The organism is Roseibium sp. AS2 (assembly GCF_038900065.1).
Classification (GTDB): Bacteria; Pseudomonadota; Alphaproteobacteria; order Rhizobiales; family Stappiaceae; genus Roseibium.
The window spans coordinates 858084-972384 of the sequence record NZ_JBBMQN010000001.1 but is presented as its reverse complement, the minus strand read 5'-3'; the positions used below and the strand labels follow the sequence as shown (position 1 = coordinate 972384).

The window sequence follows — 114301 nt, the reverse complement described above, 5'->3', positions numbered from 1 at the left end:
GTCAGCAGGATGTTGTATTCGGCCAGTTGATCTTCCACGGCCTCGCCATGCTCGATTGTGCCCTCGTAGAGCAGTTTGAGATCGTCATGCTCCGCGCGCAGTTCCTCAAGTTCCTTGCGCACGAGCGCAAGCTCCTGCTCAGGGCTTTGCGGCGGCACTGTGGCGCTGACTGTGTTGCTGCTGGTCATGGTATATCCATCATGCCTTCATGCGCGTGCGGAGGAAACCCGAAGTTCTGACCGGTCCCGGTTAACAGTTTGGGCAGACATCATTGGTACAATCACGGTTGATATATTCTTGGCAATGAGCGACACCGTATTGTTAAATAGATGAATTATCGATGACGCGAGTGATACCGACCGCATTTTCCGCATTTCTTTCAAGTCTGCACGGCGCCATGACCAGCTGCGACGAACTACGCCAACGGGGGAATAACCATGCAAGCACCTGCTGAAGGCTTGTCAGCGGTTTCGGAATTGCCGCAGATGATTCACCTCGATCTGGATATCCGGGACTTTTGTTCCGATTGGGGGCATTGCGATCTCGTGTCCGGGTATCTTGCCCGCATGGTCAGCCACAACCGGCTGGATTCGTTGCTGTTTTCAAATCTCTATTCATCGGCGCTCAACGAGTTGCTCGAGGCCGTTTACCGCACCCATGGGGACAGCGGCAAGCTGGACTGCGCCGTCCACCGCCACGGCAATCTGGACCGGATCGTGCTGACCTTTCCCGCGGATGACGCGACCTTCAGCATCTATCAGGAGACAATCCGGAAGGTTGTCAGCGACGATGCCGAAGCCCTCTATCTGGAGGCCCTGTTCGCCGATGACGAGCCGGGTGCAAGTCTCGGGCTACTGGAACTGGGTGTCGACTACGGGGCCCGATTTGCCATTGAAAGATGTGAAGACGGACGGATGCGTCTGAGTGCCGACCTCGCGCTGGAGGACAACCAGGAATGATCGTCGACAACATGGCCCAGGCCTGCCAGTGGAGCTACAACGAGAACGATCAGGAGTTCTCCCTGCATGGCAGCCTGCGGCCGCAGCGGGTGGAAGATCTGAACACTTGCATTTCCGCGCTCGAAAAATCCGTATCGAACGTGAACGGCCTGTTCTACGTCAATGTCCGCCGGTTGGTGCGCATGAACAATGTTGCCTTCCATGCGCTCGGCTGCAAGATCCTCGATCTGGTGCGCTCGCGCAGCGATCTGAAGGTTCATGTCACCACGTCGAGCGTGGTCGGCTGGGCCACGCGAAAATTCGCTGTCCTGGAATCCATCTCGGACAAGATCACCGTCAGCGAATACGACAACGAGTTTTATCCCGGACAGTCCTTCCTGGAGGAAGGTGGCTTCATTCCGATCCTGCGTACCCAGACCAAGCTGACATGGCATCACGAACGCGACATGCTCGCGCGGCACGGCCTGAAAGCCGGCATGCAGGTGGCGGACATCTGTTGCGGGATTGGCGATTTCGCCGTCCTCATGCAGAAGGAATACCAGCCTGACCGGATCGTGGCGCTCGATCACAGCCTCTCCAGCCTGGATTATGCGCGCAAGGTCGCGGCCGATTTCGGCGTGCGCGGCATCGATTATGTGTTCGGGGATGCCTCGGACATGCTGCTGGAGAGCGACCAGTTCGATTTCGTGACATGCCGCCATTCCCTGCAGGTGTTCGACCGGCCGGAGCTGATCCTCAGGGAACTGCTGCGGATCTGCAAACCGGGCGGCAGGGTCTACATCACCAACGAGAAGAATTCTCATTGCCTGGGCGAGCCGCGCTCGGAGACGATCCAGCGGACCTACACGGAAGTGGCCCGGCTGTGGGCGCATTTCAACATGGACATCGAACTGGGCCCGAAAAGCCGCCGTTATCTGGTGGATTCGGGCTTTGAAGACATCCGCATGGAATCGTTCATGGTCACCAACCTGGACGGCGATCCCCAGGACTTCGCGGACATCGTCCAGTCCTGGGAAGATGTCTATGCCGGCAAGATGGCCGTTGAGCGCGGCGACAGCGACGAGCAGATCAGCGAGTTCCGGAAAGGCTTTCAGGATCATATCTTCGCGGCCCTGCATCCCAAGGGCTATGCGGGCTGGCCGGTCTGGGTCGCGTCGGGACGGAAACCGAAATGAGCGTGACACAGGTAAATGCCGAGCCGCCGCGCAAGAGCGAGCCGGAACACATCGGCGGCTTTTCAAGGCACAGTTTCCGCGCGAAGTTCATCGCGGTTGTCAGCGCGGCGGTCCTGTTCGACCTGATGCTGGCCGGCGGTGTCGCCATCTGGAACGTGCAGCGCCTGTCCGATGACGCCACCGAGAAGGTTCAGACGGGCCTGTCCGATGCGACGGACGAATATCTGCGGACCTATATCGACACGACCGCGCTGCGCACCGAATTGCTTCTGGATCAGGTGTATTCGGAAGTCGAGGCGCTGGGCGCGGCGATGCAGACCCTCATCGACAATCCGGAGACCGGCACCGCCGTTGGCCTGACGGTGGAGGAAGACCCGAAACTCGGCGACAAGCTGGTCTACAACGCCGACGCCGGCTGGGCACAGAACGAGCCGGGCGAGTCGGTGGTCAGCGTCTGGGGCTATCTTCTCGACGATGACGGCAACCCGCTGCCCGAGGTCGCCGACCAGATCGCGGACAGCTCTGCGTTCAATCTCGTCGCTCCGGGCATGATGAAAACGGGATCGCCCAAGCTGCAGCTTTATTATGTCGGTCCGAAGGACCGGCCGATCATGCGCACGACACCCCATACCGGGCAGGCGCAGACCTTCGACGAACTTTATCCCGGCCACAACGACAACAATTTCTGGGACTTCTTCTTTCCCGGCGTCTACGAGGGCTGGCAGGGCTGGCTCGAGGATGCGTCCACCCGGCCGGTGCCGCGCGATATCGTGGGCACGGCGCCCTATATCGACGCCATCACCGGCGCCCGCATCGTCAGTTTCTTCTCGCCGCTGTGGAATGCGGAGCGCACCGATGTGGCCGGCATGACCGCCGTCGACATCACGCTCGATCAGCTCTCAAGTCTGGTCGAGAACGTCAAGATCGCGGAAACCGGCTTTGGTTTCCTGACGTCCTCCTCGGGCAACGTGCTTGCGGTCAGCGACGCCGGCGCGCTCACGCTGGGTCTTGTGTCTGTGGGCGGCGAGGGCCAGGGCGTTACCGGCATCAACCGCTTCCTCAACCAGAGCCGTTATCCCGAACTCGCCAACCTGAAACTGCCCCACGATGCCGGCACGGTGGTCGATACCATCACGCTCGGCAGCGAGGAACATTTCGCCTCCCGGGAGGGCGAAAGCTACATTGTCGTTCTCAAGGAACTGGCTCCCATCAATCTGTGGGACGGCGACAAGATCGTCTCCGAGAACCTGACCCTGGGCTTCATGGTGGCGACCGACGAGATCTATGCTCCCCTGGAAGAGGTGCGAACCCAGCTGGCTGAAGCGACCGAACGGATCGTGACCTGGCAGATCGCCGCGCTGCTCGTCAGCCTGCTGATCGTGACCCTGGCTGTCTATGCGGTGTCCGGCAGGATCACCAAGGGCCTGTCCGAACTGGCCAATGCCGCCAAGTCGCTGCAGAACAAGGACTATTCGGTCCGCGTCGCCATCCCGACCCGGGACGAGGTGGCCGCTGTGGGCCTCGCCTTCAACAACATGGCCGAGGAAATCAGCTATCATACCGAGAACCTGGAAAACCTGGTCGAGGAACGGACCCGGAAGCTGGAAACGGCGAATGGCGAGATCGTCGCGCTCAACCAGCGCCTGAAATCGGAGAACCTGCGGCTCGGGGCCGAACTGGACGTGGCCAAGCGCATTCAGGAAATGGTGCTGCCGCGCCTGAGCGAGCTGGAAGGCATTCCCCAGGTCGAGATCGCGGCCTTCATGGAGCCGGCCGACGAGGTTGGCGGTGACTACTACGACGTCCTGTTCGACGGCAGCCGCATCAAGGTCGGCATCGGCGATGTCACCGGGCATGGTCTGGAAAGCGGCGTCCTGATGCTGATGGTGCAGTCGGTGGCGCGCGCCCTGCAGGAAAAGGGGGACCGGGACCCGGTCGCCTTCCTCGATGTCCTGAACCGCGCGGTCTACAAGAACATCACCCGCACCAGGTCCGACAAGCACCTGACACTGGCCTTCGTGGATTACGAGGACGGCAAGGTGACGCTGTCCGGACAGCACGAGGAAGTCCTGATCATCCGGGCGACCGGCGAGACCGAGCGCATCGACACGATGGATCTCGGTTTTCCTGTCGGTCTGGAAGCCGACATTCTGCCCTTCGTCGCGACACTGGACCTGGACTTCGGTCCGGACGACATTCTCGTCCTGCACACGGACGGCATCACCGAGGCGGAGAATGCCGCAGGCGAGATGTACGGTCTCGACCGGCTCAGCCAGAGCGCGCATGACCACCGCGGTCAATCCGCCAAGGGCATTGCCGAAGCCGTGATTAAGGACGTCAAGTCGCATATCGGCGACTACAAGGTATTTGACGATATTACACTGGTCGTGTTGAAGCATAGGTAGGGCATGGTCGAGGATTTTGGACAAACGGCTGCCTCGAATGGCGGTGATGCAACCCGGTTCCGCCTGAAGCTGATGGCCGAACCGCTGGACCTGAGCTGGCATCATTGCGGGATTACGTCGGATTTCATCGGCGAGTATTTCAGCCGGGCCTGCGGCGGAAAGATCGATGACGTCGATGCGCGCCATTCCATCAGCTACATGATCAACGAGATCCTGGAAAATGCGGTCAAGTTCCGCCACGGCGGCAACATTGAGATCCTCAGCAGTCTCCAGGCCGACACCTTCGAGATCCAGATCACGAACTGTGTTGATCGGCAAACCGCGACGCGGTTCCAGGAACTGCTGACGGAATTGCTGCGACGCGAGCCCGGGGAACTGTTGCTGGAACGCATTGAAGAAAATGCACTTGACCCGGATTCTTCCGGATCGGGCCTTGGGCTGCTCACCCTGATGAGTGACTACGGGGCCGAATTGGGCTGGTCTTTCGCGTCGGAGCGTGTAAGTGAAGGCCTTGAGTTGACGACATATGCTTCTTTGCGACTTTCCTGATCGCCGATATATTCCAAAGGAAGAAATCACAATGGAAATCAGCACGAACGATTACCGCGTTTGGACTGAGGGCACCGCCATCCACTATGAAGGGACGATGCGGCTGTCCGGCACCGATGCCTATGCGCCCATTCTCGAGATCATGAATTCCATTCTGGACGCCAAGCCGGAACTCATCACGCTGGATCTGACCGGTCTGGAATTCCTGAACAGTTCCGGGATCAACCTGCTTGCGAAATTCACTATCGAAATCAGGAAACAGCCGGAAGTCGGTGTCCGGGTGCTGGGGTCCAAGTCGATCCCCTGGCAATCCAAGTCGCTTCGCAACCTGCAGCGTCTGCATCCGGCGCTGGAACTGACGATTTCCTGACCGCAGAGGCTGACACGGAAAGTCGCGGCCCGGAAAGCCTTGGCAAGGAAGATCCGCAAGGAAGGCTGGCAACACATGAGCCGATGCGCATGCTCGGGAAATCCGCGCTGAAGAGCTGCATTGATGTCCTTTCGGCAGGCGCCGGCAGAAGCCGGTTCCCGCGCACCGCCCTGCTGCCTGCGGTTCTGGCAGCGGTCCTGGCCGTCGCCGGCTGCCAGTCGACCAGCCAGTCGCCTCAACTGGAAAGCGACTATGTCGGCCGGAGTTCGGCTGCCTTCTTCGAAGCCTACGGTCCGCCCGATCAGGTGATCGGCCTGGACCAGGCTCTGAAAAAGGACGCAACCGGCAAGATCGTCACGCAGGACGATCCCAAGCAGCTTGTCTACTACTGGTCCTCCACCAACCCGAAAACCTATTCCAAGGTGCCCAAACCGGCCGGTGACAGCTGCACGCTCGCCATTCTGACCAGCGCCGGGGGCACCATCCTCAGGATCGAGGTTCAGGACGAAAACGACAATATCGCCGCCGTCAAGGCCAGGTGCGAAGCCCTGATCCAGTAAGGCCGCGCCCGGACGGCTGATGCTCCCCTCCAGACGCCCTCGGAAACGGGAGCGGGACACTGCCCGGCAGAAGACGGTCGTGCCTGTCTGGGCCCTCAGTCTGGGGCCAGTCACGTGCCTGTCTGGAGCCAGCCTTGTCCCAGTCTCGTCCCATGAATGAAGACCGATGGCCCGCACATCCGCGCAAGCTTGGCATCGTCCACGCGGCGGTCATTTGCCTTCTTGAGAAGGGTATCACCAGACTGGCGAACGCGACATCGCGCGACATCGTGCGCCAGGCGGACGTCAGCCTCGGCAACCTATAAAGCCACTTCGTGAACATGGAAGGCGCTCTGGCGTGCGTTGCCGACATCGAGGGCGCGAAGTCGTCACCGTTCATCGACTTGCCAAGGGGACCTGGCGACCCGCGGGCCGCATAGGAGTGATATGATGATTGGCCCACGGCAGTATCAGTCGACAATCCAGCGATCAGCAACTATTTGAAAAAAATGGCGCACCCGACAGGATTCGAACCTGTGACCTCTGCCTTCGGAGGGCAGCGCTCTATCCAGCTGAGCTACGGGTGCTCTTCGCGCGCGCAAGAACTGCGTGGCGGATAGAGGGGTCTGATACTAGATCGGGCGGCGCTGAGCAATGGCTTTGTGAGATTTTGGACAAGATTGCAGGCGGTGGCCGAAAGCGTCGGGGTGTGTGGCCGGTCGTCGGTCCGGCGAGACGCCGGCGCGCGCCAGACGGTCAGGTTTTTTGCAAAAAAATCGGATCCGGAGTGATAGGGCAGCGCGGGGGCTGCGTAGAGAGGACATCTTACTCGGACACGGAAGGTCCCATGAGCGATCCGCAGCCCTGCCGCAACCTGGTCGTCGTTCTCGGCGATCAGCTCTCGCCGGACCTTTCCAGCCTCAAGCGCGCGGACCCCGCATCCGACCGGGTGCTGATGGCCGAGGTGTGGCGGGAGGCGACCTATGTGCGCCATCACAAGAAGAAGATCGCCTTCCTGTTTGCCGCCATGCGCCACTTCGCGGAGGAACTCCGCGCGGCCGGCTGGAAGGTCGATTACGTGACACTTGACGCGGACGGCAACACCGGCAGTTTCCGGGGCGAGGTCGCCCGGGCGGCCGCGCGCCATCGTCCGGAAAGGGTCCTGGTGACCGAGCCGGGCGAATGGCGGGTGCTGGAGGACTTGCGGGCCTGGCCGTCCGCCCTGGGTGTGCCGGTGGACATTGTCACCGACACGCGCTTCCTGTGTTCCGTGTCGGAGTTCCGCGCCTGGGCGTCCGGCCGCCGGCAACGGCGGATGGAACATTTCTATCGCCAGATGCGCCGCAAGACAGGACTGCTGATGGAGGGCGGCAAGCCCGCCGGCGGCCAATGGAACTTCGATGCCGACAACCGCAGGCCCGCGAAAGCGGACCTGTTCATGCCGTCGCCGCGCCGGTTCGAGCCCGACCGGACCACCCGGGAGGTGCTGGACCTTGTCGCCAGGCGGTTCGGTGATCACATCGGCGATCTGGAACCGTTCTGGTTTGCGGTGACCCGGGACCAGGCGCAGGAGGCGCTCGACCATTTCATGGAGACGGCCCTGGCCGGGTTCGGAACCTATCAGGACGCGATGCTGCGCGGCGAGAAATTCCTGTTCCACTCGATGCTGTCGGTCTATCTGAATGCCGGGCTGCTGGACCCGATGGACCTGTGCCGCAAGGTCGAGGCCGCTTACAGGAACGGCCAGGTGCCGCTCAACGCCGCGGAAGGCTACATCCGCCAGATCCTCGGCTGGCGCGAATATGTGCGCGGTATCTACTGGATGGAAATGCCGGACTATGGCGACAGCAATGCGCTGAACGCCATTGCGCCGTTGCCGGATTTCTACTGGACTGCGCAAACGCGCATGCGTTGCATGCGCGAGGCCATCACCCAGACGATCGAGGAGGCCTATGCGCATCATATCCAGAGACTGATGATCACCGGCAATTTCGCGCTGCTCACCGGGGTCCGGCCGCAGGAGGTCCACGCGTGGTATCTTGCGGTCTATGCGGACGCCTATGAGTGGGTCGAGCTGCCGAACACGCTCGGCATGAGCCAGTTCGCCGATGGCGGCCTGCTGGGCTCCAAGCCCTACATGTCCGGGGGCAACTACATCAACAAGATGTCGGACTACTGCAAGGGTTGCGATTATGACGTGCGCCGGCGCACGGGCAAGGGCGCCTGTCCCTTCAACGCGCTCTATTGGAACTTCCTCGACCGCAACGCGGATGTGCTGAAAGGCAATCCGCGCCTCAACCAGCCCTATGCCACCTGGGCGGCCATGGACGCCGACACACGCACGGCCCTGAAAGCGCATGCGGGAGAGGTGCTGGAGCAACTGGCCGGGGGCGGGCCGGTCTGAGGCCGGGCGTGCCGGTTCGGACCGGGCGGTCAATGAAAGACCGGAGCGGGACCAATGCGGACCTGCCGGGAGATTGGTTTGGGGGCGCCTTTTTTCGGTGCCGTTAATTCGGACGGCAAAAAAAACGCGCAGCCGGTTAAGACTGCGCGAATAAAGTTACTGTGCACGTGGCCCCATCGACCACGGCGGCAACTCTACCGGCATCTTTCGAGAATGTCATTACCGTAAAATATTTTATTTTTTGATTCACTTTAATGCGACTGATCGTTATTCATGTTGAGTCATTTCAGGACCAATTAAAGTGCAAAATAATCTATTTATATCAATAACTTAAATTGACTGCTTCGATGAATTTCCGTGCTGTTTCGCAGCGGTTTTGTCTCTTTTTACGCGTATTTATCGGCAAAACTGCTTATGCTTGTCGCCGTGTATCACGCCGCTGCCTGTGACCTCGACCCGGGTCACACCCTTGCGGACAAAGCCGAGTTCCCTGGCGGCGGCCAAGGTCACATCGATGACCCGGTCCTTCGCATAGGGGCCCCGGTCGTTGATACGGACGGTCACGGTCTTGCCGTTCGACAGATTGGTCACATCCACGAGCGTGCCGAAGGGAAGCGTCCTGTGAGCGGCGGTCAGTCCGGAGGGGTCCGCTTGTTCTCCGCTGGCTGTCGTGCCGCGCAGCTTGTACCAGGAGGCCTTGCCGCATTGCTGGATCGCGGACGCCTGGGCCGGTGCGGCGGCGCCGGCGGCCAGGACCATGAGAGTGCCGGTGAGGGCACGCAGGAGATGCGTTCTGGGCATGATTCGCCTCATGAGAGTTGTTCGGCCGCGACTTTGTCCACACATGCTGAAATCGGCCCGGGTCTGCGGCGCCCTCCATAGCAGGTCGCCAAGGCGTCTTTAAGTCAGTGGCATGATGAAAATATGGCGTGATATCAGAGTGAAAGTGGATCTTGAATAGTAGTTGAATAAAATTTTAAATATATTTTATTCAGATACCAAAAAGTTTTGTTTACTATAATAATCCTAAGATTTGTGGGTATTTTTTCGGCGCCGAAATTGCAAACTGAACTGTGCTAGTTATTTTGATCTTGGGGCGGCGCAGTGTGTGTTTGAGTATGCGCCTTTTAAACGGCAATTTTTTGAAAGGGCGGTATGGTGCAAGTCAGCCATCGGCTCATTGACGGCCGGCTGGATCAGACCGGTCGTGCGGACAGCGATATACTTTCGGATTTCCATGCGTCCCTGCTGGAAGTGCTGCCGAACGCGGCGGCCTTTATCACGCAGGACGGCAGCATTCTCGTTCACAACACCCGCCTGAAAACGGTGTGTGCGGACAGGGGCGTCTTGCAGGTTCCCGCTCGCCTAAAGGATCTTCTGGCCGAGAGCAGCTGGAACCGCTGCGAGGCGGTCCTGGCGGCCGCCTTCGCGGGCGTGCCGGCGCAGGCCAGCGGCACGATCCTGCTGCGGTCCGGCGAGGTCTTCTGCCGTCACCTGATCTGCACGACATTCATTGCGCTGACAGCCGCACGCCGCGCGGTGCTGGTCCAGTTCGACCTGGCGGACAGCGCAAAGGACGAAATCGCAACGCCCCCGGTGGGGCAGACGGCATCCCCCCGGCTGCCGGCCGCCGAGGAATTCCTGGCGCAATTTCCGGATGACATCGTGATTTTCAACGGGACGGAGAGCGCCGGCGAGAAGGCGGCCGTGCTGCTGGACGCAATCAGCAGCAACCATGATGCCGACCTGTTCGCTGAAACGCTGGAAGGTCTGGATGCGGGCAGGACACAGAGCCTATACGTGCCCGAAACCCGCAGCTTCGAGACCGCCGCATTTACCGATGAACGGCAGATGTGCGAGATCCGCATCGTTCCCATTCCTGCTCCGGCCGACGGCACCGGAAAGAGCCTGACGGCCACTGCCGGGGCGTCCCGCACCGGGGCGTCGATGGCGATCATCCGGCGCAACGTCGACTGCCCTCGTGAAACCGCCGAAAACAGGCGGCTGGCCTATCTCGATCCCCTGACGGGTCTGGAAAACCGGAGGGCGTTCACGCGCGCGCTGAAGCGGAAACTGTGCCGCCTTGCGGGTGACGGGGCCGGAGGCGTGGCCGCCGGAGAAGCAGGTGGAGAGGCAGGAGACCAGGATAGGGACCGGACCGCGGGCGACGGGCTTGCCGTCTTCTATATCGATCTGGACGAATTCAAGAAGGTCAACGATCTCGGCGGCCACGATGTCGGCGACGACATGCTGCTGCGGGTGGCGGCCTGTCTGCGCGCGACGCTGGGTGAAGTCGGCACGGCCGCTCGGATCGGCGGCGACGAGTTCGCCGGCATGGTTCCGGCCGCCAGCGAGGAAGCGGCGCTGGAGCTTGCCGGAAAAATCCTCGACGGCTTCGACCGGATCCGTCTGGAGGTCGGCGACCGCGTGTTCACCATCGGCGGCTCCATCGGCGTCGCCTTCGTCGGCGACGGACTGCCGCTCGGCGCTACCGATGCGGCGCTCATTCTGGGTCTGGCCGACAGGGCCTGTCTGCGTGGCAAGCGCTTCGGTGGCCGCTCGGTGCAGATCCACACTGTCGCCCCGGCTGAATGCCGGACCCAGGACGCCGGCCGTGCGGAGCTTCCAGAGCCGGGCAGTTTCCGGGGCAACGAATTGACCCTGTTCGCAATGCCGATCATCCGTCTGAAGGACCAGCAGGTCTTCGGATCGGAGATCCTCCTGCGCCTTCAGGGCGACCGCGCCGCCGGGCTTTCCTCCAGGGCCTGGATTTCGGCCGCCGAACGGTCGGGCGTCATTGCAAAGGTGGATGCCTGGACCCTCGACAAGGTGCTGGACGCTGCCGAGTGCAACACGGGACGGGCCATCCTGACGATGAACGTTTCGGTGGAATCCGCCCGGGACCCGGGGTTCCGCGACGGTCTGTATCACCGCCTGTCGGCCAATCCGCTGCTGGCCTCCAAACTGTGCCTGGAAATCGGCGAAAAGGACTTCCTGCGCGAGCCGGCGGTTGTCGAAGCCTTCTTCAAGTTCGTCACCGATCTCGGCTGCCAGACGGCGGTCGACGATTTTGCCGGACACTGGCCGGTGCTGTCCCGGCTGACGGGACTGCGGGTCGAATGGCTCAAGCTGGAAGCCGGCCTCACCCAGCAGGTGGTGGAGGCGCCCGGCAAGGCGGCGATCCTGGCGGGCCTGGTGCGCGCCGCCCACGAACTCGGCATCAAGGTGATTGCCAAACATGTGGAAACGGCCAGGGAAGCCAGACTGCTGGGCGAATTGAACATCGAGGCCGCCCAGGGCTATTATTTCGGCAAACCGGCACCCTGGCCGGGCCGTTGACGCCTGCAGCGGAGGGCACATGTTCCGGCTGGACAGGACAGGACCTGCGGCGCGGGCCGGTCTCTTTCAGGCGCTAACTTGCCGAGGTCTGCCGCCGAACTCTGTATTGCGCGCGATGTGATGGGGAGCGCGTGCAATAGGCGCTCGTCCCGCCCCGGGGATCGCGATGGGACTAGTTGTTCGCAGCCGCGCCGTTGACAAGCCCGTCGTTGATCTGCGCGGCGTAGGTCGCAATGTCGTTGACACTGCTCAGGTCGTTGTTCAGGTCATAGGCGCCCACCCCCGCTATGTTCGGCTCCGCTTTGACGATGGCCGAGGCGAACTGCGCGCAGGGCGCGGGGATCGAGCCCACAGGGAATTGGCAGTTCGGGTTGTGCGCGAGGGCCAGGTTCACCCCCAGCAGCGGGTTCAGCTGCGCGGCGTTTATCTGATGGGTCGGGCCGCCAGATTTGCACTGGAACTTCGCTTGCAGTTCTTGCTGCACCGCGCTGACCACGGATGCGGGCGTGTGACCGGCGGAACCGCCGTCATAGTATTGCCGGTTCACCAGAACCTTGCTGGCGTCGACCTTCGCTTCCAGGAACATGCAGTACTGCCACTGCGCCGAAGAGATGTCGGCATTCGTGCCCGAGACGTCCCCTGACTGGGTCCTGTAGGGCGCCATCGACCATTTGATCGCCGGATCGCCTGCCGCCTTGGCCTGCGCGTTCAACGCCGTGATGAAGGTCACCATCCCGGTCTTGCAACGCTCGATATCGGAGTCGCAAAGACCGGTGCCGTCTGTGAGTGGCTCAAAGTCGATGTCGATCCCGGTGAAGCCATAGGCTTTGAAGAAGGTATGGAATTCCTTGGCCGCGGCGGTCACGGTGGTGCTGTCGGTGGAGCCGAACAGATACCAGGTCTCAGGGTTCCAGGCCGCTCCGGCCGAGATGTACAGCTCCTTGCCCTTGGCGGCCAGGGTCTGCATTGCCTCGGCCGCACCTGCATTGGTGGCGCCGTTGTAAAAGGCCGGATTGATGTTCCACACCGCGATCGGGTCGTTGTCGGGTTGGTTGCCATACTGCCCGCATGTGTCCCTTGTGCAGATATTGCCGAAGCCGAACACGATATGGGTGAAGTCGGAACTGCCAAGCGCGGTCATCTGGTCGCTCGTGATGTCCCCGATCACCGGCTGATCGCCGGTGTTTGGCGCGTCGATGTAGTAGGCGAGGTTGATCTTGCCGGAGGCGGGCACGCCGCTGCAGCCGCAGACCGAGGTGCTGCGGGCGCAGCCCGCGTTGACGACGGTCGCCGGGTCGCTGGTCCAGGCGCCGGAGAAGCTGCCGCCCACATTGCTGCAGACGCCGGGGCATTTTGCCTGTGCTTCCGTGTTGCCGCTCAAGGGGCCGCCGAAGCAGATGTCGTCAGCGCGGACCGATTGGCCCGCCAGGGCGGTGAAAACGGTCAAAAAGGCGCCTGTCAGAACAGATCTCAACAAATGTCGGGCCATCGAACAAACCACCTCCCGGGAATTTTGTCGCGGATTTACGCCCGGCCGAGCTTAGCCTGTGCCTGCCGGAAATACAATTAAGGATAGAAAGTTCATCAGATACACCGTGACCGGTGACGACGTTTTCGAATGGCCCGGGCGGGCCGCCGCGCGTGATACTGCTCCCTGGCTCTGGAGGATCACCGAGGGCTTGTGTCCCTGTGCGGCGAAGGATCAGCCGGATTGGCCAGCAAGGCTTCAAAAACACCGGGGTCCGTTACACCTTCCGACCCCAGAAGCAGAACCCGGGCTTCGGATTCCAGCCCGATAGCGGCGCGCATTTCTGGGTTGAGCGCTCCGGACATCAACCCGATCAGGCCGGCCACGGCACTTTCCCCGGCCAGAATGGGCGTATCCCCGCAGTCACCATTGGCAAGCAGACGCACCGCGGGCCCGACGAGTGTTTCCGGAATGGTCATGAACCCATGCACTGCTTCGGCGAGCACGTCCCATGCAATCCGGGAGGGTTCGCCACAAGACAGCCCGGCCATCAGCGTCTCTCTTTCGATTTTGACACGGGTCAGCTCATGCGCCTTTGCGCTGGCAAAAAGGCAGGGGGCGAGTTCTGGTTCGACAACGATATTGCGAGGCGCCGTATTTCCCCACTCCTGCTGGAAAACTGCGATGACGGCGGCGGCAAGACCGCCGACCCCACCCTGCAGGAAAACGTGAGTCGGCGGCGCGCCGATCTCGCGAATTATCTCGCGTGCCATCACACCATATCCGGCCATCACGTCGCGCGGCGCTTGAGAGTATCCCGGCCACGAGGTGTCGGAGACGATCATCCATCCGTTTTTTTCCGCATCGGTGCGGGTCCGCTCGACTGTCGCGTCATAGTCGCCGTCGATCCTCACGACGGCAGCCCCCAATTCGCGCATGGCATCGGCCCTGAAGTCACTCACTTCCGCATGGATGTAGATCCTGCAGTTCGCCCCGAAACGGTTGCATCCCCAGGCAACGGAGCGCCCGTGATTTCCGTCCGTGGCAGAGATGATGGTCAATTCAGAGATCTGGTCTGCAAAACGCCCATCCGTGATTTCGTGAATGTCGATGAGGCGTCCTGCGCGCTTCGACAGGGTACGTTGAATGACCCTGAGCACGGCGTAGGCACCTCCGAGGGCCTTGAAGCTGCCGAGGCCGAAACGCGGACCCTCGTGTTTGTAGTGGATGGTGCGCAGGTTCAATTCGCGCGCAACGCCACTCAATTCGATCAGGGGCGTGCGCCTGTATCCGTCCCAGGACGTGATGACAGCTTCGGCCTCATCGAACAGCATTCCTGGCAGGACCTCGTCTCGCGAGGAGACAATGCTCGGATTAATTGAAAGCAGTCTGGTCTTCTTGATTTCGTCGAGCGGGAACATCGTGGAACCTTTCCTGTGGTTCCTGCGAGGATAGCTCGCCTGTAGCGACAAATTTGCGCTCAATCCTTTCTTCTTTCGAGCAAATTATGCAAAATGGACCCATGAAACCGGAAACCACCTCGAAATCCCTGGATGCCTTTGATCTGGCGATTCTTGATATCCTGCAGGCCGACTGCACCCTGCCGCATCGCTTGATCGGCGAGCGCGTCAACCTGTCTACCGCCTCTGTTCAAAGGCGAATCCGGCGGATGGAACGTGACGGGGTCATCGTACTTCAATCTGCCCAGATCGATCCCGGGGCTGTTGGACTGCCCCTGACAATCATCGTGGACGTCACGTTGAAGTCCGAGGCTGCGGGTCGGACCGACGAGATCAAGAAAGCCTTCCGGGAAGCTCCGGAAATCCAGCAATGCTACTACGTCACCGGCGAAGTCGATTTCGTGCTGATCGTGATGGTCGGGGACATGGCGGAATACGAAGCGCTGACACAGCGCCTCTTCTTCTCCAACGAAAACATCGAAAAATTCAGAACTTTTGTCACGATGGACCGAACCAAGACCTCGATGCGCCTGAGCATCTGAGCACCTGAGCCGGGACGCGGCGCGCTCGAGCGGATCTTTGACCGCACCACAGAATTCCTCAGCAAGGACACGAAGCGCGCCTTCCTTGCGCGCGTCTTGAACGCACCTCGGGGCCGTGACCCGGCCCAAGGCAAAGTTGTTGGCGAATCCTGTGAACCAGTTTTCGGGTCTCTTCAGTGTCGCAGTCTCAGATACAGACTATTTGGCAAAAAGGCCCTGATGAAAGGGCGAGTTGTGTCGTGCGCCGAATTCACAAAATGGGCGGAGAGCGGTCATCCATTGCGGTTTAGGCGAACGGCTGCATCGCGGCCGAAGCTGCCGCTGGCTGAATGTCTGCAATCGGGGTCCGATGGTATTGAGGCATCTTATCTACATACTGCGTTCCGGCGATGACGCAGCTCCGAGAGAGAAATGATCAATGAATGCACGCAAGCGAGGCATGTCTTGCAGCTGACGTGGAAAATAGAGAAAGAACCCTGGGCGTTCAGGCGTGAAGTCCGTCAGGATGGCAGCAAGCAACCCACTCTCGATAAGGCGGTCCAGCCCTGCCTTCAGTGACCATCCGATTCCAAAACCATGGCAGGTGGCATCGATGACAGATCGTAAATCGTTAAATACGAGAGAGCCGGTCACGCTGATCGTCTGTACGTTCCCATTCACGAGAAACTCCCATTGTGCAATCTGCCCGGTGCTGATCCGGCGATAGCGAATACACTCGTGGTCAAGCAAGTCGCTCGGTTCCTTCGGGCGTCCAAAGGTATCGAGATAGGCGGGTGCCGCCACATACGCACCTTGCATGGGCTTGGTCAGCGCCACGGCAATCACGTCACCGGACAGATAGTCTCCAAGCCGGATTCCCGCATGAAAGCCCCGGGCCACTATGTCCGTCAGCTCTTCGTCGATTGAGAGGTCGAGCTCGACGCCGGGAAAGGCCATTCTGAAAGATGCCAGACGTGGAGCGATCGCCAACTGCCAGGCACGAAATGGCAACGTGATGCGTAGCGGACCGGACGCTTCGTCTGCGGAAGACCTTATGGCTTCGAGAGCCGCATCTGCCTCGGACAGCACATGCCGCGTCCGTTCGTGGAGCGCGTGGCCCGCATCCGTAAGCACGACCGAGCGGGTGTTGCGCACGAACAATGCCGTTCCGAGTTGCTCCTCGAATGCCTTCAGTTGCTGGGAAACGGCGGATGCGTTGACCCCGAGAACCGCTGCCGCGGCCCGAAGCGTCCTATGCTCCGCGATCGTGTGAAAAGTGCGAAGGCCAAGAAGTTCAGCTCGGTTCATTGTGTAATTTTTCTAATCATGATGCTAAGAATATATAGCATTCAGACCTAATCCGTAAATCCTTACGATGCGGGGCAGGAAGGACCTCGCATGACCACATCAGCCGCTACGGAGCGCACCGTCACCTCCGGTGTCGTCACCATTCTGCTTACCGTATCCGCAATGGCCCTCACGGACGCATTTGTGAAATACGCCAGTTCCGACATGACGCTCTGGCAGATCTACGTCTGCCGGTCGTGCCTTGCCCTGCCGGTCCTGATGCTGTTGGCATGGGGCCGGTTTTGGCCGCGCGCAGTGGGGTGGGTGTCGCTTCGCAGCACTCTGCTCGTCGCCATGTATCTGGCAATTTACGCGGCGATCCCCGTGCTTGATCTGTCGGTGATTGCAGCCTCGCTTTACACCGGGCCGCTCTTTATCGTTTTGCTTTCAGCGGTTTTCCTGAATGACGCTGTCCGACCGGCGCATTGGGTTGCCGTGGCACTTGGCTTTGTCGGCGTCCTCTTCGTGGTCCAGCCGGTTGGCTCGGACTTCACGCCTCTTTCGCTCGTCCCTGTAGCGGCCGCATTCCTCTATGCGGCAGCCGCTGTCCTGACACGCGCCAAATGCGCAGATGAGGCGCCCGTCGCTCTGGCAATCAGCCTGAACATCGCACTGGTGGTCTGCGGATCCGTCGTCAGCGGGGCGCTCATCCTCTTTCAGCCGGGCGGGGCGGCAGACTACCCGTTTCTGCTCGGAACCTGGTCCCCCGTCGATCCCGATACCATGTCTGTTCTTCTCGTCATGGCGCTGCTGATCGTCGCGGTCACGATAGGACTGGCGCGGGCCTACCAGTCGCCTCGTCCGCAGGTCATCGCAACGTTCGACTACGCCTATCTGATCTCGGCCGTGTTCTGGGGGTTTGTGTTTTTTGGAGAGGTCCCGGACCGCGCAACGGTCGCCGGGATGACGCTGATTGTCATTGCTGGAATGCTCGTTCTCGCTGGCACCAAAGCGGCAGCCGGCGAAAGCAAAATCAAGCTTGCAGAAAAATCAGGGCAAGAATAGCCGCCGTTCGCTGTGAACTGGCGAACGTCGTTGATGAGCTGGAAGCGGCTCTTCGCTGTTTGCAATCAAAAGTCTTCTCAGGGCCAAAATGGTCCATGATCAGCGAGCGACGGGCAATGACAGGAGCAGGATTTCCCGGGCCGGTTCCAAATCCGGAGACCCGTTTCGGGACGAGATGAGTCTCATGCCCAAACACCTCGGACAGATTGTTGGTTTCCGTCCAAGGTGTTGTAATTAAAAAGTAAAGTTGATGCCAGCCCGACGCTTCGCGAAGTCATATGCGTTTGCCTGCAAGCCGTCAGATGTCGAGGTTGGCGACCGCCAGGGCGTTGTCCTGGATGAATTCCCGGCGCGGCTCGACTTCGTCGCCCATCAGCTTGGTGAAGATGTCGTCGGCGTCGTCCGCCTCCTTCACCTTGACCTGCAGCAGCGAGCGGACATTCGGGTCGAGCGTGGTTTCCCAGAGCTGTTCCGGGTTCATTTCGCCCAAGCCCTTGTAGCGCTGCAGGGAAATGCCCTTCTGGCCGAAGGCATAGATCTGGGTGAGCAGGGCACGCGGGCCGCGGATCTCCATCGGCACGTCCTTGCGCCGGAGCACGGCGGCCTTGCCGTAGATCTCGTTCAAATGGGCCGCGTGGGCGGCAAGGCGCCGCGCGTCCGTGGATCCGAGTAGCGCCGGGTCGATTGTCGCCGCTTCCTCCACGCCGCGAACCGTGCGCCGGAATACCAGGCTGCCGTCTTCGCGTGCTTCACCGGTCCAGCCGCGCTCGAATTCATCCGCCAGAATGTCCATGCGGCGGGCGATATAGGCGGCCACCTCTTCCGCCTTGGACGGATCTTCGAGCGTGTCGGTATTGAGGGCGCCGGCGATCGCGGCCTGTTCGACCACGTCCCGGTTGTAACGCGAATGCAGACCGTCGAAGATATCGGAAATGGTCCGTGCGGTGTCCAGAACCGTGCGCAGATCCTGACCGGTGCGGACCTCGCCGTTTGCGAGCGTGAGCGAAGTCTCGTCGAGGCCCTGTGCGATCAGATAGTCTTCCAGCGCCGCCTGGTCCTTCAGATACTGTTCGGACTGGCCGCGCTTGACCTTGTAGAGCGGCGGCTGGGCGATGTAGATGTAGCCGTTTTCAATCAGCGACGGCATCTGGCGGAAGAAGAACGTCAGCAGCAGCGTACGGATATGGGCACCGTCCACGTCCGCATCGGTCATGATGATGATCTTGTGGTAGCGCAGTTTCTCGATGTTGAACTCTTCCATGCCGATCCCGGTGCCGAGCGCCGTGATCAGCGTGCCGATTTCGTTGGAGGACAGCATCTTGTCGAAGCGCGCGCGCTCCACGTTGAGGATCTTGCCGCGCAGCGGCAGAACGGCCTGGTTTTCGCGGTGCCGGCCCTGCTTGGCCGAGCCGCCGGCGGAATCGCCCTCCACCAGGAACAGTTCGGCCTTTGAGGCGTCACGTTCCTGACAATCGGCCAGCTTGCCGGGCAGGGAGGCGATGTCGAGGGCGCCCTTGCGCCGGGTCAGCTCGCGCGCCTTGCGTGCGGCCTCGCGCGCGGACGCGGCTTCCACCACCTTGGACACGATCGTCTTCGCCGGTGCGGGATTTTCCTCGAGCCATTCGCTCAAGGTCTGTGAGATCAGGTTCTCGACGGCCGGGCGCACCTCGGAGGACACCAGCTTTTCCTTGGTCTGCGAGGAGAATTTCGGATCCGGCACCTTGACGGAAAGAACGCAGGTCAGGCCTTCGCGGCAATCGTCGCCGGTCAGGGAGACCTTCTCCTTCTTCATCAGGCCGGTCGATTCCGCGTAGCCGGTGACCTGGCGGGTCAGGGCGGCGCGGAAGCCGGCCAGATGGGTGCCGCCGTCCCGCTGCGGAATGTTGTTGGTGAAACACAGCACGTGCTCGTGGTAGCTGTCGTTCCACCACATGGCCGCCTCGACGGTGATGCCGTCCCGTTCCGCGCTGACGACGACCGGGTCTTCGATCAGCGGATGCTTGGCGCGGTCGAGATAGCGGACAAAGGCCTCAAGTCCGCCCTCGTAGTAGAGCTCTTCGGTCACTTCTTCCACACCGCGCTTGTCGGTGAGGGTGATGCGGACACCGGAATTCAGGAAGGCAAGTTCGCGCAGGCGGTGTTCCAGCGTGCCGAAGTCGAATTCGATCTTGGTGAAGGTTTCCGGAGACGGCAGGAACGTGACTTCCGTGCCCTTTCTGCCGTTGGCCGGCCCGACGACCTTGAGCGGCTCTTGGGCGTCGCCGTGGGAGAAGGTCATCCGGTGTTCCTGGTCGTTGCGCCAGATCCGCAGCTCCAGCAGCGTCGACAGGGCGTTCACCACGGACACGCCCACACCGTGCAGGCCGCCGGACACCTTGTAGGAGTTCTGGTCGAACTTTCCGCCGGCATGTAGCTGGGTCATGATGACCTCGGCAGCCGATACGCCTTCTTCCGAGTGCACGTCGGTCGGTATGCCGCGCCCGTTGTCGGATACGGTGACGGACCCGTCCGCGTTGAGGGCCACCGTCACCAGATCCGCGTGACCGGCCAGCGCCTCGTCGATGGCGTTGTCGACCACCTCGTAGACCATGTGATGCAGACCGGAGCCATCATCCGTGTCGCCGATATACATGCCTGGCCGTTTGCGGACGGCGTCGAGGCCCTTCAGAACCTTGATGCTGTCGGCGCCGTATTCGGCGTTGCCTTCTGTTTCCGGGGTCGGCTGTGGCTCGGACGTGGACGTGTCGCTCATGCGAATCAATCACCAATCGGGTTGTCTTTTCTAACCCCGTTATACGGGGTTCCGGCGGGGGTTCAACCACGCCGGAGCCGCTGGCAAGCCAGCGAAGGGATTATGGTGGAAAACCATAAGATTCAGGCGGTTTTAAGAGCCGGAAGCTGCCCTGATCAGGCGGCTTTGACGGTCCCTGATCTCGAACATCTCCGCGGCCGGCGGCAGGGCCTCGAACAGGGCCTCGTCGGTTCCCGTCATGAACACCTGTCCACCCAGGCTCTGCAGCCTGGAAAACAGGGCCGCGCGCCGGTCAGGATCGAGATGGGCGGCGACCTCGTCGAGCAGCAGGACCGGGGTCATTCCCGACACTTTGGACGTCAGATCCGCATGCGCGAGCACGAGGCCGATCAGGAGCGCCTTCTGTTCGCCGGTGGAGGACTGGCCCGCCGGCATCGCCTTGGCCGCATGCAGGACCTTCAGGTCGCTCAGATGCGGCCCGCTCAGGGTCCGGCCGGCGGCGCGGTCCCGTGGACGCCCGTCCCGCAGCATGCGCCTGAAGGCGTCTTCTCGGTCCGAGGCGCCGAGCCCGAGTGTCTCGGCCTCGAAGGCGCCCTCCAGCGCAAGCGCGGCATGGGGAAAGGGGAGATCCTGCTCCGCCTGTTCGAAGATCATCCGCCCGAGCAGACCGACGGTTTCGCCACGGGCAATGGAGACAGCTGTTCCCAGTTCGGCGACCTGCTGCTCCAGGGCTCCCAGAAACGCATCGGATCCGCCCTGGTCGAGCAGGCGATTGCGCTGGCGCAGCGCATTTTCAAAGTCGCTGACCCTGCGCCCGTGGGCGGGGTCGAGCGCGAGCGTCAACCGGTCCAGGAAACGCCGCCGGTCGGATGCGGGGCCGGTGAACAGCCCGTCCATCGCCGGAACCAGCCAGAGCACCCGCATGTAGTCGAGGAGGCTCTCCGAACCGCGCACGTCCTCGCCATCGATCCGCACCTTGCGGCCCGAGGTGCCGGGCGCAAGGCCCGTGCCGATTTTCGTTTCCATGCCGTCCAGCAGCACGGTGGCGGCAACGCTCCAGCTGCCGTCCCCCTGCCTGTCCGCGATATCGGAGAGCGTTGCCCTGCGCAGACCGCGCCCGGCTGTCAGGAAGGAGATTGCTTCCAGAATGTTGGTCTTGCCGGCGCCATTGGGGCCGACAAGCGCGACCAGCCTTGCGGAAAGGGTCAGCGACAGGGTGGCATGATTGCGAAAGCCGGTCAGGGACAGACGGGTCAGCTGCGCCGTCTGGAAGTCTGTCATGTCCCTGCGTCCACCTGCCTGAAAATGCCGGTCCGGATCACACCCGCATCGGCATCAGAACGAACAGACAGTCGTCGACCGTGTTGTCCTGGATGAGCGTCGGTGACCCGGAGTCGGCCAGGCGGAACAAGGCCGTATCGCTGCTGAGCTGGTTGGCGATGTCGAGCAGATAACGCGAGTTGAAGCCGATTTCCATCGCATCCGCGTCATATTCGACGGCCAGTTCCTCGGTCGCGCTGCCTGAATCCGGATTGTTCACGGTCAGCACCATCCGGCCCTCGGTCAGGGACAGCTTGACGGCGCGGCCGCGCTCGGAGGAGATCGTCGACACGCGATCGACGGCTTCCTTGAATTCGTCCCGGTCGACGCGCATTTCCTTGTCGTTGCCCTGGGGGATCACCCGGCCGTAGTCGGGGAAGGTGCCGTCGATGAGTTTCGAGGTCAGCACCACGGAGCCGGTGGTGATGCGGATCTTGGTATCCGACAGTTCGATCTGCACGTTGGCTTCCGGGTCTTCCAGGAGCTTCTGCATTTCGCCGACGGTCTTGCGCGGCACGATGATGCCCGGCATGCCTGCGGAGCCGGCAGGGGCCGGCACTTCGGCCTGGGCCAGCCGGTGACCGTCCGTGGCGACCGCGCGGAACAATTGCCCGGAAGGCGTGTCCACCGTGTGCAGATAAATGCCGTTGAGATAATACCGGGTCTCTTCCATCGAAATGGCGAATTGCGTCGTGTCGATCAGCTTGCGAACGTCTGCGCCGGTCAGCGAGAAGCCGTGGCTGAAGTCGCCGGCGGTCAGGTCCGGAAAATCCGTTTCAGGCAGCATCTGCAGCGTGAACCGCGACCGGCCCGCCCGGATTTCAAGCGTCGCATTGTCGCTGGTTGTCTCCAGGACGACCTGCGAGCCATCGGGCAGCTTGCGCACGATGTCATAGAACATGTGCGCGGGCACCGTGGTCGCGCCAGGCAACTCGATCATGGCCGGGACGGATTCTACGATTTCCAGGTCGAGGTCGGTGGCCTTGAGGTTGATCGCGCCGCCGTCGGCACGCAACAGCACGTTCGACAGGATGGGAATGGTATTCCGGCGTTCGACCACCCGGTGAACATGGGTCAAGGACTTGAGGAGGTCGGTCCGCTCGAGGGTGGCTTTCATACGCTCGTTCCGTAACTCGTGAAAGGCCGGGTGGAAATCCCGGCTGAACTGACAGGGGCTCCGGTGAGGAGCGGGGTAAGACCCTGCCCTTAACCGGCTGCAAAATCAAGGGGGCGTCCGGTCGGAACGCCCCCAAAAATTGATCGGCAATCGTGCAGGCCCCGCACCCGAAACACTCACGCTCCGGTCCCGGAACGCCCCGCGTTCAAACGCGCGCCGGCAGACGGCTCCGACATCGGCGGACCTAGGCGTCGAGCATGCGCTTCAGCAGTTCCAGTTCCTGTGCAAGCGCGTAGTCGGCACGGGCCAGTTCCTCGATCTTGCGCACCGCGTGGAGCACCGTTGTGTGATCCCTGTTGCCGAACCGGCGGCCGATTTCCGGCAGCGAGCGCGGTGTCATGACCTTCGCAAGATACATGGCGATCTGGCGCGGGCGCACGATCGTCCTGGTCCGCCGGGCCGACAGCAAGTCCGCCTTGGTGACGTTGTAGTGTTTGGAGACCACCCGCTGGATGTCCTCGATCTTGACCCGGCGCGGTTCGCTGGAGCGCACCAGATCGCGCAAGGTCAGTTCCGCCATCTCCTGGGTGATCGGATGATTGGTCAGCTGATTGTGGGCGATCAGGCGGTTGAGGGCGCCTTCAAGATCTCGGCCGGAGGAGGCCACGTGGCGGGCGACGTAATCGAGCACGCCTTCCGGAACATCGAATTGCGGATAGGCTCTGCGGGCCGCTTCGACACGGGATTCCAGAATGTTGCGCCTGAGGGCAAAGTCCGGTTCCTGAATGCCGACGACCAAGCCGCCGGAAAGGCGCGAGCGCACGCGGTCGTCCAGGGTGTCCAGTTCCGAGGGAGCCCGGTCGGCTGCCACGATCACCTGGCGCGCCCCGTCGATCAGGGCGTTCAGCGTATGACAGAATTCCTGCTGCACCTGCTTGCCATGCAGGAATTGCATGTCGTCGATGAGCAGGAGATCGATCGTGCGCAAGTTCTCCTTGAACGCAAGGGCGGACTGGGATTTCAGCGCGGTCACGAACTTGTACATGAAATGCTCGGCCGTCAGGTAGAGCACCTTGCGGCCGCCGGCCCGGGCCTTGGCGGCAACAGCCTGCATCAGGTGGGTCTTGCCCAGGCCCACGGAGGCATGCAGATAAAGCGGGTTGAAAGTGACCGCTCCGCCGCCGGCAACCTGACGGGCCGCGGCCAGCGCCAGATTGTTGGATTCTCCTTCAACGAAGGTTTCGAACGTGTATTTCGGGTCGAGCGAGGCTCCCTGCAGCACGTCCCGGGTATTGTCCGGGCCGGTGTCGCCGCGGCCGAGCGCGGCGGTTGCCGCCTGGGCGCGGGTGACCTGCGCTGCATCGGCCAGGCCCTCGCCACGGCCATCGGTGCTGGCTGCCTGCGTGCCCTGCGGCGCTGCGAGGCTCGGTTTCGCCACAACCACCTGGCGCGGCCGGATCGCCCCCCGGACCGTCAGTTCGATACGGTGGACGTTGTCACATTCCCGCTGCCACAGCCCCATCAGCTGATCATTGTAGTTGTTCTGAATCCACTGCTTCAAAAACCGGGTGGGAACGGACAGCCGCACAGTGCCGTCCTGATGTTCTTCAAGGTCAACGCGCGCGAACCAGCTGGTGAACACATCGTCCCCCAGTTCGGCCCGTAGCTGCTTCTTGACCCGTTTCCACTGTTCGGAGCCGCCTGCCTCCTGAACCTGCATATCAATAGCCTCCTGTATATTTGAAGACCAGTCCGCCACAGCCGATCTTCGACGCCTTGCTGCTTTTGCAGCATTATAGTGTCCCTTTTGGGACGGTTATTTTATTGACGGCCGAATCTGGTCTGCCGCGCACCCCCGCTTGTGAGCGGGGTTTCTAACTTTGAATCCAAGGCAATCCTGCAGCCTTCCATCCGGCCTGCGTTCCGCGGTGCCCCGCCTGATCGAGGGGGCCTTCAAAACCGTCGGAAATATTGAAGCACTGCGTGTGTCCGGCCTGCGTCAGGGCTATTGCTGCCGCCTGACTCCGTGCGCCGGAGCGGCACAAGAAATAGATTGGCGCGCTGAGGTCAAGTTCTTTTTTGACCAGGAGGTCGGAAACCGTTTTTGGAAAATCGGGATTGGGTCCCGACGGCGGAAAACTCTGCCATTCCGCCAGCACGGGTTCCTTGCCGATGGGGCGCAGATCCGGAAGGCCGACAAAGGACCATTCCGCCTGCGTCCTCACGTCGACGAGAACAGCGTCAGGCTGTTCCGAGAGCCGGCTGTAGGCCTCCTGCGCGGTCACATTTCCCGCATGTTCAACTTTTGATTGCAAAAACGCCCCCTTCAACAGCGAAACGCCATTGACTAATAGAAACTAACAAGATGTACGGAAAGAAGTTTTGGTCTGGAGCGCGGCTAAGCGCCTCAAGTATTGAATACATTGACGTATTCAATCCACACTATAGAGAATGAGTGCTCAGCAGTATTTTTATGGGACTTATGCATTGTTGATCCAAGCACCGTTTTAGATTGTCTGCTGGTCTTTTCCGCCAGCCGTGTTGTTAATATACAGACAGCGACCCGAGGAGCAACCGCGTGTTTTCGCCAACGGCGGAAAGTGCCGGTTTTCGCGTCCTGATCCGGGCGAGGCGGGCGCCTTGGGGCCACGGAACAAATGCTTTTTGCCGCAATGACTTTTCGCTTTCAGGGGCCCTGTAACAATTCAAAAACAACAATTTCAAAAAAAATATTGCCACACATGCCTTGACTCTCAACGAATCCGGTTTGGCGGGGTTTGCCCATTATTACATGTATGTAACCAATTGAAATCGTTAACATTTCTCTGGCAGCGCCAAACTCGGTAGAAATCGCGATATTGGCCCTGCCTGAGGGTGTTCCGCTTCATCCACAAAATTGCACGGCTAAAAAAAACCCGGCACGATGGCCGGGTCTTTTTAACGGTGATGTGACGGAAGCGTTACGCGCCGAGTGCCTTGATACGGGCATTGAGACGGGAAACCTTCCGGGAAGCCGTGTTCGTGTGCATCACGCCCTTGGACGCTGCGCGCATGATTTCGGGCTGCGCTGCCTTGAAGGCTTCGTTCGCAACCGTCTGGTCGCCAGAAGCGATCGCTTCTTCAACCTTGCGCAGATAGGTGCGCACGCGGCTGCGGCGATCTTTGTTCGTGGCCGTCCGGCGGGCAATCTTACGGGCCGCCTTCTTGGCCGATGGTGTGTTGGCCATGGGCTCAATCCTGATCGGTAAATGGGACAAATGTCCGGTGGCGATCGGGACCAAGGCACGATGGCAGCAAGACCCGATCAAAAAGCAACGGCGGCAGAAGACCGCCACCGATTGGGCGCCGCTTATAATCTTGCTGGCGCCAACCGTCAACGGCTTTATCGTTGTTTGGCCGAGATTATTTGTTGCGGAAATCCGGTGAGCGTTTCTCCGTGAACGCGCTCATTCCTTCCTTCTGGTCTTCCAGGGCGAACATTGCCTGGAACACCCGCCGCTCGAACCGGACCCCTTCGGCAAGGGTGGTCTCGTAGGACCGGTCGACGCTTTCCTTGGCCATCATGACCACGGGCAGCGAGAATTCCGCGATTTTCTCTGCGGCCTTGAGCGCTTCCTCGAGAAGGTCGTCCGCCGGGACGATGCGGCTGACAAGACCGCTGCGCTCGGCTTCATCCGCATCCATCATCCGGCCGGTCAGCACCATTTCCATGGCCTTGGACTTGCCCACGAACCGGGTCAGCCGCTGGGTGCCGCCGGCGCCGGGAATGACCCCGAGCGTGATTTCCGGCTGGCCGAATTTGGCCGTGTCGGCGGCAATGATGAAGTCGCACAGCATGGCGAGTTCGCAGCCGCCGCCAAGCGCGTAGCCGGCGACTGCCGCTATGATCGGCTTCCGGTTGCGCGAAACCCGGTCGAAAGGCGTGATCAGGTCGCCCTGATAGGCGGACGAGAAATTGTGCGGCTGCATTTCCTTGATGTCTGCGCCCGCGGCAAAGGCCTTTTCAGATCCGGTGATGACGATGCAGCCGATCCGTTCGTCCGCGTCATAGCCGTCCAGGGCGGTGCCAAGTTCGGCGATCAGCGCCGAATTCAGCGCATTCAAGGCTTTCGGCCGGTCGAGGGTGATCAGTCCGACTTTGCCGCGTTTTTCAACGCGGATGTTTTCATATCCCATAACGCCGCTCCCTAAGGCGGGCCTTGCCGCAATCCCGGACCCGCCGCGGTGTCGAAGCGGACCGGATCCCCGCAGAGCCCGGAACATCCAAAATCAACGCGCAATGCCTAACCGACCCGGGGCGGGTCTGCAAGCTTGACTGAAGGGACAGGTCACTTCTGGCAGACAGGGCAATGAAAGGTCGACCGGTTCGACTGGACCAGCCGCGCGACGGTGCCCGCGCAGCCGGGCGTGCGGCAGGTTTGCCCCTCCCGGTCGTAGACCGCGAAACTGTGCTGGAAATAACCCAGGGACCCGTCCGCCTGGGTGTGATCGCGCAAGGACGATCCGCCGGCCCGGATGGCGTCTTCCAGGGTTGCCCGGATATGGCCTGCGAGCGCCACGGCCTGTGCGCGCGGGCGCCCGGTCCGGGTGACCAGAGATCCGGCGGACCGCTCCGGGCTGAGGCCGGTGCGCCAGAGCGCCTCGCAGACATAGATGTTGCCCAGACCCGCGATCAGTTTCTGATTGAGCAGGGCGGCCTTGAGGCTGGTCTTGCGCCCCGCGAACAGGCGCGCAAGCGTTTCGCCGCTCAGATCGTTGCCGAGAGGTTCGAGGCCGAGATCGCGGAAGTAGGGATGCTCGGACAGGGCAGGTCTGGCGACAAGATCCATGAAGCCGAAGCGCCGCGGGTCGTTGTAGACGATACGCGCCGGCGACCCGTCCGCGGCCTCCAGGTGAAAGACCACGTGATCGTGCTTCGGGTTCTTGCCGCGTGCATGGGCGAAGCTGCCCGGTTCCAGCCCCGTGCCGTCGCTCTCGATACGGAACGATCCGGACATGCCCAGATGCATGATCAGCACGTCGCCGCTGTCGATATCCCCGAGCAGGTATTTCGACCGCCGCGACAGGGCCGTCAGCCGCCGGCCCGTCAGCCGTTCGGCAAAGCCGTCCGGAAACGGAAAGCGCAGATCGGCCCGGTTCTGGTCGACACGCCGGATCAGCGCGCCCTCGAATGTCGGGGCCAGGCCGCGCCTGACGGTTTCAACTTCCGGCAGTTCGGGCATCGCGGGTCTGGTCTCCGTTTGAAATGCGCGCTATAGGCCTGCGGCATATGATGTGCCGTGGCCGGCAGAGATAGCGAATGACAGTCACTTGTACTATGGTCCGGCGCGATTTGAAGAGCATTCGTGACGACCATCCTGAAGCGGCGATCCCGCACGGGATGCCCACACACGTTAGCAACGATCAGTTGATCTGCTCCGGAACGGGCAGGCTGATCCTGGAGGCATATTCATGAGCCAGCAGGCACAGGGGAAAGCCGGTAGCGACGGCCGGCAACCGGAAGACATGCCGACGAGCTTCGGTTTCACCAGGGTCGCGGAGGGCCGCAAGCAGGCATTGGTGGACGATGTTTTTCACAAGGTCGCCGAGCGCTATGACCTGATGAACGACATGATGTCCGGCGGGTTCCACAGGGTCTGGAAAGACGCGATGGTCTCTTTCCTGTCGCCGCCCCGTGCACCGGCTTCCGGCTGGCGCCTTCTGGATGTCGCCGGCGGGACCGGAGACATCGCGACCCGCGTGGTGAGGCGATCCGGGGACACCGCCACGGCGGTGGTCTGCGACATCAACGAATCCATGCTTCAGGTCGGCCGCGACCGCGCCGGCAAGGCGGGTCTGAGCGATCACATCACCTTTTCCCAGGGCAACGCCGAAGAGCTTCCCTTCCCGGACAAGAGCTTCGATGCCTATACGATCGCCTTCGGCATTCGCAACGTGCCGGACATTCCCAAGGCCCTGCGCGAGGCGCACCGGGTTCTCAAGCGCGGCGGGCGCTTCCTGTGCCTGGAGTTTTCCGAAGTCGATGTGCCGGTCCTGGACAAGGTCTACGACACGTTCTCGTTCAACGCGATCCCGGTCATCGGCCGCTGGGTGACCGGCGACGGCGATCCCTATCAGTATCTGGTGGAATCGATCCGGAGGTTTCCGAACCAGGAGCGCTTCGCCGACATGATCCGCGAGGCCGGTTTCGAACGGGTCGGCTACAGAAATTATTCCGGCGGCATCGCCGCCTTGCATCACGGCTGGAAATACTGATCAATGGCGCTTGCGGTAATGCCTTTCCTCCGCCTCGTGCGGGCCGGTTTCGTGATGGCGCGCGAGGGCGTCTTCGGGCTTGTCAATCTTCCGGACCTGCCGGCCGGACCCCGGTTTGCCCTGGCGATGGCGCGCCTGCTGGAACGGCGCGCGGTCCGTGCCAAAAGCGCCGATCTGCGTCTCTCGGACGCGCTCAACAAGCTGGGTCCGTCCTATGTGAAGCTGGGCCAGTTTCTGGCGACGCGCGCGGATGTGGTCGGCAAGGATGCCGCGCGCGAACTGTCCGCGTTGCAGGACCGTCTGCCGCCCTTCGATGACGCCGCCGCCAGGGCCGCGGTCGCCGAACAGCTGGGCCGACCGGTCGAGGAGGTCTTCGTGGACTTCGGCCCTGCGGTTGCCGCGGCCTCGATCGCCCAGGTGCATCGCGCCCTGGTCCGCGACAAGGACGGCAGTGAGCGCGATGTGGCCGTCAAGATATTGCGGCCCGGGGTCGCGCGCCGGTTCCAGCGCGATCTGGAAAGCTACTATCTGGTCGCCCGTCTTGCCGAGCGGTTTCATCCGCCGTCCAGGCGCCTGCGGCCGGTCGCCGTCGTCGACACGCTGGCTCAATCTGTTGCCATGGAAATGGATTTCAGGCTCGAGGCGGCGGCCCTGTCGGAAATGTCGGAAAACATCGCCGAAGACCCCGGCTTCCGGGTGCCGCAGGTCGACTGGTTGCGCACTGCCAAGGGCGTCTTGACCATGGAATGGGTCGACGGCCGCAAGATGTCCGATGTCGACGGGTTAGCTGAAGACGGCCACGATCTGGAAGCGCTCGGCGCAGCCGTCATTCAAAGTTTCCTCCGGCACACCCTCCGTGACGGCTTCTTCCACGCCGACATGCATCAGGGCAACCTGTTCGTGGAGGCCGACGGCACCCTGGTGGCCGTCGATTTCGGTATCACCGGCCGCCTGAACACGCGCGAGCGCCGGTTCCTGGCCGAAATCCTGTTCGGCTTCATCACCCGCAACTACCGCCGCGTCGCCGAGGTCCATTTCGAGGCCGGTTATGTGCCGGCCCATCAGGATGTCGACATGTTCGCCCAGGCGATCCGGGCGATCGGCGAGCCGATCCACGGCCACGATGCCAGCGAGATCTCCATGGCGCGCCTGCTGACACAGCTTTTCGAGGTCACGGAACTCTTCGAGATGCGCACGCAGACCCAGTTGATCATGCTGCAGAAGACCATGGTCGTGGTCGAGGGCGTGGCCCGCTCGCTCAATCCGAACCTCGACATGTGGAAAACGTCGGAGCCGGTGGTGGCGAGCTGGATCAAGGACAATCTGGGGCCTGTCGGCAAGCTGCGCGACGCCGGCGATGCGTTGAGTGCCCTGGCCCGGATCGCCAACGACCTGCCGTTCTTCGCCGACCGGATCGGTCGCATGTCGGAAGAGCTCGAGAAAATGACGATGACCGGCCTGAGGTTCGACGATGCCACCGCCGAAGCGATCGGCAAGGCGGAGGCCCGTCACGGCCGCTCTGGCAGGATCGCGCTCTGGGCCATCGCCCTTTCGGCCGGCGCGATTGCGGTGCATCTCATTTTCTGACCGGTCTTGCGTCCGGCCTTTCATCCGATCTGGTGGCGGAGGGGATCAGGAGATCATGCAGCCGCGCGGGCATCGGCAAAGGCATGAATGCGCCGCATCGCCTCGCGCAGCGTTTCGTCCGGGACGGTCAGCGCCACCCGGATCAGGGAATGCGCGTTCTGGCCGAACGAGGGCCCGGGCATGACCGCGACCCCTTTCGTCTCCAGAAGGCTCCAGGCGAATTGTTCCCCATCCAGTCCGGTTCCGGAAACGTCGATCATGATGAACATGCCGCCGGACACCTTGCCGGTCTTGAGAGACGCGCAGCCTGCAAGCTCGCGGGATATCAGGTCGGCCCGCGCGGCATAGCTCTTGCGCATGCGCGCCGCAGTATCGAAGTCGCCACGCAGGGCGGCTTCCGTCATGTCCGCGATGAAGGGCTGGTTGCCGAACAGAATGGTCTCGGAAATCGGCAGGAGCTTTGTGCAGAATTCTTCCGGTCCGACCGCCCAGCCGCTGCGAAAGCCCGTCGCCGCGAATGTCTTGGAAATGGAAGAAGTGACGATTGTCCTCTCCCGGAGCGCCCCGATCTCGAGCGGCGAGGCGAATTCGCCCTCGAATATGAGATCCTCGTAAACCTCGTCGCAGACGATCCACAGGTCGTGCTCGCAGGCAAGACGCCCAAGCTCGACCAGCGTGTCGCGATCGAGCAGGGACCCGGTCGGATTGTGCGGCGTGTTCAGCAACAGCACACGGCTTGTCGGTGTGATGGCCCGTTCAAGGTCCGCCGGGCGCATGATGAACCCATCCTCGATGTTCAGCGGGACGGGCTGCAGGATCGCGCCGGGTGCGCGAACGACCCCTTCATAGGTCGCGTAATAGGGATCGCCGACCAGGACGCCGTCACCGGCGCCCGCCAGTGCCGTGATGACGGCATAGAGCGCGGTCTGGGTTCCCGGAAAGCACAGGATGTTGGCGCTGGTGATCCCGGGAAACCGCGGGGCGTATTTCTCGACCAGCGCGTCCAGCAGGCCTTCCTCGCCGCGGCCGTTGGAATAATGGGTCCGGCCCCGGCGCATGGCGGCCGTGCAGACATCGACAAGGTGCGGGTCGACGGCAATGTCCGGTTCGCCGATGGTCAGTTCGATCACGTCCTCACCGGCGGCCGTCTTTTCCCGGGCGGCGTTGTGAACGGCCCATTTTTCTCCACCGAGGTCGGCGAGGCGATCTGTGATACCTGCGTAGCGCATCTGGGCGTTCCTGTTTTATTTGTGTTGCTGGCCGCCCGACAGGCTGCCTTGCGGCAACCCGAGCAGCCGTTCGCAGGCCTCGGTGACAAGATCCGGCAACAGGGTGCGGCTGTAGAGGCCCGCGTTGAGGGAACCTTCCATCCACAGGCCGTCGATCAGCCCGTTCACCGCAATGGCATGACGCCGGCAGTCGGTGGACGCGTGCGGCAGGCCCTGCGCGGCAAGGACGGGCTCGATCAGGCTCTCAAGCAGTGCCAGATAGTCCCGGTAACCTTCCCGGTGGATGTCGGCGAAATCGGTCTCGTAGCGGACGCGGCCGACGAAGGTCGCCCACAGGGACACTTTTTCTTCCGACAGATTGGGCGTGGTCATGTTGGCAATCAGGAAATCGCGCAACTGGTCGTTCGCGTCGCCCACGGACCGACGCGCCCTTGTTTCCGCGTCGGCGGTCAACTGGCCGATCAGATAGGCATAGGCGCTGGTGACAAGATCGTTCTTGCTGCCGAAATAATGGCGCAGGAGGCCTGCGGTGACGCCGGCTTCTTCCGCAATCCTGCGTACCGTCGCTCCCTTTAGCCCATGTTGTGCGACACAGCTCAGCGTCGCCTCCAGAAGGCTGCGCTTGCGCTCGTCAAGGGTCAGTCGGCGGAATGCTTTTCGGCTCATCGCGGCGTGGCAGGTCTGGAGGTCTGTTTCGCTTGTTATACATTTGTATAAAATTATGGAAAGCGCAACTGGCAATCGTGTTGCCGGCTCAGTATCCCTGACGCCGGTCGATTGCCAGTTGCGGACGCTGGCCCTGAAGAAGCTCGACGGCTGAGGCATGGATCTGCTGGGCCACCACACTCGGCGTGGAGTCGCTTGCGATATGGGGCGTGATCCTCAACCGGTCGTCGCGCCAGAACGCATGATCTGCCGGCAGGGGTTCTTCGCGGAAGACATCGAGGCTGGCTCCGGCCAGCCGGCCATCGTCCAGGGCGGCGGCGAAATCGGCCTCGTGCAGGTGCTCGCCCCGGCCGATCTGGATCAGCCAGGCCCCGGTTTCGAGCTGGTCGAAGAGCTGGCTGTTCAGGATGTTTTCCGTTTCGTCTGTCAGCGGCAGGACGTTGATCGCGATCCGGCTGCCCTTGCAGGCCATGGCCAGGGAGTCGGCGCCTGAATGGTAGCTGACCCCGGCCAGTGGATCCTCTGGATCGGAACGGCAGGCAACGGCCACGGAAAAGCCCATGGCGGCCAGGGCCCGGGCAACGGCGGCGCCCATCGTGCCGTTGCCGAGCACCGCGATCCGGGTCTCGACCGGCGGAGACATGGGCAGCGGGTTCCAGATGCGCGCGCTCTGCTGGTCTTTCATCCGGGCAAACGAGCGCAGAAAATGGAGCACTTCGTGACACGCGTACCCGGCCATCAGATCCGCCTGATGGGGATCGCGCACCCGGCAGACCAGCGTTTCCTCGTCAAGACCTCGATTGGCGAGCAGGGCGTCGACACCCGCTCCGACGGACATGGCCATCTGAAGGTTCGGATAACGGGCAAAGGAGTCGCTGTCCGGCTGCCAGCAGACCGCGAACCGGATGGACGCGGGATCGGAGACTTCTTCCGGATTGAACAGCCGCACCTGCCTGCTGCTGTCCGTGAAGTCGAGGCCGTAGAAGCTTTTCAGATCCATCGTGCTGCTCAAGAGCACGCCGTCGATCGTCTCTGCCTGTTCCAAGTGATGTCTCCTGCGTGGCTTGAGCGAGTTTTTCCTTGCTCCCGGCGTATAGTTATACAAATGTATATTTACGAGTAAAGCGTTTGGAAGCTCCGCAGGCGCAAGTGTCTTGCGGGGCAGTCACCTGAAGGGGAAAGCAGATGTTGCAGACCAGCCGGTCCGCTGATGTGAGCAAGGCCGAGTATGAAACCCGCGTCGAGCTCGCAGCCTGTTACCGGCTCGCGGCGCATTTCAGGATGTCCGACCTGATCTACACCCACATTACCGCGAAGGTGCCCGGAGAGCCGGGACGCTTCCTGATCAATCCCTATGGCTACATGTGGGAGGAGATCACGGCATCGTCGCTGGTGAAGATCGACGTGGACGGCAACAAGGTCTGCGACAGCCCGGACCGGGTCAATCCTGCGGGGTTCACGATACACAGCGCAGTTCACATGGCCCGCAGTGACGCAGCCTGGGTGATGCACACGCATACACGGGCCGGGGTCGCTGTTGCGTGCCTGAAGGACGGGCTGCTGCCCTTGAACCAGATCGCCCTGCAGTTCCACGGCCGCGTCGGCTACCATGACTACGAAGGCATTGCGCTCGACCTGGAAGAGCGCGACCGGATTGTCGAAAGCCTGGGATCCTATCCTGCCCTGATCCTGCGCAACCACGGTCTGCTGACCGTCGGGCAAAGCGCCGGGCAGATGTTCTCCAACATGTTCTACCTCGACCGGGCCTGCGAGATTCAGCAATCCACCCTTTCGATGGGCTTGCCGCTGGCAAGGATCGTGGACTCGCTGGCAGAACACGTCACCCGGCAATACGACAAGATGGCCTTCGACGACGGTGACCTGCTGCTTGAATGGAATGCAATGATGCGCCTCGCGGATCGCCTCGATAAGGGTTTTCGCCAATAGACTAATTTAGTTGATTTTTCAGTCCTTTGTAATGTTGGTGTCGTATTTTCATGAAACTGTTCAGCAACATGTAAATTGTTGCTTCATTTTTGCACTTGCTCACAAAATAGTCAGGCCGGTCCTTGACTTGATGGATCTGCGTGTTAGCCTCTGCAGCATCCTGATTTGCCGGACATTCGGCATTCACGGGCAATGAAATGTTTGATCTGGTCTGTGTCGCCCAGGAATGGGCGATTGCAAAGACTGTCGAGCGTTCGTCCGTGAAACACGGCAGAGGTTTGAAACGTCGCCGGCTTCCCGGCGATGTTGGGCCAAGAAACGATGAGAGCCCGAACCGCCTGGTTGCGTCTTCTGTAGCTGACCAGTCTGCCAGACAAGCACACTATCTCCGGTGCGCATTCCAGGTATCTGGAAAGCTGTTCACCGGGCCACAGGGCATTTGGCCGACGAGAGTCCGGCTTCGGGAAACCGTGACCTTGCAGAAAGGCCGGAGCCCGTTGACGGCCTCGGGTCGCGGTGAACGCTGCCGGGTCTCGGCCGGGTCTGTGGCAAACAATCAGCAAGCGGTTAAAGCAAGCCAAGGAACTGGATTGATGAACGTTACGAACGCTATAGATTGCAACGGGTTGTCCGCGGCGCCGACCCTATTGCGGATCAAGCAGGCGCTGGTGGGACTGGTCGACAACGCCCTGCCGCTCGAGATCCTGGTGGACGCCGGTTGCGACCGTGACCGGTTGCGCCGTTCGCTCGGGCGCCAGGTCGATGCCGTTCGACTGGTGTCCCGGCCGCAATAACGGTCTTTCCGGGTCCGGATCCGGGCTTTTCAAGCGTGATCTGACGGATCTGTCCCCCGGGCCGCGATGCGTCGACAGCTTTGTCCGGTGCGTCTTTCGCGCCGGGAGATTTCTCCAGATGCATCGAAATCCGGACCGGCAGGATTTGTGCCGGCCGGGGCACGGCAGCCGGTTTGGTGCGGCTGGCGAACAAGGCCGGTGAATTAAGGCCGGCGAACAAGGAATGTTTTTTTGTCTGATCTGAATGTTGACGACAAGCCGTCCGGAACGTCCGTTCCGGTTTCCGCCGATGGGGTCAGTCCGGAAGTGCCGGATTTCGCTTTCGATCCGACAGACCCCTGGACGGAGACCTTCCAGAAAGGTCTGGAGCGGGCCGGGCTGTCCGGCAAGCGGATTTACGAAGTGGGCATCGGTACCGGGACCAATGTGGCCTTTCTACTGCGCATGTGCGGTGCATCGCACGTCTCGGGCAGCGATCTCGACCCGCGGCTGGTCAATCTTGCCGAACGCAACGTCAGAAGCCTGGCTCCGGAAGAGGCGGACCTGTTTCATCCGGTCAGGGGCGCGGTGAGCCTGATCGATACCGACGAAGCCCGGGCCATGATCGCGGGGACCGATGTCATCATCGCCTGTCTGCCGCAGGTCGGCGATCCCGGAGACAGGCGTCTGACGGCCTTCCGGGAGGCCCAGGCGGTCGCATTGCCGGAGAGCGCGGAAGGGCAGGCAGACGATCATATTGCGCATTATTATCCGTGGGCGGCTTTTGACGAATATCCGTTCAACTCGGTCGGCCTGGGTTTGAACGAGGCACTGCTGCGCCGCATCCGGGACCACGCGCCGGCCGCGCAGGTGATCATGAATTTCGGGTGCCGGATCGGTACCGGCATTATTTTCGAGATGTTCGAGGCCAATGGATTCCGGCCGGAAAAGCTGTATTCCCAGATCGTCCGCCAGGATGCGGGGACCGATATCTCGTTCTTCGTCATGCTTGAAAAGGCGTTGAAAGGGACCGGGCTGGAAAAGGACCTGGTCTGCGCGTTCTTTGCGGATGAAAAGGCCGACAGGCCCCTGTCCGCCAGCCAGGCGCAGGACCTGCTGGACCGGGACCCCGACGCAGCGCTCTTTCATGAAGTCTGTGTGATCCGCGCTGTCCCGCGCGCGGCGTGAGGACGGCCCTGAATTCGGAGCGGCTGCGTCACCCGCCTGAGCGTGAGATTGATCCGGCCGTCGTTTTTAAGCAGCGTCGAGGTCCCGGCCAGGGCCCTGTCGATGCCGTGGAACGCGAGTCTCGCCTCGCCGACGACACGGAAAGGGGCCGTGTCGCCGAAGGAAGCCGGTATGACCGGGGCCTCAATAGTCTCCTCATAAAGCCCCGAACGGGCAACCTGTTGAAAGCTCACATCTAGACCGTGCCGCCCAGGCTGCCTTCGAGCGCGACCAGTTCCTGACCACCTGCCATCAGATCCTGCAATTCTTCCGGCTCGATCTGGCCTCGTTGGGCGGTGCCCAGGGTCTTGCCCCGGTTCAGGACGGTGAAACGATCACCGACAGCCATTGCGTGGCGCACATTATGGGTGATGAACACCACGGCGATGCCTTGTTTGCGCACCTTGTCGATGGTCGCCAGAACATTCGCGGTCTGCCGCACCCCGAGAGCCGACGTCGGTTCATCGAGAATCAGCACCTTTGCCCCGAAGTGCACCGCGCGAGCGATGGCGACGGTCTGACGTTCGCCGCCGGACAACGTGCCGACCGCCTGGTCCGGGCCGCGCAGGTTGATGCCCATCTGGCTCATTTCCTCCATCGTCACCCGATCGGCATGCTTGCGGTCGAAGAACGATATGCCGGCAATCTTTTTGGTCGGTTCGTTCCCCATGAAGAAATTCCGCGACACCGACATCAGCGGGATCATGGCCAGATCCTGATAGACGGTTGCGATCCCGGCGGTGATTGCGTCGCGCGGATCCTCGAAGTGCATTTCATTGCCTTCGAAGAGTATTTCGCCCTTGGTCGGTTTGTGAACACCGCTCATGGTCTTGATGAAGGTGGACTTGCCTGCGCCGTTGTCGCCCAGAAGACAGTGGCATTCACCGGGGAAGATTTCGACGGACACGCCGGCCAGGGCGATGACGGAACCGAAATGCTTTTCGATCCCTTTCATCTGGATGATGGGTGCATGGGTGGTTCGGGAATTCATGTTACCGCTCCCCTGTGATGATGCGCCGAATATAGGTGTTCAGGATCACGGCGAGCAAAAGGATCACACCGAGGAACACCCGGAACAGGGAGCTTTCGACGCCGGCGAAGAACAGTCCCTGCTGAACGACACCGAAGATCAGCGCGCCCAGGGCAGCCCCCAGAACGGATCCATAGCCACCGGTCAGCAGGGCGCCGCCGATAACGACCGCAATGATGGCCTCGAATTCCTTCAGCAGACCCCGGTCCGCTCCTGCAGAACCGAACTCCATGACCTGGCAGGTGGCGAAAACCGTTGCGCAGAATGCGGTGAAGGTGAACATGAGGATCTTTACCCTGTTCACCGGCACGCCGACGTAGCGCGCGGCCTGTGCGTCGCCGCCGGAGGCGAAGATCCAGTTGCCGAACTTGGTTTTGGTCAGCAGCACATGGCCGAAGATGATCAGCAGGATCGCCCAGACGATCAGCATCGGGATTCCGTCGACAACCGGTTCGCCCTGCCTTGAGCCACGTTCGAACGTGGCGATGAGGTCGTGTTCACCGAGAAACCGGAAAAAGCCGGTCAGGACCTTGCCGCCGAAAAGCGGAGCCAGCCAATCGCCCTCGGCTTGCTCCCGGATACCGCCGATGATGGTCTTGTTCTCGAGAAGTTGCGGGAAATAGATCGTGAAACCGCGCAGGATGAACAGTGTCGCCAACGTCACGATGAAGCTGGGCAGCCCGGTCCGCACCACGATCACGCCGTTGAGCGCCCCGATGGCGAGGCAAAGGACGAAAGCCACCAGGATGGCCAGCCAGACAGGCCATCCGAGGGTCACAGAAAAAATTGCGATCATCATTCCGGCAAAGCCGATCATAGACCCGACTGACAGATCGAATTCGCCCGCGATCATCAGGAGGCAGGCACCCACGGCGATGATCATGAACTGCGCCGATACAGTCGACCAGTTCAGCACACCCTGGCTGTTGAACATGCCGCTATCGTGGGCAAACAGCAGAAAAAAAGTGAATACGGCGATCGTACCGCAAATCCCACCAAGTTCCGGCCGGATCAGGGCTCGCCGAAGCGACGACATTTCCTTGACTCGTTCATCGGCAACAGGCTTTGGCTGCGTTGTCTCTGACATCGCTCGCGCTCCGTTTCTCGATTGGAAGAATAAAAAAACGGAGGCGCCGCAATCGGGCGCCTCCTTAGAATTCAGCGGTATTCGCCGGCGAACTCTTCAACCTTGGTCAGCCCGTCAGCAGTGACGAAGCCGGGGCCAGAGTTGATGTTGTTGCCCGGCAGAACGCCGTAGCGGTGGTAGTTGGTCAGGATGACAACCGGCATATAGGCCTGCAGGAAGGGCTGCTGATCGATGCCCCACTGGATGACACCGGACTTGATGCCTTTGACGATTTCATCGCCCAGGTCGAAAGTGCCGAAATAGATGTCGCCGGCCATGCCGTTTTCGTTCAGCGCCTGCATGGTCGGGCCTGCGGAGACCGGACCCAGCGTCAGGATGCCGTCGGTTTCAGGGTGAGCCGACAGATAGGCCAGGACCTTGTTCTTGATTTCTGCCGGGTCGGTGCCGCTGTCCAGCATGGAATCGCCCAGCTCGACACCGAGACCGTCGGCAAAGCCGCGGCAGCGTTCCCCGACCGTGGGCTGCTGAATGGCGTGATTGACACACAGGAATGCGGTCACGCCGTCGCCCTTGGCGCGCGTACCGGCTGCGAGACCGGCGTCATACTCGGGCTGACCGACATACATCAGGGCGCCGACGTCACGGGCCTGTTCGGGCGTGCCGGTGTTCATGATGATCACGTCGATGCCGGATGCGACGGCATCCTTGATCGGCCCCTGAAGCACGTCGTAGTCGGCAAGAGTGGTGATGAGACCGTTCGGTCCCGATGCGACAACCTGTTCGATGATCCGGGCCATGTCAGCCACGTCACCGGTCGGCGGGTTGCGGTATTCGACCTCGACATCCATCTGGTCGCCGGCAAGCGCGATGCCGTTCTTGATGGTGTTCCACCAGCTGTCACTGTCGGGCGCGTGGCTCACCAGGACATATTTCTCCCCCTCGGCGGAGGCCGCGGTCGCCGCCATCAGCGGCACCGCCGCGACAGCTATCGCAAGTGCGGCTTTCTTAATCATTGAAGTCATGTAGTCCTCCCAGTTTTGACCAGAACTCTGGTCCGAAAACGGCGTTTGTCCGCCCTTCGTATTCCAGACAATCACATTCGGAAAATAATTGCAACCGGTTGCAAAAGACTTCGATGAGTGCCACCATGCGTTTTGATGAGCCAGATGATAAAAGGAGCCAGTCACGGGCGGGGAATTGTGAGCATGCCGAAGACTTTAAAGGATGTTGCTATTCGGGCGGGCGTTTCACGGTCCGCAGTTTCGCGCACCTTCACCGATGGAGCTTCAGTTTCCGACAAGATGCGTCGCCGCGTCCTGAAGGCCGCCGCCGAACTTGGATACAGCCCGAACGCGCTTGCCTCGAGCCTGACAACAGGGCGGACAAAGCTGATCGGTCTTGTCTCCAACAACTTTCACAACCCGATCTTTCTGGAGGTTTTCGACCGGTTCACCCGTGCGCTGCAGGAAAAGGACCTGCGGCCGCTGCTGGTCAATCTGACCGACGAAACCGATCCGGCAAGTTCCGTGCGCATGCTGCGGCAATATTCGGTCGACGGTGTCATCGTGGCCTCGTCGACCTTGCCGCCGGGGTTTTCCAAGGCGTTTCGCGACGCAGGCATGCCGGTCGTGCACGCCTTTGGCCGCCCGACCAGCTCACCCGAAGTCCATGTCGTCGGCATCGACAATATCGAAAGCGGACGGATGGCCGCGCGCACACTGATCGCGCGCGGATATGGTGACATCGGATTTCTTGGCGGTCCGGAGACGGCAACTTCCACGCAGGACAGGTTGCATGGATTTCTGGCGGAATTGGCGAATTGCCCGGACATTCGCGTCAGACATTCCTTTGCCGAGGCCTATTCGTTTGAGGCAGGCCGGCGCGAGATGTTGCGGTTGTTGGCGGACGACCCCGCGCAGGCTTATTTCGGCGGTGACGACGTGCTGTCCATCGGTGCGCTGTCCGCGATCGGTGAACGCAATCTGACAGTGCCGGGCGACATCGGCATCATCGGTTTGAACGACATGGAAATGGCAGCCTGGCAGAACATCAATCTGACCACCATCCGTCAGCCGATCCGTCACATCGTCGCCTCGTCCATCGAGTTGATGGCCGAAATGCTGAAGGACCCGGACCGACTGCCCGAGTCCCGGATCTTTGCCTGCGAGATTGTCGAACGCGGCACCTTGCGTCCCCTGAAGGTCTAGAACTTTCCCCGGTCAGAGCTCCCGAAAGCCGGGGCAAACCCGGCTTTCGGCTGTTTTCAGCGGAACATCGGCGGCCGGGCGTCCATCCACGCACCCTGGTTTTTCGCCGAAGCCACGGCGGTGTGCACTGCCGCCATCGACCGCACGCCAGCGGCAGCGTCCGGCAGACCCTCGCGGACCTCGCCCCGGACTGCATCGGCCAGATCGCAATAGATGTTGGCCACCGCCAGCGGGAACCCTTCAGGATGCGCGATGGAAACGCGCGACAAACGTTGCGCGTCTGCGTGCAAGCCGCTCTCGCCCTTCTCGATGATCTGGGTGCGGCCGCCAACCGGTGTGTAGATCAGCTGGTTGGGCTGCTCGGACTGCCAACGCAGGCCGCCGGTTTCGCCAAACACCTGGATATCGAAGCCATGCTGGCGGCCAATCGCGACCGATGACGTCCACAGTCGCCCGACCGTTCCGCCCGACAGGCGGAAATTGACCATCGCGTCATCCTCCAGCACGCGGCTGGGGATCGTCGATGCGAAATCGGCGGACAGCGTGGCGACTTCGTCGTTGCAGATGAAGCTGGCCATGTGAAGCGCATGAATGCCGCAATCCGCGAACTGACCGGAAACACCGGCCATGGCCGGGTCATAGCGCCAGCGGACTCTGGGATTGTCCGCATCTGCCGCATCGCCGTGATGGCCGTGGCTGAAATTGGTGACCACAAGGCGCACCTTGCCGATTTCACCCGCCTGCACCATTGCCCGCGCCTGACGCACCATCGGATAGGCCGAGTAGCAGTAGTTCACCGCGCAGATCTTTCCCGTGGCCTTGGCCACCTTGACGATCTCCTCGCCCTCGTCGACCTGCATGGTCATCGGCTTTTCGCACAAAACGTTGAATCCGGCCTCAAGGAAGGCTTTGGTGATCTCGAAATGCGTGGAGTTCGGTGTAGCCACCGTAACCAGATCCACCTTGTCGGGGCGATCCCGTTCCCCGGCCAGCATTTCCTGCCAGTCGCCATAGGCACGGTCCGCCGCCACACCAAGCCTGCGGGCATAGTCTCGGCCAATGTCCGCACGGTGATCCAGCGCGCCGGCGGCAAATTCGAAAAGCCCGTCTGCCTGCGCTCCCAGCCGATGCGCCGGTCCGATCTGGCTGCCCTCACCGCCACCAATCATGCCCCATTTCAATTTTGCCATGTCTTGCCTTTCCTGGCATTTCTATGTTCGACACTCGCCAACCGGATCACGGCCGGCGGTCAGAATCCGATGGATTGAAGGTATTCGCGGTTGGCCCGTGCGTCTTCAAGCGGGGTGCCCGGCATGGAGGGATCGCAGTCCTGTTCGACCGTGCACCAGCCTTCGAAACCGGCATCCAGAAGACGTTGACGGACGGCTGGAAAATCCACGTCACCCTGACCGAGGTTACAGAAGATGCCTTGGCCGCAGGCCTTGTAGAAATCGGTGCGCCTGGCGACCACGTCGGCTTTGACTGCAGGATTTATGTCCTTGAAGTGCATGTAGGAAATGCGATCCATGTGACGATCCATGAAAGCCACCGGGTCAAACCCGGCATAGCTGTGATGGCCGGTGTCGAAACAGATCTTCAGGATGGTTTCGTCGACCTCGTCCAGCAGACGCTCAAGCTCCGGCTCGAAGTCCATGAAGCCGGCGGCATGGGCGTGAATGCCGACGGTCAGGCCGAACTCCTCGGTGCCCATCCTGGCAATCGTTGCGATACGCTCGCGGAACGCGGTCCATTCCGCCGCGCCCATCTGTTCGGCCTCATCCGCACGGCCGGCCGTCGGGGCGCGGCGGGGCGAGATGCTGTCGATCAGCACCAGATGTTTTGCCCCATGCGCCACCAGCGCCTTGCAGGTCCGCCGACTTGCGTCCAGGACTTCGTCCCATTTCGCGGGATCATGGAAGGGGCGGAACACGACGCCGCCGATGATTTCCAGATCGCGTTCCGCCAGCGCGGGCGCAAGAATGGCGGGATCCTCGGGCATGTAGCCGATGGGGCCGAGTTCGATCCCCTTGTATCCCGCGCCTGCGCACTGGTCGAGGACCGACTGCCATGCGGGGTAGGAAGGATCGCTTGGGAATTCGATGCCCCACGAACACGGGGCATTGCCAATGCGAATAGTCATTTTGCGTAGCCTTTCAGATACTCAGAACGCCGCCACGTCCTGCCAGGTTTTCGATTCGGAAGATGCGAGGGCGGTGGCAACGATGCGGTTGACCTCCATCCCGTCGCGAAAGGTCGGCCAGACCGGCTTGCCGGTGTCGATGCCCGTCAGGAAATCCTTGGCCTCGATGATGATCTGGTCCTGGTAGCCGGTGCCGTGGCCCGGCCCCTGACAGAAGGGTTCGTAATCCGGATGCGCGGGGCCGGTCAGGATCTTGGTGAACCCGCGCGTCGAATCGGGGCCTTCCATACGATACAGCCACAGGGCGTTCTGATCTTCCTGGTCGAAGCGGATCGCCCCCTTTGTGCCGGAGATCTCGTAGGCATAGCCCATCTTGCGTCCGCTCGAGATCCGGCTGAAATACATCTGCCCCATGGCGCCGTTTTCGAAGCGGCACATCATCTGGGCGTGATCGTCGTTGGTGACGCTGCCGCCGGGCCGTTCAGCATGCACGGTTTCGACCTCGGCGATCAGGCGGGTGATCGGGCCGATCAGGGCCAGCGCGCCATTGATCATGTGCGGCGCCAGGTCCCCCATGGTGCCGTTTGACATGCCCGTCGTGCGCCAGGTTGCGGGGGTCCGCGGGTCGGCCAGAAAATCTTCGGTGTGCTCGCCGCGAAACCATGTGACGTCGCCGATTTCGCCGTCTGCCACAAGTTGGCGCGCGAAGTGACTGGCGGGGGTGCGGATATAATTGAAACCCACCATGTTGATGGCGCCGCTTGCCGTCGCCGCAGCCACCATCGCGCGGCTGTCGTCCAGCGAGGCGCCAAGCGGCTTTTCACAGAACACCGGCTTGCCGAGGGCGAATGCGGCTTCGGCGACAGCGCGATGCGTGTCTTGCGGCGACGCGATGATCACGGCTTCGACACCCGGATCCCGGACGAGGTCGAGCCAGGAATCCGTGCACCGGGCGAAGCCGTAGGCACGCCTGTATCGCTCGGCGCTTTCCATGCTGGTGGCGCAGATCATTTCCAGCCGGGGGCGGAGCGCGGTGTTGAACACGGCAGCAACGCTGGCCATGGCAACGGCGTGAGCCTTGCCCATATAGCCACCACCGATGATTCCGATGCCGATGTCTTTCATTCCCCTAGCCTCCCGCGGAAATATAGTTTGCAACCGGTTGCAAACTTTGTATCTTGAGATTAGAAACCACGCAAGTTGCAATCGGTCCGTGACCGGAAATTCCCAGGAGGGCCTGCCAAGATGAGCAAGGTAAGTGAAAAACTCCGCCTGACGACCTCGCAGGCCATCATTCGCTGGCTGTCCAATCAGTACATCGAGATCGATGGAGAGGAACTGCGCGTCTGCGGTGGCGGCTTCGGCATTTTCGGTCATGGCAACGTGACCTGTCTGGGGGAGGCGCTGAATTCGGTCCGCGAGGAACTGCCTCTCTATCGCGGTCAAAACGAGCAGAGCATGGGATTTGCCGCAGCGGGCTATGCGAAGCAATGGCTGCGCCAGCGGTTCATGTTCTGCACCGCGAGTGCAGGTCCGGGCACGTCGAACCTGTTGACCAGCGCGGCGCTGGCCCATGCAAACCGGCTGCCGATGCTGCTTTTGTGCGGCGATACCTATGCCACCCGGCTGCCTGACCCGGTGCTGCAACAGATGGAGAACTTCGGAGACCCGACCTTCGGGGTGAACGACGCCTTCAAGCCGGTGGTGCGCTATTGGGACCGGATCAGTCATCCGGCGCAGATCCTGTCCTCGCTTCCGAATGCCCTCGCAACTCTGCTGGACCCCGCGGATTGCGGACCTGCCTTCATCGGACTGCCGCAGGACGTTCAGGGCTGGGCATATGACTATCCTGCCATCTGGTTCGAGAAGAAGGTGCATCGCATTCGTCGCCAGGCCCCCGACATGGCGGAAATCGCCGATGCGGTGGCGTTGCTGAAAACCGCGCGCAGGCCGATGATCATCGCCGGTGGCGGCGTGCAGTATTCCCGAGCTGTGGAAGAGCTGACCAGCTTTGCCGAGGCGCACCGGATACCTGTTGTCGAAACCATCGCGGGCCGCGCGAACATGCTGGCGACCCATCCGCTCAACATCGGTCCCATCGGGGTGACCGGCTCGAATTCCGCCAACGCCATCGCGGAGCAAGCCGATGTGATCCTCGCCGTGGGCACGCGCTTGCAGGACTTCACCACCGGGTCTTGGACCGCCTTTTCCCGGGAGGCGCGCTTTATCTCGATCAACTCGGCGCGCCATGACGCGGTCAAGCACATGTCCCTGCCGGTTGTCGGCGATGCCAAACTGTCGCTTGAGGCTCTTGCGGCGCGTGCCGGGGGATATTCGGCGCCGGAAGCATGGACCGCTGAAGCCAGGGGCCATCGTGCTGACTGGGATGCCTATGTGGCGCAAAACGTTGCGCCGGGAAACAGGCCCAATTCCTATGCGATGGCAATCGGTGTGGTGAACGAACTGTGCGATCCGCGCGATCGTGTGGTCGCCGCCGCCGGCGGGCTGCCGGCAGAGGTCACCGCCAACTGGCGCACGCTTGCACCGGGCACGGTGGATGTGGAATTCGGGTTCTCCTGCATGGGATACGAGATTGCCGGCGCCTGGGGCGCCCGGATCGCCCAGGCCCAGCGCGAGCCCGGTCAGGACACCATCGTTTTCATCGGTGACGGCTCATACATGATGCTGAATTCGGACGTTTATTCCTCCGTGCTCAGCCAGAAGAAACTCATCATTCTGGTGCTCGACAACGGCGGTTTTGCGGTGATCAACAAGCTGCAGAACAACTCCGGCAATGAAAGTTTCAACAATCTGATTGCCGATTGCCCGACCATCCCCGAGCCGTTCGGCGTGGATTTCGAAGCTCATGCGCGCGCGCAAGGGGCAATTGCCGAAACCGTGGCAAATCCGGCAGAACTGGGCGAGGCCTTCAAGCGCGCCAAGGCGGCGGAGAAAACCACTGTCATCTGCATGAAAGTGGACGCCTATGAAGGCTGGACCAAGGAAGGGCATACCTGGTGGGAATGCGGGACCCAGCAGGTCTCCGACGATCCGAAAGTCCGGGCAGCCCATGAAGACTGGGAATCCGCCCGTCCCAGGCAAAGGCAGGGCGTCTGATGGCCGATCTGGAGCGCATCAAGAGCAACAGCTTTGTCATTCTCGGGCGCGCCGGGATGGACCTTTACGCCGATCCGCCCGGCACCAGAACCGAGGACGCAACACACTTCTTTACCTGCCTCGGAGGATCGTCTGCCAACATCGCTGCGGCCATCACCCGGCATGGCGGTCAGGCTGCGTTGGTCACCACGGTGTCGGACGACGCGATCGGGCGTTTTGCGCTCAAGCAGCTCGATCGCTACGGCATCGAGCGAACCCATGTGAGATCGGTCGGCGGCGAGGCGCGGAACTCCCTTGCCGTGGTGGAAAGCCGGGTCGAGGACCACCAGTCGGTGATTTATCGCAACGGGGCCGCCGATTTCGAAATGACCGTCGACGATGTGGCGGCGGTAGACTACGACAGCTATTCGGCGCTGATCACCACCGGCACGGTGTTTGCCGCCGAACCGTCGCGCAGCGCCACCTTCCATGCCTTCGAGGCAGCCCGCGCGGCCGGCCTTCCGTTGATCTTCGATGTGGATTACCGGCCTTACTCCTGGCCTTCCGCAGAGGTTGCCGCGGACGTCTATTCCCGCGCCGCCGCAATGTGCGACATCATTGTCGGCAACGATGTCGAGTTCGGGTTCATGGCGGGGGACTATGACAAAGGCCTGGACAAGGCCCGCGAACTGGTTGCCGCCACCGCCCGGATCGTTGTCTACAAGATGGGCGAGGAAGGCGCGATCACGCTGACCCCCGAAGGGGAATTCCGCACCGGCATTTACCCTGTGACGGCCCTGAAACCCACCGGCGCAGGCGACAGTTTCATGGGTGGGTTCATCGCAGGCCTCGCCGACGGACGTGACTTGCGCGATGCTGTTCTGCGCGGCTCTGCCTGCGCCTCGATCGTCGTCAGCCGCGTCGGCTGCGCACCAGCCATGCCCACACCCGCCGAGCTTGAGGGTTTCCTGTCCTCGCACCCCGGCCCCACAACACCCTAAAAGGGAAGAAGACATGCATATCGCGCCCCATGACAACCACAACAAGCCGATTGTCGACGTCGACAACCCCCTGGTCCCTCTGAACTATTTCAACATCGTCAAGCTGAGGAAGGGGGATGCGTTCGAATATTGCGTCCCCGGCTATGAGACCTGCATCGTGCCGGCGACGGGCACCGTGGATGTCGAGATCGAAGGCGTTCGCTTTAAAGCTCTCGGCAACCGCACGGTTGATGTCTGGGACGGCGAGCCCGAGGGCGTCTATGTGCCGGTCGGCGCCAGAGTGACAATCGTCTGCACCTCCGATGAAACCGAAACGTTCATTGCGGGCGCGAAATACGACAAGGTTCTGGAGCCGTTCGATGTACGCGGCGACGGCATCGACCGTGTGCAATACGGTTCCGATGACACCAAGACCCACCGCAAGATCAAGCACATCCTCGGGGCAAACCATCACGACAAGGTCGGGCGGCTGCTGGTCAGCGAGTTGTTCACCGTCGGTCAGGGCGGATGGTCCGGGTTCCCCAGCCACAAACACGACACCGACCGCCTCCCCGTCGAGACCCGTCATGACGAAACCTACAACTTCAGGTTCAGGCCCAACTACGGCTCCGGCGTGCAGATGCTCCAGCGCGAGGACAACAAGCCCGGCGACGCCTATCACATCATGGACGGCTCGACGATCTGCCTCGACAAGGGCTATCACCCCTGCGCGGTTCTGCCCGGATACGAGATGTATTATTTCACCATCCTCGGCGGCCTGAGCCAGCGCTCCCTTGTGCAGTATTTCCAGCCGACTCATGCCGCGCAGCTGGAAACCATCCCGGGTATCAAGGACATGATCGCAAAGTTCAAATGACCCTTGTCACCCTGTCGGATGTGCTTCAGCCCGCCCTGAAAGGCCACTTTGCCGTGGCCGGACTTGTCACGTTGGGCTGGGAGGACATGCGCGCCTATGTGGCCGCGGCCGAGGCCGAGAACGTACCGGTCATTCTGCAGGCCGGACCGGGGTGCCGTGAACACACCCCATTGCCTGTGCTGGGCAAGATGTTCCGGCATCTGGCCGGGAACGCTTCCGTCCCGGTCGTGGCCCATCTGGACCACGGGTACACATTGGACGAATGCAGACAGGCGCTGGACGCCGGGTTCACGTCGCTCATGTTCGACGGCTCACGTCATCCCCTGCAAAAGAATATCGACGAAACCGCCGCCATCGCCGAAATGGCGCATGCCGCCGGCATTTCCTGCGAAGGTGAGATCGGCTTTGTCGGCTATTCCGGCGGCGAAGCGTCTGCCGGAACCGATCCCGAGGAGGCCGCAAAGTTTGCCCGGGAAACCGCGGTCGACGCGATGGCGATCTCGGTCGGCAACGTGCACCTGCAGCAGGACAAGCAAGGCGGGCTCGACGAGGCCCGCATCCGCGCGATCGAAGCCGTAACCACCGTACCGCTGGTCATTCACGGAGGCTCGGGCGTGCCGGTGGAACAACGCACGGTGCTGGCCCGGGGGTCGGCCATCTGCAAATTCAATATCGGCACCGAATTGCGCATGGCGTTCGGTCATGCACTGCGCGAGGCTGTCAACAGCGACCCGTCCCGCTTCGACCGTAATTCAATCCTGAAGGACACGCACGACCCGATGGTCGCCGCCACGCGGCGGGTTCTGAGCGCATTCAAGGCCAATTGATACCAGCCGGCGACTGACAGGTAGAGGCCTTGTCGATCGAGCGGCTGAACAATGCTCGCGGCCGCGCGGCCCGCCACCTTGAAATCGTCGCTGAAACCGTCGGTGCCCTAGATGACTTCCCCGCCTCAAATTCAGGCGGGAAGGTGTCTGCAAGTCCAGGGGGCGGTCGCCGGAAGGGCACGCCGTGATTTGTATTGGCGGGACCAGGGGCGCTTAAGCTGCCGTGACCCGCCTCAGGGTCAGATTGATGCGGCCGCCGTTTTTCAGCAGTGTCGAGGTGCCGGAGAGCACCCTGTCGATGCCGTGAAAGGCAAGCCGCGCCGCGCCGCCCAGCACGACCACGTCGCCCGATTGCAGGCGAAAGGATGTTGTCGGATCCTTGCGGGTCAGGCCGCCGATGCGAAATGTCGCAGTGTCGCCCAGGGACACGGAGATCACCGGTGCGTCGAACATCTGTTCGTCGCTGTCCTGATGCAGCCCCATGCGCGCGCGCGCCTCATAAAAATTGACGAGGCAGGCTTCCGGCGCCGGCACGCCGGGGGCAAGCCCCGCCCACAGATCCGTCAGAATCGCGGGCATGGGCGGCCAGGGGCGGCCGGTGCGCGGGTGAAAGGGCTGATACCGGTAGCCATCGATGTCGGCGACCCAGCCGAGCGGGCCGCAATTGCTCATCTTCACGGAGAACGGCTTGCCCGTGCGCGGCATCGCGGGCTGGAACAGAGGCGCGTCGGCAACGATGGACCGGACGCTCTCCACAAGTTCTTCCTGCGCCGCCCGGTCGAAATGGCCGGGCAGATAGGACAGGCCGCCTGGGCCGGTTATCGCGTGATCCTGCATGACTGTCTTTTAGCAAATCGGGCACCGAGTGGAAATTGCCGGTGAACAGATGTCTTGCAGGCAAAGTTTCATCCACCTATATAGCGTTCAAGCTTCGCGTTAGAGTACGGGTTCTGAACCCAGGCGCGATGTCCGGGTCCATCCCGGAACCCAAGTGAAGAGGAGCCGGACAGACGCCTTCATGGGTCTTTCCGGTTTGCTAGAAAGAGAGGCAGATATGGCAAAGGTCATTGGTATCGACCTCGGCACGACGAACTCGTGCGTCGCCGTCATGGACGGCAAGGAACCCAAGGTTATTGAAAACGCCGAAGGTGCCCGTACCACCCCGTCGATGGTGGCATTCTCCGATGACGGCGAGCGCCTCGTCGGTCAGCCGGCGAAACGCCAGGCGGTCACCAACCCCACAAACACGCTTTTCGCGGTCAAGCGCCTGATCGGCCGCCGCTATGAAGACCCGACCGTCGCGAAGGACAAGAAGCTTGTTCCTTACGAGATCGTCAAGGCTGACAACGGCGATGCGTGGGTGCAGGCCAACGACGACAAGTATTCTCCGTCGCAGGTGTCCGCGTTCATCCTTCAGAAGATGAAGGAAACCGCGGAGAGCTTCCTGGGCGAGAGCGTTACCCAGGCGGTGATCACCGTTCCCGCCTACTTCAACGACGCGCAGCGCCAGGCAACCAAGGATGCCGGCAAGATTGCGGGTCTTGAAGTTCTGCGCATCATCAACGAGCCGACGGCTGCGGCGCTGGCCTATGGCCTCGACAAGAACGACGGCAAGACGATCGCGGTCTACGATCTTGGCGGCGGCACCTTCGACGTGTCCGTGCTGGAAATCGGCGACGGCGTCTTCGAAGTGAAGTCGACCAACGGCGATACATTCCTCGGCGGTGAAGACTTCGACATGGTGCTGGTCGATTATCTGGCGGCTGAGTTCAAGAAGGATCAGGGCATTGACCTGACCAAGGACAAGCTGGCTCTGCAGCGTCTGAAGGAAGCTGCCGAGAAGGCCAAGATCGAACTGTCGTCCTCCTCGCAGACCGAAATCAACCTGCCGTTCATCACGGCGGATGCGTCCGGTCCCAAGCACATGACCCTGAAGCTGACACGCGCGAAATTCGAATCGCTCGTCGACGATCTGGTCAAGCGCACGATCGCGCCGATGAAGGCCGCCTTGAAGGATGCCGGTCTTTCTCCCGGTGAAATCGACGAAGTGGTTCTGGTCGGCGGCATGACCCGCATGCCGAAGATCCAGGAAACCGTGAACACCTTCTTCGGCAAGGAATCGCACAAGGGTGTCAACCCGGACGAAGTCGTCGCCATGGGCGCGGCGATCCAGGCCGGTGTTCTGCAGGGCGACGTCAAGGACGTTCTCCTGCTCGACGTGACCCCGTTGTCGCTCGGCATCGAAACCCTCGGCGGGGTCTTCACCCGCCTGATCGACCGCAACACGACGATCCCGACCAAGAAGGGGCAGGTGTTCTCGACCGCTGAAGACAATCAGACGGCCGTGACCATCCGTGTCTTCCAGGGCGAGCGTGAAATGGCGGCGGACAACAAGGTCCTCGGCCAGTTCGACCTGGTCGGCCTTCCGCCCGCGCCGCGCGGTGTTCCGCAGATCGAGGTCACCTTCGACATCGACGCCAACGGCATCGTCAACGTGTCCGCCAAGGACAAGGGCACGGGCAAGGAACAGCAGATCCGGATCCAGGCCTCCGGCGGTTTGAGCGACACAGACATCGATCAGATGATCAAGGATGCGGAGTCTCACGCCGACGAGGACAAGAAGCGCAAGGAACTGGTGGAATCCAGGAACCAGGGCGAATCCCTGGTGCATTCCACCGAGAAGTCCCTGAGCGACTACGGCGACAAGGTATCGGAAGAAGACAAGTCCGCGATCGAAACCGCTCTGGCCGATCTCAAGACCTCTCTTGAGGGCGAGGACCTTGAGGGCATCAAGGCCAAGACCCAGACGTTGGCGGAAGCGTCCATGAAGCTTGGCGAGGCCATGTATCAGGCCGCCCAGGCCGATGCGGAAGCCGAAGGTGGAGAAGACGAATCCGAAGCCGAGGCGAAGACGGACGACAGTGTCGTCGATGCCGACTTCGAGGAAGTCAAGGACGAAGACGACAAGAAGTCCGCCTAACTGAAAGTCGACAGCCAGCCGGTCCTCGGCTGGCTGTTTCATTACCGGCGCCGGATGCGTGACTGCCTGATGAAAAGGGCGCTTGTGCCCGGCGCCTTCGCCGTAATTGGCGCCTGAGTTTGCTGGCGGCCAGCGGTGCAACAACAAGACCGAGAGATCTTGATGTCGAAACGTGATTTCTACGAGATTCTGGGTGTTTCGCGCGAAGCGGACGAAAAGGTTCTGAAAAGCGCCTACCGCAAGATGGCCATGCAATATCACCCGGACCGCAATCCCGGTGATGCGGATGCCGAATCCGTCTTCAAGGAAGTCAATGAAGCCTATGACACGCTGAAGGACGGCCAGAAGCGCGCGGCTTACGACCGCTTCGGCCACGCCGCTTTTGAAAATGGCGGCTTCGGCGGCGGCGGTGGCGGCGCGGGCGGCCAGGACTTCTCCTCCACCATGTCCGACATATTCGAGGAATTTTTCGGCATGGGCGGCGGACGCCGGTCAGGCGGCCGCGAACGCGGCGCCGACCTGCGCTACAATCTTGACATAACGCTGGAGGACGCTTTCTCCGGCAAGGCCGTGGAAATCGAGGTTCCGACCAGCATCGTCTGCGAGGAATGCACCGGAACGGGCGCGAAGCCGGGAACCAGCCCGAGCACGTGCCGGACGTGCGGTGGCGCGGGCCGCGTCCGCGCGGCGCAGGGCTTCTTCACCCTCGAGCGCACCTGTCCGAGCTGTCAGGGGCGGGGGCAGGTCATCACCGACCCTTGCGAAAGCTGCGGCGGTGCCGGGCGCATGACACAGGAACGCACCCTGTCGGTCAACATCCCGGCAGGCATTGAGGACGGCACCCGCATTCGTCTCGCCGGTGAAGGCGAAGCCGGTGTCAGGGGCGGGCCGGCCGGCGATCTGTATATCTTCCTGTCGATCAGGCCGCATGAGCTGTTCCAGCGGGACGGCGCGGATCTTTACTGCCGGGTGCCGATATCCATGACCACGGCCACGCTCGGCGGACAATTCGACGTGCCGACGGTGGAAGGGTCCACAAGCCGGGTCAAGGTGCCCGAAGGCACCCAGACCGGCAAGCAGTTCCGCCTGCGCGGCAAGGGCATGCCGATCATGCGTTCCAGTCAGCACGGCGACATGTATATTCAGGTGACCGTCGAGACACCGACCAACCTGACCCGCCGCCAGCGGGAGCTTCTTGCCGAATTCGAGTCGGAGTCTTCCGGCGAGAACCATCCCGAATCGGCGGGGTTCTTCTCCAAGGTCAAGGATTTCATCGACAATCTCGGCGCTTAGCCCGAAGCCGATCTGGCGCATGTTGACGGGGTAAAAGCGCGCAATCCGTGCGCTTCCCCATGGCATCTCCTTGCAATCATTCCTATATTCCCACCGTTGGAGTGAGTGAGGGAAAATGCTGAAACGCAATTCGAGCCGGCGGGAGTCGCTGCGGGGAAAGCTTGAGAAAGCAAATTTGGTCAGGGCAAAAGTGCTTGATGAAGTCAAATTCATCCGGTCCTGGGCACAGAATCCGCTTCGAACCGGTGCGGTAACGCCCTCCGGTCCGGATCTTGCGGCGAAGATGGCGTCCTTCCTGACACCACGCCCGCACGCACGTGTGGTCGAACTCGGGCCTGGTACCGGTGTTGTGACCAAGGCGATCCTGGATCGCGGGTTTGCCCATCCTCAACTCTCCCTGATCGAATACTGCCCGGAATTCTGCGCGCTTCTGGCATCGAGATTTCCCGGGCTGACCGTGATGCAGGGCGACGCCTATGCGCTTCGCGAGACGTTGGGTCCCGCCAGCGGGCTGGTCGAGGCCGGTCCGGAAGGGCCGGATGCGCTGGACGGCATCGTGTCTTCGCTGCCGCTCCTGACCCGCCCGGAACCGGTCCGAAGGGCGCTGCTCGCCGAGGCCCTTGAGCTTCTGAGGCCGGGCGCACCGTTCATTCAGTTTTCCTACGGCCTTGTCGCGCCGGTCCGGCCGGACAGCCGGGCGATCTCCGTCCATGGGTCCGAATGGGTCTGGAAGAACCTGCCTCCGGCCAGGGTATGGGTCTACCGGAAGGGACACTAGGGTCCACCGGAAGGGGCACCGGGATCTCCCGGAAAGGACACTGGGGTCTGCGCTCGATCAGGGATGGGAACGCGGCGCGAGCCGGCTTTCGGTCGCCATGCCTCGGCAGCCCGATCCCGGACCCTGGCAAGCTTTCTGAAAAAGTTGTTGGCGCGCATTGAAATCCTGAGGCGGGTCGGTGATCTTCGGCACTTGGGCAGGCGCGTTGCCGGGGATGGCCTCGTTCAGGGCAATCGGAAAAGCGAGGGGTCAAAGTGATACGCAGTCCGAAAATTCTAGTCTGTTCCGGCTCGGTCCGGTCGGGTTCTTTCAATCGCAGTCTCGCGGCGCTTGCCGCCAAGAAGCTGGCGATCCTGGATGCCGAGGTAACGGTACTGTCCCTCAAGGACTATCCGTTGCCTGTCTATGACGGTGATCTTGAGGAAAGCCAGGGTGTGCCGGAAAACGCGAAAAAGCTGCATCGGCTGTTCCAGGGCCAGGATGGCGCTTTCCTGTCCTGCCCGGAATACAATGCCGGGGTCACACCGCTCCTGAAGAACACGCTCGACTGGATCAGCCGTGTCAAGGAGCCGGGGGACGCCTTCCGGAACAAGATATTTGCGCTGGGTGCCGCTTCCCCCGGAGGCTTCGGCGGCATGCGCGGGCTCATCGGCATGCGCACCATTTTGGAAGTCGGGCTGGGCGTGATGGTCCTGCCTCAGATGATCTCGGTGTCGAAGGCGGCCGGTGCCTTCGACGACAAGGGCGACCTGGTGGATGAGCGGGTGGCCGGTCAGCTGGACGGGCTCGTTGATGCCCTGCTCGGGGCAACCCGGACCGGGATGTCCCGCTGATCGCTGCCGGCACACCGGCGCGGGCGGCACCGGGGTGGGGGAAACGCGGTCCAATGACCGCTTGGAAATGCCTTGATTGGCGCCTACATAGGGCGGCAGACAGGATAGACCAAAGAGGTTTGAATGAGCCAAACGCGCGAACCGGCCCAGTGGCACGGTACGACGATCATGATGGTGCGCAAGGGCGGCAAGGTCGTGATTGCAGGTGATGGCCAGGTGTCCCTCGGCCAGACCGTGATCAAGCATTCCGCCCGCAAGGTCCGGCTTCTGGCCAAGGGCGAGGTGATCGCCGGCTTTGCCGGGGCCACCGCCGACGCCTTCACGCTGTTCGAACGCCTGGAAGCCAAGCTGGAGCAGTATCCCGGTCAATTGATGCGTGCCTGCGTCGAATTGGCCAAGGACTGGCGGACGGACCGCTACCTGCGCCGCCTGGAAGCGATGATGCTGGTGGCGGACAAGAATGTGTCCCTTGTGCTGACCGGAACCGGAGACGTTCTGGAGCCGGAAGGCGGTGTCATGGGGATCGGCTCGGGCGGCAATTATGCCCTGGCGGCCGGCCGCGCCCTGGTCGACACGGACTATGACGCGGAGACGATTGCCCGCAAGGCGATGGCGGTTGCCGCGGAAATCTGCGTCTACACCAATGAAAGTGTCACCGTTGAATCGCTGGATACGGCCGAGTAGACGGTCATGGTGACCTTTCGCCCCGTCCTTTCCGAGGACCTGCCGCTTCTGGCAGTCTGGATGGCGCGCCCGCATTGGCGCGAATGGTGGGGCGAACCGGGACAGGAACTTGAGAAGCTTCGTGAAAAGATAGAGGGGCGTGATACGACGAAGCCCTTCATCTTTCAGATCGACGGCCGCGACGCAGGATACATACAGGTCTGGTATGTGAAGGATCAGCAAGGTTCCGACACCGTGGCCGCCTATCCCTGGCTGGCTCTGCTGCCGATGGATGCGGTCGGTGTCGATCTGGCGATTGCCGACGCTGCGGAGCTGTCCAGAGGGTACGGAACAAAGGTGTTGCAGGCATTTGTCGGCAAATTGCGCCGCGATGGCCACGAACGGATCGTCATTGATCCGGATATCGCCAACCAGCGCGCCGTGAAGGCCTATCGCAAGGCCGGCTTTCGCGAGATAGCCGGGCTGAAGGGCCGCACGGGCGACAACCTGCTTATGGAACTCGTAAACACGAAAGGCGTGTCTTAAAAAATGTCCGATTTTTCTCCGCGTGAGATCGTTTCTGAACTCGACCGCTACATCGTTGGCCAGAAGGATGCCAAGCGCGCGGTCGCGATCGCCCTGCGCAACCGCTGGCGGCGCCAGCAGCTTGAAGGCCCGATGCGCGAGGAGGTTCTGCCGAAGAACATCCTGATGATCGGCCCGACCGGCGTCGGCAAGACCGAAATTTCCCGCCGTCTGGCCAAGCTTGCCAATGCCCCGTTCACCAAGGTCGAAGCGACGAAATTCACCGAGGTGGGCTATGTCGGCCGCGATGTCGAGCAGATCGTCCGGGATCTGGTGGAAACAGGCATCACGCTGATACGCGACAAGAAGCGTGAATCCGTCAAGGCCAAGGCCCATGTGCTGGCCGAGGAACGGGTGCTGGACGCGCTGGTCGGCAAGAACGCCAGCCCGGCGACCCGGGAAAGTTTCCGGGAAAAGCTGCGCAACGGCGAAATGGACGACAAGGAAATCGAGGTCGAGGTGCGCGCCCAGGCCCAGATGCCCAGTTTCGACATGCCGGGCATGCCCGGCGCCAGCGTCGGCGTGATGAATGTTTCCGACCTGCTCGGCAAGGCCTTCGGCGGCCAGACCAAGACCAAGCGGACCTCCGTGAGCGACAGCTACGCGCTCCTGATCAACGAAGAATCGGACAAGCTGCTCGACGAGGACAAGGTCGTCGAGGAAGCCATCGCACTGGTCGAGAACTCGGGCATCGTCTTCCTGGACGAAATCGACAAGATCTGCGCCCGGGAAGGCCGGGCCGGCGCGGATGTCTCCCGCGAAGGCGTGCAGCGCGATCTGTTGCCGCTGATCGAGGGCACCGTCGTCTCCACCAAACACGGCCCGGTCAAGACCGACCACATCCTGTTCATCGCCTCGGGGGCGTTCCATGTCGCCAAGCCTTCCGACCTGTTGCCCGAGCTTCAGGGCCGGCTTCCGATCCGTGTCGAGCTGAGGGCCCTCACCAAGGAGGATTTCCGCGCGATCCTGACCGAACCGGAAGCAAGCCTGATCAAGCAGTATGTCGCCCTGCTGGAAACGGAGAAGCTCACGCTCAGGTTCACCGAGGACGCCATCGAGGAGATTGCCTCGGTCGCGGTCGACCTGAACGCCTCCGTGGAAAATATCGGCGCCCGCCGGCTGCAGACCGTGATGGAGCGTATTCTGGACGAGATTTCGTTTACCGCGCCGGACCGGCCGGGCGAGGAAGTCGAGATCAGCGGCGAGTTCGTTCGCGAGAATATCGGCGACCTGGCGAAGAACGTCGACCTGTCGAAGTTCATTCTGTGACCGGACCTGACAAAGGGCCTCCCAGCGGAGCTCATCGTGCGCGGCGATTTCGCAACTTGCGGTGCGCGCCCGCCGGTGGCAGCATGCGCGCATGGTAGCCATTCGCAAGAGCAACGAGGAAGGCCACCGCCGGAAGTTTCTGGTTGTGGTCGATGAAACGCCGGAGTGCGACCGGGCGATCGTCTATGCCGCCAAACGCGCAGCGCGCACGGGCGGCGTGGTCACGCTTGTCTTCGTTATCGCGCCGGGTGATTTTCAACACTGGCTGGGTGTCGAGGACATCATGCGCGCCGAAGCCCAGGAACAGGCCGAGGCCGCGCTTGCCCGGGCGGCTGAACGCGTCCGGGCCGTGGCCCGTACCGAACCGGAATCGGTTGTCCGGGAAGGGTCCAAATCGGAGGAGATACTCGATCTGATCGAGTCCGATGCCGATATTGCCATTCTGATCCTGGCAGCCAGCAGCGGAGCGGAGGGGCCGGGGCCTCTGGTCACGTCGATTGCCGGGAAGTCGGCGGGAACCTTTCCGATCCCCGTCACCATCGTACCCGGCAACCTGGATGACGATTCCATCGACGCATTGGCATAGGTCGCGGGCCGGGACAGCCCGAAGGTGCTTGAACGAAGCGTCTTTGCACCTATCTAGTTTTTAATTGTTCCAAACTGTTGCCGGATGCGGTAGATTCATTCATCGGTGTTTTGCGATGGGGGAGCGCGCAGGACACGGCCATACTTGGGCGCGAAATCAAGCGCAAGGACAACACGAAATGTTCATTCAAACGGAAGCAACGCCGAACCCGGCCACGCTGAAATTTCTTCCCGGACGGGTGGTCCTGCCGGAAGGCACCTACGATTTCCGGTCCAGGACGGACGCCGGCGTGTCGCCGCTCGCCGAGAAACTGTTCGAGATCCCGGGCGTCGCCGCCGTCTTCTTCGGCCACGACTTCGTCACCGTGACCAAGGACGACACCGACTGGCAGCACATGAAGCCGGCCATACTCGGCGTCATCATGGAGCAGTTCATGTCCGGCCTGCCGGTCATGTCGGCCGGCCAGTCGGAAGACATCGAGGAAGGCGAATTCTTCGAGACGGACGACCAGGAAACTGTCGACACCATCAAGGAGCTTCTGGAGACCCGGGTCCGCCCGGCCGTGGCCCAGGATGGCGGTGACATCACCTTCAAGGGCTTCAAGGAAGGCGTGGTCTATCTGTCCATGCGCGGGGCCTGCGCGGGGTGCCCGTCCTCGACGGCGACGCTGCAGCACGGCATCCAGAACCTGCTGCGCCATTTCGTGCCGGAAGTCGAGGAAGTCCGTCCGATCTGACCGGTCGTTCCTCAGGTATTTCAAGGGTCCGGCCGGCAGCCGGGCCTTTTTTATTTTGGACATCCATTCCTTGTGGAAGGCAAGCCCGCCAATGGACGTAGGTCCAAAGCTTGGCTCGACTCCTGAAGGCCGCCGGGGTACTGGCAGATGGGTCATAATCAACGTTCCTTGGTATCTGGGACATGTGAGCAGAGCCAAATGCGCCTCCTAGCCATCGACACAGCCCTTGCCAATTGTGCGGCCGCCGTTATCGACAACGACGCCGGGAGCGCGTGTTTCGAAGCCTGTGCCGAAGAGATCGGGCGCGGCCACGCGGAACGTCTGATGGACATGATCGGCGAGGTCATGGCCGAAACGTCGACCCCATTTTCCAGTCTCGACCGGGTTGCCGTCACCATAGGGCCGGGCAGTTTCACTGGCATGCGGGTCGGCCTTGCGGTCGCGCGCGGTTTCGGCCTTGTGCTCGGCAAGCCCGTGGTCGGCATCACCACGCTGGCCGCCATCGCGCGTTCCGCCGCCCCCGGGGATGCGGGAGCGCCGCTGCTCGTTGCCCTGACCGGCAAGGGCGATGAAGTCTACTGCCAGCAGTTCGACGCATCCGGCGCCCCTGCCGGACAGGCCGGTGTGCTCACCTTCGCCGATCTTGCGGCCAACCTGCCCGAGGGCATAAGATTGGCAGGTTCGGCAGCGGAAAAAGTGGCAGGGGAATGCGGGATTTCCGCCGACAGGATCTTGTCGCGCCGCGGGTTCCCTTGTATCCGGGATGTCGCGGAACTCGGGATTACCGCCGATCCGGCCCGGTCTTCCCCGTCGCCGCTGTATTTGCGCCCGCCCGACGCCACACCCCAGACCAAGGGAAGGATTGAAAGGCAATGAGCTTTTGGTGGTTCTGGACCCAGCCGCCGGTGATTGAAGAGGCGCTGGCCGAAGATCTGCCGAAAATTGCCGAGATCCACACCGCATCGTTCAAGAACAACTGGAACATCGAAGAATTCGCGCGCATGAAGGCGCAGGAGGCCACCGTCGTTCTGGTGGCGCGCCGGGCCAGTCCCTACGGCACCCGCACACCGCTTGGATTTCTGGTGCTCAGGTCTGCGGCGGACGAAGCGGAGGTCATCACGATCGCCGTTCATCCGCGCCAGCGGGGGCGCGGCATCGGCAAGAAACTGATGGAAGCGGGTCTGTTCCGCCTGTACGCGGACCGGTGTCGGCACCTGTTCCTGGAAGTCGACGCAGCCAATGAATCCGCGCTTCTGCTGTATCGCGGCCTCGGTTTCAGGGAAGTCGGCAAGCGCAAGGGGTATTACGGCAGCAGTGCCGGCGACGGCACGGCGCTTGTCATGCGGATCGATCTTCGTTAGAGCGTAGGGCGATAAATCTGGTTCGGTTGACGCAGATTTTTCGCTTGATGCGCCCGGCGCATTCGCAACGATTTTGAACAAGCACGGACGGCACCCCTATGGTGGATGAGCGGCACACATCGCTGGCGGATTTGTGTATTGCAAAAGGCATGCGCATGACCGAGCAGCGCCGTGTCATAGCCTCGGTCATCGAGGACGCGTCCGACGACCACCCGGATGTCGAGGAACTCTATCGCAGAGCCGTCGCGATCGATCCGGGCATATCGATCTCGACCGTCTACCGCACCGTGAAGCTGTTCGAGGACGCCGGCATGATCGAGCGGCACGATTTCCGCGACGGTCGCTCCCGCTACGAGACCGTGCCCGACGAGCATCACGATCACCTGATCGACCTGCGCTCCGGCGAGGTCATCGAATTCCGCAATGAAGACATCGAGGCATTGCAGGAGTTCATCGCCAGAAAACTCGGCTACCGCCTGGTCGACCACCGGCTGGAGCTGTATGGCGTTCCTCTGGAACAGCCGAAGGACGACCCGGACGATGGCTGAAATCAAGGCGGGGATCATCATTCTGCTCCTCACTCTTGTCTCGCTGGTTCTGATCCCGCTGCAATGGGCCGCGATCAGGCTGCGGTTGCCTGCCCGGCAGATCCTGCCCCGGATCTGGCACCGGACAGCGACCCGTCTGGTCGGCATCCGGATTCGCCAGATCGGTGAACCGGCCGCAGACCGGCCGCTCCTGATTGCCGCCAACCACACGTCCTGGCTCGACATCTCCGTGATCGGGTCGCTGATGCCGCTGTCGTTCATCGCCAAGTCCGAAGTGTCGGGGTGGCCGGTTTTCGGCCTGCTGGCGAAACTGCAGCGGACGGTTTTCGTCAACCGGAGCCGCCGCGCGCATACAGCGCAGGTTGCCGACGCGATCGCCGAACGCCTGGCAGCGGGCGACACCATGGTTCTCTTTGCCGAAGGCACCTCGAACGACGGCAACGGCGTGCTGCCGTTCCGCTCCGCGCTGCTGGGTGCGGCCACGAGGCCGGCCGGCAGCGAACAGTCCTCCAGGGTCTGGGTTCAGCCCCTGTCCATTGCCTATCAGGGATACTACGGCGTGCCGATGGGCCGGGCCCACCGCCCGTATGTCGCCTGGTATGGCGATATGGAGCTGGCCGGGCATCTGTGGGGTGTCTTTTGCCGCGGCGCCCTCGATGTCGTGGTGCGCTGGGGCGAGCCGGTTCTGGTCGATACGGACACCGACCGCAAGGCCCTGACCCGGCGGCTGGAGGCCGATGTCAGGGCCATGACGATCGCCTCTTTGTTGCAAATGCCCGTAGAAAGCGACGAAACCGGCGATATCGATCCGTTCGACTTCTTCTCAAACGCGGAAAAAACCGCTAAAGCTGGCGCCTGAAATTCTGGTGCCACCCGCTTGACGCGCGATTGCGGCACCGGCGACTTGCGGACAGGGACAGCCCTCCGCCATAAAACCCAGGACATGCCGGCCGATCGAGAACGGCCATGAGGAGCGAATGACACGCCGCCCGGAACAAGACCAGGAAAAGACCCCATCCGCCGTGCCCGCCGGCCCGAGCTCTTCTGGCAAGCCATCTGGTGACACCCTTTCTTCCGGTGCCAAGGGCAACTTGCGCAAGGTGTTCGTGCGCACCTATGGCTGCCAGATGAATGTCTATGACAGCGAGCGCATGAACGACGTGCTGGCGCCGGAAGGCTATCAGGCGACAGACGTCATGGAAGATGCCGATCTGGTCATTCTGAACACCTGCCATATTCGCGAAAAGGCCGCGGAGAAGGTCTATTCGGAGCTGGGCAGGATCCGCAAGGTCAAGGAAGAGCGTGCCAGATCCGGCAAGGACATGATGGTCGGTGTTGCCGGCTGTGTGGCGCAGGCGGAAGGCGCGGAGATATCCCGGCGCGCACCCATTGTCGATCTGGTCGTCGGTCCGCAGAGCTACCACCAGCTTCCCGCTCTGCTCGACAAGGTGCGCCAGGGCAGCAAGGTCGTCGAAACCGAATTCGACATCGATGCGAAATTCGATCACCTGTCCGCCCAGGCCGTCAAGCCGGTGCTCAGGCGCGCCCCGTCCGCGTTTCTGACCGTGCAGGAAGGCTGCGACAAGTTCTGCACCTTCTGCGTGGTGCCTTACACACGTGGCGCGGAAGTGTCCCGCCCGGCAAGCCAGATCCTGGAGGAAGCCCGGCGTATGGCCGAAGCGGGCGTGCGCGAGATCACCCTGCTCGGCCAGAATGTCAACGCCTATCACGGCGAGGGTCCGGACGGGGAGACCTGGGGCCTGGGTCTGCTGTTGCGGCGCTTGTCCGAAATCGACGGTCTCGACCGGCTGCGCTACACCACAAGCCACCCGCGCGACATGGACGACGACCTGATCGCGGCGCACCGGGACCTGAAAAGCCTGATGCCCTACCTGCATCTGCCGGTGCAGTCGGGTTCGGACCGGATCCTGAAGGCCATGAACCGCCGCCATACGCGGGACGACTATTTTCGCCTGCTCGACCGGATCCGCGAAGCGGCCCCGGATGTCGCCCTGTCGGGAGACTTCATTGTCGGTTTCCCGGGCGAGACGGACCAGGATTTCCGGGACACGATGGACCTCATCCACCGCGTCGGATACGGCTCGGCGTTTTCCTTCAAATACAGCCAGCGGCCGGGCACACCCGGAGCGGGCATGGACGATCAGGTGCCCGAAGACGTGAAATCCGCCCGCCTTGCCGAGCTGCAGGCACTCGTGAGCGACCAGCAACGGGCCTTCAATGCATCCCGGCTGGGCATGACCTGCGACGTACTGTTTGAAAAGAAGGGCCGCAATCCGGGGCAGATCGTCGGCAAGTCGCCCTGGCTGCAACCGGTTCAACTGGATGCTTCTGAAAATCTGATCGGCAGCATACAAGCGGTGGAAATCGTGGAGATCGGATCTAATTCGCTGTTCGGGCGCCTGATTGACGGGCAAGATAAAACGGACATTTCCGGGGCCATCCCGGCTCCGGCGGCCCAGGCCGGTTGATGACAGGAGACGTCATTTGACGCGTGACAGCCAATCTTCCTCCCGCAAGCCTTCGGATCAGTCTCCTGCCGCCGCGTCGGCCACCGATATGACCCACATTGTTCTTGCGTTCGAAGACAATCGGCTGATCGGGGACCTGTTCGGCCAGTTCGACCAGAACCTGGCGCTGCTGGAGCAGCGGCTGGGGGTCGATGCCATTGCCCGCGGCAACCAGGTCACGCTCAAGGGCACACAGGCGGGCTGCGCCCAGGCCCGGACCGCGCTGGAGTCCATGTACCAGCGGCTCCTGCAGGGGCATGAGATTCATCCCGGCGATGTCGACGGGGCCCTGCGCATGGCAGCCGCCGCCGAGGCACAGCTGCCGTTGCCGACGCTCGAACCGAAATCCCGGCTGGCTTTCGCGCAGATCGCCACGAGGCGCAAGACCATCGTCGCGCGCACGCCGACCCAGGACGCCTATATCCGCTCCATGGACCGGGCCGACCTGATCTTCGGCACCGGCCCGGCCGGCACGGGCAAGACCTTTCTCGCGGTCGCCTATGCGGCGGCGCTTCTGGAGCGCGGCGACGTCGCGCGCCTGATCCTGTCGCGGCCTGCCGTGGAGGCGGGCGAGCGGCTCGGCTTTCTTCCCGGCGAGATGAAGGACAAGGTCGACCCGTACCTGCGGCCGATCTACGATGCCCTTTACGAGATGATGCCTGCGGAAAAAGTCGATCGCGGACTGCAGTCCGGCATGATCGAAGTGGCGCCGCTGGCGTTCATGCGCGGCCGGACACTCTCCAACGCCGTGGTCCTGCTCGATGAGGCGCAGAACACCACGTCGATGCAGATGAAGATGTTCCTGACCCGTCTGGGCGACGGCTCGAAAATGATCGTTACCGGCGATCCGAGCCAGATCGACCTGCCGCCTGGCCAGAAATCGGGATTGCGGGAGGCCCTCGGTCTGCTGACGGACATTCGGGAAGTGGCGCATGTGCGCTTCACGGAGACCGACGTCGTCCGGCATGAGCTGGTCGGCCGGATCGTGACGGCCTATGACAATGCCTCGCGCGAGGAGGCGGAGGTCCGCGAGCGGCGGTTCACGGAACGTCAGCGCGATGCGGATGCGGGCGGGAAGCCGCGCTCCCGCGAGCGGGTGGTCTCTTGAGCTCGGCAGTCCGCCATGCCTGAAACCCTTCCGGACGGCTTTCTGCTTGACCTGTCGATAGAGGCAGGGGCCTGGGACGAGGAAGACCGTCTGGCCTGCCTGGCCGAACGCGCCATTGCGGCGGCCCTTGCGGTCGCGGACCTGAAGGTGGCGGACAACAGCGAGCTGTCGCTGCTGTTCACCGATGACGCGGCGATCCGCAAGCTGAATGCTCGCTGGCGCGAAAAAAACAGCGCGACGAACGTTCTGTCATTTCCCGGAAGCGATCCGCAAGGCGATGTCTACGGTCCGCTTCTGGGGGACATCGTCCTTGCCCATGAAACGGTTTCCCGCGAAGCGGATGAATTTGGAATTGAATTTACCGACCACCTTTCCCATTTGATTGTTCATGGTTTGCTACATCTTTTCGACTATGATCATCAGGAAAATGATGAAGCAGAACTCATGGAAAGCCTTGAGAAAGCCGTATTGGCTGCTATAGGCATCGACGATCCGTATGCCGACCGGCCCCTTGTGGCGGACGGCACCCAGGCGGGATCATGAGGCACGATGTTCTTGATTGATGGATAATGAGCGCAGTTGAACCGCAAAGTCCGGCAGGTGGTGAAAATACCGCTTCTCCCGGGCACTCTCAGGACGGGCAGTCCCCGGACGGGGAAGACCCGCAACAGATGAAGCCGCAGCGGACTGCGGCCTTTCTTGACAAGTTCAAACGCCTGTTGCGCTTGGGACGTCAGTCCTCGAGCCTGCGTGAGAATCTCGAGGACGAACTCGCCCGCGAAGGCGGCGATGCCGCGTTCTCGCCCGAGGAGCGCATGCTGCTCGGCAACATCCTGAGGCTCAGGGAACTGCGGGTGGATGATGTCATGATTCCGCGCGCCGATATCGACTCGGTCGATCAGGACACCAGCCTCAGCCGGGTCATGGAATTGTTCCAGAACAGCGGGCATTCGCGCATGCCCGTTTACGAGGACACGCTCGATGATCCGCGCGGAATGGTCCACATCAAGGACCTGATGGCCTTCATTGCGGAGCAGGCTGCAGCGCGCCGGACCACAACCGCTGTGGACAACAACGCCCCCACTACCGCCGGCTCGTCGTCTTCGGGCAGCGGATCGGCCCGCAACGGTCACAACCAGCCGGCGCTGGATCTGTCCTGCGTCGACCTGTCGGTTACGCTCAAGGAGACGGATCTGGTCAGAAACCTCCTGTTCGTTCCCCCGTCGATGCCCGCGACCGACCTGATGGCGAAAATGCAGGCCGACCGGATACAGATGGCCCTGGTCATCGACGAATACGGCGGCACCGACGGGCTGGTCTCGCTTGAGGACCTTGTCGAGGAAGTCGTCGGCGATATCGAGGACGAGCACGACGAGGACGAGGAAGCCATGCTGGTAGCGGACGGGGAGGGCATCTGGATCGCCGACCCGCGTCTTCCGCTCGAGGATCTGGACGAGGTGCTGGGAACCCGGCTGACCGACGGCGAGATCTCCGAGGACGTCGATACGCTTGGCGGCCTGCTCTACGTGTCGGTGGGCAGGGTGCCGGTTCGCGGTGAGTTGCTGTTCGTGCCCGACGAGATGCCCGGATTTGAATTCGAGGTGATGGACGCCGATCCCAGACGCATCAAGCGCCTGAAAATCCGCCGCCGGCGGACAGAGGCCCGGCCGCAGGACCTGCGGCGGCGGTCCAAGCGACCTGACCCTTCCCAGAGCGAAGCCATGCAGGACACCGATGCGTCGCCGGCCAAGGCGGCCGCGTCCGGTGGCGGCGGCTGACGCCCGGCGTTCTGAAACACAGCGAAAAAACTTAGACCTTGACCCGACTGGCTGGAGCCGACAAATCTTCCGGCCTGGAGTATTTACGGTCAAGCGATTCAATTCGTTCGTGACCTGGCTCCGGAAGCGGGAAAACATTTATATGCACTGGCTGTCGCAACGACTGTCGATTCTGCCGAACTTTTTTCTTCTGGCATGGGGCTGGCAGCGCAGGATGCTGTGTCTCCTGTGCGGCGCCCTGGGCGCGTTCGCGTTGCCGCCCTACGACTTTTCCCCGGTTTTGCTGTTGAGCTTTCCCTGTCTGGTCTGGCTGCTGGACGGTGCGCTTGAGCCTGGCGCGGACAAGCTGTTCGACAGGCTGCGTACGGGATTTGCCCTCGGATGGCTGTTCGGCTTCGGCTATTTCCTGTCCGGACTCTGGTGGATCGGTGCGGCCTTTCTGGTCGAGGCGGAGCGTTTTGCCTGGCTGATGCCCTTCGCGGTTCTCGCCATGCCGGCAGGGCTTGCGCTTTTCACCGGTCTGGGCGTTGCGCTCGCGGCGCTGTTGTGGACCGGCGAGTTCCGCCGCATCCTGCTGCTTGCGGCCTGCCTGACCCTGGCGGACTGGCTGCGCGGTCACGTGTTGACCGGGTTTCCCTGGAATTCCTTCGGCATGGGCATTTCCGGGTCCCAGGTCCTGTCGCAGACCGCGAGTCTTGTCGGACTGTACGGACTGACCTTCCTGACCGTCGCTCTTGCGTCGGCGCCGGCGCTGCTGGCGGACGTCAGGCCGTATGCCGTCCGCTTGAGAGCCGTTCTGGCCGCGGCCGGCGTTGTGTGCGCCATTGCCGCCTACGGCGCGATCCGCCTCTGGCAGCCTGCGCCACCGGCGGCGGATCTGGACATCCGCATCGTTCAGCCTTCGATCGGCCAGAAGGACAAGTGGCGTCCCGACATGCGGGACGAGATCTTTCGCACGTTTCTCGACATGACCGAGGCGCCCTTGTCCGGACAGGCGCGTGTCGGACAGCCCCGACTGGTGGTCTGGCCGGAATCGGCCGTGCCCTTTCTGCTGACGCGGGAGCCGGGTGCCCTGCTCCGGATCGGCAAGGCGCTCGGCAGCTCCGCCGAACTGGTGACCGGCGCCGTTCGGGCCGAAGCCGGCGCCGGAGATCCGGGACCGGATTACTACAACAGTGTCTATGTCATTGACGGAGGCGGCGCGGTCCGCGGCATCTACGACAAGGTCCGCCTTGTGCCCTTCGGCGAATATGTGCCGTTCAAGCCCCTGCTCGAGACACTTGGAATTACCAATCTGGCGGGACCTCTCGATGGTTTCGAGGCAGGCTACCAGCCGCGTGTGCTGACCACTTCCGGCGGGGTCGGTTTTCTACCCTTGATCTGTTACGAGGCGATCTTCCCGGGCAGGCTGTCCGGTCCTGGCGAGTCCCCGGCATTTCTCCTGAACGTGACCAACGATGCCTGGTTCGGGCGCACGCCTGGTCCTTACCAGCACTTCGCCCAGGCCCGGCTCAGGGCCATTGAAACCGGCCTGCCCATGGTTCGGGCGGCAAATACGGGCATATCCGCGATCGTTGATCCCAGGGGCGTGGTGATCGAAGAGCTTGGCGTATTCGAGAAGGGGCTCATCGACGGAAGGCTTCCACAGAGGTTAAGCAGCACCCTTTATCGGATATTGGGCGATGTGCCCGTGATTGTTGTTTCGATTATCCTTGTTGTATTTACCAGTGCCCGTCGATACAACCGCGTTTCGCGCTTAGATTGATTTTTTTGTTTGAGTTGAGTGAAGAACTTGTGATACAACCGTGAAATAGCCGATTGAAGGCTCTGCCATGTAACAGTGGTGGGTTGCAGACAAGTTCGGTCTCTTGAGGCCTGTGGGGGATTTCAGGGGAGCTTGTGAAAACGAAAACGAGCGGACTTCCACCGCCGTAGAAGAAAGAGCGACGCGAATGCCCAGTAAGAAATCTCCTAATCCAATTGACATCCACGTCGGCAGCCGGGTGCGGCTCAGGCGCATGATGCTTGGCATGAGCCAGGAAAAGCTCGGTGAGGCCCTGGGCATCACCTTCCAGCAGATTCAGAAATACGAAAAAGGCACCAACCGGATCGGCGCCAGCCGGCTGCAGCATATTGCCACCGTCCTCAAGGTGCCGGTTTCCTTCTTCTTCGAAGACGCACCGGGAACGCCTGATGAGGCCGAAGGCTTTGGAGAAACCCAGCCGACGTCCTATGTGGTCGACTTTCTTTCCTCTTCGGAAGGGCTGTCCCTCAACAAGGCATTCGTGCGTATCGAGAACCCGAAGGTCCGTCGGCGTATTGTCGATCTCGTCCGCTCCCTGGCCGGCGACGAATGACAAAATTGCCTCTCGCGCTTGACGTGGCGAGGAACTTCTAAGATTGATGCATCAGAAGCGGCGAGCTCATTCGCCGCTTCTGTTATATTCATTCCCAGAAGGACGATCGCCAATGGCACGTCAGAATTACCTGTTTACATCCGAATCCGTGTCCGAAGGACACCCGGACAAAGTCTGCGACCGCATTTCCGATGCCGTGGTGGATGCTTTCCTCAAGGAAATGCCGGAAGCACGCGTTGCCTGCGAAACGCTGGCGACGACAAACCGCATCGTGATCGCCGGCGAAACGCGTGGTCCGTCAACCATTACCAACGATTATCTTGCCCATCTTGCGCGCATGGCCATCAAGGACATCGGCTACGAGCAGGACGGCTTCCATTGGGAAAACTGCGACATCGCCGTTCACCTGCATGCCCAGTCCGCCCACATCGCCCAGGGCGTGGACGCCGGTGGCAACAAGGATGAAGGTGCCGGCGACCAGGGCATCATGTTCGGCTACGCCTGCCGCGAAACCGATGAGCTGATGCCCGCGCCGATCCTTTATGCACACAGGATCCTCCGCCTTCTGGCCGAGGCACGCAAGTCCGGCAAGGAGCCGGCGCTTGGCCCGGACGCGAAGAGCCAGGTGACCGTCCGCTACGAAAACGGCAAGCCTGTCGCCGCGACGTCGATCGTGCTGTCCACCCAGCACCTGGATCCGGCGCTCACGTCCGGCGACGTCAGGAAGATCGTCGAGCCCTACATTCGCACGGCGCTGCCAGAAGGCTGGATCACCGGGGAAACCGACTGGCACGTGAACCCGACCGGGGCCTTCGTCATCGGCGGCCCGGACGGCGATGCCGGATTGACCGGCCGCAAGATCATCGTCGACACCTATGGCGGCGCTGCGCCCCATGGCGGCGGTGCCTTCTCCGGCAAGGATCCGACCAAGGTGGACCGGTCAGCGGCCTATGCGGCGCGTTATCTCGCCAAGAATGTCGTCGCCGCGGATCTGGCTGACCGCTGCACCATTCAGTTGTCCTACGCCATTGGTGTCTCCGAACCGCTGTCGGTTTATGTCGACCTGCACGGCACCGGCCGGTGTGACGAGGCCAGGCTGGAAACGGTCCTGCGCGATGTCATGGGCCTGAGCCCGCGCGGCATCCGCCAGCACCTCAATCTCAACAAGCCGATCTACGAGCGCACCGCTGCCTACGGCCACTTCGGCCGCGAGCCGGATGCGGATGGCGGCTTCTCCTGGGAAAAGACCGATCTGGTTGATTCCCTGCGTCCGCTCGCGGGCTGAGGCGCCCTCGCGATCTGAACACTGACTTGATACGATCGCCGGCCCCGGGGCCGGCGATCTGGTTCCGGAACGATGACTGACCGCTACGAAGGTTCCTTTTACGGCCGCCGCAAGGGCAAGCCGCTGAGCCCGCACCGCGAGGCGCTGATGGACAGGGAGCTGCCCCGCCTGGGGCTGGATCTGGCCCGTCCCGCTCCGGCGCGCCTGGCCGATCTTTTCAATGCTCCAGTGGACGAGGTCTGTCTCGAAGTCGGTTTCGGTGGCGGCGAGCACCTGCTGCACCGGGCCCGCACCAGCCCGCATGTCGGCTTTATCGGCATAGAGCCTTTCGTCGGCAGCATGGCCAAGGCCGTGACCTCGGTCGTTGAAGAGGGGCTGGAAAATGTCCGGCTCTATGACGACGACGCCATCAACGTGCTCGACTGGCTGCCGCCGGCAAGCCTCGACATGGCCTATCAGCTCTACCCCGATCCCTGGCCGAAAAAGCGCCACTGGAAGCGCCGCTTCATCAACGCGCAGAACCTGTCGCGCTATGCCAGGGTGATCAGGCCCGGTTGCGAATTCCGTTTTGCCAGCGACATCGATACCTATATCGACTGGACGCTTCGCCTGTGCCGCGATCATCCCGCTTTCTGCTGGACCGCGCGGACGGCGGCCGACTGGAAAACGCCCTGGGAGGGCTGGCCGGGAACCCGCTACGAGGCCAAGGCGATCCGTGAGGGCCGTGCCGGGCGTTATCTGACATTCCAGCGGCTGTAACGGCGCGGTATTCCGGCTGAATGGATTTCTTTTTCACGGAAATAAACGTGGGCTCTTGCCTTTTTGGCCGCTTTGGCGTTATACAGCCCGTGTTTCACCTCATACGGCTTATCTGAGCAGTTGAGAGTGGGCCCGCCGGGGACCCGCTTTTTTTGGTTTAAGCATAGGCCGGAGACTGACAAGCTTGAGCAGGACTGCCCAATGTAAATCTTCGACCAGGCACATCTGACGCTCAAGATCAGCCCGCATCCATGTCGCATGACAGGACGGCGGGGCAGGTGATCGAGTTTGAAATACTGGAGCATCTTGCCCGCGCTCGAACGAGCCCGGACAAGATGCTCCAGAGCCGGAAACGGTTTTGAACAGGAGCCAAGTGTGAGCGCGCACGAACCAAGAATTGTGACGGAACAGGGGCTTGATGCCCGTGTGGCCGCCATTGTGGAGCCGGTCATCGAGGACCTCGGCTACCGCCTTGTGCGCACGAAGATCAGCGCGGCCAACGGCTGCACGCTGCAGATCATGGCTGAACGCCCCGACGGCACCATGACGGTCGAGGACTGCGAGACCATCTCCCGTGCCGTTTCCCCTGCGCTTGACGTCGACGATCCGATCAACCGGGCATACCATCTGGAAGTTTCCTCTCCGGGGATCGACAGGCCGCTGGTGCGCGCCGGTGACTTCAATCGCTGGTCCGGTCACGAGCTGAAGGTCGAGATGGCTGTTCTTCAGGACGGCCGCAAGCGCTTCCGGGGCACTCTTCTGGGAGAAGAAGACGGCATCGCGAAGATCCGCCTGGACGACGTCAAGGACGGCAACGACGACACTGTGAAGCTTCCGCTTGAAGATATCGGTGAAGCCAAGCTGGTGCTCACGGACAATTTGGTTACGGCGGCTCTCCAGGCTGAAAAGGCGGCACTGGCCGCCCGCAGCGGCACGGACGAGCTGTCGCAGGACAACAAACCCAACTGAGCAGACAGCTCGGCGGGAACAGGACGAAACGCGCCAGAAACAATCGGCATGACGGTTGGCGCAAGAGGAGTGGAATATGGCAATCAGCGCGAACCGGCTGGAACTGCTGCAAATCGCTGACGCGGTCGCACGGGAAAAATCGATCGACCGGATGATCGTCATCACCGCGATGGAAGACGCGATCCAGAAGGCGGCCCGCTCCCGCTATGGCACGGAGACGGAAGTCCGCGCCGAAATCAACCCGAAGACCGGTGAAATTCGTCTTCAGCGCCTTCTGCAGGTTGTCGAGGACGTCGAGAACATCTCCACCGAGATTGCGCTGTCCGAGGCGCTGTCCCGGAATCCCGAAGCCAGCCTCGGCGACTTCATTGCCGAGCCGCTGCCGCCGCTGGATTTCGGCCGCATCGCCGCGCAGTCCGCGAAACAGGTCATCGTGCAGAAAGTGCGCGAGGCCGAGCGCGACCGCCAGTTCGAGGAATTCAAGGATCGGGTCGGAGAAGTCATCAACGGCGTGGTCAAGCGCGCGGAATACGGCAACGTCATCGTGGATCTTGGCCGTGGTGAAGGCATCGTCCGCCGTGACGAGCTGATCCCGCGCGAGATTTTCCGCACCGGCGACCGCATCCGGGCCTTTATCTACGACGTCCGCCGCGAACAGCGCGGCCCGCAGATTTTTCTGTCGCGGACCCACCCGCAGTTCATGGCCAAGCTGTTTGCCCAGGAAGTTCCGGAAATCTACGACGGCGTGATCGAGATCAAGTCCGTGGCCCGTGATCCGGGCTCGCGCGCCAAGATCGCCGTGATCTCCAAGGACAGCTCCATCGATCCCGTCGGTGCCTGTGTCGGCATGCGCGGCAGCCGCGTTCAGGCGGTGGTCGGCGAGCTTCAGGGCGAGAAGATCGACATCATTCCGTGGAACGACGAGGCGGCGACTTTCATTGTCAACGCGCTGCAGCCGGCCGAAGTCGCCAAGGTTGTTCTCGACGAGGACGCGGAACGTATTGAAGTTGTGGTCCCCGATGACCAATTGTCTCTGGCGATCGGCCGCCGCGGTCAGAACGTGCGTCTGGCCTCGCAACTGACGGGCTGGGCCATCGACATCATGACCGAGCAGGAAGAATCCGACCGTCGCCAGAAGGAATTCCTGGAACGCTCGCAATTGTTCATGGAAGCGCTCAACGTCGACGAGATGGTCGGCCAGCTTCTGGCGACCGAAGGCTTCACCTCCGTCGAGGAAGTGGCCTATGTCGAACTCGACGAGATTTCCATGATCGAGGGTTTCGACAATGATACCGCCCTGGAGATCCAGGCGCGTGCCCGCGACTATCTCGGCGAGCTTGAAGCCAAGTTCGACGAGGAGCGTGTCGCGCTGGGTGTTTCCGACGAGCTGCGGTCGATTGACGGACTGACAACGGCTATGCTGGTCGCCCTCGGCAAGGACGATGTCAAGACCATGGAAGACCTGGCGGGCTGTGCCGCAGACGACCTGGTCGGCTGGACCGAGCGCAAGGACGGCGAGACCAAGCGGTTCGAGGGTGCGCTGTCCGGTTTCGATATTTCCAGGGCCGAAGCCGAGAACATCGTGATGTCGGCCCGTTTGGCGGCCGGCTGGGTGACCGAGGAAGAGTTGCAGGCCCAGGCGGCGGAAGGCGAGGTCGAGGTTGATGACGAAGATGTCGTTGATCTTGTCGAGGTCGCCGGGGAAGAGGCACCGGCAAACGGAGCGATCCTGAACGGATAACGGGGCAGGCAAACGCCGTCGCGAACCGCTTGCGGTCGTAAAGCGGGGCACTTGCTCCGGAAAGTCAGACTGATCAGCCTTGAGGTGGCCGTGCATTCGGTGCGGCGACAGGTTGGTCCAAAGGAGTGGCAGCGTGCCCAGGAAGAACGAACCGACCGAACGGCTGTGCGCCGTCACCCGGGAGGTTCAGCCCGTCAGTTCGCTGATCCGGTTTGTACTTGACCCCAATGGTCAGGTGGTGCCGGATCTGAAGCGGGTGCTTCCCGGACGCGGTGTTTGGGTGACGGCCACGAAAGACAGTGTGGCCGTTGCGGAAAAAGACCGGAAGAAGGTGTTCGTCAGAGGGTTTCAGAGCGAAGCCCGGGTCGAGCCCGGACTGGCCGAGCGGGTTGATGCGCTCATGGAACGATCGGCGCTTCAGGCGCTCGCCATGACACGCAAGGCCGGAGGGCTGGTCACCGGTTTTTCAAAGGTTGAAGCAGCCTTGCGGCGGGACCCCGTTGCCGGGCTGATCCACGCCTCGGATGCTGCTGAGGACGGGGTGCGGAAGCTGGCGGCGGTGGTCGCCGGCAACGAGGAACTGGCAAATGGCTGGCAAATCGTCCGTTTGTTCGAATCGGACCAATTGGATTTGGCATTGGGCCGGTCAAATGTGATACATGCTGCACTGCTTGTTGGGCAGGCGAGCGAAAACTTTCTGGCACGGGTGCGTGACCTTGAACGTTTTCGCGGCTTTTCCCAGGCACACGGCGACATAGGCAGCGTCTGAAAAGACGGTTGCGCAGGACTGAAGGCAATATGAGCGATACGAAAAATCCAGGCGACAAGACAATCAGCGTTGAGCGTGGCAAGACGCTTGGCCTCAAGCGCGGCGGTGGCGATCAGGGAACTGTTCGGCAATCGTTTTCGCATGGCCGGACGAAAGCCGTCGTCGTGGAAAAGAAGAAGCGCCGTGTCGTAACGCCGGGGCAGGACCCGAAGCCCGAGGCTCCCGCGCCGACGACACAGCGTCTTGACCGGCCGACCGAAGCTCCGCGCAGGCCGCAGGCCGCGGATCCGCAGGCCGCCAAGCAGGCGCGCCAGAACGCGTCCGGCCAGCGCCAGAAGGGCAACGGCAACGTCTTGCGGACCCTGACCAAGGAAGAGGCCGCCGCACGCGCTGTCGCCCTCAAGATGGCCAAGGAACGTGAGGTCGAGGATCGCAAGCGCCGCGAGGAAGACGAAAAGCGCCGTGCCGTCGAAGCCGCAAAACGGCAGGCTGAAGATGAGGTCCGCGCCAAGGCCGAGGCCGAGGAACGCGCCAAGCGTGAAATCGAGGAAGCTCGTGAGGCTGCCGAACAGGCCAAGGCTGCGCCTGCCGCAGTCCCGGACGCTGCCGCACCTGTACCCGCGGCAAAAACCAGAACAGTGGCCGGGCGCCAGCCGGCGCGTGCCAATGACGGCAGGCCGCCGAGCCTCGACGACATGGGCAAGCGCAATGAGCCTGCCGCCGTGCGTCCCAAGACGGAGCGCGAGGGTGGCGAGGAAGAAGATCGCGGCAACAAGGGTCTGCGCGCCGTCAAACGGCCGAAACAGGCTCCGGCTCCGGCTGCGCGGCCGCGCACCGGTGACGACCGCCGCCGCTCCAAACTGACGATTTCCGCCGCCACCGGTGGCAATGACGGTCAGCGCGCCCGTTCGCTGGCATCCATGCGCCGCCGTCAGGAGAAGGCCAAACGCGGTCAGCAGCCGGTTGTGCGCGAGAAGGTCATCCGCGAAGTCACGCTGCCGGAAGCTATCACCATTCAGGATCTCGCCAACCGCATGGCCGAACGCGCCGTCGATGTCATCAAGCTTCTGATGAAACAGGGGCAGATGCTGAAGATCAACGACGTGATCGATGCCGATACCGCGGAACTGATCGCCGAGGAAATGGGCCACACCGTGAAGCGTGTGTCCGAAGCCGATGTGGAAGAAGGCCTGTTCACGCAGGAGGACGATCCGTCCACCCTCAAGCCGCGCCCGCCGGTCGTGACCATCATGGGTCACGTCGACCACGGCAAGACCTCGCTGCTCGACGCGATCCGCAAGTCCAAGGTGGTCACCGGCGAAGCCGGCGGGATCACCCAGCATATCGGCGCCTACCAGATCGATCAGGGCGGCAACAAGGTGTCCTTCATCGATACCCCGGGCCACGCTGCGTTCTCGCAGATGCGTGCCCGCGGCGCCAAGTCGACCGATATCGTGATCCTGGTCGTCGCTGCCGATGACGGCGTGATGCCGCAGACCAAGGAAGCGGTTGCCCATGCCAAGGCGGCCGACGTGCCGATCATCGTGGCCATCAACAAGATGGACAAGCCCGAAGCCGATCCGAGCCGGGTCCGCACGGAGCTCCTCAGTGAGGATCTCGTGGTGGAATCCATGGGCGGTGATGTTATCGACGTGGAAGTGTCCGCCAAGACCGGTGAAGGTCTCGACAAGCTTCTCGAAATGATCCTGCTGCAGGCAGAGGTTCTGGAACTCAAGGCCAATCCCGACCGCACGGCGGAAGGCATTGTCATCGAGGCCCAACTGGACCGTGGCCGCGGCCCCGTCGCCACCGTTCTGGTGCAGAAGGGCACGCTCAAGCCGGGCGACATCGTGGTTGCGGGGTCCGAATGGGGCCGCGTCCGCGCCATGCTGGACGAGAACGGCAATCAGGTGAAGGAAGCCGGCCCGGCCAAACCGGTCGAGGTTCTGGGTTTCCAGGGCACGCCGGAAGCCGGTGACATGGTCGCGGTCGTCGAGAACGATGCCCGTGCCCGTGAGATCGCCGACTATCGTCTGCGCCAGATCCGCGAGAAGGCGTCGGTGGTTGCCTCCGGTTCGCGCGGCTCGCTCGAGCAGATGATGAACCGGCTGCAGGAAACCGGCAAGAAAGAGTTTCCGCTGGTTCTCAAGGCCGACGTTCAGGGCTCCGCCGAGGCGATTGTCCATGCGCTCCATGAGCTGGGCACCGACGAAGTCGGCGCACGCATCCTGCTCTCGGGCGTTGGCGGCATCACGGAAAGCGACATCACCCTGGCGGCGGCGTCGAAGGCTCCGATCATCGGCTTCAACGTGCGCGCCAACAAGCAGGCACGCGAAGCAGCGTCCCGTGACGGGATCGAGATCCGCTACTACAACGTGATCTACGACCTGGTGGACGACATCAAGGCGGCCATGTCCGGCCTGCTGTCGCCGGAACGGCGCGAAACCTTCCTCGGCAATGCGGAGATCAAGGAGATCTTCCACATCTCCAAGGTCGGCAAGGTTGCGGGTTGTCTGGTCACCGAAGGGGTCGTGGAGCGTGGCGCCAATGTTCGCCTCATTCGCGACAACGTGGTCATCCACGAAGGCGAACTGGGCACGCTCAAGCGCTTCAAGGACGAAGTCAAGTCGGTCGAGTCCGGTCAGGAATGCGGCATGAACTTCGTCAAGTACCAGGACATGCGTGCGGGCGACATCATCGAGTGTTTCCGCGTCGAGCAGATCGCACGTACGCTCTGATCGAGACGGCGGTTCACGTCCTTCCGGTCACGAACGGCAACCGCCGCACATGACCGGAAGCCAGATAGGAGGGCGCGCGAAAGCGCGCTCTTTTTCTAATTGGACGCGCGTTTCGCGCGGCATATACGCTGGCTCCCGGATCCGCGCGCAGGCTGCGCTGCACCTGTCCGGACTGTCAGTGGTTTGAGGATAGCAAAAATGGCAAGACAACACGGACAGGACAGCCGTGGCCCGTCCCAGCGCCAGCTGCGTGTTGGCGAGACGGTGCGCAAGGAATTGTCCGATATTCTGACGCGGGGTGAATTTTCCGACCCGGATCTGGAGGGTGTCATCGTCACCATTCCGGAAGTGCGCATGACGCCGGATCTGCGGCTGGCCACATGCCTGGTCATGCCCTTGGGCGGCGTCAACGCGGAACTGGTCGAAAAGGCGCTGAACCGCAGCGCCAAATACCTGCGTGGCCAGGTCGCCCGCCGGCTGACCATGAAATACATGCCCGACCTGCGCTTCGTGCTCGACACGCGTTTTGACGACGACGACCGGATCGGATCCCTGCTGCATTCCCCGGATGTGGCACGCGATCTGAATGATGGCGACGAAGACAAAGACAAAGAAGACTAGGCTTTCGGGGACGCAAGTGCCCGAGACGGCAAACGGTGTCATTCCCGCGCAAGCGGGGACCCGGGACAATTCACACGCCGCGAGAGGGCAGCAAACTGCGCTTCTCTGCCTTCCGGCCCGGCGATGACGGAAACTGCGCCCGCGGCAACAAGCGTTGAACGACAAGCGAACTCATGGCACGTCAGAAACAGATCAAGCGTAAAAAGAACATCATCAACGGCTGGCTGGTGCTCGACAAGCCTTACGGCCTCACCTCGAACGAGGCGCTCGGCAGGATCAAGCGGATCCTGTCGCCGCAAAAGGTCGGTCATGCCGGAACGCTCGATCCGCGCGCGTCCGGTCTGCTGCCGGTCGCACTGGGTGAGGCGACCAAGACGGTGCCTTTTGTCATGGACGGCCGCAAGGTCTACCGGTTCGAGGTGACCTGGGGCGCTGAAACGAACACCGACGACACCGAGGGCGAGGTGACCGCAACATCGGACACGCGTCCGGCCCAGGACGCCATTTCAGCTGTCCTCGGCGAGTTTGTCGGAACCATCCAGCAGGTGCCGCCCAAATTCTCCGCCATCAAGATTGCGGGCGAACGGGCCTACGATCTTGCCCGAGAAGGCGAGGAAGTCGAACTGGAAGCCCGCCCGATCGACGTCCATCGGCTGGATCTTGTCGACTGCCCGGATGCCGACCGCGCCGTTTTCGAGGCCGAATGCGGCAAGGGCACCTATGTGCGCGCGATTGCCCGCGATCTCGGCCGCCGTCTTGGCACATGTGCACACGTCACCGAGCTGCGCCGCCTGCTGGTGGGGCCCTTCGGTGAGGACGATCTTGTGGGCCTGGACGAACTCCTGGAAGCTGCCGAAAGCCTGGAAGAGGGTGCGGGCATCGAGACCCTGGTCGAGGAATTCGTCCTGCCGGTGCGCGAGGCGATGGACGATCTGATCGAGGTTCCGGTATCGCTCGACGACGCCGCGAAGATCCGCAAGGGCATGGCGGTGCTGCTGCGCGGCCGCGAGGCGCCGCTCAACACAGAGGTGGCCTTCGCCAGCCACGCCAATGTGCCGGTCGCCATCGGCTCTGTCGAAAAAGGCCGGTTCCAGCCATCGCGCGTGTTCAATCTGTAAGACCGGAGTGCCTGGATCCGGCGCGGCCTGAACGCCGCCGAAGCCTGCCCCTGATCAAAGGTTTTCCCGGACCCATTTCGTGGTGCCCGGGGCCAGGCCCTTGAATTTTGGCGCGTCGGCCAGCGGCGCGACCAGCAAGGGGTCTCCGTCGGGCAATTGCCATTTGATCCGGTGATAGACCTTCGATCTTGACAGGCCGGTCACGACGAGCGCCAGGGAGGGCGACAGCCAGGAAAATTGCGGGCTTTCGAGCACGCTCAGTTCCACCCCGTCCGGGGACGTCTTCCTTCCGTCAAAAGCGGGCAGAACGATCAGATAGGCGCTGTTGCTCATGTGTCTCCGGACTGTCTGCCGCGGGGTGTTGCCCGGGATCGCCCGAAATTCGGCGGTGGGCGCCGGGCGCACCGGCAGCCGTCTTTCCAGGCCCTGTTCCTCAAACGTGCAGCGGCCCTGATGGTTCCTTCACGGAAACCCGGCGCGCGCGCCGCGCCCATGCCGCCGGCGGCCTTGACTGACGCCGGAATGGACGGTGTCCGCGCCCATACGGCCTGATTGACAAAAGGGCGGGCCGCATCCAGTTTTCTCTTTTCGAGGCGTTCCCCAGGGCGTTCCTTGAGGCGGCTCCCGAACAGGAAAGACAGCAATCTTGTCCAGAAACTCCGGCCCCGATGGCCGCAACGTGCTGTTCGAACCGCTGCAGTTGCCCTGTGGTGCGGTGCTCAAGAACCGGATCGCGAAATCGGCCATGTCGGATTCCCTGGGGGATGGAACCGGCCACCCGACGCAAGCGCAGTGCCGGCTGTACCGACGCTGGGCGGAAGGGGGGCAGGCGCTCGCGATTGTCGGCGAAGTTCAGTGCGGACCGGGCTTTGCGGAGAAGCCCGGCAACCTTGTGCTCGACGGCGCTTCCGACCTCGACCGGTTCCGGGATCTCGCACGCAGCGGCGCTGCGAACGGCGCCCTGCTCTGGCTCCAGCTCGGCCATGCGGGCGCGATGGCCTATCCGCCGACAAGCAGTCCCAGGGGGCCGAGTGCGCTTGACCTGCCCGGTCTGACCTGCGCCGCTCTGACCTTGGACGAGATCCGCGCAGTGCCGCTCGCGTTCGCGCGGACGGCGCTTCTGGCGAAACAGTCCGGTTTCGGCGGTGTCCAGATCCACGCGGCGCACGGGTTTCTGATCAGCCAGTTCCTGTCGCCCTTGTTCAATCGCCGCAAGGATGCCTATGGCGGCCCCGTCGAAAACCGCATGCGTCTTTTGCTGGAGGTCATCGATGCGGTTCGCGAGGCGGTCGGAGCGGCGTTTCCCGTTGCCGTAAAGCTCAATTCGAGCGACCAGCTCGAAGGCGGTTTGAACGGCGACGACGCGCTTGAAATATTGGCTGCGCTGGACAAGACGAGCATCGACCTGATTGACCTCAGCGGAGGAACTTACTTTCCGGGGGCCAAGTCCGCTTCCGACAGCGACGGCAAGGGGCCTTACTTCATCGACTTCGCGAGACGCGCGCGTGGTGTCACGAGCAAGCCGCTCATGGTGACCGGGGGCTTCAAGACCCTGGCCCAGGCGGTGACGGCCGTTGCCTCCGGGCACGCCGACGTGGTTGGCCTCGCCCGCCTGCTGGCGCTCGAGCCGGCGCTGGCCGGGCTGTGGCACGCCGGCCGCGCTGCTGAGCCGGTTTTCCCGAGGTTCACCGATCCGCCGGAGGGCGGCATAACCGCATGGTACACGATGCGGTTGACCCAGATCGGGGAAGACCGGGAAACGCCGGAATACGGCGATCTGGAGCCTGCTGTGGCCGCCTACGCGGCCAGGGACCGGGAGCGCACGGCGACCTGGCTGCGCCATTTTGCCGGTCCTGGCTGAAACCGGCTGAAACCGGCAGCCCTGCGTCCCGGGACCAACTGAGGGTCGCTTAAAGAAACCACTGGCTTTTTGGGGCATATTCCGCCATATATCGCCGCCATTGGGCACTCAGGTCCAATACGTCCATGGGAATCCTTTGCTGAACGACATCTCGGCTCTGGAAACTCGTGGATCAGGCCGGTTCCCGGCAGTTCAACGCGTCCGGTCAACGGACCGCAACTCTTCGAAAGGAAAGAGCGATGTCGATTACAACAGAGCGCAAAGCCGAGCTCATGAAAGAATACGCCATCAAGGAAGGCGACACCGGGTCTCCCGAAGTCCAGGTCGCCATCCTCACCGAGCGGATCAACAATCTGACCAGCCACTTCAAGTCCCACGGCAAGGACAATCATTCCCGCCGCGGTCTCCTGAAGATGGTTGCGCAGCGCCGGTCCCTTCTGGACTACGCGCGCGGCAAGAGCGAACAGCGTTACAAGACCCTCATCGAGCGTCTTGGCATTCGCCGCTAACAACCGAAAATCGAAAACGCGGCGGGTAGAGTGCCCGCCGCGTTTTTTTTCAACTGCGTTTCCATTTCAAGACAAACGCACTATAGACATCTCGTGACACGTCATGGGGCAGGATTGCCGGCTTCTTTCCGCAGATATTTCGAAAGCAGCCCGTTGTCTTGCCCGTGACCTGTCCGCCGGTAACCGGCCCATCCGGGGCCGACCGGGAATGTGCCCGATAGCCGTGCTGTACCGTAAGCAGCCGGATCGGGTGAAGCTTTAAGGACAGATGATGTTTGACATTCATCGTGTGGAAGTCGAGTGGGGCGGACGTCCGCTTATTCTCGAAACGGGCAAGGTTGCCCGTCAGGCCGATGGCGCCGTCATGGCGACCTACGGCGAAACCAAGGTGCTGGCGACAGTCGTGTCGGCCAAGCAGCCGAAGCCGGGCCAGGACTTTTTCCCGCTCACAGTGAACTACCAGGAAAAGGCCTTTGCGGCCGGCAAGATCCCCGGTGGCTTCTTCAAGCGCGAAGGCCGTCCGTCCGAGCATGAGACGCTGACGTCCCGCCTGATCGACCGCCCGATCCGCCCGCTGTTCGCGGACGGCTACAAGAACGACACCCAGATCGTCATCACCGTGCTGTCTCACGACCTTGAGAACGCACCCGACATTCTGGCCCTGGTGGCTTCCTCTGCCGCGCTGACCCTTTCCGGTGTTCCGTTCATGGGCCCGATCGGCGGCGCGCGGGTCGGTTATATCGACGGCGAATACGTCCTGAACCCGCTCGTGGACGACATGCCGGAAAGCGCTCTGGACCTGATCGTTGCCGGCACCGGCGACGCGGTCCTGATGGTGGAATCGGAAGCCAGGGAGCTTGACGAAGACATCATGCTCGGCGCCGTGATGTTTGGTCACAAGGGCTTCCAGCCGGTGATCGACGCGATCATCAAGCTGGCCGAAACCGCTGCCAAGGAGCCGCGCGAACTGGTCCTTCCGGATCATTCCGAGCTGTTCGGCAAGGTCAAGTCCCTGGCTGCCGACGATCTCGTGGCTGCCTACAAGATCACGTCCAAGACCGAGCGCAAGAACGCGATCGATGCCGCCAAGGCAAAGGTCGTCGAGGCTCTGATCACCAACGCCGCTGAAGGCGAGGCAGTCGAGGCGAATGTGCTCGGCGATCAGTTCAAGAAAGTCGAAGCTGAAATCGTGCGCGGCGGCATTCTCGATACCAAGACGCGTATCGATGGCCGTGACCTGTCCACCGTTCGTGCGATTTCCTCCGAAGTCGGCATCTTGCCGCGCGCACACGGCTCCGCTCTGTTCACGCGCGGTGAGACCCAGGGCCTCGTCGTTGCCACGCTCGGAACCGGTGAAGACGAGCAGTTCGTCGATCTCCTGGAAGGCACCGTGAAGTCGCACTTCATGCTGCACTACAACTTCCCGCCCTATTCCGTGGGTGAGACCGGCCGCATGGGCTCCCCGGGACGCCGCGAAATCGGCCACGGCAAGCTCGCATGGCGCGCTGTCCATCCGATGCTGCCGCCGCATCACGAATTTCCGTACACCCTGCGTGTGGTCTCCGAAATCACCGAATCCAACGGTTCGTCCTCCATGGCGAGTGTCTGCGGCACCTCTCTGGCGCTGATGGATGCGGGCGTGCCGCTGAAGGCTCCGGTCGCGGGTATCGCGATGGGCCTGATCAAGGACGGCGACCGGTATGCTGTCCTGTCCGACATTCTCGGCGACGAGGATCACCTCGGCGACATGGACTTCAAGGTGGCTGGTTCCGAAAACGGCATCACCTCCCTGCAGATGGACATCAAGATCGATGGCATCACCGAAGAGATCATGAAGATCGCTCTGGGGCAGGCAAAAGACGGCCGCATCCACATCCTGGCTGAAATGGCCAAGGCCCTGACCGAAGCCCGTGCCGAACTCGGCGAACATGCGCCGCGCATCGAAGTGATGAAGATCCCGGTCGACAAGATCCGGGAAGTCATCGGCTCCGGCGGCAAGGTCATTCGCGAAATCGTCGAAAAGACCGGCGCCAAGGTCAATATCGAAGACGACGGCACCGTCAAGATCGCCTCTTCCGACGGCAAGGCCATCAAGGCAGCGGTCAACTGGATCAACTCCATCGCCGCAGAGCCGGAAGTGGGCGTGATCTACGAAGGCACCGTGGTCAAATGCGTCGATTTCGGCGCGTTCGTGAACTTCTTCGGCGCCAAGGACGGACTGGTGCACATCTCGCAGCTGGCTCCCAACAAGGTCGCCAAGGTCACTGACGTGATCAAGGAAGGCGACAAGGTCTGGGTCAAGCTGATGGGCTTCGATGAACGCGGCAAGGTACGCCTGTCCATGAAAGTGGTGGACCAGGAGACCGGCAAGGAATTCGACAAGAGCGAAGGCGCTGACTAAGCCTCTTCTTCTGAACAGCATTGGAACCGGGGGCCGCATGGCCCCCGTTTTCGTTTTAGATCCGGTGGTCGTTCCTCGGCGCCGGTCAGCCGGCTTCGGCGACAACCGCGCCCGGACCGTTCATGCCCGCCAGATACCGCCTGAAGTCGGCGCCGGACATGGGCCGCGCGAGACTATACCCCTGGATCAGGGAACAGCCCATGGCGTGGATCAGGTCGCATTGCTCTCGGGTCTCGGCGCCCTCGCAGACCACGTCGATGCCAAGGGAGCCGGCCATCGAGATGATGGCCTGAACCATGGCCTGGCCGTCCCGGTCCTTTTCAAGGCCCATTATGAAGGACCGGTCGATCTTCAGCCTGTCGATGGGCAGGCGCTTCAGATAGCTGAGCGACGAATACCCCGTTCCGAAATCATCGAGTGACATCTTCACGCCAAGGGAGCTGACCGCATCGAGGATTGTTGCGGGATTGAGGCGTTGGTCGTCGAACATCACGCTCTCGGTGACTTCAAGCTGCAAGCTGGCCGGATCTATCTCGGTCTCCCGGAGAATGTCCTCCAGCAGGCTGAGAAAGCCCGTGTCCCGGCACTGGCGCGGCGATATGTTCACGCTTATGCCGTCCAGTTTCAATCCGTCGCGGTTGCACGACTGGAAGAAGGCACAGGCTTCGCGCAGCACCCACTCGCCAAGCGGGACGATCAGGCCGCATTCCTCGGAGACCTTGATGAATTCGGTCGGTGGCACGGTTCCAAGGGCCGGATCGGTCCAGCGTGCCAGTGTTTCGCAACTGACAACGCGGTTCTTCGCATAATCGACGATCGGCTGGAAATTCAGATGCAGTTCACGCTTGTCGATGGCTTGCCGAAGGGCGAATTCCATCTGGCCCCTGCGTGCGGTCTGAGCGTTCATGCGGGCTGCGAAGAAGCGGTACGTGGAGCCACTGTCGGTCTTCGCCTGGAACATGCTCCGGTCGGCCTGCAGCAACAGGCTCTCGACGTCGTCGCCATCGTTGGGGGACAGCGTGATACCCAGGCTTCCTGCCATGATGATCTGCGCGCCGTTGTCCAGATCGATGGGGTCGCTGACACTGGCCAGGATTTCGCGCGCAACCCGTTCGATTTGCCAGCGGTCTTCCGGGTTCGACAGGATGATCGCGAACTCGTCACCGCCCATGCGGGCAACGGTATGGTCGGGACCCACCGCGCTGGTCAGCCTGGCGGCGATGGTCTCGATCACATGGTCGCCGGCCGACGGCCCATAGGAATCGTTGACGGTCTTGAAGCGGTCCAGGTCCAGCATCATCAGCGCGGTCAGTCCGCCCTGATGCTTGCTCCGCTGCACCGCCTGGCGCAGCCGGTCGATCAGCAGGCGCCGGTTCGGCAGACCGGTGAGCGCATCGATGTTGGTGTTGACGGCGACCAGGTTCTCCTGGCGCTTGCGCTCGCTGATATCGGTGATCGTGGCGTAAAAGGCCGGCTCGCCACGCCATTCCATGACACGAACGTGCTGTTCGAGCCAGACGGTCCGCTGGTCCTTCGTGAACCCCTTGACCTCGTAGACGCGCCCGGCGGTGCCGCTGTCGCTCAGGTCGTAATAGCTGCTCAGGCGGTCGCGTTCCTCCGGCGCGTAGATCACGAGGCTCGGCAGGTCCACGAGTTGCTTGGGATCGCCGCTTTCGTAGCCCAGCATCACCAGCAAGGCGTCATTGACATAAAGGATCCGGTGATTGGCCTGCACAAGCACACCGTGAAGCGACCCGTCGATCAGATCCTTGAACCGGGCGTCCCGGTCGCGCGCCGTTTCAAAGGCTGTCTCTAACATGCGGGCCAGGGCGTTGAATTCCGTGATCAGTCCCGGGGCCGGAGGGGTGACTTCACGGTCCTGCCTGAGGCTCATGGCGTAGTTGAGCAGGCTGCCGAGGCCTGCCCCCGTGATCCGGTTCACCAGAAGCGCCGCGCCGAGCGCCAGAAGGGCCGTGTAAAGCAGGAACGGGCCGAACAGCCGCGTATAGGTCTCCTCGACCTTCTGCAGTGTGTCGATCGGTTGCTTGATGACCGCTGACAGCATGAGGCCGTCGAGGCTCAGCATCAACGGGGCCTGGATGTAAAGGTGATCCTCCCTGAGCATGTAATTGACATCCGCGGTGGCGCCCTTGAGCGTTTCGGGAAGCCGCTCCGTGGTCAGGTCGCCGAGACCGGCGACGATCTCCTTGCCATGATAAAAGGCCAGGTCGTCAACCTTCAGGATCTTCGCGACGACACCGGGCAGCGTATAGGAATCGGTGACCGTGGTGCCGCCGAAAATCTTGCCGAGTTCATGGCCTGATACCGGATCCAGAATCGGTGTCGCCATCGCGGCGGTCACCTCGATCGGTTCGGAGGAGTAGTCGGCATAATTGAGCCAGATGTCCGGGGGCATGGCCGCGCGGACGCTGGCGGGCAGCTGATGGCGGATGTCGATCAGGCCCAGGCTGCCGTTGACCCAGCTTTCCTCGTCCTGCCGGTCGATCAGCAGGATGTCGAGAACCGCGCTGGTCATGCCGGTGGAGGCGCGCTCGATGATGCTTTTCGCCGCGACCTTGTCGCCCTCCACGAGGGCCCTGCGAAGGGCCGGATCGGAGGCGACCGACCGTATCTGGGTTTCAAGAAGATCGAGATGCTGGGTGAAGACGAGTCTGGCAAGGGTCGCCCTGGACTTGGCATTGCGGGCGATCTCGTATTCGGCGATCGACAGGCTGCCGAGATAGGTGATCCAGAACAGCGCGATTGCCGTGCAAATCAGTCCGATCGCGAACAGACCCATGACGAGCCGGCTGAACGGTATGGAAAAACCCGGTTTCAAGGAAGCGCTCCCGGACATTCTCTGACACGGCGCCGGCGCGAGACGAAAAAATGAGGCCCGGGATGCCAGCCGGACCGTGGCGATGCATTGCAACGCTCGGGATTTCGTACGTACAAATTATGCGCTGCAGCTGTCACGGAAGCTTTCTTGTAGTCCAGGGTTGTCGAAAACGGATCGTACTACCATAGAACTATCGCTGTGTTTCGCAAACACTAAGAATAAGAGTTTTTGCATATAGGGAAGATTTGAATATTTAACTTCGATCAGCTCGATAAAACAGTAATTTCTTGAGGTTGAGTTCTGTTTTCATGGTCTTCTAAAAGAATTTAATGAAAATTTATTGTAAAAATTGACAATGTCGAATATGGGTTTGCCTCGAAAGCGGCCGGCACAAGAGGCGTTTGCCTGCCCCCGTGAAACTGCTATACCGCTGCGGGAATTGTATGAGGGAAATGCGATGGGGCAGATGCGCTTGGTGATTGTGGGGGCGGGCGGCAGAATGGGCCGGGCCCTGACACGCGCCGTGACCGAAGCGTCTGGAGCCTGCGTTGTCGCCGCAATTGTACGCGAAGGCTCCGAACTGCTTGGCCAGGACGCCGGTGATCTGGCCGGGACCGGGACGCTGGGCGTTCCGTTGAGCGATGATCCGCTGACGGCATTCGCAGCCGCCGACGGTGTCCTGGACTTCACGACGCCTGCCGCAAGTCTCTGGTTCGCCGAACTGGCCGCGCAGGCGCGCATCGTTCATGTGATCGGAACGACCGGCTGGAGCGAGGGCGAGGATGCGCTGCTCCCGGCGGCTGCCCGTCATGCGCGGATCGTCAAGTCCGGCAACATGAGCCTGGGGGTCAATCTGCTTGCAAGCCTGGTGCGCCGCGCGGCCACCGCGCTGGATGCCGATTTCGACATCGAAGTGCTGGAAATGCATCATAAGCACAAAGTGGATGCGCCGTCCGGTACGGCGCTGCTGCTGGGCGAAGCCGCGGCCGAGGGGCGTGCCATGGATCTGGCCGCCCACTCCGTGCGTGCGCGCGATGGCATCATGGAACCGCGCAAGAGCGGCGATATCGGTTTCGCCACGTTGCGCGGCGGATCCGTCATCGGCGAGCACTCGGTGATTTTCGCCGGCGAGGGAGAGCGCATCGAGCTGACCCACCGGTCCGAGGACCGTCAGCTCTTCGCACGCGGTGCGGTGAAGGCCGCCCTGTGGGGCTTTGATCAGAAACCGGGGTTCTATTCGATGGCCGATGTCCTCGGTCTGAATTCATGACGTGGACTGTATATTTTTGAGGAGAGAGGCATGGATCGCCTTCTTGTGCTCGTCCGTCACGGACAGAGCGAATGGAATTTGAAGAACCTTTTCACAGGCTGGAAGGATCCGGGCCTGACGGAGCAGGGCGTGGCTGAGGCTCACAAGGCCGGTGAGCAGCTCAGGGACCTGAAATTGACCTTCGACCTGGCTTTCACGTCCGTTCTGTCGCGCGCGCAGAAGACGCTCGACATCATTCTGGAGGAACTCGGTCAGAGCGGTCTTGAAACCTTTAAGGACCAGGCCTTGAACGAGCGCGACTACGGCGACCTGACCGGCATGAACAAGGATGAGGCCCGCCAGCAATTTGGCGAGGACCAGGTCCATGTCTGGCGCCGCTCCTACGACGTTCCGCCGCCGGGCGGGGAGAGCCTGGAAATGACCGCCGAGCGTGTTCTGCCGTTCTACAAGGCGGAGATCCTGCCCCGGGTCCTGTCGGGCAAGCGCACGATCGTAGCCGCGCACGGCAATTCGCTGCGCGCGCTCATCATGGAACTGGAAAACCTCACACCCGAGGAGATCCTGAAACGTGAGCTGGGCACCGGAACGCCGATCATCTATCGGCTCGACGAAAACGGCGGCGTCGTCAGCATGCAGGACCTTGCGGACTGAACCGGGTGAACTGAACCGGGCGGGGCCGCATCGGATTTCATGTGAAAAAGGGGGCGGTTTCGCCCCCTTTTTTGTCAGATCTCGAAGCCGTTCTGCGACGCGAGGTTTTTCAAGGGCCTTTCAGGCCGCGCGCCGACGTGACTGATGACGCTGGCGGCGCAAAGGCAACCCAGTTCGGCCGCATCCTGCAACGCGTACCCGCGGGCCAGGCCAAACAGAAAGCCGGACGCGAACAGGTCGCCGGCCCCGGTCAGGTCGACAACATTGTCCACGTCGTTGGCCGGTACGGTGCTGGTTTCTTCGCCATTGAAGACCATGGCGCCTTCCTTGCCCAGCGTGAGTGCGGTCAGGACACCCGTTTCCCGGGCCGCCGAAACGGCGGTTTCCAGGTCTGATGTCTCGTAAAGGGCCTTGAGCTCGTGCTCATTGGCAAACAGCAGATCGACCACGCCGTCTGTGAGCAGCGACTGGAATTCGCTGCGGTAGCGGTCCACGCAGAACGAGTCCGACAGGGTGATCGCCACCTTGCGTTCGTTCGCATGAGCGATTTCGGCGGCTTTCAGGAACGCCTTTTTCGCTTCCTCCGGATCCCAAAGATAGCCTTCCATGTAGGTGACGGCGGCAGCGGCCACGACGTCCTCATCCACATCCACGGGGCTGAATTCGGTACAGGCGCCCAGATAGGTGTTCATGGTGCGCTCGCCGTCCGGCGTGATCAGGATCATCGACCGGGCGGTTGGCTTCCATTCACGCAGCCGCGGCGTGTTGAAGTAAACGCCGGTGCCGTTCATGTCGTGATAATAGGCATCTCCGAGTTCGTCTTCAGCGACCTTGCCGAAATAGGCCGGACGTCCGCCCAGCGAGGCTATGCCCGCCGCCGTGTTGCCGGCGCTTCCACCCGATATGCGGACGGTCTGTCCCATCTTGTCGAACAGGCGGACGGCTTCGTCCGTCTCGATCAGGCGCATGGAGCCCTTGATCAGGTTTTCCTGCAGCAGGAAGTCCTCTTCGACATGCGCAAAGACGTCGCATATGGCATTGCCGATGCACAGGGCGTCAAATCTCGTTTCAGTCATGAAGTCCTCTGGGGTTGCCCGTTGATACGGCGTCAGGAGAGTGGATTGGGCCGCAGGGCGCGATTGGCTTCCGGTTCCTTGATCTTGTCCCGGAAGGGGCTTGCCCGGTAGACGCCGAGCATGTTCAGTTCCGCACAGAAAAAGGCCAGTTCCTCAAGGGCAAGAGCAACAGCGGGATCCTCGGGATGACCTTCGATGTCCGCATAGAACATGGAAGCAAAAAACCGGCCTTCCAGCTGATAGGATTCCAGCTTCGTCATGTTGACCCCGTTGGTCGCGAATCCGCCGAGTGCCTTGTAGAGCGCGGCCGGAACGTTGCGGACCCGGAAGATGAACGTGGTGATGACCGGCTGGCCGTTATGCGCGGCCTCCATCTTATCGCGCGAGAGGATAACAAAGCGTGTCGTGTTGTGGGCCTCGTCCTCCACGTCCCGGCGCAGGATGTCGAGACCGTAGATCTCCGCAGCCATTTCCGGGGCGAGCGCGGCCACGGACGGGTCGTTCATCTCGGAGATCTGGCGGGCCGATCCCGCCGTGTCACCGGCCACAACGGCGGTCAGGCCGAGTTCACGAATGACCTTCCGGCACTGTCCCAGTGCATGAATATGGCTGTGAACCTTTTTCAGCCCGGCCAGCGTCGCGCCTTTCGGAGCCATCAGTTGAAAGCGGATCGGCATGAAATACTCGCCGATGATGTGCAGATTGGATTTCGGCAGCAGGTGGTGGATGTCGGCCACGCGCCCGGCGACCGAATTCTCGATCGGGATCATCGCTAGGTCGGCACTGCTCTCGGCCATGGCCGAAAAGCAGTCCTCGAAGGTCGGGCAGGGAATCGCGTCGTAGTCGGGATAGACGCTCTGGCACGCCATGTGCGAATTGGCGCCTGTCTCTCCCTGAAACACTATCTTTTTTCTATCGCTCATGGGTCTTTCAGCCTCGCGGCGGTCTTCTGTCAGGTGGTCAGGTAGGCTGCCCGGGCCCGCTCCAGGTCCTCGGGCGTGTTCACGTCCATCGGGGCGCTGTCGATGATCGAGACATCGATCCGCATGCCCGCTTCCAGGGCGCGCAGCTGCTCGAGTTTCTCGCGCGCCTCCAGCGGCGAGGGCGGCAGCCGGACGAAGTCCGCCAGGGCGCTCCGGCGATAGGCGTATATGCCGATATGCTGGTAAAGCGGCCCATCGCCGCTCGGTGCGGTCGCACGGGTGAAGTAAAGCGCGCGGTGATGGCCCCGGCCGTTCGGCGTGGTCACCGCCTTGACGAAATTCGGATCGTCCCGAAAGACCGGATCGGTGATCTCGGTCATGATCGTGCCGATAGCGACCTCCGCGATGCCGAGCGGGGTGAACGCGGCGCGAATCGCTTCCGGTGCGATCAGAGGCACATCGCCCTGCACATTCAGGATGACGTCATGGGCCGCATCGGGGTCAAGCAGGCTTGCCGCCTCGAAAATCCGGTCCGAACCGGACTCGTGGTCCGTGCGCGTCATGACGGCCCGGCCGCCATGATCCTGAACGGCCTCGAAGATGTCCCGGTTGTCGCAGGCGACCGCAACCGGGCCGATATCGGCGTTGCGGGCCTGTTCAAGAACCCGCACGATCATCGGTTTTCCGCAAATATCGGCAAGAGGCTTGCGCGGCAGGCGCGTGGCCGCCAGACGGGCCGGAATAATCACAAGTGCTGTCGTCAACAGGGTCTCCCAGGGGCCGCAGAGATGCGCCGAAGCGCAAAAAACAAGGCCCGCGTCCGTTTGTCGTATCAGATGCCCTTTTAAAGCTATGGACAGCAAGGTCAAAAAATTTGTAGGTTCCGGCAAAATTCGACAAGCTGATAGGGGTCGCGGTTTGGCTGCGGACCCGGACGCGTATGAGCCTGGAGCCGGAGAGAATGGATTCCTTCACGCTGAACAAGGCCGCCGGGGCGGTCCTGATGGTCCTTATTTTGACGATGGGTGTCGGGATTGTATCCGACATCATCTTCCATCCGACGATTCCGGGAAAGCCGGGCTATGAAATCGTCGTGGCATCCGCGGAAGATTCCACATCGGAAGTCGAGGCTGTTCCGGAAGTCGCGCCGATTTCCGAGCGCCTGATCGAGGCGGAAGCCTCCGCCGGTGAAAAGGTCGCCAAGAAATGCGCGGCCTGCCATGACTTCAGCCAGGGCGGCGCCAACAAGGTCGGCCCCGGACTTTGGGATATTGTCGGCCGCAAGCCCGGTGGACATGAAGGCTTCGGGTATTCTTCCGCGATGGTGGCTTACGGCGAAGAACATCCGGAATGGACTTTCGAGGAACTCGATCATTTCCTGCTTGCACCGAAGAAACATGTTTCGGGAACAACCATGGGTTTTGCAGGCCTGCGCAAGCCGGGCGACCGCGCCGACATGATTGCTTATCTTCGTGAGCTGTCCGACGCGCCGAAGCCGCTTCCGGCGGAGTAAGTCTCCGCCACCTGGCAATGGCATGCTGAATTGTTTGAAAGCCGGGTTCCCAACCCGGCTTTTTTATTTGAATTAGATCGAATATTAATAAATCTTACGCAACGTCGCCTTGAAGCGACCGGCAGGGCCGGGCAAGGACCGCATGGGCATACATTTGACGCGAAATATATTCTCAGGGTCGAACGGAACGTGGATCGCGGCGGCCGTCGCCGCGGTGTGCTTTCTCGCGGGCATAACCGTGACGGCCCATGTCGGTCAGCTGGTCCGCAGTGAAATGGTGTCCCTGCACAAGCAGCAGGCTGTTGCGAGCCTGTCGGAAGCGCGTGCCCGGCTGGAAGGCGAAATCAACCGCACGGTTGCTCATGGTCTTGGCATCAGGGCCTATGTGGCGCAATTCGTCGATAAATCCTTCGACATGGATGACTATAGCCAGATCGCGGTCGACCTGATCGAGGAAAATCCGTCCATACGCTCCGTCGGACTTGCGCCCAACAACATTCTTCGTGCCGTGTTTCCGTTAGAGCCGAACCAGTCGGCCATCGGTCTGAACTACCGGCTGAACACCGCGCAGTGGCCGGCGATCCGCGAAGCCATGATGTCGCGCAAGGTCGTCATCGCCGGACCGCTGGAACTGGTTCAGGGCGGTTCGGCCCTGCTGATCCGAATTCCGGTGTTCCCATCGTCCTACCCGGGTCAGGCCATGGGAGAGCGCAGCTACTGGGGGGTTGCCACGCTCGTCCTCGATCAGGCGGAATTGATGGCGCAGTCGGGGATCGGGGATGTTGTCAGCGGAATCCGGATCGGCGTTGTCAACAAGGCGACCGTCGACAGCAGCAAGATGGTTTTCGGCAGCCCGTCACTGTTCGAAAAGGACCATGTGTCCTTGCCGCTTCATCTGCCCGGCGGGCTGGAGTGGAACCTGATCGGGTATCCGGAAACCGGCTGGTCGAGCGCAGGCAACAAGATCTGGATCACCCAGCTGGTCGGCAGCCTGATCTCGCTCGTGTTCGGGTCTATGGCCTTTCTCCTGATCAGCGAGGTCTACAAGGTCCGGTCCATGGCGCTGCATGACCCGCTCACGGGCCTGGCGAACCGCCGCCTGCTGGAAGACCGCATGCATCAGCTCGCCGCCATGTGTGAGCGTACCGGGGCCGGTTTCGAGATCTTTTATGTGGACCTGGACGCCTTCAAGCCGGTCAACGACAATTACGGCCATGCTGTCGGCGATCAGCTTCTCATCGAAATCGGTCATCGGCTGCACAGCCAGGTCCGCCAGACCGATACGGTCGCTCGGGTCGGCGGGGACGAATTCATCGTGCTGACGCCGGGCAACATGCGCCGCCAGGAGAAGGATGCGTTTTTCAGCCGCCTCGAAGAGCGGGTCGCGCAGGTCTTCGAATATTCGGGTGCGCGCATCGACGTGATGGCCAGCATCGGCTCGGCAAGCTATCCGGGGGACGCGGCAACCGTGGATGACCTGCTTCGGGTGGCCGACGGCCGGATGTACGCGCAGAAGGCAAAATCCAAGCGGGATTTGCGGGAACTTCCCGGCAAGGGTCTTCCCCAGACGGGTTAAATTTCTGTCATCAAGGCAAGCAGCGCGTGACGCCGGGCGAGCTGGTCCCTAGACTGACCCTCAAGATCTCCTGTTTTGGGATCGGGATCAGACAAGGGACGGAGAAGCCGATGGTGTTCACGTGGCGTGCAATAAAACGGACCGCCGCCGGGTTTGTACTCGCAAGCGGTGTGGCGATCTGCGGAATCGGGCAGGGGACGGCGGCCGCCGACGAACCCGAGTGGCAGCACGCCACCGCATTCAACGGAACACCCAAATACGGACCCGACGCCCAAGTGTTCGACTATGTCAACCCGCAGGCGCCGAAGGGCGGCAGCGTCCGGCTGGCAGCCAGCGGCGGTTTCGACACGTTCAACATGCTGGCGCAAAAGGGCAACATCGCCCCGGGCATCCTCAATATCTATGAAAGCCTGATGGAGCCGTCGCTGGACGAGGAGGACATCAGCGCGCAATACGGCCTCCTGGCCGATGCCGTGCGTTTTCCCGATGACTATTCCTGGGTCGAGTACCGGCTGAACCCGCAGGCCCGGTGGCACGATGGGGTTCCTGTCTCGGCCGAAGACGTGGTCTGGTCGTTCGAAAAGGCAATCGAGCTCGATCCCAAGCGGAAGTTCTATTTCCAGAATGTCGAGAAGACTGAAATCGTCGATACGCACACGATCCGCTTCGATTTCGACGTGAGCGGCAACAGGGAGCTGCCCAAGATCATGGGCCAGCTCACCATTCTGCCGAAGCACTGGTGGAAAGGAACCAGCGCCAAGGGGGAGCCGCGCGATATCTCCCGCACCACCCTGGAGCCGCCGCTGGGCTCCGGGCCGTACCGGATCCGGGACTTTTCGCCCAATCGGCAGGTCATCTACGAGCGGGTCGAGGACTATTGGGGCAAGGACCTGCCCATCCGGGTGGGCACCCACAATTTCGACGAGATCCGCTACATTTCGTTTCTGGACTTCGCCGTCCAGTTCGAGGCCTTCAAGGGCGATCAGTACGATTTCCACGTCGAACGCAGTTCGAGCCAATGGGCCAAGCGCTACGACTTCCCGGCCGTCAGGGACGGCCGCGTCGTCAAGGAGATCTTCCCGGACAGGTCGAGCGGTGTCATGCAGGGGTTTTTCCTGAACCTGCGCCGGGAGAAATTCCGGGATCCGGAGGTCCGGCAGGCGCTTAACTACGTCTATGATTTCGAAACCACCAACGAAATCGTTTCGGCCAATCTGCTCAAGCGGGTCAATTCCTACTTCGCCGGAACCGAGCTTGCTTCCTCGGGGCTGCCGGAGGGCAAGGAACTGGAAATTCTCGAGGAGGTCCGGGACCAGGTGCCGCCGGAGGTCTTTACAGAGGAATTCAAAAATCCCGTCGGTGGCAACCCGCGGAACGTGCGCGCCAATCTGCGCGAGGCGGTCACCCTCCTGCGCAAGGCCGGATTCGAGCTCAAGGATCGCAAGATGATCGATCCTGCGACCGGCGAGCAGCTCAGCATCGAGTTTCTCTACAGCGACAAGGGCAGCGAACGCACGCTGCTGCCCTATGCGAAGAACCTGGAAAGCATCGGCATCGATCCGGTGCTGCGCCTGGTCGACACGTCGCAGTTCATCAACCGCGTCCGCAATCGGGATTTCGACACCGTGGTTCTGGCGATCGGCCAGTCCCTGTCGCCGGGCAACGAGCAACGCGAATACTGGGGGTCTGCAGCGGCCGACAACGAAAGCTCTGCCAACTACGCTGGTATCAAGAACCCCGCGATCGATCATTTGATCGACAAGGTCATCTTCGCCGAAGACCGGGAAACCCTGATCGCGGCGACGCGCGCGCTCGACCGGGTGCTCTTGTGGAACCACTATGTGGTGCCGCAGTTCTATTCCGACGAGACCCGTACAGCCCGCTGGAACCGGTTTGGCCATCCGGAAAAAATGCCGGAATACAGCACCGGTTTTCCCGAGATCTGGTGGTATGACGAGGCACTGGCGGCCAGGACGGAGGCTGCAAGATGAGCGGGGCGGCCTCTTTCACGCGCAGGCGCCTCATGCACCTGACGGGTGTTGCTGCCCTCGCCGGGCTGGCGCCTTGGCCCGTTCGCCCGGCCTTTTCGGCGGCGAATGCCGCCGGTCAGGGCCCCCGGCACGGCCTGTCCGTCTTCGGGGACCTGAAATACGGACCCGGTTTTACCCATTTCGACTTCGTCAACCCGGATGCCCCCAAGGGCGGCACATTCTCCTTTCAGGCACCCTACTGGTATTTCAACCAGAACACCCAGACCTACAACACCTTCAATTCCTTCATCCTGAAAGGTGACGCACCACCGCGCATGCAGCTGTGTTTCGACACGCTGATGGTGCGCGCCTGGGATGAGCCGGACGCCGTCTACGGCCTGGTCGCCGAGACGGTCGACGTGTCGGCGGACGCCAACACCTTCACCTTTCGCCTGAGGCCCGAGGCCCGCTTTCACGACGGCTCGAAACTGACGGCCGAGGATGCCGCCTTTTCGATCTTGCTTGCGAAAACCGACGGGCATCCCTTGCTCAGCCAGCCGCTGCGCGCGCTTCAGGGGGTGGAGGCTGTCGACGAACTGACACTGGTCCTGCGCTTCGACGGCACCCAGGCCCGCCAGTTGCCGCTCGAAGTCGCCTCCGACTACCCGATCTTCTCCAAGCGCTACTACACGGCTTACGACTTCAAGCAGTCGACGCTGACGCCGCCCCTGTCGTCCGGTCCCTACAAGGTCGGCAAACATGCCGTCGGACGCTTCGTCGAATACCACCGTGTCGAGAACTATTGGGCCAACGACCTGCCCGTGGTCGCCGGCCGGTTCAATTTTTCAACCATCCGGCTTGAATTCTTTCGGGAACGGCAGGTCGCGTTCGAGGCGTTCAAGAAGGGCGATGTGTTCTACCGCGAGGAGTTTTCTTCCAAGAACTGGGCCACGGAATACAATTTCCCGTCCCTTCAGGACGGCCGGGTCGTGCGCAGGGAGTTTCCGGACGGCCGGCCTTCCGGCGCCCAGGGCTGGTTCTTCAACACCCGCCGCAAGAAATTCACCGATCCGAAGGTGCGTCAGGCGCTCGGGTATGCCTTCGACTTCGAATGGTCCAACCAGAACCTGTTTTACGGCCTCTATGACCGGATCCATTCTTTCTTTGAGAATTCCGACATGAAGGCCTCGGGTCCGCCCGCGCCGGACGAACTGGCGCTGCTGGAGCCGTTCCGCGATCAGCTTCCCGAGGCTGTTTTCGGTGACGCCATTGCCCCGCCGGTCAGCGACGGAAGCGGTCTCGACCGGTCCATGCTGCGCAAGGCAAGCGAACTTCTGGAGGAGGCCGGCTACCGCAGACAGGGCAGCGATCTGATCGGGCCGGATGGCGAACCGATGACGATCGAGTTCCTGAACAACACCACCGCTTTCGAGCGGATCACCAATCCGATGATCCGGAACCTGGAAAGGCTGGGCATCAAGGCAAGCCTGCGCATCGTCGATCCGGCGCAATACCAGTCACGCATGAACGACTTCGATTTCGATGTCGCCAGCCAACGGGTGTCGAGCTCGCCGACCCTGTCCGACACCATCCGCGAATTGTGGGGTGCACGGGCGGCCGATGTCCCGGGAACCTACAATATCGCCGGAATCAAGGATCCTGTGATCGACGCCCTGATGGACGTGGTCATCGCGGCGCAATCGCGCGCGCAAATGAACACCGCGGCCCGGGCGCTGGATCGGGTTCTCAGGGCCGGGTATTACTGGATCCCGCAGTGGTACAAGAACGTCCACACGGTCGCCATGTGGGACGTCTACGGGTACCCGCAGGACCCGCCGCGCTATTTCTTCCCCATCGAGGAACTCTGGTGGATAGAGCAGGAAAAGGCGGAAAAACTGGGAAAAGGCCGTTAGGGTCAGGTCAGTCGTGACAGCATGGGCCCGTTTCAGAAGGCCGATTCACAAAGGGAATGCACCAGCTCCATGGGCGCTTATATTCTTCGCCGATTGCTGCTGATGATTCCGACACTCGTCGGGATCATGGCCATAAACTTCTTCATCATCCAGTTCGCACCGGGCGGCCCGGTCGAGCGGGTCATCGCGCAGCTTCAGGGAACGGACGTGTCCGCCACGTCGCGGATCAGTGGTGGCGGCGGCGACATGATCGGTGCCGGCAACGATGCCTCGGGCGGCAGCGGTGCCGCCTCTTCCGACAGCGCCTCGTCCAAATACCGCGGCGCGCAGGGTCTCGATCCGGAATTCATCAAGGAACTGGAAGCCCAGTTCGGCTTTGACAAACCGCCGCTGGAGCGGTTCCTCGAAATGCTCTGGAACTACGCCCGCTTCGATTTCGGCGAAAGCTACTTCCGCGACATCAAGATCATGGATCTGATCGCCGAGAAGCTGCCGGTGTCGATCTCGCTCGGTCTCTGGATGACCTTGATTTCCTATGCGATTTCCATCCCGCTCGGCATCCGCAAGGCAGTGAGTGACGGCTCCCGCTTCGATGTCTGGACGTCCGGCATCATCGTGGTGGCCTACGCCATTCCGGGTTTTCTCTTTGCCGTCATTCTGATCGTGCTCTTCGCCGGCGGGTCGTTTTGGGACCTGTTCCCCTTGCGCGGACTGGTCTCGGACAATTGGGAAGAATTGTCCTGGCCGGCCCGGATCGCGGATTATTTCTGGCACCTTGCTCTGCCCCTGACCGCGATGGCGCTGTCGGCCTTCGCCACCACGACACTCCTGACCAAGAATTCCTTCCTTGACGAGATCCGCAAGCAATATGTGGTGACGGCCCGCGCGAAAGGGCTGTCGGAACGCCAGGTGCTCTACGGCCACGTGTTCCGCAATGCGATGCTGATCGTGGTGGCAGGATTTCCGGGAGCCTTCATTTCGTCCTTCTTCGCCGGTGCGCTCCTGATCGAGACCATCTTCTCCCTCGACGGGCTCGGCCTGCTCGGCTTTGAATCCGTGATCAACCGGGACTACGCCGTGGTGTTTGCGACGCTCTACATCTTCTCGCTGATGGGCCTTCTGGTGAACCTCGTGTCAGACCTCACCTACACCTGGATCGATCCGCGGATCGATTTCGAAAGCCGGGAGGTCTGACCATGGACACGCGTATCAACAAGAACATGGAAAGCGCCGGCTACGACGTGCTCAACCCGATGCCGGAGGAAACCGCACCGCCGCCGAAAAGGATGCGCCTGTCGCCGATCAACCAGCGGCGCCTGTCCAACTTCAAGGCCAACAGGCGCGGGCTCTGGTCCCTGTGGATCTTCCTGGTGCTGTTCACTATTGCGATGCTGGCGGAGTTCTTCACCAACGATCGCCCGATTATCGTCTCCTACAAGGGAGAATTGCTGGCCCCGGTCTTCGTCGACTATCCGGAAGAAAAATTCGGCGGATTTCTCGCTGTGACCGACTATCGCGACCCGTTCATCCAGGAGGAAATCGCCGCCAATGGCTGGATGCTGTGGCCGCCGGTCCGCTATTCCTACCGGTCCGTGAACCATGACATTCCGGTGCCCGCTCCTGCGCCGCCCTCCTGGACCATGAACGAGCAGGAGCGCTGCTCGCGCTATCCGCTGGGCGCCGAGGATCCCAATTGTGTCATGGGCAACTGGAACTGGTTCGGCACCGACGACCAGGGCCGGGATGTGCTGGCCCGGCTGGTCTATGGCTTCCGCATTTCCGTTCTCTTCGGCCTGGCGCTGACCCTGGCCTCCTCGGCGATCGGCATCGCGGCCGGCGCGGTTCAGGGCTACTATGGCGGCTGGACCGATCTTCTGTTCCAGCGCTTCATCGAGGTCTGGACAGCCATTCCGACGCTCTATCTGATCCTGATCGTGTCCTCGTTCCTGGTGCCGGGATTCTGGACACTGTTCACGATCCTGCTGGCCTTTTCCTGGGTGGCGCTGGTGGGCGTGGTGCGTGCGGAATTCCTGCGCGGCCGCAACTTCGAATACATTTCCGCCGCCCGGGCGCTGGGCGTGTCCAATCCAGTGATCATGTGGCGGCATCTCCTGCCCAACGCCATGGTGGCGACGCTGACCTTCATGCCGTTCATCCTGAACGGTTCGATCTCAACCCTGACGGCGCTCGACTTCCTCGGCTTCGGCCTGCCTCCGGGCTCCGCCTCGCTCGGCGAATTGCTGGCCCAGGGCAAGAACAATCTCCAGGCGCCCTGGCTCGGCATCACCGGCTTCATCGTCATCTCCCTGATGCTGAGCCTCCTGATCTTCATCGGCGAGGCCGTCCGCGACGCCTTCGATCCGCGCAAGAGCTTTCTGTGATAGATTTTGAAGATCAGGCACGGAGGCGGCCATGAACAGGATTGTCAGGAAGCATTTCCCGGTCGACAAGCTGCCCGTCGAACTGCGGGAAGGCTTGCCGGAGGGCGTTGAAGTCACGGTGACACTGGAGACCGAGCCAAGAGCGAGGGCGGCATTCGACAGGGTGAAGTTCCGGGAGGGCCTGGATCGTGCTCGGACCTCCTTGGGGCAGACGATTTCCCTAGAAGAGGCCACGCAGCGCATTCGGGATCTTCGTGAAGAATGGGATGACTGATGGAGCCGGTCGGTCGACTGTATCTGGACACCAATATGTTCATCCTTCTCGGAGAGGGGCAGGAGGACGATCGGTGGCGACACTTGCTCGATGTCGTGAGCGCGGCTCCTGTGACGGGAGCGCCATTTCTGTGCACGAGTCAGTTCACTTTGGCCGAATTGCTCGTCGTTCCTTTTCGGCGGAACAACGACAAGCTGGCAGAACTCTACGAGGGGTGGGTTCATCCTGAGTCACCCTGGCTTGAGGTTGCGCCTGTGGACCGGGACCTGTTGATCCATACAGCTCTGGTCCGGGAACAGTTTCCGGGCGTTAAAATGCCTGATGCCATTCACCTGGCGACAGCTTTGCTGTTGAAGGGATGCACACATATTCTCACTGCGGACAAACGGATCCCGCGAACCTCGAAAATTACGATGACGCGATGGGGCTTAAGCCAAACGTCAAAGGAACTCACGGCGATCGAGCCGTCCGTAGACAATCTGAAGTTGGTTCTGGCGCAATTGAAATGAAACAAGACACACTCCTTTCCGTCGAAGACCTGTCCGTCGCCTTCACCCAGGGCGGCCGGGAGACACTTGCCGTCGACAGGATCTCCTTCCACATCAACAAGGGCGAGACCGTTGCACTTGTGGGCGAGAGCGGCTCCGGCAAGTCGGTCACCGCGCTCTCCGTGCTGAAGCTGCTGCCCTATCCGGCCGCTTCGCATCCCTCCGGCAGGATCCTGATGGAGGGGCAGGATCTGCTGACCATCGGCGACAGTGCGATGCGCAAGGTCCGCGGCAACGATGTGTCGATGATCTTCCAGGAGCCGATGACCTCGCTCAATCCGCTGCACCCGGTGGAAAAGCAGATTTCGGAAATTCTCAGGATCCATCGCGGCATGAGCGATACCCAGGCCCGGGCACGGGTGCTGGAATTGCTCGAACAGGTCGGCATCCGCGACGCGGAATCGCGGCTCGGCTCCTATCCGCATCAGCTCTCCGGCGGCCAGCGTCAGCGGGTCATGATCGCGATGACACTGGCCAACGAGCCGGATCTCCTGATCGCGGACGAACCGACCACGGCGCTCGATGTGACCGTGCAGGCGCAGATACTGGAGCTTTTGAAGGATCTTCAAGAGCAGCAGGGCATGGCCATGCTGTTCATCACCCATGATCTGGGCATCGTGCGCAAGTTCGCCGACCGGGTCTGCGTGATGACCGAAGGCAAGATCGTCGAGCAGGGGCCGGTTGCCGATATCTTCGACCGGCCGCAACACGCCTATACGAAGCATCTCCTGGCCGCCGAACCCACGGGAGAGCCGCCCGCGACCGACACGGACAAGCCGGTCGTGGTCGAAGCGGACGATCTCAAGGTCTGGTTCCCCGTCAAGCGCGGGTTCCTGCGCCGGACGGTCGATCACATCAAGGCCGTCGACGGCATCGACGTCACGGTCCGCGAAGGACAGACCTTAGGCATCGTCGGCGAGAGCGGGTCCGGCAAGACCACGCTCGGCCTTGCGATCCTGCGCATGATTTCCTCGACGGGCCGTATCGCCTTTCATGGCAAGGACATTCAGGCGAACTCCTGGAAGGAAATGCGCCCGCTGCGTCGGGACATGCAGATTGTCTTTCAGGACCCTTATGGCGCGCTCAGCCCGCGCATGTCGGTGGCCGACATCGTCGGTGAGGGGCTGCAGGTTCATTTCCCCGGGCTGACCGCCGGGGAGCGGGACCGCAAGGTCGCCCGGGCGCTGGAGGAGGTCGGTCTCGACGCCGCCACGCGGCATCGTTATCCGCATGAATTCTCCGGCGGCCAGCGCCAGCGGATATCCATTGCCCGCGCGATGGTCCTGGAGCCGAAATTCGTCATGCTGGACGAGCCGACATCCGCGCTCGACATGAGCGTGCAGGCCCAGGTGGTGGATCTCCTGCGCGATCTTCAGAAGGCCCATGGCCTGGCTTACCTGTTCATTTCCCATGACCTGAAGGTGGTGCGGGCACTTGCCAACGAGGTCATCGTCATGCGTCAGGGCAAGGTGGTGGAATCGGGCCCGTCCGAACAGATCTTCGACGCGCCGCAGACCGACTATACCAAGGCCCTGATGGCTGCGGCGTTCCGGCTGGAAACCGCGCCGGAAGGCGTTGTGAGTGTGTGATGACGGGATCGTCCTGTAAGGGGCTCGTCCAGTAGGAGGCACGCAGCCTTGCCGGGTTTTCTTGCTCGCCGGTCTTTCTTCCTTGTCGCACCGCAGACAAGCCGGTCCGTTCCTTGCCGGCCGAAATCCTCCGTGCGTCCCGGCGGTGAGCCGGGACCCGCAAGGTCGGTGCAGCGTCTTGCAATGTCCGCGATGCTCTACATGTTTTGATACCATAATTAATGCTTGAAACATGACTATCTGTATGTCAGATATTCAAGATGAGGGATGAAGGATAGGTTCGCATGATCACTGCCGCACAGATGCGAGCTGCCCGCGCCCTTGCCGGGATCGACCAGAAGACACTCGCGGAGAAAGCCGGTGTCTCGGTGCCGACCATTCAGCGCATGGAGGCCAGCGACGGCAACGTCCGCGGCGTGATCGAGACCCTGACGAAGGTCATCGACGCGCTCAATGCCTGCGGCGTCGAGCTGGTCGGCGACAACCAGCCGAGCACGGGCGGCGGACGCGGTGTCCGGCTGATCGAGCCGGTTCCGGCCGGCGATCTGAAAAAGTGATGTGCGGACAAATCTCCCGCGACGGTGGCTGCCGGCCCTGAGGTCCGTGGTCCCGCCGCCTTGAAAAAGGCTGGACTGCGAAATGGAGGCTACTCGACAGGCACATGCGATGTCTTCGGGCGGTGAGCCGGGACGTCAGGAGTTCCGGACACCGACCTTTCTCGATCTTTTCACACCCAAGCTCGTCACCGTTTTTCGGGAGGGCTACCACTGGCCGCATTTGCAGGCCGATGCGATTGCCGGGCTGACCGTTGCCATCGTCGCCCTGCCGCTGTCGATGGCGATCGCCATCGCGTCGGGCGTTGCGCCCGAACGGGGGCTGTTTACCGCCATCATCGGCGGCTTCCTGATTTCCGCTTTCGGGGGCAGCCGGTTTCAGATCGGGGGCCCTGCCGGGGCCTTTATCGTGCTGGTCGCAGCGACCGCCCATCGCCATGGTGTCGAAGGGCTGCTGCTGGCCACCATGATGTCCGGTGTCTTCATGCTCGCGGGCGGATACCTGAGGCTCGGCACCTATATCAAGTTCATCCCCTATCCCGTGACGGTCGGGTTTACCGCCGGCATCGCGGTCATCATCTTCGCCAGTCAGCTCAAGGACCTGTTCGGGCTGACGCTGGCGGGTGCGGAACCGGGCGAATTCATCGAACGGCTGGCGGCGTTGTCTGCGGCCGCGCCGACGGTCAACGCGGCTGCGGTGACCGTGGCTGTCCTCACGATCGGCCTGATCCTGGTGCTGAAGCGGCTGCGGCCGGGCTGGCCGGGCATGTTGTTTGCCGTTACCGCGGCATCGCTGGCCGCCGCGCTGTTCGCGCTGCCGGTGGAAACCATCGGCACCCGCTTCGGCGGTATTCCCCGCAGCCTGCCGCTTCCCGCCCTGCCGCCTCTCGATGTCGGGCTGATGCTTGCAGTCCTGCCGGACGCGCTTGCCTTCGCCCTGCTGGGCTCCATCGAGTCGCTGCTGTCGGCCGTGGTCGCCGACGGTATGACGGGACGCCGCCACCGGTCCAATTGCGAACTCGTCGCGCAGGGGCTGGCCAATATCGCCTCGGCCCTGTTCGGCGGGATCTGCGCAACCGGGACGATCGCGCGCACGGCAACCAATGTGCGCGCCGGCGCCCACGGGCCGATGTCCGGCATGCTGCACGCGCTGTTCCTGCTCGGCTTCATGCTGGTGGCCGCGCCGCTGGCCAGTTACATCCCGCTGGCCGCCCTTGCGGGTGTCCTTGCGGTGGTGGCCTGGAACATGGTCGAAAAACACGCTTTCGCAGCGTTGCTGCGTTCGTCATACGGCGATGCGCTGGTCCTGCTGGTGACCTTCCTGCTGGTCGTCTTCCGCGACCTGACGGAGGGCATCGTCGTCGGCTTCGCGCTCGGCGCGGTGATCTTCATCAACAGGATGTCGAAGACGATCGCCGTGGAGGCGCATGTGCCGCCGCCGCTCGAGGATGTGCCCGACCGGATCGACGCCAGCCACCCGGCCTATCATGCCGAAGAGGCGGCCGATCCCCACACGGTGATCTACCGGATCTCCGGAGCCTTCTTCTTCGGCGCCGCCTCGACCGTCGGCTCGGTGCTGGACCGCATCGCCGACCGGCCGCGAAACTTCATTCTCGATTGTTCGGCGGTGCCGTTTCTCGATTCCACCGCCGCGAGCGTCATCGAAGGGACGGTGCGCAAGGCGCGCAGGGCCGGCGTGCGCTTTTTCATAACCGGTGCTTCGGAACAGACACGGCGCATGCTGGTCACCCACAATGTCCGACCGCCCGACGTGCGCTACAAGGCGTCCATAGACGCGGCGCTGCGGCAGTTGAAGGCGGAAGAGAGCGCGCGGGAAGAGGCAGCGGCCGTGGGATAGGCAGCCCCGCGCCGGTCACCCCACCCAGCAGGTCGCGAAAAAGCCGTTCTTTTCCTGATCCTTGCCGATGGACCGGCGGGTCTTGAAGCCGATCAGCCCGTCTGCGCCGCCGACATCATGGCCGAGGCCTTCCAGGCGCCGCTGCAGGTTGCGCACCGCGCCGCGGGTGGTTTCCTTCATCGGCTTCCATGTGCCGACGAAGGCCTTGTTGCTGCCGTAGCGGTCGGCCAGATGGCCGACGAAGAGCGCATAGGTGTCACTCTCGTTGTAGTCCTTGATCACGTAGAAATTTTCCGTGGCGATGAAGGCCGGGCCGTAGCGGCCGCCGGGCAGGAGAATGTTGCCCGGCCGGTTCAATTCATGCGCCGGAAACGGCTTGCCGCTGACGCGCGTGACGCCTTCACGCACGAAATCAGAGATCTTCTGGCGATTGTCCGGTCCCTCGCGCGTGCAGGACACGCTGTCCGGCAGGTGAACCTCGTACCCCCAGTCCCGGTCCCTGGCCCAGCCGTGCTCGGACAGGTAATGCGCGATCGAGGCCATGGTGTCGACGTCGGAGGTCCAGATGTTGCGTTTGCCGTCGCCGTCAAAATCAACGGCATATTTGAGATAGGAGGACGGCAGGAATTGCGGCTGCCCCATCGCGCCGCCCCAGGAGCTTTTCATCGCCCGCCGGGAAACGTCGCCGTTCTGCAGGATTTTCAGCGCGGCGATCACCTCGCCCTTGAAGAAATCCGGGCGCTGACCCATGAACGCCTGCGTTGCGACAACCCTGAGCGCATCATGGGGGATCTTCGCGCCGCCATAGCCGCTCTCGCGCGCCCAGATGGCCAGGATGATGCGTCCGGGCACACCGTATTGCGCTTCGATTCTGCGGATCGTTCCGGCATGTTTCTTCATCAGGCTGCGTCCGCGCGGCACCAGTGCATTGAACTGGCTGTCGCGAAAATAGCGGGCCGGTGACTTGAACTCCGCCTGAAAGTTGATCTTCGGCGGTGCGCCCTTTCCGCCTGGACCAACGAGGCCGGGCAGGGACGTATCCGGGCTGAGCCCCTTGAGTTCCCGGTCGAGCGTTGCCTGGGAAATTCCGGCCTTTCGTGCGGCCGGCGCAATCTCGGAGTTCAGGAACTGCCGGAACTGGGCATCGTATTTCCCGGCCTGTGCCGGAAGATGAAACATCATCACGGCGGCGAGTGTTGAGATAAGAAGGCTCGGCAAGCGGCGGATCACGGTGGGCTCCCAGTTCAGACGACCGGTCTCAACCTAACATGATCTCCTGCCCGAACCGACCGCGATCACAGCTCTGTCCAAGCCAAATTGCGGCCGGTCTGGTTGCTCAGCCAGGCCTTGTCGAACCGGAACCAGCTGCCGCCGCGCGTCTGGTCGTGCGCCCGTGAGACAGGCGCGCCCATCAGGTGGCACATCAGCAGCGTGCCGACGCCGCCGTGCCCGGTAAACAGCACGGGATCGGCGTCGGGGACATGGCGCAGCGCGCTCTTGATCCCGGTGACGATCCGGTTCTGCGCATCGAGCGCCCGCTCCCAGCCGCGAACGGATCTGTCCGGCGCTGCGAAAAACGCGTCGGCGGTTGCCTCGAATTCGTCCGGCGGCAGGAAACCGGTCGCACTGCGGTCGTTCTCGTGCAGGAAATGCAGAACCCTGTGAAAGACGTTGCGCCGGCCGGCAAAGACCTGAGCGGTCTCGATGGCCTTGGCCTCGCCGCTGGAAATCACCTGACGGATGTCCGGTGCAAAGGCAAGCGCGGGCGCGAGGGCTGCACGTTCCCGCCCTATCTGCGACAGGCCCCAGTCCGGTACCGGGACCTCCGGGTCGATCCTGACTTCCGGGTGGGTCAGATAGATACACCAGCTCATCTGAGGTCCTGCTTCAGCCAGCCGGTGATCAGTTCGTAGGCGATGGAGATCGACGGCGGGATCAGGTGTCCTTCCGGGTGGGTGCCGGCGATCATCTGCCTGACCTCCTCCCGGTCACACCATTTGCAGGCCTCCAGTTCGTCGTCCTCGATTTCGATGTCGGAGGACGTCGCGATGCCCGTGCAGCCCAGCATCAGGTTGGCCGGGAACGGCCATGGCTGGTTGGAGACAAGCCGCACGTCGCCGACCGCGATACCCGATTCCTCGAGCGTTTCGCGCCGGACCGCCTGCTCGATGGTTTCGCCCGGCTCCATGAAACCGGCCAGCGTGGTGAATATGCCCTCCGGCAGCCGTGCGGGCCGCCCGAGCAAGGCCCGCTCGCCGGTGGCATCCGTGATCAGCATGATCACACATGGGTCCGTGCGCGGGAAATGCTGGCCCTCGCACGAGGGGCAGTCCCGACGGTATCCGGCTTCCGCCATCACGGTGCGGTCACCGCAGCGGGAGCAGTGGCGGTGGGTGCGGTGCCAGTGGATCATCGCCCGCGCCTGGGCAAGCGCACCCATGTCCTCGGGCGGCAGGGCATTCTGCAGCGCCAGCGTGCGCAGGTCGATCAGCTGAAGGTCGCCGCGTTCGGACAGGTCCTCGTCCTCCTGCGGCAGCGTCGTGGCGAACACGGCCGAGCCGGAGCCTGCCCGCAGTCCCAGAAAAACCATTTCCTGCGGATCGGCGTCAAGCGCCAAGGCAGTATCGAGATCGTGTCCCAGCCTGAGGGGCGTTCCGTCCGCGAACACCAGCGTGCGCGCCGTGGACAGCACGATTTCCGTATCTGCCTTGCGCAAGAGAGTCGCCAGATAGGCCTTGTCGCCGCGCCGGGTCGATCTCCTGTCGAGCGTGTTGCCGAGAAAACTCATCTCTATCGGCTGGAGGCCGGCAGCGGTGGCTTGCATGTTCTGGTCCTTGAGAGGATGGTCGGGGAGACGTGCTGGCTGGTGGTTTCGACCGAGACTAGGATACGGACCCGGCTGCTGTCCACATCGCTGCGTTCAGCATGTCTTGTGCGGGCGCGACTTCGTGAAACAGGCGGTTCTTGTCAAGCCGCGTCGGCGTCCGATGACAGTATGTCCCTGAGCTGTTCGATCAGCGTTTCCGCCTTTTCCGGATCGTAATGCAGGGGCGGGGCGACGCCCCAGACAGGGCCCGGCCAGGCGATGTCGTCGCGGAACCGGGCGATGACATGGACATGCAATTGGGACACCTGGTTGCCGAGGGCGCCGACGTTCAGCTTCTCGGCATCGGTGACCGCGCGCAGGGCGCGGCTTGCCTGCGCGATTTCGCGCATCAGCTGCAGCTGGTCGTCTTCCTCAAGATCGATGAGCTCCACCATGTCGATCTTGCGCGGGACCAGCAGTAGCCATGGATAGTTGGCGTCCTTCATGAGGCGGACGGCGCAGATCGGCAGATCGGCGATGAAATAACTGTCGCCTTCCAGTCGGGGATTGAGATTGAAGAATGTCATTTTGCGATCCAGAATTTTGGTGTCGGTGTGCCGGACACCTGTCGCGCCCGAATTGCATTCGCCCACCTTATGGCTAGAGTGAGCTTGAGGGGAACCGGTTTTGCCGGGTTCCGGACAAGTTCGCTTCACAATCCCGGAAACTCTGCCATGTCATTCGAAACAATCCTGAGTTTCGCCCTTGTTGTAAGTCTGCTGGTCATGTCGCCGGGACCGAATGGTGTTCTCATCGCCAAGACGGTTCCGACGTCCGGCAAGGCGGCGGCCTTTGCCGGTATTGCAGGGTTTACGACGGCCTTCTTCCTTCACGGGAGCCTGTCGATCCTGGGGATTTCCGTGATTCTGGTTCATTCCGCGGAGGCGTTTCTGGTGGTCAAGATGCTCGGCGCCGCCTATCTGTTCTGGATCGGACTGAAAGCCTTGCGCGAAGCCTTCACCACGGGTGGGCGGACTCTCGCCGTGGCGCCGGCACGGCGCAAGCGCACGCTGGCGAAAACCTATGGCGAAGGTTTTCTGACCAATGCGCTCAATCCGAAAGTGTCTATGTTCTACCTGGCCGCATTCCCGCAATTCATTCCGGCGGGCGAGGGCGCGATTTCAGCAGCGATGTCGCTTGTCGCGCTACATTCCCTCATCAACGCCCTGTGGTTTTCCGCGATTATCCTGATGCTGGCAAGGGTCGGGCAGGCGGCGCGCACACCGACCTTCCAGCGCTGGTTGAAAGGTGTCACCGGTCTGGTGTTCATGGGGTTCGGCGTGAAACTGGCGTCCCTGCAGCCGTGAGTCCCCGAAACGGCCGCCGGTTTTCCGGCGAACAAATAAAGCGTCTCCGCCTCTTGCCAAACCCCAGGGGGCATCTGATATAAGGCGCTCGGGAGGTTGGTGGTGGACGAGCCACTCGCCAACCGGGTCAGATCCGGAAGGAAGCAGCCCTAACGAGCCTCGGCACGGGTCGCCGTGCCAGCCTCCCACCCTGTTTCAGCCTCAGGTCCTGCCTCGGGCGAATTCAAAAAGCACCGTCGGTTTTCCGCGGTGCTTTTTTGTTGTCAGGACTTTTCGCCGGTCAGGCGGCGCTGGTTCGAGCGCACCCGTTTGGCGTAGGGCTTCACGGCGGCGGCCGCCAGGGCCTCGCCGTGCCGGCTTGAAAAGTCCGGCCGTCCCCCAACGCTCATGGTTCTGAAAAAATCCAGTCCCTGGAGCGCCATGGCGCTGTTGATGGCAAGGGCGCTTTCGATGGAGGCCTCGGCCTTTTCAAACACCATGCGGTTCATCTCGGTCGCGTCGTGTGCTTCGCCCGCCAAAGCGGAAGTGGCCATGGATTCGCACCGTTTTGCGATGACCATCGGCGCGTGAAACCACAGGCTGAACATGTCGTTCGCAAGACTTGATTTTCTGGTTATGACGGTATCTCCGTGAGATGGGGCAGCTCGCGGGAATCACAGAACCTGTGGTGTTCCCCGAAGCGAACGAGCGGGCAAGATAGGCGTTCGGGAGGAGAACGGCCAGCAATTAAAAAAGTTGCCCGCGACAAGGCGCTGAAATCACCGGAGACATTCGGTGAAATGCCGTGGCTCGTCCCCACAAAAACTTTCAAATGCCAGTCCCACTTTGTGAAAAAACCGGTATGGTGCGGCTCATGAACGAGACAGGATTTCCCGACCAGGGCGCAGCAGACGCCGCCGGACCGGCTCACGGCACGGCAGCAGGCGCATCTGTACCTGAAGCTCCCGGTGCTTCCGGCGTTTCGGGGTCGGCCGGCGACAGTGCCTACCGTGTTCTGGCGCGCAAGTACCGGCCGAAGACCTTCGAGGATCTGGTTGGCCAGGAACCGATGGTCCAGACCCTGGAAAACGCATTCGACACCGGCCGTATTGCCCAGGCCTGGATGCTGACCGGTGTGCGCGGCGTCGGCAAGACGACCACGGCCCGTATTCTCGCCCGCGGCCTCAATTACGAGGTTCCCGGCGTCGCCGACAGGCCGACGGTGAAGCTGGCCGAGGAAGGCACGCACTGCAAGGCGATCATGGAAGGCCGCCATGTCGACGTCATCGAGATGGACGCCGCCTCCCACACCGGCATCGGTGATATCCGCGAGATCATTGACGCGGCCCGCTACCGCCCGGCGACGGCGCGCTACAAGGTCTACATCATCGATGAAGTCCACATGCTGTCCAACGCGGCGTTCAACGGCCTGTTGAAGACCCTGGAAGAGCCGCCGGAACATGTGAAATTCATCTTCGCGACCACGGAAATCCGCAAGGTTCCGATCACGGTGCTGTCCCGCTGCCAGCGTTTCGACCTGCGCCGGATCGACCAGTCCAAGCTGACCGGTCTTCTGCGCCGGATCTCGGATGCGGAGAATATCCGGATCTCCGACGAGGCGCTCATGCTGATCGCGCGGGCCGGCGAGGGCTCGGCGCGCGATTCGCTGTCCCTGCTCGATCAGGCCATGGCCCATGGCGGAGGCGCCATCGAGGCCGACGACCTGCGCCAGATGCTGGGTCTGGCCGACCGCGCCCGGGTGATAGACCTGTTCGGCCATGTCATGGCCGGCAGGATCGAAGAGGCCCTCGGCGAACTGCAGGCGCAGTACGAGGTCGGTGCGGACCCGGCGATCGTGCTGACGGATCTCGCCGATTTCACCCATCTGGTCACCCGCATGAAGGTCGCGCCGAAATCGGCGGACGAAGCCTCGGTGACGGAGGCCGAGCGAGGCCGTGGCCGCGAGTTCGCCGACGGCATTTCCATCCGGCTGTTGTCCCGCGCCTGGCAGATCCTGTTGAAGGGTGTGCAGGAAGTGCAGGCGGCCTCAAAACCGCTGGCCGCCGCCGACATGGTTCTGGTGCGCCTGGCCTATGCCGCCGACCTGCCGGATCCGGGCGATCTGGTGGCGCAGATCCGCAACGGGCAGAATCCTTTTGCCGGCGCCGCGCCTTCCGGTGGCGGCGGGAGCCCTTCGGGAGGCGGCGGAGCCCAGGCCATTGCCGTCGGTATGGGAGGCGGGCCGGCAAATTCCGGCAACGGCCCGGCCATGCAGGCGAGCGCCAGGCCGCAATTGTCCACCATTCAGGGGGGCTTGCCGAGCGCCGGTGCCACCCCTGTGCCCGCGCGGCTGCCGGAGCCGCAGCCGGACATCCAGCCGGAACCGGCCTTCAACCTGAAAAACCTGCATGACTGCGTCGCGCTCGCTTCCGAAAAGCGGGACGTGCCGATGAAGGTGGCAATCCAGCGCCAGATGCGGCTGGTCAAGTTCGAGCCCGGCAAGATCGAGATTCAGCCGACCGAGGATGCGCCGCCCGACATTGCTGGCGAGTTCGGACGCAAGCTCACCGAATGGACGGGACAACGCTGGTTCGTTGTGGTCTCGCGCACCCAGGGACGGCCGACCATTCATGAAGAGCAGGAAGCCAACCAGCAGCAGCTTCTGTCCGACGCCAGGTCTCATCCGACCGTGGCCGCGCTCCTGTCCGCATTTCCCGGTGCCAAGGTCGTCGACGTGAAGGTCCAGGCCTCGCAAGAGGATGACGCGGCTCTGGCGGATCCCATGGTCAGCGATCCGCTCTTGAATGAAGCCCTCGGCGACGATGAAGAGGATTGATCGCGGCGCCGTGTTCTTCTACATGCAGGCCACGGACAGGTAAGCGCGCCGCAGACTGCTGCGCATGAGATGCTGGAAGGAGTATTTCCATGGATTTCCTCAAGATGATGAAACAGGCCAAGCAGATGCAGGAGCAGATGGGCTCCCTGCAGGACCAGATGGTCGAAATCGAGGTCGAGGGCTCCGCCGCCGGCGGCATGGTCTCCCTGAAGCTGAATGGCAAGGGCGACATGAAGAGTCTGTCGATCGATCCGTCTCTCCTCAAAGAGGACGAAAAGGAGATCGTCGAGGACCTGATTGTCGCCGCCCACACCGAGGCCCGCGCCAAGGTCGAGCAGGCGATCCAGGAAAAGACCCAGGAACTCATGGGCGGTCTCGGCCTGCCCGAAGGCATGAAACTGCCGTTCTGACGCGCTCTTCGGGATGGGGACGCCTGCGGCAGTGGCAGGCGCCAAACCCCTCCTCCGGTCTTTGAGCCTGCCTTCTCCCGAGGGGGGAGGCATTGACGCACGTGGCGAGCCTGTCCCGGGCATGCGGCAACCTCTCTTTTCCGGAGAGGTCGAACTTCTGGCCCGGTGAGCGATCAGACCCTGGTCTGGCACGCAAGGGTGGTACGAAAGACAGGATAGATGGCGCAGAAAAGTGTGGCGGGTCCGGAAATCGAGCGGCTGATCCAGCTTCTGGCGAAGCTGCCCGGCCTTGGTCCCCGTTCCGCACGCCGCGCCGCGCTCCATCTCATCAAGAAGAAGGATCAGTTGCTGGTCCCGCTCGCGGACGCCATGGGCGTCGCGGTCGCGGAAATCGGGATCTGCTCCACCTGCGGCACGGTCGACACCTCCGATCCCTGCACCATCTGTTCAGATCCCAGGCGCGAGCAGGATGTGCTGGTGGTGGTCGAGGATGTCGCGGATCTGTGGGCGCTGGAACGGGCCGGCGCGGTCAATGCCCGCTACCATGTTCTGGGCGGATCGCTGTCGCCCCTCGACGGCATCGGCCCGGAGGACCTCAATCTTGCCTCGCTGATCGACCGCTGCGGCGTGGAGGGCTTCCGTGAAGTTATTCTGGCGATCAGCGCAACCGTCGAGGGCCAGACAACAGCCCATTACATCATGGATCAGCTCTCGCATCTGGACGTCAGCGTCACCAGACTGGCCCATGGTGTGCCGGTCGGAGGCGAACTCGACTATCTGGACGAAGGCACGCTTGCACAGGCGCTCAAGGCCCGGACACGGTTCTAGCGATCCGGTGCCGTGGGATTTCATTCATGCGACCGGGACCTTGTGCCTCAGGTCCTCCTTTCCTATCTGAATTCCGTCCGTATCTGTTCCCAAGGGGTCCCATGTTCCAAGCCGCTTCCCGTGCCATGTCCGAGGTTTTCGAGCCGGAGTTCCGGGCGATTTTCTGGAAAATGCTCGGTTTCACGCTTGGCGTTCTGCTGGTGATCTGGATTGCCCTCCAGGGTCTTGTGGCGAATTTTGTCGAATTGCCCTATGGCTGGATGGAAACGGCGCTGTCGGTTCTGACCGGGATCGGCGCTGTTTTTGCCCTCGGGTTCCTGATCGCGCCGATTTCCGCGCTGTTCGCGGGTCTGTTCCAGGACGACATCGCCGACATCGTCGACCGGAAAGACTATCCGGGTGACAGTCCGGGCAAGGCGCTGCCGTTCGCGCAGTCTGTCGGCCAGACCCTCAAGTTCACCGGTATCGTCATTCTCGGCAACCTGTTCGCGCTTCTGCTGCTGCTCGTGCCGGGCGTCAATCTGGTGGCGTTCTTCCTGGTCAACGGCTATCTGCTCGGCCGGGAATTCTTCGAATTCGCCGCCATGCGCTTCATGCCGCCCGCCGAGGCCAAGGCGTTCCGCAAGGCTCGCGGCGGCACGGTCTTTGTCGCCGGCCTGGTCATTGCCGGTCTGCTGGCTGTGCCGATCCTGAACCTGGTCACACCGATCTTCGCAACCATCTTCATGCTGCATCTCTACAAGCATCTGGCCGCGCGGCAGGAGGTTACCCCGTATTCGTCGCCGTCCCGGCCTTGAGCCGGGACCTTTTTCTCAGCATCGATTGGCTCCCGGGTCCCGGCCGGGACGGCGCATGAAATCTCCAAGGGCTGGCTTTTCCGCGCAACTTTCTGCATAGCTCTCCCGAATGGAGAGGCACATGCAGGATCTGCTGACGGACATCGCTGCGGCCGCGGCCGCAAACTCCGACAAGGGCAAGGTCGCGACCTATATCCCGGAGCTGGCCGGCATCGACCCGGACCAGTTCGGCATTGCCGTGGCCACGGCGGATGGAGGTCTGTTCACGGCAGGCGCTGCGGAAACGCCCTTTTCGATCCAGTCGGTCTCGAAAGTGTTCGCGCTGGCCCTGGCGCTCGGCCGTGTCGGCGACCAGATCTGGCGGCGGGTCGGCCGGGAGCCGTCCGGCCTGTCATTCGATTCGATCCTGCTGCTGGAACGCGAGAACGGCATTCCGCGCAATCCCTTCATCAATGCCGGCGCGCTGGTGACGACGGACACCTACCTGTCCGGGTCCAGCCCGCGAGAGGCGCTGGGCGAATTGCTGCGGTTTATCCGTGCGGCCGCCGATGACGAAGGCATCCACATGAACGAGCAGGTCGCCACGTCGGAGTTTGCGACCGGTCACCGGAATTTTTCGCTGGCTCATTACCTGGCGTCTCACGACAACATGCGCTCGGATGTCGACAAGGTGCTGGGAACCTATTGCCATCAGTGCGCCGTCGAGATGAATTGCCGCCAGCTTGCTCTGGCCGGGCGCTTCCTTGTGGACACGCCGGGCATGCCCGCGCTGGTCTCGATCGAGCGGCGCCGGCGAATCAATGCGCTCATGATGACCTGCGGCCATTATGACGGGTCAGGCGACTTCGCCTTTCGGGTGGGCATGCCGGGCAAGAGCGGTGTCGGTGGCGGCATTCTCGTGATTTCGCCCGGACGGGCGGCCATTGCCGTTTGGTCCCCGGGGCTCAACCGCTACGGCAACTCGAAGCTCGGTACCGAGGCCATGGAACTCTTTGCCCACCGAACGGGATGGTCCGTCTTCGGCGTGCCGCATGCGGGTGGTGCAATTTGTCACGCCTCTTCGTAAGACTCGGTACATTTAAACGATTCAAAAGTGGTTTCGGGGCAATTTGGCCTGTAGGATATTTTGACGTTTGCAGGTGATGGCGCTAGAACCCCTTTGGACAACGCTTTGATTTGCTTACGTTTGCGTAAACGTAAAGTTAAGCGAAGTGAGCCAAGTAAGTCAGGTTTGAGGGTAATGTGCCTTGCGGTGGAAACCGCCGGGAGCCCGGACCAGGCTTCTTTTGCTGATATCGCTTCTGGTGTCTTTCCAGGGCCGGGTGGCCGTGGTCAGAAGGCGCCATCTGATTACTATCGATCATCTGCTGGTCAATCGCTCCCGATTGGACATGCCGGTGATCAAGCGTCGTACGGGAGAGGAATTCCATGTCGAACGCCGATCTGCGGGGCAACCGCCCGCTGTCGCCCCATCTTCAGATCTACAAACCCATTCTGACGATGGTCATGTC

At 62.0% G+C, this 114301-nt stretch carries 104 protein-coding genes, 1 tRNA gene and 1 other RNA gene (2 of these 106 only partly in view); 72 read left to right on the top strand and 34 right to left on the bottom strand.

The features are described 5' to 3' along the window. A protein-coding gene (locus tag WNZ15_RS04455) for a PP2C family protein-serine/threonine phosphatase (RefSeq protein ID WP_342891722.1) crosses the window boundary here: on the bottom strand, positions 1-188 show its 5' portion. It extends 739 nt beyond the left edge of the window; only the first 188 of its 927 coding nucleotides appear in the window; it begins with the start codon at positions 186-188; the stop codon falls past the left edge of the window. 249 nt (positions 189-437) lie between these two features. On the opposite strand from WNZ15_RS04455, the gene WNZ15_RS04450 reads away from it, so the two are divergent. The 7 genes from WNZ15_RS04450 (at position 438) to WNZ15_RS04420 (ending at position 6323) form a co-directional block, all read left to right on the top strand. After that, positions 438-959 (top strand): ubiquinone biosynthesis methyltransferase UbiE, encoded by a 522-nt coding sequence (locus WNZ15_RS04450; RefSeq protein WP_342891721.1) that lies wholly within the window; start codon positions 438-440, stop codon positions 957-959. Next, on the top strand, positions 956-2134 hold the full coding sequence (locus WNZ15_RS04445) for a class I SAM-dependent methyltransferase (RefSeq protein ID WP_342891720.1): 1179 nt from the start codon (positions 956-958) through the stop codon (positions 2132-2134). Before WNZ15_RS04450 ends, WNZ15_RS04445 begins: the two co-directional genes overlap by 4 nt. Continuing rightward, positions 2131-4539 carry a SpoIIE family protein phosphatase gene (locus WNZ15_RS04440; RefSeq protein ID WP_342891719.1) on the top strand — a complete coding sequence of 803 codons (2409 nt, stop codon included), beginning with the start codon at positions 2131-2133 and terminating at the stop codon, positions 4537-4539. The genes WNZ15_RS04445 and WNZ15_RS04440 overlap by 4 nt, the downstream gene beginning before the upstream one ends. A 72-nt stretch (positions 4540-4611) precedes the next feature. Next, positions 4612-5088 carry an ATP-binding protein gene (locus tag WNZ15_RS04435; RefSeq protein ID WP_342891718.1) on the top strand — a complete coding sequence of 159 codons (477 nt, stop codon included), beginning with the start codon at positions 4612-4614 and terminating at the stop codon, positions 5086-5088. Positions 5089-5119: 31 nt separating this feature from the next. Then, entirely contained in the window at positions 5120-5458 is a 339-nt protein-coding gene (locus WNZ15_RS04430) for a hypothetical protein (protein WP_342891717.1), read from the top strand. 89 nt (positions 5459-5547) lie between these two features. Continuing rightward, positions 5548-6018, top strand: a complete 471-nt coding sequence (locus tag WNZ15_RS04425; RefSeq protein WP_342891716.1) for a hypothetical protein — start codon at positions 5548-5550, stop codon at positions 6016-6018. A 134-nt stretch (positions 6019-6152) separates the two neighbouring features. After that, positions 6153-6323, top strand: a complete 171-nt coding sequence (locus WNZ15_RS04420; protein WP_342891715.1) for a hypothetical protein — start codon at positions 6153-6155, stop codon at positions 6321-6323. A 184-nt stretch (positions 6324-6507) separates the two neighbouring features. Here the strand turns inward: WNZ15_RS04420 and WNZ15_RS04415 are convergent. After that, a tRNA-Arg gene (locus tag WNZ15_RS04415) sits at positions 6508-6584 on the bottom strand. Between the two features lie 260 nt (positions 6585-6844). On the opposite strand from WNZ15_RS04415, the gene WNZ15_RS04410 reads away from it, so the two are divergent. Continuing rightward, positions 6845-8401 carry a cryptochrome/photolyase family protein gene (locus WNZ15_RS04410; RefSeq protein ID WP_342891714.1) on the top strand — a complete coding sequence of 519 codons (1557 nt, stop codon included), beginning with the start codon at positions 6845-6847 and terminating at the stop codon, positions 8399-8401. Positions 8402-8797: 396 nt separating this feature from the next. Here WNZ15_RS04410 and WNZ15_RS04405 read toward each other — a convergent pair whose 3' ends face one another. Then, on the bottom strand, positions 8798-9202 hold the full coding sequence (locus WNZ15_RS04405; protein WP_342891713.1) for a septal ring lytic transglycosylase RlpA family protein: 405 nt from the start codon (positions 9200-9202) through the stop codon (positions 8798-8800). A 354-nt stretch (positions 9203-9556) separates the two neighbouring features. On the opposite strand from WNZ15_RS04405, the gene WNZ15_RS04400 reads away from it, so the two are divergent. Next, positions 9557-11740 carry an EAL domain-containing protein gene (locus WNZ15_RS04400; RefSeq protein ID WP_342891712.1) on the top strand — a complete coding sequence of 728 codons (2184 nt, stop codon included), beginning with the start codon at positions 9557-9559 and terminating at the stop codon, positions 11738-11740. A 172-nt stretch (positions 11741-11912) separates the two neighbouring features. Here the strand turns inward: WNZ15_RS04400 and WNZ15_RS04395 are convergent, their stop codons facing one another. Beyond that, positions 11913-13121, bottom strand: a complete 1209-nt coding sequence (locus WNZ15_RS04395; protein ID WP_342891711.1) for a glycosyl hydrolase family 18 protein — start codon at positions 13119-13121, stop codon at positions 11913-11915. A gap of 287 nt (positions 13122-13408) precedes the next feature. Further along, positions 13409-14629, bottom strand: coding sequence for a diaminopropionate ammonia-lyase (locus tag WNZ15_RS04390; RefSeq protein WP_342891710.1), 1221 nt, complete (start codon positions 14627-14629; stop codon positions 13409-13411). A gap of 101 nt (positions 14630-14730) precedes the next feature. On the opposite strand from WNZ15_RS04390, the gene WNZ15_RS04385 reads away from it, so the two are divergent. Next, positions 14731-15210 (top strand): Lrp/AsnC family transcriptional regulator, encoded by a 480-nt coding sequence (locus WNZ15_RS04385; protein ID WP_342891709.1) that lies wholly within the window; start codon positions 14731-14733, stop codon positions 15208-15210. Positions 15211-15579: 369 nt separating this feature from the next. On the opposite strand, the gene WNZ15_RS04380 is transcribed toward WNZ15_RS04385, so the two are convergent. After that, on the bottom strand, positions 15580-16497 hold the full coding sequence (locus WNZ15_RS04380) for a LysR family transcriptional regulator (RefSeq protein WP_342891708.1): 918 nt from the start codon (positions 16495-16497) through the stop codon (positions 15580-15582). 90 nt (positions 16498-16587) lie between these two features. Here WNZ15_RS04380 and WNZ15_RS04375 point away from each other — a divergent pair, with 90 nt between their 5' ends. Then, complete coding sequence (locus WNZ15_RS04375; RefSeq protein WP_342891707.1) at positions 16588-17541, top strand: DMT family transporter; 954 nt, start codon at positions 16588-16590, stop codon at positions 17539-17541. Positions 17542-17839: 298 nt separating this feature from the next. Here the strand turns inward: WNZ15_RS04375 and gyrB are convergent, their stop codons facing one another. From gyrB to mutM, 8 genes are all read right to left on the bottom strand, one after another. Then, positions 17840-20293: a DNA topoisomerase (ATP-hydrolyzing) subunit B gene (gene gyrB / locus WNZ15_RS04370; protein WP_342891706.1), complete on the bottom strand. Its 2454-nt coding sequence runs from the start codon at positions 20291-20293 to the stop codon at positions 17840-17842. A 132-nt stretch (positions 20294-20425) separates the two neighbouring features. Next, positions 20426-21574, bottom strand: a complete 1149-nt coding sequence (gene recF, locus WNZ15_RS04365; protein WP_342891705.1) for a DNA replication/repair protein RecF — start codon at positions 21572-21574, stop codon at positions 20426-20428. Between the two features lie 37 nt (positions 21575-21611). Further along, positions 21612-22730, bottom strand: coding sequence for a DNA polymerase III subunit beta (dnaN, locus tag WNZ15_RS04360; RefSeq protein WP_342891704.1), 1119 nt, complete (start codon positions 22728-22730; stop codon positions 21612-21614). Positions 22731-22974: 244 nt separating this feature from the next. Beyond that, the gene (gene dnaA / locus WNZ15_RS04355) at positions 22975-24450 is read right to left on the bottom strand and encodes a chromosomal replication initiator protein DnaA (RefSeq protein ID WP_342891703.1); all 1476 of its coding nucleotides are present in this window, start codon (positions 24448-24450) and stop codon (positions 22975-22977) included. A 154-nt stretch (positions 24451-24604) separates the two neighbouring features. Continuing rightward, on the bottom strand, positions 24605-25060 hold the full coding sequence (locus tag WNZ15_RS04350; RefSeq protein WP_342891702.1) for a rhodanese-like domain-containing protein: 456 nt from the start codon (positions 25058-25060) through the stop codon (positions 24605-24607). Between the two features lie 630 nt (positions 25061-25690). Further along, entirely contained in the window at positions 25691-25957 is a 267-nt protein-coding gene (rpsT, locus tag WNZ15_RS04345) for a 30S ribosomal protein S20 (protein ID WP_342891701.1), read from the bottom strand. A gap of 175 nt (positions 25958-26132) precedes the next feature. Further along, a complete protein-coding gene (locus WNZ15_RS04340; RefSeq protein ID WP_342891700.1) occupies positions 26133-26906 on the bottom strand; it encodes an enoyl-CoA hydratase in 774 nt (257 codons plus the stop codon). Between the two features lie 152 nt (positions 26907-27058). Further along, entirely contained in the window at positions 27059-27952 is an 894-nt protein-coding gene (mutM, locus tag WNZ15_RS04335) for a bifunctional DNA-formamidopyrimidine glycosylase/DNA-(apurinic or apyrimidinic site) lyase (RefSeq protein WP_342891699.1), read from the bottom strand. Positions 27953-28235: 283 nt separating this feature from the next. Between mutM and ubiE the strand changes: the two genes are divergently transcribed. Next, complete coding sequence (ubiE, locus tag WNZ15_RS04330; RefSeq protein WP_342891857.1) at positions 28236-28985, top strand: bifunctional demethylmenaquinone methyltransferase/2-methoxy-6-polyprenyl-1,4-benzoquinol methylase UbiE; 750 nt, start codon at positions 28236-28238, stop codon at positions 28983-28985. A gap of 3 nt (positions 28986-28988) precedes the next feature. Then, on the top strand, positions 28989-30572 hold the full coding sequence (gene ubiB / locus WNZ15_RS04325) for a 2-polyprenylphenol 6-hydroxylase (protein WP_342891698.1): 1584 nt from the start codon (positions 28989-28991) through the stop codon (positions 30570-30572). 53 nt (positions 30573-30625) lie between these two features. Here the strand turns inward: ubiB and WNZ15_RS04320 are convergent, their stop codons facing one another. The 3 genes from WNZ15_RS04320 to WNZ15_RS04310 form a co-directional block, all read right to left on the bottom strand. Continuing rightward, the gene (locus WNZ15_RS04320) at positions 30626-31801 is read right to left on the bottom strand and encodes a pyridoxal phosphate-dependent aminotransferase (protein ID WP_342891697.1); all 1176 of its coding nucleotides are present in this window, start codon (positions 31799-31801) and stop codon (positions 30626-30628) included. 15 nt (positions 31802-31816) lie between these two features. Continuing rightward, positions 31817-32467: a TetR family transcriptional regulator C-terminal domain-containing protein gene (locus WNZ15_RS04315; protein ID WP_342891696.1), complete on the bottom strand. Its 651-nt coding sequence runs from the start codon at positions 32465-32467 to the stop codon at positions 31817-31819. 88 nt (positions 32468-32555) lie between these two features. Next, positions 32556-33512 carry an NAD(P)-dependent oxidoreductase gene (locus tag WNZ15_RS04310; RefSeq protein ID WP_342891695.1) on the bottom strand — a complete coding sequence of 319 codons (957 nt, stop codon included), beginning with the start codon at positions 33510-33512 and terminating at the stop codon, positions 32556-32558. A 140-nt stretch (positions 33513-33652) separates the two neighbouring features. Here WNZ15_RS04310 and WNZ15_RS04305 point away from each other — a divergent pair, with 140 nt between their 5' ends. From WNZ15_RS04305 to WNZ15_RS04295, 3 genes are all read left to right on the top strand, one after another. Continuing rightward, the gene (locus WNZ15_RS04305; RefSeq protein WP_342891694.1) at positions 33653-34414 is read left to right on the top strand and encodes a class II aldolase/adducin family protein; all 762 of its coding nucleotides are present in this window, start codon (positions 33653-33655) and stop codon (positions 34412-34414) included. A gap of 593 nt (positions 34415-35007) precedes the next feature. Beyond that, positions 35008-35208 carry a hypothetical protein gene (locus WNZ15_RS04300; RefSeq protein WP_342891693.1) on the top strand — a complete coding sequence of 67 codons (201 nt, stop codon included), beginning with the start codon at positions 35008-35010 and terminating at the stop codon, positions 35206-35208. Positions 35209-35439: 231 nt separating this feature from the next. Further along, positions 35440-36375, top strand: coding sequence for a hypothetical protein (locus WNZ15_RS04295; RefSeq protein ID WP_342891692.1), 936 nt, complete (start codon positions 35440-35442; stop codon positions 36373-36375). A 235-nt stretch (positions 36376-36610) separates the two neighbouring features. On the opposite strand, the gene WNZ15_RS04290 is transcribed toward WNZ15_RS04295, so the two are convergent. From WNZ15_RS04290 to WNZ15_RS04280, 3 genes are all read right to left on the bottom strand, one after another. Continuing rightward, positions 36611-37405 carry an ATP-binding cassette domain-containing protein gene (locus WNZ15_RS04290; protein WP_342891691.1) on the bottom strand — a complete coding sequence of 265 codons (795 nt, stop codon included), beginning with the start codon at positions 37403-37405 and terminating at the stop codon, positions 36611-36613. A gap of 1 nt (position 37406) precedes the next feature. After that, positions 37407-38531, bottom strand: coding sequence for an ABC transporter permease (locus WNZ15_RS04285; protein WP_342891690.1), 1125 nt, complete (start codon positions 38529-38531; stop codon positions 37407-37409). A 71-nt stretch (positions 38532-38602) separates the two neighbouring features. Continuing rightward, positions 38603-39544, bottom strand: coding sequence for a sugar ABC transporter substrate-binding protein (locus WNZ15_RS04280; RefSeq protein WP_342891856.1), 942 nt, complete (start codon positions 39542-39544; stop codon positions 38603-38605). A 192-nt stretch (positions 39545-39736) separates the two neighbouring features. Here WNZ15_RS04280 and WNZ15_RS04275 point away from each other — a divergent pair, with 192 nt between their 5' ends. Further along, positions 39737-40738 (top strand): LacI family DNA-binding transcriptional regulator, encoded by a 1002-nt coding sequence (locus tag WNZ15_RS04275; protein WP_342891689.1) that lies wholly within the window; start codon positions 39737-39739, stop codon positions 40736-40738. 56 nt (positions 40739-40794) lie between these two features. Here the strand turns inward: WNZ15_RS04275 and WNZ15_RS04270 are convergent, their stop codons facing one another. From WNZ15_RS04270 to WNZ15_RS04260, 3 genes are read right to left on the bottom strand one after another with little or no spacing between them, the layout of a single operon-like run. Then, a complete protein-coding gene (locus WNZ15_RS04270) occupies positions 40795-41928 on the bottom strand; it encodes a Gfo/Idh/MocA family oxidoreductase (RefSeq protein ID WP_342891688.1) in 1134 nt (377 codons plus the stop codon). A 59-nt stretch (positions 41929-41987) separates the two neighbouring features. Next, positions 41988-42878 (bottom strand): TIM barrel protein, encoded by an 891-nt coding sequence (locus tag WNZ15_RS04265; RefSeq protein WP_342891687.1) that lies wholly within the window; start codon positions 42876-42878, stop codon positions 41988-41990. A 21-nt stretch (positions 42879-42899) separates the two neighbouring features. Beyond that, positions 42900-44003, bottom strand: a complete 1104-nt coding sequence (locus tag WNZ15_RS04260) for a Gfo/Idh/MocA family oxidoreductase (protein ID WP_342891686.1) — start codon at positions 44001-44003, stop codon at positions 42900-42902. A 120-nt stretch (positions 44004-44123) separates the two neighbouring features. Between WNZ15_RS04260 and iolD the strand changes: the two genes are divergently transcribed. The 4 genes from iolD to WNZ15_RS04240 are packed head-to-tail and all read left to right on the top strand — an operon-like array spanning position 44124 to position 48658. Then, entirely contained in the window at positions 44124-45995 is a 1872-nt protein-coding gene (gene iolD / locus WNZ15_RS04255) for a 3D-(3,5/4)-trihydroxycyclohexane-1,2-dione acylhydrolase (decyclizing) (protein WP_342891685.1), read from the top strand. Then, positions 45995-46975 (top strand): 5-dehydro-2-deoxygluconokinase, encoded by a 981-nt coding sequence (gene iolC, locus WNZ15_RS04250; protein ID WP_342891684.1) that lies wholly within the window; start codon positions 45995-45997, stop codon positions 46973-46975. Before iolD ends, iolC begins: the two co-directional genes overlap by 1 nt. Positions 46976-46988: 13 nt before the next feature. Further along, positions 46989-47831 carry a 5-deoxy-glucuronate isomerase gene (locus WNZ15_RS04245; RefSeq protein WP_342891683.1) on the top strand — a complete coding sequence of 281 codons (843 nt, stop codon included), beginning with the start codon at positions 46989-46991 and terminating at the stop codon, positions 47829-47831. Further along, on the top strand, positions 47828-48658 hold the full coding sequence (locus WNZ15_RS04240) for a class II fructose-bisphosphate aldolase (RefSeq protein WP_342891682.1): 831 nt from the start codon (positions 47828-47830) through the stop codon (positions 48656-48658). The genes WNZ15_RS04245 and WNZ15_RS04240 overlap by 4 nt, the downstream gene beginning before the upstream one ends. Before the next feature lie 213 nt (positions 48659-48871). Here the strand turns inward: WNZ15_RS04240 and WNZ15_RS04235 are convergent, their stop codons facing one another. Next, a complete protein-coding gene (locus tag WNZ15_RS04235) occupies positions 48872-49495 on the bottom strand; it encodes an alpha-ketoglutarate-dependent dioxygenase AlkB (protein ID WP_342891681.1) in 624 nt (207 codons plus the stop codon). Between the two features lie 217 nt (positions 49496-49712). Between WNZ15_RS04235 and dnaK the strand changes: the two genes are divergently transcribed. The 27 genes from dnaK to truB all read left to right on the top strand — a co-directional run bounded on the left by dnaK (position 49713) and on the right by truB (position 78061). Next, positions 49713-51638, top strand: a complete 1926-nt coding sequence (gene dnaK / locus WNZ15_RS04230) for a molecular chaperone DnaK (protein ID WP_342891680.1) — start codon at positions 49713-49715, stop codon at positions 51636-51638. 162 nt (positions 51639-51800) lie between these two features. Further along, a complete protein-coding gene (gene dnaJ, locus WNZ15_RS04225; protein WP_342891679.1) occupies positions 51801-52931 on the top strand; it encodes a molecular chaperone DnaJ in 1131 nt (376 codons plus the stop codon). Positions 52932-53046: 115 nt separating this feature from the next. Then, the gene (locus WNZ15_RS04220) at positions 53047-53709 is read left to right on the top strand and encodes a phospholipid methyltransferase (protein WP_342891678.1); all 663 of its coding nucleotides are present in this window, start codon (positions 53047-53049) and stop codon (positions 53707-53709) included. A 254-nt stretch (positions 53710-53963) separates the two neighbouring features. Then, the gene (locus WNZ15_RS04215; protein ID WP_342891677.1) at positions 53964-54542 is read left to right on the top strand and encodes an NAD(P)H-dependent oxidoreductase; all 579 of its coding nucleotides are present in this window, start codon (positions 53964-53966) and stop codon (positions 54540-54542) included. Positions 54543-54665: 123 nt separating this feature from the next. Then, on the top strand, positions 54666-55226 hold the full coding sequence (gene hslV / locus WNZ15_RS04210) for an ATP-dependent protease subunit HslV (RefSeq protein WP_342891676.1): 561 nt from the start codon (positions 54666-54668) through the stop codon (positions 55224-55226). Positions 55227-55232: 6 nt separating this feature from the next. Then, positions 55233-55751: a GNAT family N-acetyltransferase gene (locus tag WNZ15_RS04205; protein ID WP_342891675.1), complete on the top strand. Its 519-nt coding sequence runs from the start codon at positions 55233-55235 to the stop codon at positions 55749-55751. A gap of 3 nt (positions 55752-55754) precedes the next feature. Beyond that, the gene (hslU, locus tag WNZ15_RS04200) at positions 55755-57059 is read left to right on the top strand and encodes an ATP-dependent protease ATPase subunit HslU (RefSeq protein ID WP_342891674.1); all 1305 of its coding nucleotides are present in this window, start codon (positions 55755-55757) and stop codon (positions 57057-57059) included. A gap of 91 nt (positions 57060-57150) precedes the next feature. Then, positions 57151-57645: a universal stress protein gene (locus WNZ15_RS04195; RefSeq protein WP_342891673.1), complete on the top strand. Its 495-nt coding sequence runs from the start codon at positions 57151-57153 to the stop codon at positions 57643-57645. A gap of 178 nt (positions 57646-57823) precedes the next feature. Then, positions 57824-58381: a NifU family protein gene (locus WNZ15_RS04190; protein WP_342891672.1), complete on the top strand. Its 558-nt coding sequence runs from the start codon at positions 57824-57826 to the stop codon at positions 58379-58381. Positions 58382-58579: 198 nt separating this feature from the next. Beyond that, on the top strand, positions 58580-59257 hold the full coding sequence (tsaB, locus tag WNZ15_RS04185) for a tRNA (adenosine(37)-N6)-threonylcarbamoyltransferase complex dimerization subunit type 1 TsaB (protein ID WP_342891671.1): 678 nt from the start codon (positions 58580-58582) through the stop codon (positions 59255-59257). Further along, positions 59254-59742 carry a ribosomal protein S18-alanine N-acetyltransferase gene (rimI, locus tag WNZ15_RS04180; protein WP_342891670.1) on the top strand — a complete coding sequence of 163 codons (489 nt, stop codon included), beginning with the start codon at positions 59254-59256 and terminating at the stop codon, positions 59740-59742. Before tsaB ends, rimI begins: the two co-directional genes overlap by 4 nt. A gap of 98 nt (positions 59743-59840) precedes the next feature. After that, a complete protein-coding gene (locus tag WNZ15_RS04175) occupies positions 59841-60290 on the top strand; it encodes a Fur family transcriptional regulator (RefSeq protein WP_342891669.1) in 450 nt (149 codons plus the stop codon). Further along, positions 60283-61149, top strand: coding sequence for a lysophospholipid acyltransferase family protein (locus tag WNZ15_RS04170; protein ID WP_342891668.1), 867 nt, complete (start codon positions 60283-60285; stop codon positions 61147-61149). Before WNZ15_RS04175 ends, WNZ15_RS04170 begins: the two co-directional genes overlap by 8 nt. Positions 61150-61267: 118 nt before the next feature. Beyond that, entirely contained in the window at positions 61268-62779 is a 1512-nt protein-coding gene (gene miaB / locus WNZ15_RS04165; RefSeq protein ID WP_342891667.1) for a tRNA (N6-isopentenyl adenosine(37)-C2)-methylthiotransferase MiaB, read from the top strand. Positions 62780-62867: 88 nt separating this feature from the next. After that, complete coding sequence (locus WNZ15_RS04160) at positions 62868-63926, top strand: PhoH family protein (RefSeq protein ID WP_342891666.1); 1059 nt, start codon at positions 62868-62870, stop codon at positions 63924-63926. Between the two features lie 15 nt (positions 63927-63941). Beyond that, the gene (gene ybeY, locus WNZ15_RS04155) at positions 63942-64469 is read left to right on the top strand and encodes an rRNA maturation RNase YbeY (protein ID WP_342891665.1); all 528 of its coding nucleotides are present in this window, start codon (positions 63942-63944) and stop codon (positions 64467-64469) included. A 26-nt stretch (positions 64470-64495) separates the two neighbouring features. After that, positions 64496-65704 carry a hemolysin family protein gene (locus WNZ15_RS04150; RefSeq protein WP_342891664.1) on the top strand — a complete coding sequence of 403 codons (1209 nt, stop codon included), beginning with the start codon at positions 64496-64498 and terminating at the stop codon, positions 65702-65704. 142 nt (positions 65705-65846) lie between these two features. Next, positions 65847-67469, top strand: coding sequence for an apolipoprotein N-acyltransferase (lnt, locus tag WNZ15_RS04145; RefSeq protein ID WP_342891663.1), 1623 nt, complete (start codon positions 65847-65849; stop codon positions 67467-67469). 187 nt (positions 67470-67656) lie between these two features. Beyond that, on the top strand, positions 67657-68061 hold the full coding sequence (locus WNZ15_RS04140) for a helix-turn-helix transcriptional regulator (protein WP_342891662.1): 405 nt from the start codon (positions 67657-67659) through the stop codon (positions 68059-68061). A gap of 112 nt (positions 68062-68173) precedes the next feature. Next, positions 68174-69346 (top strand): methionine adenosyltransferase, encoded by a 1173-nt coding sequence (metK, locus tag WNZ15_RS04135; RefSeq protein ID WP_342891661.1) that lies wholly within the window; start codon positions 68174-68176, stop codon positions 69344-69346. Positions 69347-69418: 72 nt separating this feature from the next. Next, entirely contained in the window at positions 69419-70105 is a 687-nt protein-coding gene (locus WNZ15_RS04130; RefSeq protein ID WP_342891660.1) for a tRNA (guanine(46)-N(7))-methyltransferase TrmB, read from the top strand. Positions 70106-70480: 375 nt separating this feature from the next. Then, the gene (rimP, locus tag WNZ15_RS04125; protein WP_342891659.1) at positions 70481-71074 is read left to right on the top strand and encodes a ribosome maturation factor RimP; all 594 of its coding nucleotides are present in this window, start codon (positions 70481-70483) and stop codon (positions 71072-71074) included. Between the two features lie 76 nt (positions 71075-71150). Further along, the gene (gene nusA / locus WNZ15_RS04120; protein WP_342891658.1) at positions 71151-72815 is read left to right on the top strand and encodes a transcription termination factor NusA; all 1665 of its coding nucleotides are present in this window, start codon (positions 71151-71153) and stop codon (positions 72813-72815) included. A 133-nt stretch (positions 72816-72948) separates the two neighbouring features. Next, positions 72949-73584: an RNA-binding protein gene (locus tag WNZ15_RS04115; protein ID WP_342891657.1), complete on the top strand. Its 636-nt coding sequence runs from the start codon at positions 72949-72951 to the stop codon at positions 73582-73584. Positions 73585-73613: 29 nt separating this feature from the next. Beyond that, a complete protein-coding gene (gene infB, locus WNZ15_RS04110) occupies positions 73614-76322 on the top strand; it encodes a translation initiation factor IF-2 (RefSeq protein ID WP_342891656.1) in 2709 nt (902 codons plus the stop codon). Between the two features lie 198 nt (positions 76323-76520). Then, the gene (rbfA, locus tag WNZ15_RS04105; RefSeq protein ID WP_342891655.1) at positions 76521-76943 is read left to right on the top strand and encodes a 30S ribosome-binding factor RbfA; all 423 of its coding nucleotides are present in this window, start codon (positions 76521-76523) and stop codon (positions 76941-76943) included. A 173-nt stretch (positions 76944-77116) separates the two neighbouring features. Next, positions 77117-78061, top strand: a complete 945-nt coding sequence (gene truB, locus WNZ15_RS04100; RefSeq protein WP_342891654.1) for a tRNA pseudouridine(55) synthase TruB — start codon at positions 77117-77119, stop codon at positions 78059-78061. 54 nt (positions 78062-78115) lie between these two features. Here the strand turns inward: truB and WNZ15_RS04095 are convergent, their stop codons facing one another. Then, the gene (locus WNZ15_RS04095) at positions 78116-78394 is read right to left on the bottom strand and encodes a hypothetical protein (protein WP_342891653.1); all 279 of its coding nucleotides are present in this window, start codon (positions 78392-78394) and stop codon (positions 78116-78118) included. A 313-nt stretch (positions 78395-78707) separates the two neighbouring features. Between WNZ15_RS04095 and WNZ15_RS04090 the strand changes: the two genes are divergently transcribed. The 3 genes from WNZ15_RS04090 (at position 78708) to pnp (ending at position 82832) form a co-directional block, all read left to right on the top strand. Next, on the top strand, positions 78708-79922 hold the full coding sequence (locus WNZ15_RS04090; protein WP_342891652.1) for an NADH:flavin oxidoreductase/NADH oxidase family protein: 1215 nt from the start codon (positions 78708-78710) through the stop codon (positions 79920-79922). Between the two features lie 239 nt (positions 79923-80161). Then, entirely contained in the window at positions 80162-80431 is a 270-nt protein-coding gene (gene rpsO, locus WNZ15_RS04085) for a 30S ribosomal protein S15 (RefSeq protein WP_342891651.1), read from the top strand. A 271-nt stretch (positions 80432-80702) separates the two neighbouring features. Beyond that, complete coding sequence (gene pnp, locus WNZ15_RS04080) at positions 80703-82832, top strand: polyribonucleotide nucleotidyltransferase (protein ID WP_342891650.1); 2130 nt, start codon at positions 80703-80705, stop codon at positions 82830-82832. Positions 82833-82917: 85 nt separating this feature from the next. Here the strand turns inward: pnp and WNZ15_RS04075 are convergent, their stop codons facing one another. Then, positions 82918-85671 carry an EAL domain-containing protein gene (locus tag WNZ15_RS04075; RefSeq protein ID WP_342891649.1) on the bottom strand — a complete coding sequence of 918 codons (2754 nt, stop codon included), beginning with the start codon at positions 85669-85671 and terminating at the stop codon, positions 82918-82920. A 457-nt stretch (positions 85672-86128) separates the two neighbouring features. Here WNZ15_RS04075 and dapB point away from each other — a divergent pair, with 457 nt between their 5' ends. Together dapB and WNZ15_RS04065 are read left to right on the top strand one after the other, a co-directional pair. Continuing rightward, on the top strand, positions 86129-86941 hold the full coding sequence (gene dapB / locus WNZ15_RS04070; protein WP_342891648.1) for a 4-hydroxy-tetrahydrodipicolinate reductase: 813 nt from the start codon (positions 86129-86131) through the stop codon (positions 86939-86941). A gap of 30 nt (positions 86942-86971) precedes the next feature. Next, positions 86972-87592 (top strand): 2,3-bisphosphoglycerate-dependent phosphoglycerate mutase, encoded by a 621-nt coding sequence (locus tag WNZ15_RS04065; protein WP_342891647.1) that lies wholly within the window; start codon positions 86972-86974, stop codon positions 87590-87592. Between the two features lie 74 nt (positions 87593-87666). Here the strand turns inward: WNZ15_RS04065 and WNZ15_RS04060 are convergent, their stop codons facing one another. The 3 genes from WNZ15_RS04060 to WNZ15_RS04050 are packed head-to-tail and all read right to left on the bottom strand — an operon-like array spanning position 87667 to position 90355. After that, complete coding sequence (locus WNZ15_RS04060) at positions 87667-88668, bottom strand: adenosine kinase (protein ID WP_342891646.1); 1002 nt, start codon at positions 88666-88668, stop codon at positions 87667-87669. A 32-nt stretch (positions 88669-88700) separates the two neighbouring features. Next, complete coding sequence (locus tag WNZ15_RS04055; RefSeq protein WP_342891645.1) at positions 88701-89591, bottom strand: prephenate dehydratase; 891 nt, start codon at positions 89589-89591, stop codon at positions 88701-88703. A gap of 29 nt (positions 89592-89620) precedes the next feature. Beyond that, a complete protein-coding gene (locus WNZ15_RS04050) occupies positions 89621-90355 on the bottom strand; it encodes a 3-deoxy-manno-octulosonate cytidylyltransferase (RefSeq protein WP_342891644.1) in 735 nt (244 codons plus the stop codon). A 197-nt stretch (positions 90356-90552) separates the two neighbouring features. Between WNZ15_RS04050 and WNZ15_RS04045 the strand changes: the two genes are divergently transcribed. From WNZ15_RS04045 to WNZ15_RS03995, 11 genes are all read left to right on the top strand, one after another. After that, positions 90553-91104, top strand: coding sequence for a cytochrome c family protein (locus WNZ15_RS04045; protein WP_342891643.1), 552 nt, complete (start codon positions 90553-90555; stop codon positions 91102-91104). 154 nt (positions 91105-91258) lie between these two features. Then, entirely contained in the window at positions 91259-92680 is a 1422-nt protein-coding gene (locus tag WNZ15_RS04040) for a diguanylate cyclase (protein ID WP_342891642.1), read from the top strand. A gap of 110 nt (positions 92681-92790) precedes the next feature. After that, complete coding sequence (locus WNZ15_RS04035) at positions 92791-94671, top strand: extracellular solute-binding protein (RefSeq protein ID WP_342891641.1); 1881 nt, start codon at positions 92791-92793, stop codon at positions 94669-94671. Next, positions 94668-96563, top strand: coding sequence for an extracellular solute-binding protein (locus tag WNZ15_RS04030; RefSeq protein WP_342891640.1), 1896 nt, complete (start codon positions 94668-94670; stop codon positions 96561-96563). The genes WNZ15_RS04035 and WNZ15_RS04030 overlap by 4 nt, the downstream gene beginning before the upstream one ends. Positions 96564-96632: 69 nt before the next feature. After that, positions 96633-97757, top strand: coding sequence for a microcin C ABC transporter permease YejB (locus WNZ15_RS04025; RefSeq protein ID WP_342891639.1), 1125 nt, complete (start codon positions 96633-96635; stop codon positions 97755-97757). 59 nt (positions 97758-97816) lie between these two features. After that, positions 97817-98944: an ABC transporter permease gene (locus tag WNZ15_RS04020; RefSeq protein ID WP_342891855.1), complete on the top strand. Its 1128-nt coding sequence runs from the start codon at positions 97817-97819 to the stop codon at positions 98942-98944. A 31-nt stretch (positions 98945-98975) separates the two neighbouring features. Continuing rightward, positions 98976-99218, top strand: coding sequence for a hypothetical protein (locus tag WNZ15_RS04015; RefSeq protein WP_342891638.1), 243 nt, complete (start codon positions 98976-98978; stop codon positions 99216-99218). Continuing rightward, a complete protein-coding gene (locus WNZ15_RS04010) occupies positions 99218-99727 on the top strand; it encodes a PIN domain-containing protein (RefSeq protein ID WP_342891637.1) in 510 nt (169 codons plus the stop codon). The genes WNZ15_RS04015 and WNZ15_RS04010 overlap by 1 nt, the downstream gene beginning before the upstream one ends. Then, complete coding sequence (locus WNZ15_RS04005; protein ID WP_342891636.1) at positions 99724-101355, top strand: ABC transporter ATP-binding protein; 1632 nt, start codon at positions 99724-99726, stop codon at positions 101353-101355. Before WNZ15_RS04010 ends, WNZ15_RS04005 begins: the two co-directional genes overlap by 4 nt. 284 nt (positions 101356-101639) lie before the next feature. Continuing rightward, positions 101640-101912, top strand: coding sequence for a helix-turn-helix transcriptional regulator (locus tag WNZ15_RS04000; RefSeq protein ID WP_342891635.1), 273 nt, complete (start codon positions 101640-101642; stop codon positions 101910-101912). A gap of 109 nt (positions 101913-102021) precedes the next feature. Next, complete coding sequence (locus tag WNZ15_RS03995) at positions 102022-103767, top strand: SulP family inorganic anion transporter (protein ID WP_342891854.1); 1746 nt, start codon at positions 102022-102024, stop codon at positions 103765-103767. A gap of 15 nt (positions 103768-103782) precedes the next feature. Here the strand turns inward: WNZ15_RS03995 and WNZ15_RS03990 are convergent, their stop codons facing one another. The 4 genes from WNZ15_RS03990 to WNZ15_RS03975 all read right to left on the bottom strand — a co-directional run bounded on the left by WNZ15_RS03990 (position 103783) and on the right by WNZ15_RS03975 (position 107160). Further along, on the bottom strand, positions 103783-104997 hold the full coding sequence (locus tag WNZ15_RS03990; RefSeq protein ID WP_342891634.1) for a lytic murein transglycosylase: 1215 nt from the start codon (positions 104995-104997) through the stop codon (positions 103783-103785). Positions 104998-105062: 65 nt separating this feature from the next. After that, entirely contained in the window at positions 105063-105641 is a 579-nt protein-coding gene (locus WNZ15_RS03985; protein WP_342891633.1) for a histidine phosphatase family protein, read from the bottom strand. Then, a complete protein-coding gene (gene nudC, locus WNZ15_RS03980; protein WP_342891632.1) occupies positions 105638-106591 on the bottom strand; it encodes an NAD(+) diphosphatase in 954 nt (317 codons plus the stop codon). The genes WNZ15_RS03985 and nudC overlap by 4 nt, the downstream gene beginning before the upstream one ends. A gap of 143 nt (positions 106592-106734) precedes the next feature. Next, on the bottom strand, positions 106735-107160 hold the full coding sequence (locus WNZ15_RS03975; RefSeq protein WP_342891631.1) for an HIT family protein: 426 nt from the start codon (positions 107158-107160) through the stop codon (positions 106735-106737). A gap of 147 nt (positions 107161-107307) precedes the next feature. Between WNZ15_RS03975 and WNZ15_RS03970 the strand changes: the two genes are divergently transcribed. Further along, the gene (locus WNZ15_RS03970; protein ID WP_342891630.1) at positions 107308-107940 is read left to right on the top strand and encodes a LysE family translocator; all 633 of its coding nucleotides are present in this window, start codon (positions 107308-107310) and stop codon (positions 107938-107940) included. Between the two features lie 91 nt (positions 107941-108031). Next, positions 108032-108129: signal recognition particle sRNA small type (gene ffs / locus WNZ15_RS03965), an RNA gene on the top strand. 74 nt (positions 108130-108203) lie between these two features. Here the strand turns inward: ffs and WNZ15_RS03960 are convergent. Next, the gene (locus WNZ15_RS03960; protein WP_342891629.1) at positions 108204-108473 is read right to left on the bottom strand and encodes a hypothetical protein; all 270 of its coding nucleotides are present in this window, start codon (positions 108471-108473) and stop codon (positions 108204-108206) included. A gap of 320 nt (positions 108474-108793) precedes the next feature. On the opposite strand from WNZ15_RS03960, the gene WNZ15_RS03955 reads away from it, so the two are divergent. The 6 genes from WNZ15_RS03955 to sdhC form a co-directional block, all read left to right on the top strand. Further along, positions 108794-110755, top strand: a complete 1962-nt coding sequence (locus WNZ15_RS03955; RefSeq protein ID WP_342891628.1) for a DNA polymerase III subunit gamma/tau — start codon at positions 108794-108796, stop codon at positions 110753-110755. A gap of 89 nt (positions 110756-110844) precedes the next feature. Next, on the top strand, positions 110845-111165 hold the full coding sequence (locus WNZ15_RS03950) for a YbaB/EbfC family nucleoid-associated protein (RefSeq protein WP_342891627.1): 321 nt from the start codon (positions 110845-110847) through the stop codon (positions 111163-111165). Positions 111166-111384: 219 nt separating this feature from the next. After that, entirely contained in the window at positions 111385-111993 is a 609-nt protein-coding gene (gene recR, locus WNZ15_RS03945) for a recombination mediator RecR (RefSeq protein WP_342891626.1), read from the top strand. Positions 111994-112094: 101 nt separating this feature from the next. Further along, complete coding sequence (locus tag WNZ15_RS03940; RefSeq protein WP_342891625.1) at positions 112095-112790, top strand: sulfate transporter family protein; 696 nt, start codon at positions 112095-112097, stop codon at positions 112788-112790. 121 nt (positions 112791-112911) lie between these two features. Further along, entirely contained in the window at positions 112912-113856 is a 945-nt protein-coding gene (locus WNZ15_RS03935; protein WP_342891624.1) for a glutaminase, read from the top strand. Positions 113857-114218: 362 nt separating this feature from the next. Further along, on the top strand, positions 114219-114301 hold the beginning of the coding sequence (gene sdhC, locus WNZ15_RS03930; protein WP_342891623.1) for a succinate dehydrogenase, cytochrome b556 subunit. 316 nt of this gene lie beyond the right edge of the window; 83 of the gene's 399 nt are visible here — the first part of the coding sequence; it begins with the start codon at positions 114219-114221; the stop codon falls past the right edge of the window.

Excerpts from the sequence above, each read along its gene's own strand:
- WNZ15_RS04450 (WP_342891721.1), top strand. The coding sequence starts at position 438 with ATGCAAGCACCTGCTGAAGGCTTGTCAGCGGTTTCGGAATTGCCGCAG.
- WNZ15_RS04445 (WP_342891720.1), top strand. The coding sequence starts at position 956 with ATGATCGTCGACAACATGGCCCAGGCCTGCCAGTGGAGCTACAACGAG.
- WNZ15_RS04440 (WP_342891719.1), top strand. The coding sequence starts at position 2,131 with ATGAGCGTGACACAGGTAAATGCCGAGCCGCCGCGCAAGAGCGAGCCG.
- WNZ15_RS04435 (WP_342891718.1), top strand. The coding sequence starts at position 4,612 with ATGGCCGAACCGCTGGACCTGAGCTGGCATCATTGCGGGATTACGTCG.
- WNZ15_RS04430 (WP_342891717.1), top strand. The coding sequence starts at position 5,120 with ATGGAAATCAGCACGAACGATTACCGCGTTTGGACTGAGGGCACCGCC.
- WNZ15_RS04425 (WP_342891716.1), top strand. The coding sequence starts at position 5,548 with ATGCTCGGGAAATCCGCGCTGAAGAGCTGCATTGATGTCCTTTCGGCA.
- WNZ15_RS04410 (WP_342891714.1), top strand. The coding sequence starts at position 6,845 with ATGAGCGATCCGCAGCCCTGCCGCAACCTGGTCGTCGTTCTCGGCGAT.
- WNZ15_RS04405 (WP_342891713.1), bottom strand. The coding sequence starts at position 9,202 with ATGCCCAGAACGCATCTCCTGCGTGCCCTCACCGGCACTCTCATGGTC.
- WNZ15_RS04400 (WP_342891712.1), top strand. The coding sequence starts at position 9,557 with ATGGTGCAAGTCAGCCATCGGCTCATTGACGGCCGGCTGGATCAGACC.
- WNZ15_RS04390 (WP_342891710.1), bottom strand. The coding sequence starts at position 14,629 with ATGTTCCCGCTCGACGAAATCAAGAAGACCAGACTGCTTTCAATTAAT.
- WNZ15_RS04385 (WP_342891709.1), top strand. The coding sequence starts at position 14,731 with ATGAAACCGGAAACCACCTCGAAATCCCTGGATGCCTTTGATCTGGCG.
- WNZ15_RS04380 (WP_342891708.1), bottom strand. The coding sequence starts at position 16,497 with ATGAACCGAGCTGAACTTCTTGGCCTTCGCACTTTTCACACGATCGCG.
- WNZ15_RS04375 (WP_342891707.1), top strand. The coding sequence starts at position 16,588 with ATGACCACATCAGCCGCTACGGAGCGCACCGTCACCTCCGGTGTCGTC.
- gyrB (WP_342891706.1), bottom strand. The coding sequence starts at position 20,293 with ATGAGCGACACGTCCACGTCCGAGCCACAGCCGACCCCGGAAACAGAA.
- recF (WP_342891705.1), bottom strand. The coding sequence starts at position 21,574 with ATGACAGACTTCCAGACGGCGCAGCTGACCCGTCTGTCCCTGACCGGC.
- dnaN (WP_342891704.1), bottom strand. The coding sequence starts at position 22,730 with ATGAAAGCCACCCTCGAGCGGACCGACCTCCTCAAGTCCTTGACCCAT.
- dnaA (WP_342891703.1), bottom strand. The coding sequence starts at position 24,450 with ATGCAGGTTCAGGAGGCAGGCGGCTCCGAACAGTGGAAACGGGTCAAG.
- rpsT (WP_342891701.1), bottom strand. The coding sequence starts at position 25,957 with ATGGCCAACACACCATCGGCCAAGAAGGCGGCCCGTAAGATTGCCCGC.
- WNZ15_RS04340 (WP_342891700.1), bottom strand. The coding sequence starts at position 26,906 with ATGGGATATGAAAACATCCGCGTTGAAAAACGCGGCAAAGTCGGACTG.
- mutM (WP_342891699.1), bottom strand. The coding sequence starts at position 27,952 with ATGCCCGAACTGCCGGAAGTTGAAACCGTCAGGCGCGGCCTGGCCCCG.
- ubiE (WP_342891857.1), top strand. The coding sequence starts at position 28,236 with ATGCCGACGAGCTTCGGTTTCACCAGGGTCGCGGAGGGCCGCAAGCAG.
- ubiB (WP_342891698.1), top strand. The coding sequence starts at position 28,989 with ATGGCGCTTGCGGTAATGCCTTTCCTCCGCCTCGTGCGGGCCGGTTTC.
- WNZ15_RS04320 (WP_342891697.1), bottom strand. The coding sequence starts at position 31,801 with ATGCGCTACGCAGGTATCACAGATCGCCTCGCCGACCTCGGTGGAGAA.
- WNZ15_RS04315 (WP_342891696.1), bottom strand. The coding sequence starts at position 32,467 with ATGAGCCGAAAAGCATTCCGCCGACTGACCCTTGACGAGCGCAAGCGC.
- WNZ15_RS04305 (WP_342891694.1), top strand. The coding sequence starts at position 33,653 with ATGTTGCAGACCAGCCGGTCCGCTGATGTGAGCAAGGCCGAGTATGAA.
- WNZ15_RS04300 (WP_342891693.1), top strand. The coding sequence starts at position 35,008 with ATGAACGTTACGAACGCTATAGATTGCAACGGGTTGTCCGCGGCGCCG.
- WNZ15_RS04290 (WP_342891691.1), bottom strand. The coding sequence starts at position 37,405 with ATGAATTCCCGAACCACCCATGCACCCATCATCCAGATGAAAGGGATC.
- WNZ15_RS04285 (WP_342891690.1), bottom strand. The coding sequence starts at position 38,531 with ATGTCAGAGACAACGCAGCCAAAGCCTGTTGCCGATGAACGAGTCAAG.
- WNZ15_RS04280 (WP_342891856.1), bottom strand. The coding sequence starts at position 39,544 with ATGATTAAGAAAGCCGCACTTGCGATAGCTGTCGCGGCGGTGCCGCTG.
- WNZ15_RS04275 (WP_342891689.1), top strand. The coding sequence starts at position 39,737 with ATGCCGAAGACTTTAAAGGATGTTGCTATTCGGGCGGGCGTTTCACGG.
- WNZ15_RS04270 (WP_342891688.1), bottom strand. The coding sequence starts at position 41,928 with ATGGCAAAATTGAAATGGGGCATGATTGGTGGCGGTGAGGGCAGCCAG.
- WNZ15_RS04265 (WP_342891687.1), bottom strand. The coding sequence starts at position 42,878 with ATGACTATTCGCATTGGCAATGCCCCGTGTTCGTGGGGCATCGAATTC.
- WNZ15_RS04260 (WP_342891686.1), bottom strand. The coding sequence starts at position 44,003 with ATGAAAGACATCGGCATCGGAATCATCGGTGGTGGCTATATGGGCAAG.
- iolD (WP_342891685.1), top strand. The coding sequence starts at position 44,124 with ATGAGCAAGGTAAGTGAAAAACTCCGCCTGACGACCTCGCAGGCCATC.
- iolC (WP_342891684.1), top strand. The coding sequence starts at position 45,995 with ATGGCCGATCTGGAGCGCATCAAGAGCAACAGCTTTGTCATTCTCGGG.
- WNZ15_RS04245 (WP_342891683.1), top strand. The coding sequence starts at position 46,989 with ATGCATATCGCGCCCCATGACAACCACAACAAGCCGATTGTCGACGTC.
- WNZ15_RS04240 (WP_342891682.1), top strand. The coding sequence starts at position 47,828 with ATGACCCTTGTCACCCTGTCGGATGTGCTTCAGCCCGCCCTGAAAGGC.
- WNZ15_RS04235 (WP_342891681.1), bottom strand. The coding sequence starts at position 49,495 with ATGCAGGATCACGCGATAACCGGCCCAGGCGGCCTGTCCTATCTGCCC.
- dnaK (WP_342891680.1), top strand. The coding sequence starts at position 49,713 with ATGGCAAAGGTCATTGGTATCGACCTCGGCACGACGAACTCGTGCGTC.
- dnaJ (WP_342891679.1), top strand. The coding sequence starts at position 51,801 with ATGTCGAAACGTGATTTCTACGAGATTCTGGGTGTTTCGCGCGAAGCG.
- WNZ15_RS04220 (WP_342891678.1), top strand. The coding sequence starts at position 53,047 with ATGCTGAAACGCAATTCGAGCCGGCGGGAGTCGCTGCGGGGAAAGCTT.
- hslV (WP_342891676.1), top strand. The coding sequence starts at position 54,666 with ATGAGCCAAACGCGCGAACCGGCCCAGTGGCACGGTACGACGATCATG.
- WNZ15_RS04205 (WP_342891675.1), top strand. The coding sequence starts at position 55,233 with ATGGTGACCTTTCGCCCCGTCCTTTCCGAGGACCTGCCGCTTCTGGCA.
- hslU (WP_342891674.1), top strand. The coding sequence starts at position 55,755 with ATGTCCGATTTTTCTCCGCGTGAGATCGTTTCTGAACTCGACCGCTAC.
- WNZ15_RS04195 (WP_342891673.1), top strand. The coding sequence starts at position 57,151 with ATGGTAGCCATTCGCAAGAGCAACGAGGAAGGCCACCGCCGGAAGTTT.
- WNZ15_RS04190 (WP_342891672.1), top strand. The coding sequence starts at position 57,824 with ATGTTCATTCAAACGGAAGCAACGCCGAACCCGGCCACGCTGAAATTT.
- tsaB (WP_342891671.1), top strand. The coding sequence starts at position 58,580 with ATGCGCCTCCTAGCCATCGACACAGCCCTTGCCAATTGTGCGGCCGCC.
- rimI (WP_342891670.1), top strand. The coding sequence starts at position 59,254 with ATGAGCTTTTGGTGGTTCTGGACCCAGCCGCCGGTGATTGAAGAGGCG.
- WNZ15_RS04175 (WP_342891669.1), top strand. The coding sequence starts at position 59,841 with ATGGTGGATGAGCGGCACACATCGCTGGCGGATTTGTGTATTGCAAAA.
- WNZ15_RS04170 (WP_342891668.1), top strand. The coding sequence starts at position 60,283 with ATGGCTGAAATCAAGGCGGGGATCATCATTCTGCTCCTCACTCTTGTC.
- miaB (WP_342891667.1), top strand. The coding sequence starts at position 61,268 with ATGACACGCCGCCCGGAACAAGACCAGGAAAAGACCCCATCCGCCGTG.
- WNZ15_RS04160 (WP_342891666.1), top strand. The coding sequence starts at position 62,868 with ATGACCCACATTGTTCTTGCGTTCGAAGACAATCGGCTGATCGGGGAC.
- ybeY (WP_342891665.1), top strand. The coding sequence starts at position 63,942 with ATGCCTGAAACCCTTCCGGACGGCTTTCTGCTTGACCTGTCGATAGAG.
- WNZ15_RS04150 (WP_342891664.1), top strand. The coding sequence starts at position 64,496 with ATGAGCGCAGTTGAACCGCAAAGTCCGGCAGGTGGTGAAAATACCGCT.
- lnt (WP_342891663.1), top strand. The coding sequence starts at position 65,847 with ATGCACTGGCTGTCGCAACGACTGTCGATTCTGCCGAACTTTTTTCTT.
- WNZ15_RS04140 (WP_342891662.1), top strand. The coding sequence starts at position 67,657 with ATGCCCAGTAAGAAATCTCCTAATCCAATTGACATCCACGTCGGCAGC.
- metK (WP_342891661.1), top strand. The coding sequence starts at position 68,174 with ATGGCACGTCAGAATTACCTGTTTACATCCGAATCCGTGTCCGAAGGA.
- WNZ15_RS04130 (WP_342891660.1), top strand. The coding sequence starts at position 69,419 with ATGACTGACCGCTACGAAGGTTCCTTTTACGGCCGCCGCAAGGGCAAG.
- nusA (WP_342891658.1), top strand. The coding sequence starts at position 71,151 with ATGGCAATCAGCGCGAACCGGCTGGAACTGCTGCAAATCGCTGACGCG.
- infB (WP_342891656.1), top strand. The coding sequence starts at position 73,614 with ATGAGCGATACGAAAAATCCAGGCGACAAGACAATCAGCGTTGAGCGT.
- rbfA (WP_342891655.1), top strand. The coding sequence starts at position 76,521 with ATGGCAAGACAACACGGACAGGACAGCCGTGGCCCGTCCCAGCGCCAG.
- truB (WP_342891654.1), top strand. The coding sequence starts at position 77,117 with ATGGCACGTCAGAAACAGATCAAGCGTAAAAAGAACATCATCAACGGC.
- WNZ15_RS04095 (WP_342891653.1), bottom strand. The coding sequence starts at position 78,394 with ATGAGCAACAGCGCCTATCTGATCGTTCTGCCCGCTTTTGACGGAAGG.
- rpsO (WP_342891651.1), top strand. The coding sequence starts at position 80,162 with ATGTCGATTACAACAGAGCGCAAAGCCGAGCTCATGAAAGAATACGCC.
- pnp (WP_342891650.1), top strand. The coding sequence starts at position 80,703 with ATGTTTGACATTCATCGTGTGGAAGTCGAGTGGGGCGGACGTCCGCTT.
- dapB (WP_342891648.1), top strand. The coding sequence starts at position 86,129 with ATGGGGCAGATGCGCTTGGTGATTGTGGGGGCGGGCGGCAGAATGGGC.
- WNZ15_RS04065 (WP_342891647.1), top strand. The coding sequence starts at position 86,972 with ATGGATCGCCTTCTTGTGCTCGTCCGTCACGGACAGAGCGAATGGAAT.
- WNZ15_RS04060 (WP_342891646.1), bottom strand. The coding sequence starts at position 88,668 with ATGACTGAAACGAGATTTGACGCCCTGTGCATCGGCAATGCCATATGC.
- WNZ15_RS04055 (WP_342891645.1), bottom strand. The coding sequence starts at position 89,591 with ATGAGCGATAGAAAAAAGATAGTGTTTCAGGGAGAGACAGGCGCCAAT.
- WNZ15_RS04045 (WP_342891643.1), top strand. The coding sequence starts at position 90,553 with ATGGATTCCTTCACGCTGAACAAGGCCGCCGGGGCGGTCCTGATGGTC.
- WNZ15_RS04035 (WP_342891641.1), top strand. The coding sequence starts at position 92,791 with ATGGTGTTCACGTGGCGTGCAATAAAACGGACCGCCGCCGGGTTTGTA.
- WNZ15_RS04030 (WP_342891640.1), top strand. The coding sequence starts at position 94,668 with ATGAGCGGGGCGGCCTCTTTCACGCGCAGGCGCCTCATGCACCTGACG.
- WNZ15_RS04025 (WP_342891639.1), top strand. The coding sequence starts at position 96,633 with ATGGGCGCTTATATTCTTCGCCGATTGCTGCTGATGATTCCGACACTC.
- WNZ15_RS04020 (WP_342891855.1), top strand. The coding sequence starts at position 97,817 with ATGCCGGAGGAAACCGCACCGCCGCCGAAAAGGATGCGCCTGTCGCCG.
- WNZ15_RS04015 (WP_342891638.1), top strand. The coding sequence starts at position 98,976 with ATGAACAGGATTGTCAGGAAGCATTTCCCGGTCGACAAGCTGCCCGTC.
- WNZ15_RS04010 (WP_342891637.1), top strand. The coding sequence starts at position 99,218 with ATGGAGCCGGTCGGTCGACTGTATCTGGACACCAATATGTTCATCCTT.
- WNZ15_RS04005 (WP_342891636.1), top strand. The coding sequence starts at position 99,724 with ATGAAACAAGACACACTCCTTTCCGTCGAAGACCTGTCCGTCGCCTTC.
- WNZ15_RS04000 (WP_342891635.1), top strand. The coding sequence starts at position 101,640 with ATGATCACTGCCGCACAGATGCGAGCTGCCCGCGCCCTTGCCGGGATC.
- WNZ15_RS03995 (WP_342891854.1), top strand. The coding sequence starts at position 102,022 with ATGTCTTCGGGCGGTGAGCCGGGACGTCAGGAGTTCCGGACACCGACC.
- WNZ15_RS03985 (WP_342891633.1), bottom strand. The coding sequence starts at position 105,641 with ATGAGCTGGTGTATCTATCTGACCCACCCGGAAGTCAGGATCGACCCG.
- nudC (WP_342891632.1), bottom strand. The coding sequence starts at position 106,591 with ATGCAAGCCACCGCTGCCGGCCTCCAGCCGATAGAGATGAGTTTTCTC.
- WNZ15_RS03975 (WP_342891631.1), bottom strand. The coding sequence starts at position 107,160 with ATGACATTCTTCAATCTCAATCCCCGACTGGAAGGCGACAGTTATTTC.
- WNZ15_RS03970 (WP_342891630.1), top strand. The coding sequence starts at position 107,308 with ATGTCATTCGAAACAATCCTGAGTTTCGCCCTTGTTGTAAGTCTGCTG.
- WNZ15_RS03960 (WP_342891629.1), bottom strand. The coding sequence starts at position 108,473 with ATGGCCACTTCCGCTTTGGCGGGCGAAGCACACGACGCGACCGAGATG.
- WNZ15_RS03955 (WP_342891628.1), top strand. The coding sequence starts at position 108,794 with ATGAACGAGACAGGATTTCCCGACCAGGGCGCAGCAGACGCCGCCGGA.
- WNZ15_RS03950 (WP_342891627.1), top strand. The coding sequence starts at position 110,845 with ATGGATTTCCTCAAGATGATGAAACAGGCCAAGCAGATGCAGGAGCAG.
- recR (WP_342891626.1), top strand. The coding sequence starts at position 111,385 with ATGGCGCAGAAAAGTGTGGCGGGTCCGGAAATCGAGCGGCTGATCCAG.
- WNZ15_RS03940 (WP_342891625.1), top strand. The coding sequence starts at position 112,095 with ATGTTCCAAGCCGCTTCCCGTGCCATGTCCGAGGTTTTCGAGCCGGAG.
- WNZ15_RS03935 (WP_342891624.1), top strand. The coding sequence starts at position 112,912 with ATGCAGGATCTGCTGACGGACATCGCTGCGGCCGCGGCCGCAAACTCC.